Annotated in this window: 98 protein-coding genes, 1 tRNA gene and 2 pseudogenes (1 of these 101 cut by a window edge); 23 read left to right on the top strand and 78 right to left on the bottom strand. The window is 72.2% G+C overall.

Annotation, left to right across the window (positions count from 1 at the left end; translation table 11 throughout):
- Positions 1-406, top strand: partial view of a class I SAM-dependent methyltransferase gene (locus ACNYC2_RS09430; protein WP_419706757.1) — the 3' portion only. The gene continues 398 nt to the left of window position 1, outside the view; only the last 406 of its 804 coding nucleotides appear in the window; its start codon lies beyond the left edge, outside the window; it ends in the stop codon at positions 404-406.
- A 143-nt stretch (positions 407-549) separates the two neighbouring features.
- Here ACNYC2_RS09430 and polA read toward each other — a convergent pair whose 3' ends face one another.
- Positions 550-3279 carry a DNA polymerase I gene (polA, locus tag ACNYC2_RS09425; protein WP_419706756.1) on the bottom strand — a complete coding sequence of 910 codons (2730 nt, stop codon included), beginning with the start codon at positions 3277-3279 and terminating at the stop codon, positions 550-552.
- A gap of 121 nt (positions 3280-3400) precedes the next feature.
- Between polA and ACNYC2_RS09420 the strand changes: the two genes are divergently transcribed.
- On the top strand, positions 3401-3742 hold the full coding sequence (locus tag ACNYC2_RS09420; protein WP_419707804.1) for a PaaI family thioesterase: 342 nt from the start codon (positions 3401-3403) through the stop codon (positions 3740-3742).
- 16 nt (positions 3743-3758) lie between these two features.
- Here the strand turns inward: ACNYC2_RS09420 and ACNYC2_RS09415 are convergent, their stop codons facing one another.
- On the bottom strand, positions 3759-4409 hold the full coding sequence (locus tag ACNYC2_RS09415; protein ID WP_419706755.1) for an N-acetyltransferase family protein: 651 nt from the start codon (positions 4407-4409) through the stop codon (positions 3759-3761).
- Between the two features lie 125 nt (positions 4410-4534).
- Complete coding sequence (locus ACNYC2_RS09410; RefSeq protein WP_419707803.1) at positions 4535-5143, bottom strand: ANTAR domain-containing response regulator; 609 nt, start codon at positions 5141-5143, stop codon at positions 4535-4537.
- Positions 5144-5280: 137 nt separating this feature from the next.
- On the opposite strand from ACNYC2_RS09410, the gene ACNYC2_RS09405 reads away from it, so the two are divergent.
- Positions 5281-5364, top strand: a tRNA-Leu gene (locus ACNYC2_RS09405).
- A 54-nt stretch (positions 5365-5418) separates the two neighbouring features.
- Here ACNYC2_RS09405 and ACNYC2_RS09400 read toward each other — a convergent pair.
- The 26 genes and pseudogenes from ACNYC2_RS09400 to ACNYC2_RS09275 all read right to left on the bottom strand — a co-directional run bounded on the left by ACNYC2_RS09400 (position 5419) and on the right by ACNYC2_RS09275 (position 38387).
- Entirely contained in the window at positions 5419-7083 is a 1665-nt protein-coding gene (locus ACNYC2_RS09400) for a RyR domain-containing protein (RefSeq protein WP_419706754.1), read from the bottom strand.
- A 126-nt stretch (positions 7084-7209) separates the two neighbouring features.
- On the bottom strand, positions 7210-8646 hold the full coding sequence (gene pyk / locus ACNYC2_RS09395) for a pyruvate kinase (protein ID WP_419706753.1): 1437 nt from the start codon (positions 8644-8646) through the stop codon (positions 7210-7212).
- 70 nt (positions 8647-8716) lie between these two features.
- Complete coding sequence (locus tag ACNYC2_RS09390; RefSeq protein WP_419706752.1) at positions 8717-10195, bottom strand: glutamate synthase subunit beta; 1479 nt, start codon at positions 10193-10195, stop codon at positions 8717-8719.
- The gene (gltB, locus tag ACNYC2_RS09385) at positions 10188-14759 is read right to left on the bottom strand and encodes a glutamate synthase large subunit (protein ID WP_419706751.1); all 4572 of its coding nucleotides are present in this window, start codon (positions 14757-14759) and stop codon (positions 10188-10190) included. The genes ACNYC2_RS09390 and gltB overlap by 8 nt, the downstream gene beginning before the upstream one ends.
- A 114-nt stretch (positions 14760-14873) precedes the next feature.
- Positions 14874-15974, bottom strand: a complete 1101-nt coding sequence (gene lgt, locus ACNYC2_RS09380) for a prolipoprotein diacylglyceryl transferase (RefSeq protein ID WP_419706750.1) — start codon at positions 15972-15974, stop codon at positions 14874-14876.
- Positions 15971-16915, bottom strand: a complete 945-nt coding sequence (gene trpA / locus ACNYC2_RS09375) for a tryptophan synthase subunit alpha (RefSeq protein ID WP_419706749.1) — start codon at positions 16913-16915, stop codon at positions 15971-15973. Before trpA ends, lgt begins: the two co-directional genes overlap by 4 nt.
- On the bottom strand, positions 16912-18186 hold the full coding sequence (gene trpB, locus ACNYC2_RS09370; RefSeq protein WP_419706748.1) for a tryptophan synthase subunit beta: 1275 nt from the start codon (positions 18184-18186) through the stop codon (positions 16912-16914). The genes trpA and trpB overlap by 4 nt, the downstream gene beginning before the upstream one ends.
- An 11-nt stretch (positions 18187-18197) precedes the next feature.
- Positions 18198-19013, bottom strand: coding sequence for an indole-3-glycerol phosphate synthase TrpC (gene trpC / locus ACNYC2_RS09365; RefSeq protein ID WP_377133080.1), 816 nt, complete (start codon positions 19011-19013; stop codon positions 18198-18200).
- Positions 19014-19238: 225 nt separating this feature from the next.
- A complete protein-coding gene (locus ACNYC2_RS09360; protein ID WP_419706747.1) occupies positions 19239-19694 on the bottom strand; it encodes a DUF2752 domain-containing protein in 456 nt (151 codons plus the stop codon).
- Positions 19678-19998 (bottom strand): DUF4190 domain-containing protein, encoded by a 321-nt coding sequence (locus ACNYC2_RS09355; protein WP_419706746.1) that lies wholly within the window; start codon positions 19996-19998, stop codon positions 19678-19680. The genes ACNYC2_RS09360 and ACNYC2_RS09355 overlap by 17 nt, the downstream gene beginning before the upstream one ends.
- A 4-nt stretch (positions 19999-20002) precedes the next feature.
- The gene (locus ACNYC2_RS09350; protein ID WP_116675641.1) at positions 20003-20263 is read right to left on the bottom strand and encodes an HGxxPAAW family protein; all 261 of its coding nucleotides are present in this window, start codon (positions 20261-20263) and stop codon (positions 20003-20005) included.
- Between the two features lie 60 nt (positions 20264-20323).
- The gene (locus ACNYC2_RS09345) at positions 20324-20971 is read right to left on the bottom strand and encodes a Trp biosynthesis-associated membrane protein (protein WP_419706745.1); all 648 of its coding nucleotides are present in this window, start codon (positions 20969-20971) and stop codon (positions 20324-20326) included.
- On the bottom strand, positions 20968-22584 hold the full coding sequence (locus ACNYC2_RS09340; RefSeq protein ID WP_419706744.1) for an anthranilate synthase component I: 1617 nt from the start codon (positions 22582-22584) through the stop codon (positions 20968-20970). The genes ACNYC2_RS09345 and ACNYC2_RS09340 overlap by 4 nt, the downstream gene beginning before the upstream one ends.
- On the bottom strand, positions 22581-23027 hold the full coding sequence (gene hisI / locus ACNYC2_RS09335; protein ID WP_419706743.1) for a phosphoribosyl-AMP cyclohydrolase: 447 nt from the start codon (positions 23025-23027) through the stop codon (positions 22581-22583). Before hisI ends, ACNYC2_RS09340 begins: the two co-directional genes overlap by 4 nt.
- A 70-nt stretch (positions 23028-23097) precedes the next feature.
- Positions 23098-24999, bottom strand: coding sequence for an ABC transporter ATP-binding protein (locus tag ACNYC2_RS09330; protein ID WP_419706742.1), 1902 nt, complete (start codon positions 24997-24999; stop codon positions 23098-23100).
- Entirely contained in the window at positions 24996-26888 is a 1893-nt protein-coding gene (locus tag ACNYC2_RS09325) for an ABC transporter ATP-binding protein (RefSeq protein WP_419706741.1), read from the bottom strand. The genes ACNYC2_RS09330 and ACNYC2_RS09325 overlap by 4 nt, the downstream gene beginning before the upstream one ends.
- A 284-nt stretch (positions 26889-27172) precedes the next feature.
- Complete coding sequence (hisF, locus tag ACNYC2_RS09320; protein ID WP_419706740.1) at positions 27173-27958, bottom strand: imidazole glycerol phosphate synthase subunit HisF; 786 nt, start codon at positions 27956-27958, stop codon at positions 27173-27175.
- Positions 27958-28911 (bottom strand): FKBP-type peptidyl-prolyl cis-trans isomerase, encoded by a 954-nt coding sequence (locus ACNYC2_RS09315; RefSeq protein ID WP_419706739.1) that lies wholly within the window; start codon positions 28909-28911, stop codon positions 27958-27960. The genes hisF and ACNYC2_RS09315 overlap by 1 nt, the downstream gene beginning before the upstream one ends.
- Positions 28912-29001: 90 nt before the next feature.
- Positions 29002-30363, bottom strand: a complete 1362-nt coding sequence (gene pafA, locus ACNYC2_RS09310; protein ID WP_116675647.1) for a Pup--protein ligase — start codon at positions 30361-30363, stop codon at positions 29002-29004.
- A gap of 320 nt (positions 30364-30683) precedes the next feature.
- Positions 30684-31394: pseudogene (gene prcA / locus ACNYC2_RS09305) on the bottom strand (proteasome subunit alpha); the annotation flags it as partial.
- Positions 31391-32236 (bottom strand): proteasome subunit beta, encoded by an 846-nt coding sequence (gene prcB / locus ACNYC2_RS09300; protein ID WP_419706738.1) that lies wholly within the window; start codon positions 32234-32236, stop codon positions 31391-31393. The gene prcB and the pseudogene prcA, both read right to left, overlap by 4 nt.
- On the bottom strand, positions 32226-32423 hold the full coding sequence (locus ACNYC2_RS09295; RefSeq protein WP_116675649.1) for a ubiquitin-like protein Pup: 198 nt from the start codon (positions 32421-32423) through the stop codon (positions 32226-32228). The genes prcB and ACNYC2_RS09295 overlap by 11 nt, the downstream gene beginning before the upstream one ends.
- A gap of 96 nt (positions 32424-32519) precedes the next feature.
- Complete coding sequence (gene dop / locus ACNYC2_RS09290; protein ID WP_419707802.1) at positions 32520-34181, bottom strand: depupylase/deamidase Dop; 1662 nt, start codon at positions 34179-34181, stop codon at positions 32520-32522.
- Between the two features lie 142 nt (positions 34182-34323).
- On the bottom strand, positions 34324-35985 hold the full coding sequence (arc, locus tag ACNYC2_RS09285; RefSeq protein WP_419706737.1) for a proteasome ATPase: 1662 nt from the start codon (positions 35983-35985) through the stop codon (positions 34324-34326).
- Between the two features lie 141 nt (positions 35986-36126).
- Positions 36127-37140, bottom strand: coding sequence for a tRNA (adenine-N1)-methyltransferase (locus tag ACNYC2_RS09280; RefSeq protein ID WP_419706736.1), 1014 nt, complete (start codon positions 37138-37140; stop codon positions 36127-36129).
- A gap of 74 nt (positions 37141-37214) precedes the next feature.
- Complete coding sequence (locus tag ACNYC2_RS09275) at positions 37215-38387, bottom strand: site-2 protease family protein (RefSeq protein ID WP_419706735.1); 1173 nt, start codon at positions 38385-38387, stop codon at positions 37215-37217.
- Between the two features lie 93 nt (positions 38388-38480).
- Here ACNYC2_RS09275 and ACNYC2_RS09270 point away from each other — a divergent pair, with 93 nt between their 5' ends.
- Positions 38481-39398 (top strand): RecB family exonuclease, encoded by a 918-nt coding sequence (locus ACNYC2_RS09270; protein WP_419706734.1) that lies wholly within the window; start codon positions 38481-38483, stop codon positions 39396-39398.
- A gap of 56 nt (positions 39399-39454) precedes the next feature.
- Here the strand turns inward: ACNYC2_RS09270 and ACNYC2_RS09265 are convergent, their stop codons facing one another.
- Positions 39455-40144 (bottom strand): HAD family hydrolase, encoded by a 690-nt coding sequence (locus ACNYC2_RS09265; protein ID WP_419706733.1) that lies wholly within the window; start codon positions 40142-40144, stop codon positions 39455-39457.
- A gap of 99 nt (positions 40145-40243) precedes the next feature.
- On the opposite strand from ACNYC2_RS09265, the gene ACNYC2_RS09260 reads away from it, so the two are divergent.
- Positions 40244-40864 (top strand): HD domain-containing protein, encoded by a 621-nt coding sequence (locus ACNYC2_RS09260; RefSeq protein ID WP_419706732.1) that lies wholly within the window; start codon positions 40244-40246, stop codon positions 40862-40864.
- An 18-nt stretch (positions 40865-40882) separates the two neighbouring features.
- Here the strand turns inward: ACNYC2_RS09260 and ACNYC2_RS09255 are convergent, their stop codons facing one another.
- Together ACNYC2_RS09255 and ACNYC2_RS09250 are read right to left on the bottom strand one after the other, a co-directional pair.
- On the bottom strand, positions 40883-41425 hold the full coding sequence (locus ACNYC2_RS09255) for a hypothetical protein (RefSeq protein ID WP_419706731.1): 543 nt from the start codon (positions 41423-41425) through the stop codon (positions 40883-40885).
- Positions 41426-41552: 127 nt separating this feature from the next.
- Positions 41553-43883 (bottom strand): protein kinase domain-containing protein, encoded by a 2331-nt coding sequence (locus ACNYC2_RS09250; protein WP_419706730.1) that lies wholly within the window; start codon positions 43881-43883, stop codon positions 41553-41555.
- A gap of 186 nt (positions 43884-44069) precedes the next feature.
- On the opposite strand from ACNYC2_RS09250, the gene ACNYC2_RS09245 reads away from it, so the two are divergent.
- Together ACNYC2_RS09245 and ACNYC2_RS09240 are read left to right on the top strand one after the other, a co-directional pair.
- Positions 44070-44483, top strand: a complete 414-nt coding sequence (locus ACNYC2_RS09245) for a hypothetical protein (protein WP_419706729.1) — start codon at positions 44070-44072, stop codon at positions 44481-44483.
- Between the two features lie 15 nt (positions 44484-44498).
- Positions 44499-45146, top strand: a complete 648-nt coding sequence (locus ACNYC2_RS09240) for an HD domain-containing protein (protein WP_419706728.1) — start codon at positions 44499-44501, stop codon at positions 45144-45146.
- A gap of 54 nt (positions 45147-45200) precedes the next feature.
- Here ACNYC2_RS09240 and ACNYC2_RS09235 read toward each other — a convergent pair whose 3' ends face one another.
- Both ACNYC2_RS09235 and ACNYC2_RS09230 read right to left on the bottom strand, forming a co-directional pair.
- Positions 45201-45674, bottom strand: a complete 474-nt coding sequence (locus ACNYC2_RS09235; RefSeq protein WP_419706727.1) for an NUDIX hydrolase — start codon at positions 45672-45674, stop codon at positions 45201-45203.
- Entirely contained in the window at positions 45674-46435 is a 762-nt protein-coding gene (locus tag ACNYC2_RS09230) for a helix-turn-helix domain-containing protein (protein WP_419706726.1), read from the bottom strand. Before ACNYC2_RS09230 ends, ACNYC2_RS09235 begins: the two co-directional genes overlap by 1 nt.
- A 150-nt stretch (positions 46436-46585) precedes the next feature.
- On the opposite strand from ACNYC2_RS09230, the gene ACNYC2_RS09225 reads away from it, so the two are divergent.
- A complete protein-coding gene (locus tag ACNYC2_RS09225; RefSeq protein WP_419706725.1) occupies positions 46586-46873 on the top strand; it encodes a hypothetical protein in 288 nt (95 codons plus the stop codon).
- Positions 46874-46978: 105 nt separating this feature from the next.
- Positions 46979-47857 carry a PAC2 family protein gene (locus ACNYC2_RS09220; protein ID WP_357509691.1) on the top strand — a complete coding sequence of 293 codons (879 nt, stop codon included), beginning with the start codon at positions 46979-46981 and terminating at the stop codon, positions 47855-47857.
- A gap of 79 nt (positions 47858-47936) precedes the next feature.
- Here ACNYC2_RS09220 and ACNYC2_RS09215 read toward each other — a convergent pair whose 3' ends face one another.
- The 3 genes from ACNYC2_RS09215 to ACNYC2_RS09205 form a co-directional block, all read right to left on the bottom strand.
- Entirely contained in the window at positions 47937-48152 is a 216-nt protein-coding gene (locus ACNYC2_RS09215; protein WP_116675661.1) for a hypothetical protein, read from the bottom strand.
- Positions 48153-48263: 111 nt separating this feature from the next.
- Positions 48264-49574 (bottom strand): cysteine--1-D-myo-inosityl 2-amino-2-deoxy-alpha-D-glucopyranoside ligase, encoded by a 1311-nt coding sequence (gene mshC, locus ACNYC2_RS09210; protein ID WP_419706724.1) that lies wholly within the window; start codon positions 49572-49574, stop codon positions 48264-48266.
- A 62-nt stretch (positions 49575-49636) separates the two neighbouring features.
- Positions 49637-50557 carry an undecaprenyl-diphosphate phosphatase gene (locus ACNYC2_RS09205; protein WP_419706723.1) on the bottom strand — a complete coding sequence of 307 codons (921 nt, stop codon included), beginning with the start codon at positions 50555-50557 and terminating at the stop codon, positions 49637-49639.
- Between the two features lie 68 nt (positions 50558-50625).
- On the opposite strand from ACNYC2_RS09205, the gene ACNYC2_RS09200 reads away from it, so the two are divergent.
- The gene (locus tag ACNYC2_RS09200) at positions 50626-51600 is read left to right on the top strand and encodes an aldo/keto reductase (RefSeq protein ID WP_419706722.1); all 975 of its coding nucleotides are present in this window, start codon (positions 50626-50628) and stop codon (positions 51598-51600) included.
- Between the two features lie 46 nt (positions 51601-51646).
- On the opposite strand, the gene ACNYC2_RS09195 is transcribed toward ACNYC2_RS09200, so the two are convergent.
- A complete protein-coding gene (locus tag ACNYC2_RS09195; RefSeq protein ID WP_419706721.1) occupies positions 51647-51970 on the bottom strand; it encodes a primosomal protein in 324 nt (107 codons plus the stop codon).
- A 294-nt stretch (positions 51971-52264) separates the two neighbouring features.
- Here ACNYC2_RS09195 and ACNYC2_RS09190 point away from each other — a divergent pair, with 294 nt between their 5' ends.
- A complete protein-coding gene (locus ACNYC2_RS09190; protein ID WP_357442612.1) occupies positions 52265-52483 on the top strand; it encodes a DUF5703 family protein in 219 nt (72 codons plus the stop codon).
- Between the two features lie 90 nt (positions 52484-52573).
- Here ACNYC2_RS09190 and ACNYC2_RS09185 read toward each other — a convergent pair whose 3' ends face one another.
- The 10 genes and pseudogenes from ACNYC2_RS09185 to ACNYC2_RS09140 all read right to left on the bottom strand — a co-directional run bounded on the left by ACNYC2_RS09185 (position 52574) and on the right by ACNYC2_RS09140 (position 64551).
- Positions 52574-53911, bottom strand: coding sequence for a M20/M25/M40 family metallo-hydrolase (locus ACNYC2_RS09185; protein WP_419706720.1), 1338 nt, complete (start codon positions 53909-53911; stop codon positions 52574-52576).
- 68 nt (positions 53912-53979) lie between these two features.
- Entirely contained in the window at positions 53980-56064 is a 2085-nt protein-coding gene (locus tag ACNYC2_RS09180; protein ID WP_419706719.1) for a M3 family metallopeptidase, read from the bottom strand.
- 105 nt (positions 56065-56169) lie between these two features.
- Complete coding sequence (locus ACNYC2_RS09175; protein ID WP_419706718.1) at positions 56170-57480, bottom strand: alginate lyase family protein; 1311 nt, start codon at positions 57478-57480, stop codon at positions 56170-56172.
- On the bottom strand, positions 57480-58814 hold the full coding sequence (locus ACNYC2_RS09170; protein ID WP_419706717.1) for a ricin-type beta-trefoil lectin domain protein: 1335 nt from the start codon (positions 58812-58814) through the stop codon (positions 57480-57482). Before ACNYC2_RS09170 ends, ACNYC2_RS09175 begins: the two co-directional genes overlap by 1 nt.
- Positions 58815-58915: 101 nt before the next feature.
- The gene (locus ACNYC2_RS09165) at positions 58916-60637 is read right to left on the bottom strand and encodes an ABC-F family ATP-binding cassette domain-containing protein (protein WP_419706716.1); all 1722 of its coding nucleotides are present in this window, start codon (positions 60635-60637) and stop codon (positions 58916-58918) included.
- Between the two features lie 241 nt (positions 60638-60878).
- Positions 60879-61388: a DoxX family protein gene (locus ACNYC2_RS09160; protein ID WP_419706715.1), complete on the bottom strand. Its 510-nt coding sequence runs from the start codon at positions 61386-61388 to the stop codon at positions 60879-60881.
- Between the two features lie 106 nt (positions 61389-61494).
- Positions 61495-62436: an ABC transporter permease subunit gene (locus tag ACNYC2_RS09155; protein ID WP_419706714.1), complete on the bottom strand. Its 942-nt coding sequence runs from the start codon at positions 62434-62436 to the stop codon at positions 61495-61497.
- The gene (locus ACNYC2_RS09150) at positions 62433-62972 is read right to left on the bottom strand and encodes an AAA family ATPase (RefSeq protein ID WP_419707801.1); all 540 of its coding nucleotides are present in this window, start codon (positions 62970-62972) and stop codon (positions 62433-62435) included. The genes ACNYC2_RS09155 and ACNYC2_RS09150 overlap by 4 nt, the downstream gene beginning before the upstream one ends.
- Positions 62958-63291: pseudogene (locus tag ACNYC2_RS09145) on the bottom strand (ATP-binding cassette domain-containing protein); the annotation flags it as partial. The gene ACNYC2_RS09150 and the pseudogene ACNYC2_RS09145, both read right to left, overlap by 15 nt.
- A gap of 156 nt (positions 63292-63447) precedes the next feature.
- Positions 63448-64551 (bottom strand): outer membrane lipoprotein carrier protein LolA, encoded by a 1104-nt coding sequence (locus ACNYC2_RS09140; RefSeq protein ID WP_419706713.1) that lies wholly within the window; start codon positions 64549-64551, stop codon positions 63448-63450.
- A gap of 141 nt (positions 64552-64692) precedes the next feature.
- Between ACNYC2_RS09140 and ACNYC2_RS09135 the strand changes: the two genes are divergently transcribed.
- Together ACNYC2_RS09135 and ACNYC2_RS09130 are read left to right on the top strand one after the other, a co-directional pair.
- Positions 64693-65376, top strand: coding sequence for a response regulator transcription factor (locus ACNYC2_RS09135; protein ID WP_419706712.1), 684 nt, complete (start codon positions 64693-64695; stop codon positions 65374-65376).
- 56 nt (positions 65377-65432) lie between these two features.
- Positions 65433-66728 (top strand): sensor histidine kinase, encoded by a 1296-nt coding sequence (locus tag ACNYC2_RS09130; protein ID WP_419706711.1) that lies wholly within the window; start codon positions 65433-65435, stop codon positions 66726-66728.
- A gap of 12 nt (positions 66729-66740) precedes the next feature.
- Here ACNYC2_RS09130 and ACNYC2_RS09125 read toward each other — a convergent pair whose 3' ends face one another.
- Positions 66741-67310, bottom strand: coding sequence for a TetR family transcriptional regulator (locus ACNYC2_RS09125; RefSeq protein ID WP_419706710.1), 570 nt, complete (start codon positions 67308-67310; stop codon positions 66741-66743).
- A gap of 136 nt (positions 67311-67446) precedes the next feature.
- On the opposite strand from ACNYC2_RS09125, the gene ACNYC2_RS09120 reads away from it, so the two are divergent.
- Entirely contained in the window at positions 67447-68850 is a 1404-nt protein-coding gene (locus ACNYC2_RS09120) for an FAD-dependent monooxygenase (protein WP_419706709.1), read from the top strand.
- Here ACNYC2_RS09120 and ACNYC2_RS09115 read toward each other — a convergent pair.
- From ACNYC2_RS09115 to aspS, 5 genes are all read right to left on the bottom strand, one after another.
- Positions 68844-69485 (bottom strand): DUF4190 domain-containing protein, encoded by a 642-nt coding sequence (locus ACNYC2_RS09115; protein WP_419706708.1) that lies wholly within the window; start codon positions 69483-69485, stop codon positions 68844-68846. The genes ACNYC2_RS09120 and ACNYC2_RS09115 overlap by 7 nt on opposite strands.
- 63 nt (positions 69486-69548) lie before the next feature.
- Positions 69549-70028: a DUF4190 domain-containing protein gene (locus ACNYC2_RS09110; protein ID WP_419706707.1), complete on the bottom strand. Its 480-nt coding sequence runs from the start codon at positions 70026-70028 to the stop codon at positions 69549-69551.
- Positions 70029-70146: 118 nt separating this feature from the next.
- Entirely contained in the window at positions 70147-70728 is a 582-nt protein-coding gene (locus ACNYC2_RS09105; RefSeq protein ID WP_419706706.1) for a DUF4190 domain-containing protein, read from the bottom strand.
- A 141-nt stretch (positions 70729-70869) separates the two neighbouring features.
- The gene (locus ACNYC2_RS09100; RefSeq protein ID WP_419706705.1) at positions 70870-71382 is read right to left on the bottom strand and encodes a DUF4190 domain-containing protein; all 513 of its coding nucleotides are present in this window, start codon (positions 71380-71382) and stop codon (positions 70870-70872) included.
- 197 nt (positions 71383-71579) lie between these two features.
- Positions 71580-73373, bottom strand: a complete 1794-nt coding sequence (gene aspS / locus ACNYC2_RS09095) for an aspartate--tRNA ligase (protein WP_419706704.1) — start codon at positions 73371-73373, stop codon at positions 71580-71582.
- Positions 73374-73482: 109 nt separating this feature from the next.
- Between aspS and ACNYC2_RS09090 the strand changes: the two genes are divergently transcribed.
- Positions 73483-73953, top strand: coding sequence for a PPOX class F420-dependent oxidoreductase (locus tag ACNYC2_RS09090; protein ID WP_419706703.1), 471 nt, complete (start codon positions 73483-73485; stop codon positions 73951-73953).
- A gap of 15 nt (positions 73954-73968) precedes the next feature.
- Here the strand turns inward: ACNYC2_RS09090 and ACNYC2_RS09085 are convergent, their stop codons facing one another.
- The 4 genes from ACNYC2_RS09085 to ACNYC2_RS09070 all read right to left on the bottom strand — a co-directional run bounded on the left by ACNYC2_RS09085 (position 73969) and on the right by ACNYC2_RS09070 (position 78798).
- Positions 73969-74250, bottom strand: a complete 282-nt coding sequence (locus ACNYC2_RS09085; protein WP_419706702.1) for a hypothetical protein — start codon at positions 74248-74250, stop codon at positions 73969-73971.
- Positions 74251-74315: 65 nt separating this feature from the next.
- Complete coding sequence (locus ACNYC2_RS09080; protein ID WP_419706701.1) at positions 74316-76100, bottom strand: insulinase family protein; 1785 nt, start codon at positions 76098-76100, stop codon at positions 74316-74318.
- The gene (locus ACNYC2_RS09075; RefSeq protein WP_419706700.1) at positions 76097-77827 is read right to left on the bottom strand and encodes a hypothetical protein; all 1731 of its coding nucleotides are present in this window, start codon (positions 77825-77827) and stop codon (positions 76097-76099) included. Before ACNYC2_RS09075 ends, ACNYC2_RS09080 begins: the two co-directional genes overlap by 4 nt.
- The gene (locus tag ACNYC2_RS09070) at positions 77824-78798 is read right to left on the bottom strand and encodes a hypothetical protein (RefSeq protein ID WP_419706699.1); all 975 of its coding nucleotides are present in this window, start codon (positions 78796-78798) and stop codon (positions 77824-77826) included. Before ACNYC2_RS09070 ends, ACNYC2_RS09075 begins: the two co-directional genes overlap by 4 nt.
- Positions 78799-78987: 189 nt before the next feature.
- Between ACNYC2_RS09070 and ACNYC2_RS09065 the strand changes: the two genes are divergently transcribed.
- On the top strand, positions 78988-80202 hold the full coding sequence (locus tag ACNYC2_RS09065) for a pyridoxal phosphate-dependent aminotransferase (RefSeq protein WP_419706698.1): 1215 nt from the start codon (positions 78988-78990) through the stop codon (positions 80200-80202).
- Between the two features lie 101 nt (positions 80203-80303).
- Here ACNYC2_RS09065 and ACNYC2_RS09060 read toward each other — a convergent pair whose 3' ends face one another.
- The 4 genes from ACNYC2_RS09060 to ACNYC2_RS09045 form a co-directional block, all read right to left on the bottom strand.
- On the bottom strand, positions 80304-81929 hold the full coding sequence (locus tag ACNYC2_RS09060; RefSeq protein ID WP_419706697.1) for an alpha/beta fold hydrolase: 1626 nt from the start codon (positions 81927-81929) through the stop codon (positions 80304-80306).
- 50 nt (positions 81930-81979) lie between these two features.
- Positions 81980-84031, bottom strand: a complete 2052-nt coding sequence (locus tag ACNYC2_RS09055; protein ID WP_419706696.1) for a hypothetical protein — start codon at positions 84029-84031, stop codon at positions 81980-81982.
- Positions 84032-84194: 163 nt separating this feature from the next.
- Positions 84195-84779 (bottom strand): GNAT family N-acetyltransferase, encoded by a 585-nt coding sequence (locus ACNYC2_RS09050; RefSeq protein ID WP_419706695.1) that lies wholly within the window; start codon positions 84777-84779, stop codon positions 84195-84197.
- A 58-nt stretch (positions 84780-84837) separates the two neighbouring features.
- Entirely contained in the window at positions 84838-85959 is a 1122-nt protein-coding gene (locus ACNYC2_RS09045) for an Rv2578c family radical SAM protein (protein WP_419707800.1), read from the bottom strand.
- A 165-nt stretch (positions 85960-86124) separates the two neighbouring features.
- Here ACNYC2_RS09045 and ACNYC2_RS09040 point away from each other — a divergent pair, with 165 nt between their 5' ends.
- The gene (locus ACNYC2_RS09040) at positions 86125-89958 is read left to right on the top strand and encodes a S8 family serine peptidase (protein WP_419706694.1); all 3834 of its coding nucleotides are present in this window, start codon (positions 86125-86127) and stop codon (positions 89956-89958) included.
- A gap of 85 nt (positions 89959-90043) precedes the next feature.
- On the opposite strand, the gene hisS is transcribed toward ACNYC2_RS09040, so the two are convergent.
- From hisS to ACNYC2_RS09025, 3 genes are read right to left on the bottom strand one after another with little or no spacing between them, the layout of a single operon-like run.
- Complete coding sequence (gene hisS, locus ACNYC2_RS09035) at positions 90044-91414, bottom strand: histidine--tRNA ligase (RefSeq protein WP_419706693.1); 1371 nt, start codon at positions 91412-91414, stop codon at positions 90044-90046.
- A 30-nt stretch (positions 91415-91444) separates the two neighbouring features.
- The gene (locus ACNYC2_RS09030; protein ID WP_419706692.1) at positions 91445-92128 is read right to left on the bottom strand and encodes a DinB family protein; all 684 of its coding nucleotides are present in this window, start codon (positions 92126-92128) and stop codon (positions 91445-91447) included.
- On the bottom strand, positions 92125-92787 hold the full coding sequence (locus ACNYC2_RS09025) for an MBL fold metallo-hydrolase (protein ID WP_419706691.1): 663 nt from the start codon (positions 92785-92787) through the stop codon (positions 92125-92127). The genes ACNYC2_RS09030 and ACNYC2_RS09025 overlap by 4 nt, the downstream gene beginning before the upstream one ends.
- A 202-nt stretch (positions 92788-92989) precedes the next feature.
- On the opposite strand from ACNYC2_RS09025, the gene ACNYC2_RS09020 reads away from it, so the two are divergent.
- The 4 genes from ACNYC2_RS09020 to ACNYC2_RS09005 all read left to right on the top strand — a co-directional run bounded on the left by ACNYC2_RS09020 (position 92990) and on the right by ACNYC2_RS09005 (position 97526).
- Complete coding sequence (locus ACNYC2_RS09020; RefSeq protein WP_419706690.1) at positions 92990-93766, top strand: peptidylprolyl isomerase; 777 nt, start codon at positions 92990-92992, stop codon at positions 93764-93766.
- Positions 93763-95733, top strand: coding sequence for a DUF349 domain-containing protein (locus tag ACNYC2_RS09015; RefSeq protein WP_419706689.1), 1971 nt, complete (start codon positions 93763-93765; stop codon positions 95731-95733). Before ACNYC2_RS09020 ends, ACNYC2_RS09015 begins: the two co-directional genes overlap by 4 nt.
- A gap of 71 nt (positions 95734-95804) precedes the next feature.
- On the top strand, positions 95805-96425 hold the full coding sequence (locus tag ACNYC2_RS09010) for a hypothetical protein (protein WP_419706688.1): 621 nt from the start codon (positions 95805-95807) through the stop codon (positions 96423-96425).
- Between the two features lie 9 nt (positions 96426-96434).
- On the top strand, positions 96435-97526 hold the full coding sequence (locus tag ACNYC2_RS09005) for a DNA polymerase domain-containing protein (RefSeq protein ID WP_419706687.1): 1092 nt from the start codon (positions 96435-96437) through the stop codon (positions 97524-97526).
- 99 nt (positions 97527-97625) lie between these two features.
- Here ACNYC2_RS09005 and ACNYC2_RS09000 read toward each other — a convergent pair whose 3' ends face one another.
- Positions 97626-97895 carry a DUF7218 family protein gene (locus ACNYC2_RS09000; RefSeq protein WP_419706686.1) on the bottom strand — a complete coding sequence of 90 codons (270 nt, stop codon included), beginning with the start codon at positions 97893-97895 and terminating at the stop codon, positions 97626-97628.
- 110 nt (positions 97896-98005) lie between these two features.
- On the opposite strand from ACNYC2_RS09000, the gene ACNYC2_RS08995 reads away from it, so the two are divergent.
- Positions 98006-99214, top strand: coding sequence for an ATP-dependent DNA ligase (locus tag ACNYC2_RS08995; protein WP_419706685.1), 1209 nt, complete (start codon positions 98006-98008; stop codon positions 99212-99214).
- Between the two features lie 129 nt (positions 99215-99343).
- On the top strand, positions 99344-100774 hold the full coding sequence (rox, locus tag ACNYC2_RS08990; protein ID WP_419706684.1) for a rifampin monooxygenase: 1431 nt from the start codon (positions 99344-99346) through the stop codon (positions 100772-100774).
- Between the two features lie 57 nt (positions 100775-100831).
- Here rox and ACNYC2_RS08985 read toward each other — a convergent pair whose 3' ends face one another.
- The 12 genes from ACNYC2_RS08985 to hrpB form a co-directional block, all read right to left on the bottom strand.
- Positions 100832-103174, bottom strand: coding sequence for a RelA/SpoT family protein (locus ACNYC2_RS08985; protein WP_419706683.1), 2343 nt, complete (start codon positions 103172-103174; stop codon positions 100832-100834).
- Between the two features lie 80 nt (positions 103175-103254).
- A complete protein-coding gene (locus ACNYC2_RS08980; RefSeq protein ID WP_419707799.1) occupies positions 103255-103824 on the bottom strand; it encodes an adenine phosphoribosyltransferase in 570 nt (189 codons plus the stop codon).
- Between the two features lie 22 nt (positions 103825-103846).
- Positions 103847-104938 carry a protein translocase subunit SecF gene (gene secF / locus ACNYC2_RS08975; RefSeq protein WP_419706682.1) on the bottom strand — a complete coding sequence of 364 codons (1092 nt, stop codon included), beginning with the start codon at positions 104936-104938 and terminating at the stop codon, positions 103847-103849.
- Positions 104938-106803 carry a protein translocase subunit SecD gene (gene secD, locus ACNYC2_RS08970; RefSeq protein ID WP_419706681.1) on the bottom strand — a complete coding sequence of 622 codons (1866 nt, stop codon included), beginning with the start codon at positions 106801-106803 and terminating at the stop codon, positions 104938-104940. Before secD ends, secF begins: the two co-directional genes overlap by 1 nt.
- Before the next feature lie 81 nt (positions 106804-106884).
- Entirely contained in the window at positions 106885-107316 is a 432-nt protein-coding gene (gene yajC / locus ACNYC2_RS08965; RefSeq protein ID WP_419707798.1) for a preprotein translocase subunit YajC, read from the bottom strand.
- 141 nt (positions 107317-107457) lie between these two features.
- A complete protein-coding gene (gene ruvB, locus ACNYC2_RS08960) occupies positions 107458-108474 on the bottom strand; it encodes a Holliday junction branch migration DNA helicase RuvB (RefSeq protein WP_419707797.1) in 1017 nt (338 codons plus the stop codon).
- Between the two features lie 46 nt (positions 108475-108520).
- Complete coding sequence (gene ruvA, locus ACNYC2_RS08955) at positions 108521-109150, bottom strand: Holliday junction branch migration protein RuvA (protein ID WP_419706680.1); 630 nt, start codon at positions 109148-109150, stop codon at positions 108521-108523.
- A 165-nt stretch (positions 109151-109315) separates the two neighbouring features.
- Positions 109316-109882 carry a crossover junction endodeoxyribonuclease RuvC gene (gene ruvC / locus ACNYC2_RS08950; RefSeq protein ID WP_377133223.1) on the bottom strand — a complete coding sequence of 189 codons (567 nt, stop codon included), beginning with the start codon at positions 109880-109882 and terminating at the stop codon, positions 109316-109318.
- A gap of 57 nt (positions 109883-109939) precedes the next feature.
- On the bottom strand, positions 109940-110701 hold the full coding sequence (locus ACNYC2_RS08945) for a YebC/PmpR family DNA-binding transcriptional regulator (protein ID WP_419706679.1): 762 nt from the start codon (positions 110699-110701) through the stop codon (positions 109940-109942).
- A gap of 84 nt (positions 110702-110785) precedes the next feature.
- Positions 110786-111436 (bottom strand): pyridoxal 5'-phosphate synthase glutaminase subunit PdxT, encoded by a 651-nt coding sequence (gene pdxT, locus ACNYC2_RS08940; RefSeq protein WP_419706678.1) that lies wholly within the window; start codon positions 111434-111436, stop codon positions 110786-110788.
- A 22-nt stretch (positions 111437-111458) separates the two neighbouring features.
- Positions 111459-112001: an NUDIX hydrolase gene (locus ACNYC2_RS08935; RefSeq protein ID WP_419706677.1), complete on the bottom strand. Its 543-nt coding sequence runs from the start codon at positions 111999-112001 to the stop codon at positions 111459-111461.
- 67 nt (positions 112002-112068) lie between these two features.
- On the bottom strand, positions 112069-114585 hold the full coding sequence (hrpB, locus tag ACNYC2_RS08930; RefSeq protein WP_419706676.1) for an ATP-dependent helicase HrpB: 2517 nt from the start codon (positions 114583-114585) through the stop codon (positions 112069-112071).
- Between the last annotated feature and the right edge of the window lie 71 nt (positions 114586-114656).

Here is a 114656-nt window from a genome sequence, read left to right as displayed (position 1 = left end):
CTTCACGTCCTTCGGCGCGCTGCCCTTCGTGCCCGACGCCGGCGCCGTGCACCGGGAGGTCGCCCGCGTGCTGCGCCCGGGCGGCCGCTGGGTGTTCTCCGTCACCCACCCCCTGCGGTGGGCGTTCCCCGACGACCCGACCCTGCGCGGTCTGACGGCGTCGCGCTCGTACTTCGACCGCCGCCCGTACGTCGAGGCCGACGCCGCCGGCCGGGTCCTGTACGCGGAGTACCACCGCACCGTGGGTGACCACGTGCGCGACGTCGCCGCCGCGGGCCTGCGGCTGACGAACCTGGTCGAACCGGAGTGGCCGGAGTGGAACGACCAGGTCTGGGGCGGCTGGGGCCCGGAGCGCGGCCGCTACCTCCCGGGCACGGCGGTCTTCGTCACGGAGCTGCCGAGATAGAACCCAGGCGAGATAGAACTCTGGCGAAGTAGAACCCTGGCGAGACAGAACCCGAGCGATCCGTCCTGAGCCGCTGGAGTTCTACTTCGCCCTGGTTCTACCTCGCCCTGGTTCTACCTCGCCAGGGTTCTACTTCGTGGGGGTCAGTGGCCGGCCTCGTGCCAGGTGGCGCCCGCGCCCACGGAGACGTCGAGCGGGACGGTGAGCTCGTAGGCCGCGCCCATCTCGCTGCGCAGGACCTCCTCCGCGGCCTCCCGCTCGCCCGGGAAGACCTCGAGCACGAGCTCGTCATGCACCTGGAGCAGCAGGCGGGAGGAGAGCCCGCGCTCGTCCAGCGCGGCCTGCACCTTGAGCATCGCGAGCTTGATGATGTCGGCGGCGCTGCCCTGGATCGGCGCGTTGAGCGCCATGCGCTCGGCCATCTGCCGGCGCTGCCGGTTGTCGCTCGTGAGGTCGGGCAGGTAGCGGCGCCGGCCCAGGATCGTCGCGGTGTACCCGGTCGCCCGAGCCTCCTCGACGACGCCGGAGAGGTAGTCGCGCACGCCGCCGAACCGCTCGAAGTAGTCGTCCATGAGCGTCTGCGCCTCGCCCGTGGCGATGTTGAGCTGCTGCGACAGGCCGAAGGCGCTCAGGCCGTAGGCCAGTCCGTACGACATGGCCTTGATCTTGGAGCGCATGTCCGCGGTCACGCCGGCGGGCTCCACCTCGAACACGCGCGAGCCCACGTACCGGTGCAGGTCCTCCCCCGAGTTGAAGGCCTCGATCAGGCCCTCGTCGCGCGACAGGTGCGCCATGATCCGCATCTCGATCTGGCTGTAGTCGGCGGTCAGCAGCGACTCGTAGCCCTCGCCGACCTGGAACGCGCGCCGGATCTGCCGGCCCGCCTCCGTGCGGATCGGGATGTTCTGGAGGTTCGGGTCGGTCGAGCTGAGGCGGCCCGTCGCGGCGATGGTCTGCTGGAACGTCGTGTGGATGCGCCCGTCGGGGGCCACCGACCGGAGCAGCCCCTCGACGGTGGTGCGCAGGCGCGACACGTCGCGGTGCGCGAGCAGGTGGGCCAGGAACGGGTGCTCGGTCTTGACGAACAGGTCCTGCAGGCTCGCCGCGTCGGTCGTGTAGCCGGTCTTGATCTTCTTGGTCTTGGGCATGCCCAGCTGGTCGAACAGCACCTCCTGCAGCTGCTTCGGGCTGCCGAGGTTCACCTCGCGGTCGATCACGGCGTACGCCTCGGCGGCGGCGTCGGCGACCCCCTGCGCGAACTGCTTCTCCAAGCCGGTCAGGTACTCCGTGTCGGCGGCGATGCCGATGCGCTCCATCCGCGCCAGCACGCCGGACAGCGGCAGCTCGACGTCGTCCAGCAGGTGGGTGGCGCCGCGGTCGGCGAGCTCGCCCTCCAGGGCGGCCGCCAGCTCGGCCACGCCGTGGGCTCTCACTGCCTCCGCCTGCCCCTCGGACTCGCCTTCGAGCGAGAGGTCCAGGGCGCCCTGGGCGCCCTCGGCCTGTGCGACCTTGAGCTCCCGGCCGAGATGCCGCACCGCGAGGTCGCCCAGGTCGTAGCCGCGCTGGTCCGGGTAGCACAGGTAGGCGGCGAGCTCGGTGTCGAAGGCGACACCCGCGAGGTCCATGCTCCGCGCGGCGAGCATGTGCGCGGCAGCCTTCGCCCCGTGCAGGGTCTTGGGCGCCGCGGGATCGGCGAGCCAGGCCGCGAGCGCCTTCTCGTCGTCGGGCCCGAGCTGCGTCAGGTCGAGGTAGGCGGCCACGCCGTCCGGCTCCGCCACGGCCACGGCCCAGGCGTCCCCGCCGCCGGCCACGGTCGTGCCGGCCACGTCGACGCCCACGCGCTCCGAGCGGGCGGCGAGCCAGGCGCCGAGGGCGCCCGGGGCGACGTCGGCCAGGTCGAGCTCGACCCCGCCGGCGACGGGTGCCTCCTCCGCGGCGGCACCCGCGGGGTCGACAGCGAGGAGCCGGTCGCGCAGCTGGCCGAACTGCAGGGTGTCGGAGACGAGGTGCACCGCCTCCCGGTCGAAGCCCTCCAGGGCGAGGTCGGCCACACCGAGCGGCAGCTCGACGTCGGTCAGGAGGGCGTTCAGCTCGCGGTTGACCCGGACCTGGTCCAGGTTCGCGCGCAGGCTCTCGCCGGCCTTGCCCTTGACCTCGTCGGCGGCGTCGAGCAGGGCCGCCAGGCCGCCGTACGCGGCGATCCACTTGGCGGCGGTCTTGGGGCCGACGCCGGGTACGCCCGGCAGGTTGTCGCTGGTCTCGCCGACGAGCGCCGCGAGGTCCGGGTAGCGCTCGGGGGGCAAGCCGTACTTGGCCTCGACCGCCGCCGGGTCCATGCGGGCCAGCTCGGACACGCCCTTCTTGGGGTACAGGACGGTGACGTCGGCGTTCACCAGCTGCAGCGTGTCGCGGTCACCGGAACACACCAGCACCTCCATGCCGGCGGTCCTGGCCTGCACGGCGAGGGTCGCCAGGATGTCGTCGGCCTCGATGCCGGCGAGCTCGATCGAGGAGACGTGCAGCGCGTCGAGCACCTCCTTGATGAGCGGGACCTGTCCCTTGAACGCGTCCGGCGTGGCGTCCCGCGTGCCCTTGTACGCGGGGAACCGCTCGGTGCGGAAGGTGACGCGGCCCGCGTCGAACGCCACGCCCAGGTGGGTGGGCTGCTCGTCGCGCAGCAGGTTCGTCAGCATCGACGTGAAGCCGTAGACGGCGTTGGTGATCTGTCCTGAGCTGGTCGCGAGGGTGTCGGGCAGCGCGTAGAACGCCCGATAGGCCATGGAATGGCCATCGATCAGCAGGAGACGGGGGCGGCCCGAGGAGGGCTTGTCCGGAGTACGGCTTGGCACGGTGGAGGTCACGCCTGACAACATAGCCCGCATGACTGACACGAGCGCTTCCGCTGCACCTTCCGAGCCCACGATCGACGAGCCCGCGATCGACTGGAAGGCCCTGTACGCCGGAGCGGAGACGACGGGCACGCTCTTCGAGCGGATGGAGATGGAGCTGCTGGAGCTGGCGCCGGACCGCGCGGTCGGGCGGATCCCGGTCAAGGGCAACACCCAGCCGGCGGGGCTGCTGCACGGCGGCGCCTCGGTGGTCCTCGCCGAGACGCTCGGCTCGCTCGCGGCGCAGGCGCACGCGGGCCCGGGCAAGCAGACGGTGGGCATCGAGGTCAGCGCCACGCACCACCGCGGGGCCCGGGAGGGCTACGTCACGGGTACGGCGACCGCGGTCCACCTGGGCCGCACGACGGCGTCGTACGAGATCGCCATCACCGACGACGCGGGCAAGCGGGTGTGCACGGCACGCCTGACGTGCATGATCCTCGGCTAGAGCCGGAGCGGAGCGCTCAGCCGGCCTTCGCGGTGGGGCGGCGGGACGGCGCGCCGCCGCCCACCGGGCGCATGTCGATGGGCCCGGACTCGAGGACGGAGCGGGCACGGCGCCGGCGGGCGATGAGGTCCTCGAGGCCTACGCGGGCGAACCGGCGGCCCGCGTGCGCGCTGTCCCGTGCCGCCACGTCGGTGGCGAAGCGGCGCTGCAGCGCGGCGACCGACGCCACGCGGTGGCCTGCCGCCGGGGCGAACCCGAGCCGCGCGAGGAAACGCTGCACCCCGCGGTTGCCGGGTACCGGCGCGGAGTAGATGTCCTCGCACCCGTGCTCGGCCGCGAGGTCGGTGGCCGCGCGGAGCAGCGCGTGCCCGACGCCGTGGCGGCGTGCCCGCGGCGCGACGAACACCATGTCGAGGTACAGGCTCGCGCGCGGGGCGAAGAGGTACGCCGCGACGACCCGGCCCAGGACGACACCGGCGACCTGGCCGTTCTGCTCCGCGACGAGCACGTGTCCGCCGGCGGCGAGCAGCACGCTGAGGTGCTCCAGCAGCCGGTCCGTGTCCTGGGCTCCGAGCTGGGCCCCGGTCGGCGAGTCGTCGCGCGCCTCAGCGGCCAGTGCGGCGACGGCCGGCAGGTCGTCCTCGCGGGCAGGGCGTATAGCGAGCACGCTTGTCTCCTTCCGGGATCTGAGCTTCCGGGCCGAGGGCCCGGCTGAGCGGAGAGACTAGTCCTCACCCGGCCGACAGAGAACACGCGAACCGCGATTTCACCCGCTCTAGAGCGAGGTTCGCGTCAGGCGCCGACCTGCTCGATGACGGCGTCCGCGACCTCGCGCATGGTGAGGCGACGGTCCATCGACGTCTTCTGGATCCAGCGGAACGACTCGGGCTCCGACAGGCCCATCTTGGTCATCAGGAGGCCCTTGGCGCGGTCCACGCGCTTGCGGGTCTCGAAGCGTTCGGTGAGGTCAGCGACCTCTGCCTCCAGTGCGCCGATCTGCGAGTAGCGCGAGATCGCGATCTCCACGGCGGGCAGCAGGTCGGCCGGGGTGAAGGGCTTGACCACATACGCCATGGCACCGGCGTCGCGGGCGCGCTCGACGAGCTCGGTCTGCGAGAACGCCGTGAGCAACACCACAGGAGCCGCGTGGGCCTTGCCGATGCGCTCGGCCGCCGAGATGCCGTCCAGCTCGGGCATCTTCACGTCCATCACCACGACGTCGGGCTTGAGCTCGATCGCCAGGTTCACGGCGGTCTCGCCGTCGCCGGCCTCGCCGACGACGTCGAACCCGGCCTCGCGCAGGGTCTCCACGACGTCCATACGGATGAGCGCCTCGTCCTCCGCCACCACGGCGCGGCGCGAGGGGTGCGCGGGAGCTGCCTCCGGCTCGGCATCGATCATCGGGGGCAGATCCAGGGAAAGCTTCTCGGTGTTCTCGTCGGTCACGGGGTACATCCTACGTCCCGCATACCCGGGCTTGGGGCCTGGACCAGGGGTGTGGTTCGATGTCCGCCGGGACATGTTTCACGTCCCGGCAGGCCGGGTTGGCGGAACAGGCAGACGCGGCGCTCTCAAAAAGCGCTGTCCGAGAGGACATGTGGGTTCGAGTCCCACACCCGGCACACCAGATGGGCACCCCCCGCGGTACGCGGACGGCGAACACGCCGGGCCCAGGTTCACCCCCCGGTCACCGGACGCTCGTCGTACCGCACGACCTCCAGGCCGAACTCCGCGAGGATCTCGGGCAGCAGCCGCACCACGTCGCGGTCCTTCTCCCGGTTGTCCTCGGGCAGCTCGGACCAGGGCATGCCGATCATCGGGTGCACCTTCGCGGCGTCGTCCCGGACGGGGCCGCTCCGCCAGCCCTGGGCCACCCGCACCGACTCCCACAGCTCGTGCTCCGCCTCGGCGAGCTTGTCCAGCTCGGCGCCCTCGAACACCACCTCCGGCGCTCCGTCACGCGGCGCGATGGTCGCGCCCATCCGCGACAGCCGCGCCGGCAGGCCGACGACCCAGCCCCGGTTGGAGGCCCGCAGGTCCTCGGAGAGGTCCTCCCAGCGCACCATCGCCGGGAGCTCGCCCCAGCCGACGCCGCGCTCGCGCTGGTTGCGCAGGTAGACGTGGTGCACGGCCCGCGCGATCCGCTCGTACATGTCGGCGTGGGCGCGGGCCTCCTCCCGCTCGACGTCGGCGAGCAGGTCGCGCATGGTCACCGTCCGCAGGCGGCCGTCCAGGTTGTCGAGCACGCGCGAGGCCTCGGTGCCGAACGCGCCCGTCAGGCCTGCCAGGCCGTCGAGCAGCAGCACGAGCGACCCGGGGCCGCCGTGCCACAGCTTCGTGGCGGTGAGGGCCACCCGCAGGGACCTGCCGTCCGAGGCGTGGCAGACGTAGACCACGTCCGGCGCCCCGAGGCTGCCCGTGCCGAGCGCCGGCGCGACCCGCAGCTCGATCTTCTCGGCCACGGGCGACCAGCGGGTCCGGAGCGCCTCGACCACCTGTTCGGCGTCGTCCGCGAGCAGGTCGACCGCCAGCCGGACGCCGTCGCCCGCGAGCTCCCACTCGCGGGCCAGGCCCACCACCAGCGCCTTTGCGAACTCGCCGGAGCCGATGACCAGCACCTTCGTCAGCGGGGCGGGGCCGCCCGGTGTGTCCACCAGGCGCCGCACCTCGCGCACCGCGAGCGCCTGTGCGGCGATGACGTCGAGCGTGAAGAAGTCGACGCCGGGTTCGGCGCAGCTCAGGTGCCGCGCCTGGAGGGCCACGCCGAGGTCGGGGTCGCTGACGTGGGCGTACAGGCGCTCGGGTCCGCTGCCCGTCGCGCGGACGGCGGTCTCCGCCTCCGCGACGGTCAGCACGTTGGCCGTGGCCTCGTCGGTGTCGTCGCCGCACGCGTACAGGACGGTCGCGCCCGTGAGGCCGACGTCGTGCAGGCCGGAGGCGTCAGGAGTGCGCAGCACCCGGTGGCCTGCCGCCTCCAGGGCCGCGGTGACGGTGTCCGCGGCGTCGGTCTCGCCGACGACTATCGCGTGGCCGCGTGCGCGACGGTCCCTGAACCGGCGGATCTCCCCGGTGAACAGGGCTCGTGCGGCCTCGAACAGCGCGTAGACCGCGGTAGCCGGGGCGAGGAACCGCGCCACCTGAAGCTGCCAGGAGAGCGGCCCGCCGCCGCTGGCCGGGTCGGCACCCATGACGAAGAGCTGCAGGTCGTGGTAGACGACGTCGTACCAGGTGCGGTCGGGCTGGTGGCTGGTGTCGAGCGCGAGGCCCCACCACCCGAGGCCGAGGGAGACCACGACGAGAACGGCGAAGCCGAGACGGGTCCAGGGAAATGAGCGGGTCACGCCGGAACAATAGCGACATCTCCCCCGCTGAGTGGTCGAGTACGCCGAAGTAGAGCGTGTGTCCTGTGCGCGCGGGGTTGACCCCGCGTGCACAGGACACACGCTCTACTTCGGCGTACTCGACTTTCAGTTGGCGCTGCGACCGTCCGTGTGCGATCCGATGCGGTGCACCAGGATCGAGTTGGTCGTGCCGGGGACGCCTACGGGGGCGCCCGAGACGACGACCACCAGGTCGCCCTTCTCGGCGAGGCCCTGGTCCTGCAGGGTCAGGTCCACCTGGTCGACCATCGCGTCGACGTTCTCGACCTTCGGCACGAGGTACTCGGTGGTACCCCAGGTCAGGGCGAGGGTGTTGGCGACGTGCTGCTCCGGGGTGAAGGCGAGCAGCGGGATCGACGAGCGCAGGCGGGACATCCGGCGTGCGGAGTCACCGGACTGCGTGAACGTCACGAGGTACTTGACCCCGAGCGTCTCGCCGATCTCGGCGGCGGCACGCGTGATGGCGCCACCGCGCGTGTGCGGCGTGGAGCCGAGCGGCGCGATGCGCTCCCGGCCTGCCTCCTCCGTGGCCTCGATGATCCGGGCCATGGTCTCGACCGTGATGATCGGGTAGTCGCCCACCGAGGTCTCACCGGACAGCATCACGGCGTCGGCACCGTCGAGCACCGCGTTGGCGCAGTCCGAGGCTTCGGCGCGGGTCGGCGTCGGCGACGTCGTCATGGACTCGAGCACCTGCGTGGCGACGATGACCGGCTTGGCGTTGCGCCGGGCCATCTCGACGATCCGCTTCTGGACGAGCGGCACCTGCTCCAGGGGCATCTCGACCGCGAGGTCGCCGCGCGCCACCATGACGCCGTCGAACGCGGCGATGATCTCGGCCAGGTTGTCGACGGCCTGCGGCTTCTCGATCTTGGCGATGACGGGGACCGTGCGGCCCTCCTCCTCCATCACGCGGCGGACGTCCTCGTAGTCCTTGGCGGACCGCACGAACGACAGCGCGATGAAGTCGGTGCCGAGCTGGAGCGCCCAGCGCAGGTCGGACTCGTCCTTGTCGGACAGGGCCGGCACGGACACGGCGACGCCGGGCAGGTTGATGCCCTTGTTGTTCGAGACGGGGCCCGGGACCTCGACCTCGGTGATGACCCGCGGACCCTCGACGGCGGTGACGCGCACGCGCACCTTGCCGTCGTCGATCAGCAGCGGGTCGCCGATCTGGGCGTCGTTCGGCAGGCCCTTGTGGGTGGTCGACACGATCTCCCGGCTACCGAGGATGTCCTCGGTGGTGATGGTGAACGTGTCGCCCTTGTTCAGGAAGTGCTTCTCGTCCCCGGCGAACCGGCCGAGCCGGATCTTGGGGCCCTGCAGGTCGACGAGTACGGCGACCGACTTTCCGGCCGCCTTCGCGGCCTCACGCACGTGACGGTAGACCGCCGCGTGCGCCTCCTGCTCGCCGTGGCTGCGGTTGATCCGCGCCACGTTCATGCCGGCGTCTACGAGTTCCCGAAGTTTCTCCGGCGACTCCGTGGCGGGTCCGATGGTGCACACGATCTTGGCTCTGCGCATGTCTCCAGCCTAGGCAGGTGGGCGCCGCAGCGCCCTGTGGGGGTGAACAACTCCCGGTGAAGTTCTCGGGTCACGACCGCAGAGCGAACGTGCGCGGACGCACCGGGGCAGGCAGCTCGGTGCTGCCCTGCAGGTAGGTATCAGCCGCGGCGGCCGCGGCGCGGCCCTCCGCGATGGCCCACACGATGAGGGACTGCCCGCGGCCGGCGTCGCCGGCCACAAAAACTCCGGGCAGGCTTGCAGCGTAGTCCTCGCCGCGGGCGACCAGGCCACGCTCGGTGACCTCGATGCCGGTCTGCTCCTCGAGCACGCCGGTCTCGGGGCCGGTGAAGCCCATGGCCACGAGCACGAGGTCCGCGGGGATCTCACGCTCCGTGCCCGGGGTGGCCGCGCGGCGGCCGTCGGGCAGGTACTGGGTCTCCGCGACCTTGAGGGCGCGGACGTTGCCGTCGGCGTCGGGCAGGAACTCGACGGTCGAGGCGAGGTAGGTGCGCTCGCCGCCCTCCTCGTGCGAGGTCGAGACCTCGAACAGGATGGGGTCGGTCGGCCACGGCTGGTTCGCCGGGCGCTGGGTCGGCGGCATCTTGCCGATGGCGAGCGTGGTGACGCTCGCGGCGCCCTGGCGCAGCGCGGTGCCGAGGCAGTCCGAGCCGGTGTCGCCGCCGCCGATGATGACGACGTGCTTACCCTCGGCCGACGGCGCACCCTCCGGCAGGACGTCCGGCGTACCGGCGGCGACCGCGTGGTTGGCGGGCGTCAGGTAGTCCATGGCGAAGTGGATGCCCGCCAGGTCCCGCCCGGGCAGGGGCAGGTCGCGCGGCACGGTGGCGCCCGTGGCGACCACGACGGCGTCGAACCGGCGGCGCAGGGCGTCCCAGCTCATGTCCGTGCCGATCGCCACACCGGTCCGGAACCGCGTGCCCTCGGCCTCCATCTGCGCCAGACGGCGGTCGATGTGCAGCTTCTCGAGCTTGAAGTCCGGGATGCCGTAGCGCAGGAGGCCGCCGACGGCGTCGTCCCGCTCGTAGACGACGACGGTGTGGCCGGCGCGCGTGAGCTGCTGCGCGGCGGCGAGGCCCGCGGGCCCCGAGCCGACGACGGCGACCGTGGAGCCCGTGAGCCGCTCCGGCACGTGCGGGGTGACCAGACCGCGCGCGAACGCCTCGTCGATGATCGAGACCTCGACGTTCTTGATCGTCACCGCGGGCTGGTTGATGCTCAGCACGCAGGACGACTCGCACGGCGCAGGGCACACCCGGCCGGTGAACTCCGGGAAGTTGTTCGTGGCGTGCAGGCGGTCGATCGCGTCGGCCCACTGCCCGCGCCACACCAGGTCGTTCCAGTCCGGGATCAGGTTGCCCAGCGGGCAGCCCTGGTGGCAGAACGGCACGCCGCAGTCCATGCAGCGGCCCGCCTGCTCCTTGAGGAACGGCTGGCCCTCCGCACGGTGCGCGTGGGTGTCCTTCCAGTCGCGCAGCCGGACCTCGACGGGCCGGTTCGGCGGGAGCTCCCGCTCGGTGACCTTGAGGAATCCTCTGGGGTCAGCCACGTGCCACCTCCATGATCTGGTCCCAGACGGACGGGTCCCACTGGGTCTTTCCGGAGACGTCGGCGCCTGCGGCCTCCGCCTCGCTGAGGGCCAGGCGCACGCGCGCCCAGCCGGGCGGCAGCATGCGGGTGAACCGGCCGCGTGCCGCGGCGGGGTCGGCGAGCAGCTCGGCCGCGACGGCCGACCCGGTCTCCGCACGGTGCCGTTCCAGGAGCCCGCGCACGGTCTCCCAGTCGGCGTCGGTCAGGGCCTCGAGGGCGAGCTCGCCCGCCTCGAGGGCCGCTTGGTTGACGCGCGAGACCCGCAGGTCCAGGAAGTACGCGATGCCGCCGGACATGCCGGCGCCGACGTTCCGGCCCGTGGGCCCGAGCACCAGCACGTTGCCGCCCGTCATGTACTCGCAGGCGTGGTCGCCCACGCCCTCCGCGACGAGGGTGGCACCGGAGTTGCGCACACCGAACCGCTCCCCCACGCGACCGCGCAGGTAGACCTCGCCGGACGTGGCGCCGTAGCCGATGACGTTGCCGCCGATGACGTTGGCGCCGTCGAGCACCGACGCCTTGTCCGGGCGGACCGCGATGCGGCCGCCCGACAGGCCCTTGCCGACGTAGTCGTTGGCGTCGCCGAACAGGCGCAGGGTGATGCCGCGGGGCAGGAACGCGCCGAGCGACTGGCCGGCCGAACCGGTCAGCGTCACGTCGATCGTGTCGTCGGGCAGGCCCTCGCCGCGGTACCGCTTGGTCACCTCGTGGCCGAGCATCGTGCCGACCGTGCGGTTCACGTTCCGGATCGGCAGCTCGATGCGCACCGCCTCACCGCGCTCGAGGGCCGGGGCCGCCGCCGTGATGAGCTGGTTGTCCAGCGCCCTGGCGAGGCCGTGGTCCTGCGGCGTGGTGTGCCGCAGCGAGGAGCCCTCCTTGAGCTGCGGCTGCGCCAGCACGGGGGTCAGGTCGAGCCCCTGCGCCTTCCAGTGGTCGACGGCCTTGCGGGTGTCGAGCACCTGCACCTGGCCGACGGCCTCCTCGAGGCTCCGGAAACCGAGCGCGGCGAGGTGCTCGCGCACCTCCTGCGCGATGAACTCGAAGAAGTTCACGACGAACTCCGGCTTGCCGGTGAACCGGCTGCGCAGCTCGGGGTTCTGCGTGGCGACGCCCACCGGGCACGTGTCCAGGTGGCAGACGCGCATCATGACGCAGCCCGAGACCACCATCGGCGCGGTGGCGAAGCCGAACTCCTCGGCCCCGAGCAGCGCGGCGACGATGACGTCACGGCCGGTCTTCATCTGGCCGTCCACCTGCACGACGATGCGGTCGCGCAGGTCGTTGAGCACCAGGGTCTGCTGGGTCTCGGCCAGGCCGATCTCCCAGGGCGTGCCCGCGTGCTTGAGCGACGTGAGCGGCGAGGCGCCGGTACCGCCGTCGTGCCCGGAGATCAGGACGACGTCGGCGTGCGCCTTGGACACACCCGTCGCGACCGTACCGACGCCGAACTCGCTGACCAGCTTGACGTGCACGCGCGCGTCCGGGTTGGCGTTCTTGGCGTCGTGGATCAGCTGGGCCAGGTCCTCGATCGAGTAGATGTCGTGGTGCGGCGGCGGCGAGATGAGGCCGACACCCGGCGTGGAGTGCCGGGTGCGCGCCACCCACGGGTAGACCTTCGGCCCGGGCAGCTGGCCGCCCTCACCGGGCTTGGCGCCCTGCGCGAGCTTGATCTGGATGTCCGTGGCGTGCGTCAGGTACTCCGACGTGACGCCGAACCGGCCCGAGGCGATCTGCTTGACGCGCGAGCGGCGCTCGTCGTCGTACAGGCGCTCCGGGTCCTCGCCGCCCTCGCCCGTGTTGGACCGGCCGCCGAGGCGGTTCATCGCGATCGCGAGCGTCTCGTGCGCCTCGGCCGAGATGGAGCCGTACGACATGGCGCCCGTGTTGAACAGCTTGACGATCTCGCTGACCGGCTGGACCTCGTCGATCGGCACCGGCTCGCGGTCGGGGCTGAAGCGCAGCAGGCCGCGCAGCGTCATGAGGCGGTTCGACTGCTCGTCGACGCGCCGCGTGTACTGCCGGAAGATGTCCATCCGGCCGGACCGCGTGGCGTGCTGCAGGCGGAACACCGTCTCCGGGTCGAAGAGGTGGTCCTCGCCGTCGCGCCGCCACTGGTACTCGCCACCCGTGGTGAGGCGCTCGCCCGGCTTCTTGTTGCCGGACGGCGGGTACGCCTCGGCGTGCCGAGCCGCGACCTCGGCCGCGATGACGTCCAGGCCGATGCCGCCGAGCCGCGACGTCGTGCCGGTGAAGTAGTCCTCGACCAGGTCGTGGGACAGGCCGATCGCCTCGAAGATCTGGGCGCCGCGGTAGGACATGATCGTCGAGATGCCCATCTTGGACATCACCTTGAGCACGCCCTTGCCGAGCGCCTTGATCAGGTTGGCGACCGCCTTCTCGGGCGTGACGTCCAGGTAGCCGCGGCGGGCCAGGTCCTCGACGGTCTCCATGGCCAGGTACGGGTTCACGGCGGCCGCGCCGTAGCCGATGAGCAGCGCGACGTGGTGCACCTCGCGCACGTCGCCGGCCTCGACCACGAGCGACACCCGGTTACGGGTGTGCTTGCGCACCAGGTGGTGGTGCACGGCGCTCGTCAGGAGCAGCGACGGGATGGGCGCCAGCTCGGAGTTGGCGTCACGGTCCGAGAGCACGAGGAAGCTCGCACCCTCCTCCACGTACCGGTCGACGTCGGCGAAGATCTCCTCGAGCCGGGTCAGGAGAGCGGCGCCGCCGCCCGAGACGTCGTAGAGGCCCTGGATGGTCTCGGCCTGGAAGACGCCCTCCAGCTCCTTGTCGCGCTCGACGTGCACGACCTTGGCGAGCTGGTCGTTGTCCAGCACCGGGAAGCCGAGCACGAGCTTGCGCGCGTGCTCCGGGATGTCGGCCAGCAGGTTCGGCTCGGGCCCGATGGCGCTGCCGATGGCCGTGACGAGCTCCTCGCGGATCGCGTCCAGCGGCGGGTTGGTCACCTGCGCGAACATCTGCGTGAAGTAGTCGAACAGGAGGCGCGGGCGCTGCGACAGCACCGCGACGGGCGTGTCGGAGCCCATGGCGCCGAGCGGCTCGCCACCCGTGGTCGCCATCGGCGACAGGATGATCTTGAGCTCTTCCTCGGTGTACCCGAAGGCCCGCTGCCGACGCCGCACCGAGGCCGGGCTGTGCGCCACGTGCTCGCGGTCCGGCAGGTCCTCCAGGCGGACCGAGTGCTCGCGGATCCAGTCACCGTACGGGTGCAGCGACGCGAGACCGGACTTGATCTCCTCGTCCTCGATGATCCGGCCGGAGCCGGTGTCCACGAGGAACATCTTGCCGGGCTCGAGGCGGCCCTTGCGGACCACCGTGGCGGGGTCGATGTCGAGCACGCCGGCCTCGGAGGCCAGCACGACCAGACCGTCCTCGGTGACCCACCAGCGGCCGGGGCGCAGGCCGTTGCGGTCCAGCACGGCGCCGATCAGGGTGCCGTCGGTGAACGTGAGCGAGGCCGGGCCGTCCCACGGCTCGATGAGGTTCGCGTTGTACTCGTAGAAGGACCGCAGGGCCGGGTCCATGCTGGAGTGGTTCTCCCAGGCCTCCGGCACCATCATGAGCACGGAGTGCGGCAGGGACCGCCCGCTCAGGTGCAGCAGCTCGAGGACCTCGTCGAAGCTCGCCGAGTCGCTCGCCCCGGGCGAGCACACCGGCTGGAGCGCCTCCAGGTCACCGAGCAGCTCGGACTCCATGGTGCCCTCGCGCGCCGCCACCCAGTTGCGGTTGCCGCGCACCGTGTTGATCTCGCCGTTGTGGGCCAGCAGCCGGAACGGCTGGGCCAGGGGCCACGACGGGAACGTGTTGGTGGAGAACCGCGAGTGGACCAGCGCCAGCTCCGTGGCGTACCGGGGGTCGGACAGGTCCGGGAAGAACGGCTCCAGCTGCGCCGTGGTCAGCATGCCCTTGTACGTGAGCGTGCGAGCGCTGAGCGAGGCGAAGTACAGGCCCAGCTCGATCTCGGCACGCTTGCGCAGGCGGTACGTGCGCCGGTCCAGGTCGATCCCGGACAGACCCCGCGAGGGGTCGGCCACGACGATCTGCCGGAACACGGGCATGGACGCGCGCGCCGTCGGGCCCACGATCCCTGCGTCCACCGGGACGTCGCGCCACGCCAGGACATCGAGCTTCTCCTCGGCGGCCAGCACCTCGACGCGGTGCACGACGGCGTCGCGCTCCGCGTCGTCGGTCGGCAGGAACGCCGTACCGATCGCGTACATGCCGGCGGGCGGCAGGTCGACGCCCACCACGTCGCGGATGAACGCGTCGGGAATCTGGGTGAGGATCCCGGCGCCGTCGCCGCTGTCCTCCTCAGCCCCCACCGCGCCGCGGTGGTCGAGGTTCAGCAGGGCGGTCAGACCGGCATCGACGATGTCTCGTCCGGGCGTGCCACGCAGGGTCGCCACGAAGGCGACGCCGCACGCGTCATGCTCGGCCGCCGGGTCGTACAGGCCCTGTGCGGGCATCCCCACCTGTTGTGTCGGCAACGGCTTGGTCATGGGTCCTCACAGGCACCCGGCCGTGGCCGGGCGCAGTTCCTTGCGATGGTCCGGGACGACGGCGGCCCGGTCGGTCAGGGGGCTCGTCGGCCGGTGGTCCCGGCGCCGTGCCCCTCAGGTGCGCGCGGAGCTGTCCGCGTCGGACCTCTCCACTGCTGCTGTCTTCACTTCCTCCGGCTCGGCGGCTGCCGCACCGGTCCCTGCACTTGCTGGTTCAGGCTCTGGGTCCGACTCTGGGTCCGACTCTGGGCCGGCCGGACTCCCGGCCGACGGTTCATTCCCCTCCGGCCGCAGCCGTACCGACTCTTCCCTGGTGGGGAACTTCCGAGCCAGCACCACCGAGACCACCAGGGCCGCGAGGCCCAGGAGGATCGACGTCCAGACGTTGAGGCGTAGCCCCAGCACCAGCTCCGCATCGTCGATGCGGAGCATCTCGATCCAGACCCGTCCGAGAGTGTAGAGCAGGACGTACGCCCAGAATACCCGCCCATGACCCAACTTGAACCGACGGTCTAGAAAGAGCAGAACCCCGGCCATCAGGAAGCACCACACGAGCTCGTACAGGAACGTCGGGTGGAACAGCGTGCCCTCCGGGTACGCCACGCCCGTGGCAGGGTTCGACACCACGTGCTCGGCATCGATGCGCAGGCCCCAGGGCAGCTCGGTGGGCCGCCCGTACAGCTCCTGGTTGAACCAGTTGCCGAGCCGGCCGACGCCCTGCGCGACCAGGAGGCCCGGCGCGACGGCGTCAGCGAACGACGAGAGCCTGACGCCCTTCTGCCGGCAGCCCAGCCACGCCCCGAAGGCGCCGAGCGCTATCGCGCCCCAGATGCCGAGGCCGCCCTCCCAGACGTAGAGCGCCGTGACCGGGTCGCCCCCGCCCGAGAAGTTCTCGCCGAAGTACCGGTCCGGAGAGGAGAGGACGTGGTAGATCCGGCCCCCGACGATGCCGAAGGGCACCGCCCAGAACGCGATCTCCAGGACGTCCTCCGGGTTGCCCCCGCGCGCCTTCCAGCGCCTGGCGGTCATCCAGAGGGCGATGGCGATCCCCGCGAGGATCGCCAGCGCGTAGGCGCGCAGCGGGAAGATCCCGAGGTACCAGGTGTGCTCGGAAGGGCTGGGTATCTCTGTGACGACCCCGGTGACAGGCGCAGCGGGCAGCAACGCAGGCAGCTCGACGTACAGGGCAGCCGGCAGTGCGGTCAGCAGCGTCACAGAGCCTCTCCGGAAGTGGTCACGCCGCCGGGTACGGCGGCATCGGGTGTATCGGTGGGCGCGGTAGCGCGCGCCGACCGTACCCCGGCGGCGAGGTCCTCCGTCACCTCGGCCAGATTCGTGAGACGGACGGCCCAGTCCGCGTCCGTGAGCGGGCCGTCCGAGAGCAGCGGACGCACCAGCGCGGAGCCGACGATGACACCGTCGGCGAAGCGCCCCACCTCGGCGGCCTGCGCCCCGGTGGAGACACCGAGGCCCACGCAGACGTTGACGGCGCCGGCCGCACGGGTGTCGGTGACGAGCTGTTCGGCGCGCGAGCCCACCTGGGTCCGCTCCCCCGTCACGCCCATGAGCGACGCCGCGTAGACGAAGCCCCGCGTCGCGTCGACGGTGAGGCGCAGCCGTTCCGTCGTCGAGCTCGGGGCCACGAGGAACACGCGGTCCAGCCCGTGCGCCTCGCTCGCGGCGAGCCAGTCGGCGGCCTCGTCCGGGATGAGGTCGGGCGTGATCAGCCCGGCGCCGCCCGCGGCGGCCAGGTCGCGCGCGAACGCGTCCGGCCCGTACTTCAGCACCGGGTTCCAGTAGGTCATGACCAGCACGGGGACGTGCGGCGCGTAGTCGGTCAGCTCCCGCACCACGCGGAACACGTCGGAGACCCGCGCACCCGCGTCGAGCGCGCCCTGTGCCGCCTGCTGGATCACGGGCCCGTCCAGCACGGGGTCGGTGTACGGGACACCGAGCTCGATCACGTCGACGCCGTGGTCCACGAGAGTCTTGAGCGCCTCGATCGACCGCTCGACGGTCGGGTAGCCGACCGGCAGGTAGCCCACCAGGGCGGCCCGGTTCTCCTGCTCGCGCAGGTGGGCGATCAGGTCGCCCGTCTGCCGTCCGGTGTGCGGCCCGGTGTCCGGCCCTGTAGCCGACTCGGTCACAGTGCTCATCCCCGGCCCTCCTGCCGTTCCAGCTCTTCGGTCGCCGCGCCCTGGTCGAGCAGCCCGAACCAGCGGGCCGCCGTCGCCACGTCCTTGTCACCGCGACCAGACAGGTTCACGAGGATCAGGAGCGGCTCGCCGTCCGGCCCCGTGCGGCCCTGCTCGGCCGCCGCCTTGCCGACGCGCAGCGCGCCCGCGAGGGCGTGCGCCGACTCGATCGCCGGGATGATGCCCTCCGTGCGGCACAGCAGGCGGAACGCCTCCATGGCCTCGTCGTCGGTCACCGGCTCGTAGGTGGCGCGGCCCAGGTCGTGCAGCCAGGCGTGGGCCGGGCCGACGCTCGGGTAGTCCAGGCCCGCCGACACCGAGTGGCTGGGCAGGGTCTGGCCGTCGTCGTCCTGCAGCAGGTAGGACTTGGCGCCGTGCAGCACGCCGAGGGCGCCGCCGCTGAACCGGGCGGCGTGCCGGCCGGACTCGACGCCCTCGCCGCCGGCCTCGAAGCCGCGCAGCTCGACGTCCTTGTCGTCGAGGAACGCGTTGAAGATGCCGAGCGCGTTCGACCCGCCGCCCACGCACGCCGCGACGACGTCGGGCAGGCGGCCCGCGCGCTCCAGGATCTGCTCGCGCGCCTCCTCACCGATGATGCGGTGGAACTGGCGCACCATCTCGGGGAACGGGTGCGGACCCGTGACGGTACCCAGCAGGTAGTGCGTGGTCTCGACGTTGGCCACCCAGTCGCGCAGGGCCTCGTTGATCGCGTCCTTGAGGGTGCGCGAGCCGATCTTGACCGGCACCACCTCGGCGCCGAGCAGGCGCATCCGGGCCACGTTCAGCGCCTGCCGGCGCGTGTCCTCCTCGCCCATGTAGACCACGCACTCGAGGTCCATCAGGGCGGCGGCGGTGGCCGTGGCGACACCGTGCTGGCCCGCTCCGGTCTCCGCGATGAGGCGCTTCTTGCCCATGCGCTTGACCAGCAGGGCCTGCCCCAGCACGTTGTTGATCTTGTGCGAGCCGGTGTGGTTGAGGTCCTCGCGCTTGAGGAACACGCGCGCGTCGCCCGCGTGCGCTGCGAACCGCTGCACCTCGGTCAGCGGGCTGGGCCGGCCGGTGTACTCCCGGTGCAGACGCTGCAGCTCGGCGGCGAACTCGGGGTCGTCGGCCGCCTTGCGGAACTCGGTGTCGAGCTCGTCGAGCGCGGCGATGAGCGCCTCGGGCACGAAACGCCCGCCGTACTCACCGAAGTACGGACCGGAGACGTCGGAAAGCTTCACGGAGGTCATCTCGGATCCCTTCAAGCCGGACGGACGGACCGCAGCGACGGGTGCGAGCCCGCTGCGACGAGGTCGGCCACCGAGGCGCGCGGCGCGCCGTCGGTCACCAGGGCCTCGCCCACCAGGACGCCGTCGGCGCCGGCGCGGGCCATCTCCATCACGTCGTGCGGGCCACGGATGCCGGACTCCGCGATCTTGACCACGTCGTCCGGGATGTACTCGGCGAGGCTGCGGAACAGGCCGCGGTCCAGCTCGAGGGTCTTCAGGTTGCGGTGGTTGACGCCGACCACCCGGGCGCCCGCACCGACGGCGCGGCGGACCTCTTCGAGGTTGTGCGCCTCGACCAGGGCGGTCATGCCGAGCGAGTGCACGCGCTCGACGAGCGACTCGAGCACCGTCTGCTCCAGGGCGGCGACGATGATCAGCACCAGGTCGGCCCCGTGCGCACGTGCCTCCCACACCTGGTACGGCGTCACGACGAAGTCCTTGCGGAGCACCGGGACGTCCACCCGGCCGCGCACGGCGTCCAGGTCCGCGAGCGAGCCGTTGAACCGGCGCTGCTCGGTGAGCACGGAGATCGCGGACGCGCCGCCGGTCTCGTACTCGGCGGCGAGCGCCGCCGGGTCGTCGATCTGCGCCAGCGAGCCCTTGCTCGGGCTCGAGCGCTTCACCTCGGCGATCACCGAGACGGCGTCCGCCTGCTTCAGGCGGCCGAGGCACTCGAGGGCCCCGGGCACCGCGGTGGCGCGCTCCTTGAGCGCGTCGAGAGACACACGTGCCTCACGCTCCGCGAGGTCCTCACGAACCCCCGCGACGATGTCCTCCAGGACCGACATGTAATGAGCCTCCCCGTGCCCTTGCTCTGCCCTCGTGCTACGCCTCGTACGTTTGCCGGGGCGATCGCCCCATGGCCATCGTAGGCGGATCCAGGGTGTGGTCCTGACCACTCCCGGACCGTGAGACGACGGTCCGTCAGATCCCGGGCCGGGAGTGGTCCGAGGACTCCCTGGGGATCGCCTGACCGGGCTCAGGGCCGGGTCGGACGGGCCGGATCCGGGGCGTCAGACCCAGGGAGTCAGGTACGGCTGCAGCACTGGGAGGTTGCGCGCGACGAAGAATGTCAGCGCGACGCCGAGGGTGACCCAGCCGGCCGTGCTGGACAGGCCCTTGACGGGCCGGCCGCGCGCGGCGGACGCGAGCCACACCAGCCAGAGGACCACCACGACGGGGGCGGTCACCGTCCACAGCGCGTTCGCCGACCAGGCACCGGCCAGGTCGAGGTGCGCCAGGTCGTGCGTGGCGCGCAGCCCGCCGCACAGGGGGCAGGCCAGGCCGGTCAGCTCCAGCAGCGGGCAGAACCCGTACGAGCCGCGCACGTGGGGGTCGCGCAGTGCGAGCAGCAGCGTGGCCGCGCCGACCGCGGCGCCCGTGAGCAGCGGCGCCCGGAGCGCCGAGGGGACGGCGGGCCGGGCGCTGCTGCGGGTGGACGGGCCGGACGGCTCAGGAATCGGGCCCACCCGCCAGGAAGCGGGCGATCACCAGCACGATGACCGCGGCCAGGATCACGAGCGAGATCCAGCCCAGCACGACGCCGGTCATCGCCATGCCTTCGTTGTCCGCCTCGCCGGCCCGCACGGCCCGGCGGCCCTGGTTGCCGACGATGATGGCGGGGATGCCGGTGATGACGCCCAGCAGGAGGACCACCGACGCGATGCCCAGCACGAGCGACCAGGCCCCCAGGTTGTTCTTGGGGTACGCGGCGGGCCGCGCGGGCATCGTGAGGTCGGTGGTCGTCTCCGTGGTCGTCCCGGTCGTCGTCATGGTGCTACCGCTGGACCTTCTTCTGGCCCATGCCCAGGTTGCGCAGCACCAGGCCGACGATCAGCGAGGCGCCGATCACGACGAAGCCGAGCACGAAGATCACCAGCCAGGCCGACGAGGACTGCGCCACGATGACACCCCACGAGGCGATCAGCGCACCCAGCGTGATGCCGGCCATCGTCACCCAGGCGGCGACGGTGTGGCCATGGTTGTTCGGCGGGACGCCCGGCGGCAGGTAGGCGATCTCGGGCTTGTTCTCGGTCATCGCGGGTGGGTGCCTTTCGTGTCGTGCGGTACGCGCTCAGCCTAACCGTTCCCGGTCAGGTCAGCGGCCCGTGGGGTCGTCGCCCCGGGACAGCGCGTCCCAGGCGTCGTGGGGGTCGATCTCGTCGTCCGGTCCGACGGCGGTGCCGTCGTCGGCGGCTGAGGTTCTGGTGGTGCCGGTGGCGGCGGCGCTCGTGCCGGCGCTCGCGCCGCTGCCCGGCGCCGCGGCGTCCGCGCGCTCGTGCCGGCCCGACGTCGCCGTCCAGCCGCGCGCCGCGACCGCGCCCCAGACCGCGACGACCACGGCGAGCACACCCGTGGCGACGGCGGCCCACGGCCACGCGGTGAGCGTCACGGGTGACGTGAGCTCGGTGACGCCGCTCGTCGCGGACGCGGCGGCGGTGGCGGCGGGCACGGGGTCGCCGACGACGACGAGCGTGCTCACCACGACCAGCACCCCGGCCGCCGCCGCGACCAGCAGGGCCACGTAGCGGGCGACCCGCCCGGTGAGCGCGCAGGCGATGCCTGCGGCCAGGAGCACGAGCGCCCCCGCGCCGACGCCCGGCGCGGCCGAGGTGCCCGCGGCGGCCACCGCCACCTCGGGCTCCAGCGCGGTGGCCACCGTGGTGGTCACCCAGGTGGGGGAACCTGTGCCGAACGTCAGCGCGCCCAGGACCAGCAGTGCGAGGACGGTGCGGGTGCGTGTCACTTGTCGTCCCCACCCGTCCGCAGCTGGGTCTTCCGCAGCGGGGCCAGCCGCGAGGCGAGCTGGATGGCCCGCACCGCCGCGGCGGCCTTGTTGCGCGACTCCGCGTACTCCAGGGCCGGCACCGAGTCGGCGACGATGCCGCCGCCGGCCTGGACGCTGGCCCGGCCGTCGGCGATGTAGGCGGTGCGGATGGCGATGGCCATGTCCATGTTCCCGCCGAAGTCGAAGTACCCGCACACGCCGCCGTAGATGCCGCGCGAGGCGGGCTCCAGCTCGTCGATCAGCGCGATGGCCCGGGGCTTGGGGGCGCCGGAGAGCGTGCCTGCCGGGAAGGTCGCCCGCAGCGCGTCCAGGGCGCTGCGGCCTGCGCGGAGCCTGCCCACGACCGTCGAGCACATGTGCATGATGTGGCTGAACCGGCGCACCTTCATGAACTCGACCACCTCGACGCTGGTGGGCTCGCACACCTTCACCATGTCGTTGCGGGAGAGGTCGACGAGCATGATGTGCTCGGCCCGCTCCTTGGGGTCGGCCAGGAGCTCCTCGCCCAGCTCGGCGTCCTCCTCCGGGTGGGCGCCACGCGGCCGGGACCCGGCGATCGGGTAGGTGGTGACGTGGCCGTCGTCCACCTTCACGAGGGTCTCGGGGCTGGAGCCGACCACGGCGAACTCGGCGCCGTCCGGCTTGGCCAGATGGAAGTAGTACATGTACGGACTCGGGTTGATCGTCCGCAGGGCGCGGTAGACGTCGAGCGGGTCGGCCGGGCAGTCCAGGTCGAGGCGCTGCGACAGCACCACCTGGAACACCTCGCCGTCGCGGATCGCCTCCTTGCCCGCGAGCACCGCGTCCTCGAACTCGCCCTGGGTGGAGCGGAACTCGAGCTGCGGCTCGGGACCCTCGGCGACGACGGACGTGACACGCGGCTCGGCCGTCGCCAGCCGCGCCGCCATGGCGTCGAGCCGGGCGACGGCGTCCGCGTAGGCCTCGTCGACGCGCTCGTCCGTGGCGTCGGCGTTGATCGCGTTGGCGACCAGCCACACGGTCCCCTCCCGGTGGTCCACCACCGCGAGGTCGGTGGCGAGGCACAGGGCCAGCTCGGGCGCGCCCACCTCGTCCGGGACGGTCGCGGGGAGCGTGGGCTCCCAGTGCCGCACGATGTCCCAGCCCAGCACGCCGGCCAGGCCGCCCGTGAGCGGGGGCAGGTTGGCCACGCCGGGCGTGCGGAGCGCGACGAGGGCCGCCTCGAGCACGTCGACGACGTCGCCCTCCGTCGGGATGCCGACGGGCACGTCGCCGGTCCAGACGGCGCGGCCGTCGTCGCTGGTCAGGGTCGCGCGGGACGCGACGCCGACGAACGACCAGCGCGCCCAGACGCCGGACTCCGCCGACTCCAGGATGAAGCTGCCCGGCTTGCTCTGCGCCAGCGTCCGGTAGAGGCCGACGGGCGTGGCGTCGTCGGCCAGCAGCGGGCGGACCACCGGGATCACCCGGCGGTCGGCGGCCATCTCCCGGAACTCCGGCAGGCTCGGCCAGGTGCGACCCCAGGGCAGGTCGGCGGGTGCGGTCGCCGCACGGGCCTCGTGGGGGTCGAGCTGGGTGTCGAGCTGGGTCACCGGTGCTCCTCGTACTGCTGGTTCGTGTCCTGCTGGCTGGTGTCCTGCTGGCTGGTGTCCTGCGGCGTGCGGTCGTGCCGGTCGCGTTCGCCGGCCACGGCGCCGAGGTCTCCCCCGGCCTCGAAGCAGGTGCGGGTACCGGTGTGGCACGCGGCGCCTACCTGGTCCACCTGGACGAGCAGGGCGTCGCCGTCGCAGTCCAGGCTCACGGCCTTGACGTACTGGGCGTGCCCAGACGTGTCGCCCTTGCGCCAGTACTCGCTGCGGCTCCGGGACCAGAAGGTCACCCGGCCCTCGGTGAGCGTGCGGCGCAGGGCCTCGTCGTCCATCCAGCCGACCATGAGCACCTCGCCCGTGTCGTGCTGCTGGACGACGGCGGCGACCAGGCCGGCGTCGTCCCGCTTGAGTCGGGCGGAGATCGTGGGGTCGAGAACTTCGGGCACCCGAGAATCCTGCCACGTCACGGGCCGACGGCGGTGTGATGTCCGCCGCCGGCGCGTGTCGGGAGCGGTCCTACCGGGTCTGGGCGACCCAGCTCGCGTGCATGCGGGCGTAGATGCCGTCCGCCGCCGCGAGCTCGTCGTGCGGGCCGACCTCGGCGACGTGGCCCTCGTCGACCACCACCACCAGGTCGGACGCCTCGGCCGTCGAGAGCCGGTGCGCGATCGTGATCGTGGACCGGCCGGCCGTGAGCGAGTCCAGGGCCCGCGCGATGCGGACCTCGGTAGCGGGGTCCACCGCCGACGTCGCCTCGTCCAGCACGAGCAGGTCCGGCTGGGCGAGGTAGGCGCGCGCGATCGCGACGAGCTGCCGCTCCCCCGCCGACAGCGACTCGCCCCGCTGGCCCACCTCGGTGTCGAGCCCGTCGGGCAGGTCGGCGACCCAGTCGGACAGGCCGAGCTCGGCGAACGCCTGCTCGACGGCGGCACGCGTCGCGGCCGAGGTCTCGTCGGGACCGGCCGCCGGTTCGGTCCCGACAGGCTCGACCAGCGACGCTGTCGGGACCCGCAGCCCGTACGCCGCGTTCTCCAGGACCGTCCCGTCGAACAGGAAGCCCTCCTGCGGCACCAGCACCACGCGCTCGCGCAGCGACGCGAACGCCAGGTCCCGCAGGTCCACGCCGTCCAGCTCGACGGCACCCGCCGTCGGGTCCATGAGGCGCGTGACGAGCTTGGCGATGGTCGTCTTGCCGGAACCGGTCTGCCCCACCACCGCCACCTTGGTGCGCGGCGGCAGGTCCAGCGTCACGCCGTGCAGCACCTCGGGGCCGCCCGGGTAGGCGAACCGGACGTCGCGCAGCGTCACGCGGGCCGGCCCGCGCTCCTGCGTCACCGCGTCCGGCTTCTCGGCCACCTGCACCGGGGTGTCGATGACGGCGATGACCCGGCGCCAGCCGGCCACCGCGTTCTGCAGCTCGTTGAGGATCTCGGTGGCCATCTGCACCGGCCCGGTGAACAGCTGCACCAGGAACAGGAAGGCCACGAGCTGGCCCGCCGTCAGGCCGCCGCCCACACCGAGCAGCGTCCCGACGACCACGACGATCGCCAGCACGAGGTTCGAGATCAGGACGCCCGAAGAGAACGTCGCCGCGACCAGGATCTGCGACCGGGCCTGAGCCCGGCGGGTGTCCTCCACGGCGGCGCCGATGCGCCGTCCGGTCCGCTCCGACACGCCGTACGCGCGCACCGTCTCGGCGCCCACGACGGCCTCCGAGATCGCGCCGAGCATCGCCCCGACCCGCTCGCGCACCAGCGTGTAGGCGCGGTTCACGTACTTCTGCCCGAACCGGATCACGAGGAACATCGGGATGAACGCGACCCACACCACCGCCGTCAGGATCGGCGAGTAGACGAGCATCAGCCCGGTAGCCACCACGATCTGCAGGGCGCTGACGAGCAGCATGATGCCGCCCCACTGCACGAACAGCGACACCGTGTCGACGTCGTTGGTCACGCGCGAGACCAGCGCGCCCCGCCGCTCGGTGTTCTGCGTGAGGGTCGACAGGTCGTGCACGTGCCGGAACGCCTTGACGCGCAGCGTCGCGAGCCCGGCCTCGGCCGAGCGGAACAGGCGCACGTTGACGAGCGCCGCGCAGAGCCCGGCCAGCACGAGCGCGCCCGCCGCCAGCGACGCGAGCAGCGCCACGCGGCCCACCTCGGGTCCGGAGTCGGCGAGGATGCCCACGTCGATGGTCTGCTGCACCGCGAGCGGCACCACCACGCGGCCGACCGCGGCGAGCGACGCCAGGCCGAGCGTCACCCACATCCCCCTGGCGATCTCCGGGCTGATCTCGATGCCCCGGCGCAGCGTCGCGAACACACCGAGGTTGCTCGTCGACTCGATGCGTGCGCCGTCGGCGTCGAGCAGGTCCTCCGGCACGTCGGTCGCTTCGCGCTCGTCCGTCGCCGCGGTCATCCGGCCACCTCTTCCAGCTTCTCGTCCAGCACACCGGCGGCAGCGGCGTCGGCCCGTTCCTGCTCCCTGCGTTCCGTCTCGACCTCGTAGGCCGTGGCGAGCTCGCGGTAGCCGGGGTCGCGCGCCATGAGCTCGTCGTGCGTCCCGGCGTCGACCACGCGGCCGCCCTCGATGTGGATGACGCGGTCGGCGAGCGCCACCGACGACATCCGGTAGGCGACCATGATCACGGTGGTGCCCGGCGCCTGCCCGGGGTCCGCACCGGTCCCGGAGGCGGCCTGGTCGGCAGCTTGGTCGGCGGCCCGTTCGTCGGCCCGGTCCGCCAGCCCGCGCAGGATCTCCTGCTCCACGCGCGGGTCGACGGCGCTGGTCGCGTCGTCGAGCACGAGGAGGCGGGGGCTGCGCACCAGGGCGCGCGCTATCGCGAGGCGTTGCCGCTGGCCGCCGGACAGGTTGGCGCCGCGCTCGCCGAGCGGTGCGTCGAGGCCGCCGGCGAGCTCGCGCACGGTGTCCGCGAGGCGGGCGAGCCGGAGGGCCTCCCAGACCTCGTCGTCGGACGGCGAGCCGGGCGCGCCCTCGTCCGCGAGGGTCACGTTGGCGCGCACCGTGTCCTCGAAGATGAACGTGGTCTGGGTGACGAAGGCGACCTGGGCCGGGATCTCGCCCTCGGCGAGGGTGCGCGCGTCGGTGCCGTCGAGCAGCACGCGCCCGCGCGTGGGGTCGGACAGCCGGGCCAGGAGGCTCACCAGTGTGGTCTTGCCGGCGCCGGTGGTGCCGACGACGGCGACTGTCGTGCCGGGCGCGACGTCGACGTCAACGTCGTCGAGCAGGGTGATCGAGCGGCCGCGGGCGCCACTGATCGCCGGGACGTCGACACCGACGTCCTCCAGGCGGACGGCGAGGCCGGGCTGGCCGGGCGTCCGGGGCAGGCGGGCGTCGCCGTACTCCAGGGCGCCCGTCGAGTCGACCACCTGCGCGATGCGCTCGTAGCCGACCAGGGCGCGCGGCAGCTCGCCGAGCACCCAGCCGAACGCCTGCACGGGCACCGTCATCATCGTGAGCAGGTAGGCCGCGGTGACGATGTCCCCGGGCTCGACGTCACCGGTGGAGACGCGCCACGTTCCGACGCCGAGCACCAGCAGGGTACCGACCGCCGGCAGCGTCTGGATCACGGGGTCGAACAAGGAGCGGACGATGCCGACGCGCACGTTCGCGGCGCGCAGCTCCTGCGTGCGGGCGTCGAACCGGTCCTCCTCGCGGTCCTCGGTGCCGAGCGACTTGACCAGCAGCGCCGCCTCGAAGCTCTCGTGCGCCGCGTCGGCGACGTCGCCGCGCAGGCGCTGCGCCCGGGTCACCGCGGGTGACATGTGCCGCTGGTAGACGGCGTTCACGCCCACCGTGATGGGGATGACGGCGAGCGCCGCGAGCGCCAGCCAGGGGTCGATCGTCACGAGCAGGACGATCGAGACGCCGATCATGACCACGACGCCGAGCGCGAACGGCAGCGGGTTGAAGACGCCGGTGGCGGCCTCGGTGTCCGAGGTGGTGTGGTTCAGGAGCTGGCCGGCCGGGTGCGCGCGATGCCACGAGGCGGGCAGGCGCAGGTACTGGCGGGTCAGCGCCGTGCGGTGGCCGGCCTGGATCCGGACGAAGCCGAAGCCCGCCCAGATGCGGCGTGCGGCGACGGCCACGGCGAGCGACAGTGCGACCGCGGCGAGCACGAGGCCGCCGAGCCAGACCCGGTCGCGGGCGACCTCGTCACCGGCGATGGCGGGGACGACGACGGAGTCGGTGGCCCAGCCGACCGCGCGGCTCACGGCGACGGTGAGGGCGCCGAACATCGCCGAGGCGCCGACGGCCAGGACGTAGATGCCGGGGTTGGCGCGCATACCGCGCCACATGAGTGCGAGCGACCGGCGTACACGAGAGCCGGTCAGGGCCATCGGTCTGGATCGCGGGGCGTCTGGGGGCACGGAAAGACCTCGCTTCCTCGGGGACAGCAGAATTTTCTCACGCCACGGGAATCGATTCGACAGTTTTTCGCCGCGGGCGTCGTCGACGTTAGGACCTCGACTTTGGTTGAGGTCAAGAAGGGACGTCGTGCCGGTCCGCGAAGTAGAGCGCCTGTCCGGATTCCGCACGGGTTGACCCGTGCGGAATCCGGACAGGCGCTCTACTTCGCGGACCGGCAGCGGACGTCGATGCCCGCCGCGCGCATGGCGTCCTTGACCTGGCCCACCGTCAGCACGCCGAAGTGGAACACGGACGCGGCGAGGACGGCGTCCGCCCCTGCCTGCGCCGCCTCCACGAAGTGCTGGGGCGTGCCCGCGCCGCCGGACGCGACGAGCGGTACGTTCACCCGCTCCCGCACGGCGCGGAGCATCTCCAGGTCGAAGCCCGCGGTGGTCCCGTCCGCGTCCATCGAGTTGAGCAGGATCTCCCCGGCCCCCAGCGCGGCTGCCTTCTCCGCCCACTCGACGGCATCGATCCCGGTCCCGCGCCGCCCGCCGTGCGTGGTGACCTCGTAGCCGGAGGGGGTGGTGACGTCGCCCGTGACGCGCCGCGCGTCGACGCTCAGCGTCAGCACCTGCGAGCCGAACCGCTGGGCGATCTCGGCGATCAGCTCGGGCCGCGCGATCGCGGCGGTGTTCACGCCGACCTTGTCGGCGCCCGCGCGCAGCAGCCGGTCGACGTCGTCGGTGGAGCGCACGCCGCCGCCCACGGTGAGCGGCACGAACACCTGCTCGGCGGTGCGGCGCACGACGTCGACCATGGTCTCCCGGTCGCCGGACGAGGCAGACACGTCCAGGAACGTGAGCTCGTCGGCGCCCTCGGCGTCGTACCGGCCAGCGAGCTCCACCGGGTCCCCGGCGTCCCGCAGATCGGCGAAGTTGACGCCCTTGACCACTCGGCCCGCGTCGACGTCCAGGCACGGGATCACGCGGATCGCGACGGACATCAGCCCTCCTTCTTCTCGGGTTCTTCCTCGACGCCCGCCTCGCGGGGGTCGAGCTTGTGCGCGTCGAGGATGTCGATCACGTACACGACTGTCTCGCCGGCGAGCTGGCTCTTCGTGTTGGCATGGCCGTCCTGCGGCGGTACGACCAGCATGATCTGGGAGCCGACCGTCTGTTCCAGCAGTCCCTGGTCCCAGCCCTCGACCAGCCTGCCGATCCCGATCTCCGCGGACTGCGGCGGGGTGTCCTCCGTCCACGTCGTGTCGACGACGCCGCCGTCGCTCCAGCGCACTGCCGTGAACTCGACGGTGAGGATCTGGCCGGCGCGCACCTGTTGCCCGGACCCGCGGATCAGCGGGTGCACGACCAGCTCCGACGGCGGCTCGACGCCGCGCGGGACGCGTACGGTGGGCGCCCCGAGGTCGTCGAGGCTCACCTGCGGGAGGTTCTTGCCCGGTGCCTCTCCCGCGACGCCGGACGCGCGGGTCGGCAGCACGTCGACGACCAGCAGCACCGGGACGCCGTCCTGCTCCTCCATGACGGTGAGCCGCGCGCCGACGCGCTCGCCCTCGAGCGACTCGAACAGGTGGCTGCCGAGCGACCTCTCGGTCATCGTGAACGCCGCGGGCGCGGTGCGGAACGTGTTCTGCAGCTCCGTGCCGTCCCTGCCGTCCTGCGCGTAGAGGTTCAGCAGCACCGGGTCGTCACGCTCCAGCACGTCCCCCGTGCCCGGCCAGACCGTGCGCGAACCCGGCTGCACGACGGCGAACGGCTTCTCGTACTCGAGCGTGGGCGGGGCGCCGGTCGTGCCCGTGACCTGCAGCGGCGCCTGCGAGGCGGTGGACGTCGGTGCGGGACCGACCTCCACCGGCAAGGACGCGGGCGCGCACGCCGTGGTCACCGCCACCGTCGTCGCTGCCAGCGCACCGACGATGACGCGTAACCAGGAACTCACCCGCAGATTCTCCCACGACGCGACAGCGCCCCCGGAACGACGGGTGCCCCGGGACCGGCCCTGTGGCCGCTCCCGGGGCACCCGCGACGCTCACATGCTCTCGATCAGGCGCTCCACCCGGTCGTCGACGCTCTTGAACGGGTCCTTGCACAGCACCGTGCGCTGCGCCTGGTCGTTCAGCTTGAGGTGCACCCAGTCGACCGTGTAGTCCCGGCGGGCCTCCTGGGCCGCCCGCACGAAGTCGCCGCGCAGCTTGGCCCGCGTGGTCTGCGGCGGCAGGGCCGTGGACTCGAAGACCTCCAGGTCGGTGGTGACCCGCTCGACCATGCCGCGGGCCGCGAGCAGGTTGTACAGCCCCTCGGTGCGGGAGATGTCGTGGTAGGCCAGGTCGAGCCGGGCGATGCGCGGGTCGTCGAGACCCATGCCGTGCTTCTCCTGGTACCGCCGGATGAGCTTGAGCTTGATGGCCCAGTCCAGCTCCCGGTCGATGAGCGACAGGTTCTCCGCCTCCAGCGCGCGCAGCCCCCGCTCCCACAGGTCGAGCACCTGCTTGACCACCGGCGTGACCTCGAGGTTCGCCTCCACGAGCTCGCGGGCGCGCTCGTAGTACTCCGACTGGATCTCGATGGCCGTCATGGTCCGGCCGTTGGCCAGCGTCACGGCGTGCTTGCCCGTACGGTCGTGGCTGATCTCCCGGATGGCACGGATCGGGTTCTCGAGCGTGAGGTCCCGCATCGGGACCCCGGCCTCGACGAGCCGGAGCACGAGGTCCGTCGAACCCACCTTGAGCATCGTGGTGGGCTCGGCCATCGAGGAGTCGCCGACGATGACGTGCAGCCGGCGGTACAGCTCGGCGTCGGCGTGCGGCTCGTCACGGGTGTTGATGATGGGACGCGACCGGGTGGTGGCGCTGGAGACCGCCTCCCAGATGTGGTCGGCGCGCTGCGACAGGCAGAACACCGCGCCGCGCGGCGTCGAGAGCACCTTGCCCGCCCCGACCAGGATCTGCCGCGTGATGAGGAACGGCACGAGCACGTCGGACAGCCGCGAGAAGTCTCCCGACCGCCGCACCAGGTAGTTCTCGTGGCACCCGTAGGAGTTGCCCGCCGAGTCCGTGTTGTTCTTGAACAGGTGGATCTTGCCCGGCAGGTCCTCGTGCTCGAGGCGCTGCTGCGCGTCGGCCACCAGGCCTTCGAGGATGCGTTCCCCGCCCCGGTCGTACGAGACGAGCTGGCGCACGTCGTCGCACTCCGCCGTCGCGTACTCGGGGTGCGATCCCACATCGAGGTAGAGGCGGGAGCCGTTCCTCAGGAACACGTTCGAGGAACGGCCCCACGCCACCACCTTCCGGAACAGGTAGCGGGCGACCTCGTCGGCAGACAGGCCACGCCCGTCGTCGGCAGCGCACGTCACGCCGTACTCGGTCTCGAGACCGAAGATCCTGCGGTCCATGGACTTCCCCTCCCTGTTCGCGGAACGTGCTGCTATCGGTCGGTGCCGGGCGAGTCGCCGGAGGTACCCGGCTCCTCGTCGGGCTTTTCCTCGCTCGGGGACTCGTCGGTGGTGTCGTCAGCCGGGGTCGATGCCCCCGCCTCCGGCGTGGCGGTGCCGGTCTCGGTGCCGGCCTCGCTGCTCGTCTCGCTGCTCGTCTCGGCCGCGTCGGCGGGATCGGTCGCCTCCGGCGGCACGGTGTCCGCCGTGCCCAGGCCCGGCGTCGCCGAGCCCACCGCGACGTCGTCCGACGGCGGAAGGTCGTCGGACGGCACCGTCTCGCCCTCCGCGGGCTCCGCGCCGTCGGCGAGCAGGTCGGCCAGGACCTGACGCGTCAGACGTCGGAACGACCGGCGCGGCCGGTCCCGCTCCAGGACCGCCACCTCGAGCTGGGCGGCCTCGATGGTGCGCGACGCCGAACCCTCGCCCGAGCCCAGGGCCGCCACCGCGAGCCGCAGGGCCTCGCCGAGCGACATGTCCTCGCGCCAGCCCTCCTTGACGCGCCGGCCGAGCTGCTCGGCCTGGCCGCCCATGACGACGAAGCCGTGCTCGTCCGCCACCGTGCCGTCGTAGGTGAGCCGGTAGATCTGGTCGTCCGCCGACTCGGCCCCCACCTCGGCGACGACGATCTCCACCTCGAGGGGCTTCGACTCGGTGATGAACACGGTGCCGAGCGTCTGCGCGTACGCGTTCGCCAGACCCCGCGCCGTCACGTCGGACCGGTCGTAGGAGTAACCGCGCATGTCGGCGTACCGCACACCGGCCACCCGCAGGTTCTCGAACTCGTTGTACTTGCCCACGGCCGCGAAGGCGATGCGGTCGTAGATCTCAGAGATCTTGTGCAGCGCACGCGAGGGGTTCTCGGTGGCGAACGCGATACCGCCGTCGTAGGCGAGCACCACCACGGACCTGCCGCGGGCGATGCCCTTGCGGGCGAAGTCCGCCCGGTCCTTCATCAGCTGCTCGGGTGAGACGTAGAACGGCATGTTCATGCGAGGTGCCCCCTCTCTCGGCGCTGCGCCACGATGTGCTCCGCGACGCGCGCGACCTCGGCGTCCTCGACGCGCTGGTAGCCGTCGGCGGACACCGTGGCGACCACGGGGAAGATCCCGCGGACGGTGTCGGGGCCGCCCGTAGCGGAGTCGTCGTCCGCTGCGTCGTACAGCGCCTCGACCGCCACGTGGACGGCGGCCTCCGCGTCCATCCCCCGCCGCCAGAGCTTCTTCATGGCGCCCCTGGCGAAGAGCGAGCCGGAGCCGATGCCGTGGTGCTCGTGCTCCTCGTAACGACCGCCCGTGGCGTCGTAGCTGAAGATGCGGCCGGTCTCCTTGTCCAGGTCGTAGCCGGCGAACAGCGGCACGACCGCCAGGCCCTGCATCGCCATGGGCAGGTTGGCGCGCAGCATCGTGGCCAGGCGGTTCGCCTTGCCCGTGAGCGAGAGCAGCGACCCCTCGATCTTCTCGTAGTGCTCGAGCTCGAGCTGGAAGAGCCGCACCAGCTCCAGCCCGATACCCGCCGAACCGGCGATGCCCACCGCCGAGTACTCGTCGGCCGGGAACACCTTCTCGATGCTGCGGCTGGCGATCATCGGCCCGGCGGTCGCCCGGCGGTCGCCCGCCAGCAGGACCCCGCCGTCGAAGGTGAGGGCCACGATCGTGGTGGCGTGCGGGGCAAGGGTCGCCGGGTCGGTCACACCGGCCGGCATGACTCTGTTCATGGGGAGGCGGTCGGGGGCGTGCTCGGCCAGGAAGTCCACGAAGGACGACGATCCCGGACGCAGGAACGCGTCCGGGAGTCGTCCTGTGGTGCGGTCCGCGCTCAGGTCACTGCCCACCCTTCTGGACGAATCCACGAACGAACGACTCGGCGTTGGTCTCCAGCACCTCGTCGATCTCCTCCAGCAGGGCGTCGACCTCGTCGTCGTCCTTCTGCGCCGCCGCAGCGGCGGGCGCCGGGGCCTCCGCGTCGTCGTCCGGAGTGCGGTCCTCGTGTGACGGGTTGATTCTTTCCTGACCGGCCATGATCGCCTCCTGGTGATTCACTGACGTATTACTGGTCTCGAAGCCTAGGCCCTGACCTCATGTATTGACCCTAGGCGGTGACACTGACATCCACGGTCACCTTCTTCCGGAGAGTCCCGCGAGCAACGCCGCGGCGTCGGGGCTCGCGTCGAGCAGCGCGCCGATGTGACGGCGCGTGCCACGGGTCGGGTCGAGCATCGGCACGCGCTGCAGGGCCTGCGACCCGTCGACGTCGAAGATGACCGAGTCCCAGCTCGCCGCGGAGATCTGGCTCCCGTAGCGGGCCATCACCTCGCCCCTGAAGTAGGCGCGGGTGTCGGTCGGCGGGTGCTGCACCGCTCGCGCGACGCTCTCCTCGTCGACCAGCCGGTCCACCGCCCCCTTGGCGAGCAGCCGGTGGTAGATGCCCCGCTCGGGCCGCACGTCGGACCACTGCAGGTCCATGGCGTGCAGGCGCGGGTGGTCCCACTCCAGGTTGTCGCGCGAGCGCAGGCGGTCCAGCAGCCGCAGCTTCGCGACCCACTCGACCTCTCGCGCGCAGGACGCCGGATCGGTGCCCAGCCGCTCGACGACGGACGCCCAGCGGTCGAGCACGGCGTCCGACTCCGCGTCCGTACCGAGCACCTTCAGGGACCGCCGGACGATGTCGGTGACCTCGCCCTGGACCTCGAGCGCGGTCATGGTCCTGCCGTCCGTCAGGTCGAGCCGCGCGGTCAGCGCGAGGTCGCGCGAGACCTTCTGCACGTCGCTCACCGGGTCGGCCAGCCGGAGGGCGCCGAGCTCTGCGCGCGCGTCCACCCCCGCCTCGGCCAGCTCGTCGAGGTGCTCCAGCACCCACAGCACGAGCGACGTCGTGCCCGTCTTGAGGTAGGTGGGCACCTCCATCAGGTTCGCGTCACCGAGGATGAGGTGCAGGCGGCGCCACCGCTGCCGGTCGGCGTGCGGCTCGTCGCGGGTGTTGACGATGGGCCGGCGCAGCGTGGTCTCCAGGCCGATCTCGGCCTCGATGTAGTCGGCGCGCTGGGAGATCTGGTAGCCGGCGGTGCCGCTCGTCGCGCCGATGCCCACGCGGCCGGAACCCGTGAACACCTGCCGGGTGACGAGGAACGGCGTGATGAGCTCGGCGAGCGTCGTGAAGGGCAGCGACCGGTCGACGAGGTAGTTCTCGTGCGTGCCGTAGCTCGCACCCTTGCCGTCCACGTTGTTCTTGTAGAGCACCACCTCGCTGCCCGGGAAGCCCGCGAGCTCCCGCAGGGCCGCGAGCATCACCCGCTCGCCGGCGACGTCCCAACGCACGATGTCCTCGGGTGACATGACCTCGGGCGAGGAGTACTCGGGGTGGGCGTGGTCCACGTACAGCCGGGCGCCGTTCGTCAGGATGACGTTCGCGGCGCTCGGGTCGTCGTACTCCTCGGCGGCGGGCCGCTCGACCTCCTGCGTCGAGCCGGACCGGCGTCGGCCACGGCCAGGCAGGCCGGGCTCCACCACCGGCACCTGCCCCGTGACCGGACCCGACGGAGCGGGCCGCGCCGGGTCGTCGGTCAGCATCGAAGGCTGCGCCGAGGCGCGGTCGAGATGGAACCCGCGCGCGTCCTGCAGCGGGTCCTCGTCGTCGTAGTCCCAGCGAGCCTTGCCACCCCGGCCCTCGGAACGCGTGGAGATCGCCCGGTAGGTCGTCACCACCTGGCTGGAGAGCAGCATGGGGTTGGCCAGTGGACGGCCTGGCTGCAGGACTCCGTACTCGGTCTCTATGCCCATCACACGACGTACGCTCACGTTCACCACCCTATGCCGCAGTAGTCCCGCTGGTCGGTCACTTGATCAGCCGCGCTGACCGGTCGCGCCGATCAAGCAGGGTCCGCGCCCGCTGGACGGACACGGACCCTGCCTCGACGTGCTGTCAGAGGTACTGACCGGTGTTCTGGACGGTGTCGATGGTGCGCGGCGTGGCGCCCTCGCCCTTCTTCTGGACGATGGTGCGGATGAAGACGATGCGCTCGCCCTTCTTGCCGCTGATGCGCGCCCAGTCGTCGGGGTTGGTCGTGTTCGGGAGGTCCTCGTTCTCCTTGAACTCGTCGACGCACGCGGTCAGGAGGTGCTCCACACGGATGCCCTTCTGCCCCGTGGCCAGGAAGTCCTTGATCGCGTTCTTCTTGGCACGGTCGACCACGTTCTGGACCATCGCGCCCGAGTTGAAGTCCTTGAAGAAGAGGGTCTCCTTGTCCCCGGACGCGTAGGTGACCTCGAGGAACTGGTTCTCCTCGTCCTCCGAGTACATCCGCGACACGACCGACGTGATCATGCCGTCGAGCGCCTCGGCCATGTTGTTGCCGTACTCGGCCAGGTCGTCGGGGTGGATCGGCAGGTCCTTGGTGAGGTACTTGCCGAAGATCTCCTTGGCGCCCTCGGCGTCGGGCCGCTCGATCTTGATCTTCACGTCGAGACGTCCCGGGCGCAGGATGGCCGGGTCGATCATGTCCTCGCGGTTGGACGCGCCGATGACTATGACGTTGTCGAGCCGCTCCACGCCGTCGATCTCCGCGAGGAGCTGGGGCACGATGGTGGTCTCCACGTCCGAGGAGAGGCCCGTACCGCGGGTGCGGAACAGGGACTCCATCTCGTCGAAGAAGACGACGACGGGCATGCCCTGGCTGGCCTTCTCCCGGGCACGGGCGAAGATCAGCCGGATGTGCCGCTCGGTCTCGCCGACGTACTTGTTGAGCAGCTCCGGACCCTTGACGTTCAGGAAGAAGCTCTTCACCTCGGGGTTGCTCCCGTTGGCACGGGCCACCATCCCGGCGAGGGAGTGCGCAACGGCCTTGGCGATGAGCGTCTTGCCGCATCCGGGCGGGCCGTACAGGAGCACGCCCTTGGGCGGGCGCAGCCCGTGCTCCCGGAACAGGTCGGGGTGCGCGAAGGGCAGCTCGACCGCGTCGCGGATCGCCTCGATCTGCGGGCCGAGGCCACCGATGTCCTCGTACTCGATGTCCGGGACCTCTTCGAGCACCAGCTCCTCGACCTCGGACTTGGGCACGATCTCGAACACGAAGCCGCTGCGCGTGTCGACCGTGAGGGAGTCGCCCACCCGGAGCGGGGAGTCCATCAAGGACCCGGCGAGGCGCACCACGCGCTCCTCGTCGGCACGGCCGACCACGAGCACGCGGTCGCCGCCCAGCATCTCCTTGACGGTCACCAGCTCGCCCGTGCGCTCGTACTCGCCCGCCCCGACGACCGTCATGGCCTCGTTGAGCTTGACCTCCTGGCCCGGGCTCAGCCGCGTGACGTCCAGGCTCGGGCTCGCGGAGACGTGCATCTTGCGGCCGGCGGACGAGATGTCCACCGAACCGTCGGTGTGCGCCCCCAGGAACACGGCGTACGTGCCCGGCGGCTTGGCGAGATCGTCGAGCTGCTTCTTCAGCTCGACGATCTGATCGCGCGCCGCGCGGAGTGCCTCCGCCAGACGCTCGTTCTTGGCTGAGAGGAGGGCAATCTGGCGCTCGTAGTCGCGGTTTGGCAAAGACTCATGCTCGGGATGGTTGTATCCTGACGTGTTCTCGGTCATGACATCCCCTCTCGTAGGGCCCGGGAGGCGACCATATGACGCAAACGCCTCCGAGAACAGCACCTTAAGCACAGTCACTGACACACCGGGAGTAAGAACACCCGTTTGAGACGTCCGGGGTACGCGATCGTTACAGCCCGTTCACGCGGGCGGGAGGTTCGCGTCCTCCGGTGCCACGCCGAGGTCACGGCGAACCTTGCGGACCTTCTTGTCCGATATGGCGCGCTCCCCCAGCTCCTCCGGAGTCCACTCCGCTTCGGCCGTCGCGGGGTACGCACCCTTGGCAGGACGCCGTTTCCGCTCGGGTGCGACCACCCCGTCGGCCATCCGGCGGGCGATGATGAGGAAGCCCGTGTGGCCGATCATCCGGTGCTCCGGACGCACGGCCAGACCCTCGAGGTGCCACCCGCGGATCATCGTCTCGAAGGCCGCCGGCTCGGTGAACCGGCCGTCCGCACGCAGATCTTCCGCTGTGCGCGAAAGTTGTGTCGTGGTGGCCACATAGCAGACGACGACGCCGCCGGGGGCGAGCGCCGAGGCGACCGCGTCGACGTTCTCCCACGGCGCGAGCATGTCCAGGACCACGCGGTCGACGGTGCCCGGCTCGGCCACCTCGGGCAGCACGTCGGAGAGGTCACCGACGGACAGCTCCCACGCCGGGTGCGGCCCGCCGAAGAAGGTCTCGACGTTGCCCTTGGCGATGGCCGCGAAGTCCTCGCGCCGCTCGATCGAGTGCACGTGCCCGGCGTCGCCGACCGCACGCAGCAGGGACATCGTCAGCGCGCCTGAGCCGACGCCGGCCTCGACGACACACGCGCCCGGGTAGATGTCGGCCATGGCGACGATCTGCGCGGCGTCCTTCGGGTACACGACGGCTGCGCCGCGGGGCATCGACAGCACGTAGTCGGCCAGCAGCGGGCGCAGGGCGAGGTACTCGATGTTGGCGGTGTTGACCACCACGGAGCCCTCGGGCTGCCCGATGAGCTGCTCGTGCTTGAAATAGCCGCGGTGCGTGTGGAACGTGCCGCCGGGCTGCAGCGTGATGGTGTGCAGGCGATTCTTGGGGTCGGTCAGCTGGACCTTGTCGCCCACTCGGAACGGGCCGCGGCGCTGCTCGGCGCCGGTGGCGACAGGGGTGTCGGTGGGTGTGGTCACGACCGACCATCTTAGGCGCTGGGCCGGGGCCGCGCGTGCGCCGGGTTCGGCCCGGCCCGGGCCAAGGCGGAGTGTCAGGTGGCGCGGATCGCCCGGGCGACGTCTGCGAGGTCGAGCACGCCGGTGACCCGGCCGTCGTCGACGACCGGGACGAGCCTCGCTCCGCCCGACCGCTGGGCCAGCTGCGTCAGCAGGTCGGTGCCCGACAGCGCCGGGGGCACGGCCGACCCCGGCACGAACGGCACGGCCACGGCGTCGACCAGGGTCACGCCGCGGGCCGACTCCGGGACCGCCGTGACGGCGCCGCCGTCGATCACCGCGATCGGGAGGTCGCCGTGCCCCACGACCACCACGTAGTGCGACGGCGTGCCGCCGCCCGCTGCCGCCGCCCGGGCGTCCAGGGCATCGGCGACGGTCGAGCCGAGCGGCACGAGGACGGCGGGTCCGGCGAGCCCGGCGGCGGTCAGCCCGTCGACCGCCTCCCTGCGCCGCCCGTTCGTGATCGCGGCGCCCGCGCCGGCCCAGAGGAACGCCCCGATGAGCGCTGACCAGAGGACGGTGGTGAGGCGCGGTGTCGTGCCCTGCAGGAACGGCACCGCCAGCGCCCAGACCAGCACGCCGACGGCGACGACGCGGCCCACCCAGCCGGCCACGATCGTGCCGGTCGTGCGCTTTCCCGTTACGGCCCAGACGATGGACTCGAGGATCTGGCCCCCGTCGAGCGGCAGGCCGGGGAGCAGGTTGAACGCGCCGACGAAAGCGTTGGACGCCGCGCCGGCGAACAGCAGGAGCATCGGCACGTTCTGCACGGCCGTGGGGTCCCACGCAAGCCAGAATCCGGCCGCGAGCGCCAGGTTTGTCAGTGGCCCGACGACGGCGACGAGGAAGCCGTCGAGCGGTCGGCCCAGGCCACCGGTGTAGGCGGTGTGGCCGCCCCAGAGCGTGACGGCGAGCTCGGTCACGTTCTGGCCGCGTGCCCTGGCGACCAGTGCGTGCGCGGCCTCGTGCAGGAACACGGAGCCGAACAGAAGCAGCACGAACACGAACGCGACGGCGTAGGCACCCGCGCCGAGCCCCGGCGAGAGCGCCTCCGCCGTGGGAGCGAACAGGAGGGTCAGGACGAGTGCTGCGAGGAACCAGGACCGCGTGACGATGACTGGTGCCCCGGCCACGCGGCCGATGACGAACCCTTTCGAGCGCTGCGGGGCGGGAGTTGCGGGCGTGGAGGCGGGCTCCGAGGTGGTCACCGGACAAACCTAACCGCCCTGTCGCCGTCGGGGGTACGGCGCGCTGTGGATGGCTGCCCGGGGATGTCGGTGACCGCACCTAGGGTTGGGGCCATGACGACGACGGAGGTATCCCAGGAGCCGGTCCCGGACGTGACGGCGGAGGCGGTCGACACCGTGTCGGTCGTGCGTGCACCGTCGCGGCCACCGGCTCTGTCGCCGTCCCGCGCGAACGACTTCATGCAGTGCCCGCTGTTGTTCCGGTTCCGCACGGTGGACCGGCTGCCGGAGCCCCCGTCGGCCGCCGCGGCGCGCGGGACGCTGGTGCACTCGGTGCTGGAGCGGCTGTACGACGCCCCGCTGGGTGAGCGCACCCTGGCCGCGGCGAACGACCTGCTGCCCGGCGAGTGGGACCGGCTGCTGGAGGCGGACGACCGGTACACGTCGCTGTTCACGGACGGGGTCGGCCCGGACGGGCAGGACCGGGCGGGCTGGCTCGCGGGCGCCGGTTCCCTGCTCGGCACCTATTTCACGCTGGAGGACCCGAACCGGCTCGAGCCGGCGGAGCGGGAGCTCCTGGTGGAGTCACAGCTCGACGGCGGCCCGCTGCTGCGCGGCATCGTGGACCGCCTGGACGTCGCGCCGACCGGCGCCGTGCGGGTCGTCGACTACAAGACCGGCAAGTCGCCGCGGCCGGGCTACGAGTCGTCGGCGGTGTTCCAGATGCGGTTCTACGGGCTCGTCCTGTGGCGCGAGCGCGGGGTGCTGCCCAAGATGCTGCAGCTCGTGTACCTGGGTGACGGCCAGGTGCTGCGCGGCGAGCCGACCGTCGAGCAGCTGGAGCACACCGAGCAGAAGATCCGCACCATCTGGTCGGCCATCGAGGACGCCGCCCGGACCGGCGTGTGGAAGCCTCGGCGGACGAAGCTGTGCGGCTGGTGCGCGCACCAGTCGCTGTGCCCGGAGTTCGGTGGCACTCCCCCGGAGGTCCCGGAGGGCGCGATCCCGCTCCGCCTGGGTATCACCGTCTGACGCTGCGGCGGTACCAACCGTCGGGCTGGCTCAGCGGGCCGGCTCAGCGGACGAGCTCAGCCCAGCAGGTCGATGACCTCGCCCGACGCGATCCGCGCGAGCGTCTCGAGGTCGATCTGCTTGAGCGAGGCCGCCCGGTTGAGGCCCGGCCGGGGCGGCACGGGCACCTCGGCGGGCACGCCCAGGGTGCGCGCACCCGAGGCGAGCGCGGACGTGATCCCGGGGTGGGAGTCCTCGATGGCCACGCAGTCCTCCGGCCGGGCACCGAACAGGCCGGCGGCCACCAGGTACGGCTCCGGGTCAGGCTTGCCGTGGGTGACCTCGTCACCGGTGACGAGGTGGGCGAAGGTTCCGGCGGGTGCGCCGTCGGCCACCACCTCGGCCTGGCTGCGGTAGGACATGGTGACTATCGCGCACGGGACCTGCGCGGCGCGCAGCTCCTCGAGCAGCTCCAGGACGCCGGGCCGCCACGGCACGCTCTCGCGCAGCTGCTCGTTCACGCGGGCCACGAGCCAGGTCACGATCTCGGCGGGCTCGAGCGGCACGCCGGCGTCGCGCAGCATGGTGCCCGTGGTCAGGAGCGCCTGCCCGACGGCGCCGAGGGCGTCCTCGTGCGTCCAGGTCGCACCGTGCGCCGCGACGATCTCGCGCTCGGCGCGCATCCAGTAGGGCTCGGTGTCGACGAGGGTGCCGTCCATGTCGAACAGGACGGCGGCAGGAAGGACTGCGGAGGAGTCGCGAGGCACCGGCACATCGTAGGTGTCGACGTTGTACGGCCGGTAACCAGCGAGGGTCCCGCGTGTGACGAGCCGACGAGCCACGCGGGAATGCCGGACGATAGCGCCATGACGCACACCGCCGCATCCGGCATCGCCGCCTTCACCTTCGAGATGGGCGTGCTCAAGCGCCTGCGTCGTTCCGGCTGGTGGCAGGTCGGGGTGCGGGACCCGGAGTCCGTCGCCGAGCACAGCCTGCGGGTCGCGCAGCTCGCGGCGCTGCTGGCCGCCGAGGAGGGCGCCGACCCGGCGCGCGCCGCCTACCTCGCGCTCTGGCACGACTCCCAGGAGACCCGCATCACCGACCTGCCCCACACGGCCCGCCCGTACGTCACCAAGCCGGACAACGTCGCGGTCACGCGGGACCAGGTCGCTCCCCTGCCGGCCGCCGCAGCAGCGACCGTCGTCGACGCCGTGACCGAGTTCGAGGCGCAGCAGACGCCCGAGGCGCGGTGCGCGCGCGACGCGGACAAGCTGGAGTGTCTGGTCCAGGCGGTCGAGTACCGGCACGGCGGCCAGGCCGGGGTGCAGGAGTGGATCGACTCGTCCTACGCGGCCCTGCGCACGGAGGTCGCGAAACGGGTGGCGGACGCCGCCCTCAGCCTCTCCCCCATGAGCTGGCGGGACATGAGCCGCCAAGACATGAGAGGGCAGGACGTGAGCCGCCAGGACACGAGCCGCCAGGGCTGAGGCGAGCGCCGGACGGCTTCAGTCCGCGAGGAGCCGCTCGGCGCGCTCCGCCTGGCCGGCGTCGAGCTCGGTCCGGTCGAACGCGGCGACCGCCTGGTCGAACGTCCGGTTCACGACGGGCTCGATCTCCACGACGCCGACCGGGGAGACCATCGCCTCGTCGTACTCCGCGATCCATGCGTCGATGTGCGCCACGTAGGCGTCGCGGGCGCGGTCTAGCTCGCCGCCGTCGGGCAGGCTCACGGCCTCGGCGTCCTCCTTGGCCGTCAGGACCTCGGCCCGCGCGTCCTCGGCCAGCGCGGGCACGTCCTTCATGAACGCGGTGGCGAGCTCCTCCTGCTGCCGGGCGTCGGAGGTCGCCTCTATCTCGTCGAACCGCTGCGCGATCTCGTCGATGTAGTCGCGCATCGTCGACTCGCTGTGTTCCACGGCGTCGAGCAGCACGTCAGCGGGCTCGCTGCTGCGCTCGGCCTGGGACCAGGCGATGCCGCTCCCGGCGCCGGCGACGACGAACGCTCCGACAGCAGACAGCAGTGCCCGGTGATTTCGCAGGTTGCCCATTACTTCATACTCGCCCGAACCAGGGGTCCTCTGCGCACCTCCCAGTGTGATTCGTGGCGGAGCAATCCGACATTTACTCCCGTTTCGGGCGAGGAATCTCGCTCGGGCGTCCCCTCGCCGGCAGAAGTCAGCGCAGGCGCGCGGTCTCCAGGCGCTCCAGCCGCTCTGCTGCCAGCGCCGCCCGGTTCATGCCGGCGCGGATGTAGGGCGCGTCCGTCCCGGCGCTCTTCGGGTAGAAGATGCCCAGGTTGATGAGGCTGACGAAGCACGCGTAGACCAGCTCGTCGTGCACCAGCCCCAGCGACAGCAGCGTGCCGATGCCCACGATCGGGACCAGGTAGACCGCCACGGTCGGCTGCCACGCCGCCAGCCGCCCGAGCGTGGCGATCTCGCCCCGCGGCACCGACGAGAGCCCCGCGGCACGGGCGCGCGCGTTCGTGTCCCACGCGAACCAGAGGCAGGCCTGGACGACCACGGCGAAGGTGACGTGCCCGACCAGGGTGCCGAGCGGCCACCAGTCACGCTGCACGAGCGTCGGCAGCACCACGTAGACCGCCGGCAGGACCGCCAGGGACCGCAGGCCCACCTCCGCGGCCACTGCCCGCACCCTCGCAGCCCGCCCGCGCGGCACCGCCCAGACCGTGCTCAGCTCGGCGAAGACGTTCAGGTACAACCGAGCACTGACCAGCGCGAACGTCAGCGTGACGAGGCGTACCGGGAGGTTTCCCCAGGGGTCGGGGATCGGGTAGTCGTCCGCCCGGACGTCGTCGAGGAACCCCAGACCGATCCCTGACGTGCCGGACACCTCGTCCGCCATCTCGAACCACCTCGCCTGCCAGGACAGCCCCAGGTCGCGTGACCACCACGTCACGACCAGCGCGGTCGCGGACCACAGGAGCACGGCACAGAGCCAGGCCCACCGCCGCAGCCGCCGGGCCTGCCGCAGGTGTACCGCACTGGTGCGGTCGCGCACCTGGCCGCTGCGTACCTGCAGCATCCGCCGCTGCCGGGCCACCGTCCCGGCGCCGGGCGACAGGTCCACCAGCCGCTGGAGACGGCTGCGCGGGCGCTCCCTGCCGTCCTGTTCGAGGATCGCCACCTCGTCCCGGAAGACCCTGCCCACCTGCTCGAACGTGGGGGCGGCCGGATCGACCGGCGTGACGAGCAGCCGGCGGCGCGGGTCGGCGTCCGTCAGGTCCTCCAGCAGCCTGGCCAGGCCGACCGCGGCCACGTAGAACTGGTCGGGCACCGTGCCGTCCGCGTTGTGCGGGATCCCCGCGACGCTGATCAGCAGCGCGCCCAGCGAGTAGAGGTCGGCGCGCGGGTGCCCGACGCCGTCGCGCCGCACCTCCGGCGCCGCGTACGCCCCGTCACCTCTGACCTGGCCCGCGATCGACCGGGCGTGCAGATAGCTGACACCCAGGTCGACGAATCGCAGGCGGAACCGGTCCGGCTCCTGTTCCCGTTCCGTCTCGACGATGATGTTCGACGGCGTGAGGTCGTCGTGCCGGCGACCCTCCCGCTCGAGGTCGGCCAGCGCGGTCAGGAGGGCGCCGCCCACCTCGCGGAGCGCATCCGTGTCGACGGTACGGAGGATCTCCCGCGCGGGGGCCGGCGGCCGGGTGGTCGCCAGGTGCGCCAGGTGCTCGCCGAGCGTGCGACCACGGATCAGGTCCATGAGGATCCAGCTGTCGTGGCTGGCCCACACGCGCACCGCCGGCGAGCTGTCCTCGGCGTCGAGCCTGCCGTGCTCGGCGAGGTAGCCCCGCGTCGCGGCCGTGATGACGGGGATCGCGCGGTACGGGTGGATCAGGCACTTCAGCGCGAACGCGGCGGTCCGGCCCTGCGACGGTGCGGCGGCCCGGCCGGTGAGGATGATCGACGTCGTGCCGTGCCGGTAGAACTCGAGGCTCGCGACGTCGATCGCCGCCCACTCCGCCCGCGTCGCGGCGGACGGCGCAGCGCCCGCCCGCGAGCCCTTCGCCCCTCCGCCGCGCGTGCTCAGCGGCGCGTCCGGATCGTGCAGCGCGACGATGGCCCGGCGCACGTCGGGATCGGCCACCAGCGCGGCGCTCAGGTCCTGCGCCGTCGTGCCCGCCAGCGTGACGTCCGGCGCCGCATCACCGTGGAACCGCATGCGGTCCGAGCAGTGCATGGCGACCAGGGTGAGCAGGTAGAAGCCGAGGAACCCGACGGCACGCGGATCGAGCGGACAGGCGGCGTCCCGCTCCGACCACCAGCGCCACAGGTCCTCGATCTCCGCGCGGCGGGACACCTGGAACCGGTCCGCGTACGCGCGCTCGTCGAGCGGGACCTCCAGCAGGGCGACGTGCCAGTCCTGGGTCCGCCAGCCGTTCAGCGCGGTCGGGCGCACCGACCCCGCCGGACGCCCGGTTCCGGCCGCGCGACCGGTCAGCTCCCCCACGACGGCGGTGAGCTGCTCGAGCGTCGCCCTCACCGCCGCCACCTGGTCACGACCCTGGACGATAGCGGAGCCCTTGCCCCGCGGGCCGGGCAAACGCGCCGGTCGGCGGACCACGCAACTCACAGCCTCACCGCGCGCACTGCGACGTCCTGGGTGATGCTGGCCCACGATCGGCGGCCATGGCCGACGACCCGGTAGCACCGACGAGGAGGAATGACCGTGTTCGGACCCGATTTCTTCGAGCGACTCTCGCAGCGGACGTACTACGACCTCGACGGCAACCCGATCACCCAGGACCAGTGGTCGGTGCTGCGCCGCGGGGCCGGCAGCGGCCACGTCGCGCGCGACCACATCGGCTTCTACCACGTCTCCACCGTCTGGACCGGTATCGACTCCACGGCTTCGGCGGACGACGACAACGGCCACGCTCACGGCCGTACCCCGCTGATCTACGAGACGATGGTCTTCGTCGAGCGGCTCGACCCGGACGGCATCCTGTCCGAGGACGACAAGCTCGACTGCACCGAGGAGTACGCAGAGCTGCACGCCACGCGCGACGCCGCGCTCGCCGGCCACCACCGCACGACGGCGATGGTCCGCGACTGGATAGTCAACGGCCGACCGGAGCTCTGACGACGGAGGTTCAGGATGCAGACCAGCACACGTCCCCTGACCGCGCCCTTCGCCGCCCGTCGCGCCGTGCGCGGCACGGCGATCTACGGTGAACCGATGCACGGAACCATCCCGCGGGAGCTGGACCCCGCGGGCGCACAGGCACTGCTGACCGCGCTCTTCGAGCCCGGCGCCGACCGCCTCGCGCACTCGAGAGGCGTCGGCCGCCGTGCCGAGCAGGTCGCGCGCGTGCTCGGCAGCCCGGACCTGCTCGTCTCAGCCGCCTACCTGCACGACATCGGCTACGCCGCCGCGGCCCTGGACACCGGCCTGCACCAGCTCGACGGCGCCCGCTACCTCGCGCGGCTGGGGGCACCGGCGGAGCTGAGCGGTCTCGTCGCGCACCACACGGAGGCCACCGTCGAGGCCGCGGAGCGCGGCCTGGACGACGCGCTGCGGCGCGAGTTCCCCGAGCCGGCCCCCGAGCTGCTGGACCTGCTCACCTACTGCGACATGACCACGTCGGCCCGGGGCGAGCCGGTAACCGTCGACGAGCGGTTCGAGCGCATCTACGACCGCTACCCGCCCGGCCACCTCGTGTCGCGCAGCATGCACGACGCAGAGCCACGGCTGCGCCGGCTCGTGTCCGGGATCGAGCGCCGGCTGGGGCTGCCCTTCAGGTGAGGCCCGTCAGGTGAGGCCCGTCAGATGAGGCCCAGCAGCCTCGGGTGAGCCCGGTCAGGTCAGGAAGGGCATCGTCCGCGCCGGGTCCACCGCGTGCTCGATCCGCAGCCGCATGGAGGGGTGGATCTCCAGCTCGCCGAGCCTGTCGACCTGCTGCCACACGACCTCGCTCGACTCCAGCGAGGTCCGTGCCGCGCCCCCGGTGACCGTGCCGCGCATGCAGATGGAGAACTGGGCGCGGACCTCGCCGTCCGAGTACACGATCACGTGCCGGGGATCGGTGTAGATCCCGACCAGGCCGGTGATCCGCACGCGGTACCCGGTCTCCTCCTCGGTCTCGCGGACGCCGGCCTCGCGGACCGTCTCCCCGGGGTCGATACCCCCGCCGGGCAGCGCCCAGAGGTCGTTGTCGGTGCGGTGGATGAGCAGCAGCCGTCCGACGTCGTCCCGGACCGCCACCGTCACCGACGGGACCACGGAGTTCACGGGCGGAGCGGCAGGGTCGTCGAAGTAGTCGAACCGCATCATCACGCCACCCTGTCCGAGTCCTCCGTCCGAGGCCATGCCTCCAGAGGTTTGGCGGCCGCCCAGACCCGCTCGAACCCGGCCTGGTAGGCGGGCGCCATCGATGCCTCCGGACCGTCCTTGAGGTGCAGCAGCGGGTTGGCCCCGGCGGGCGAGCCCCACACGTGGGTGTTGACCAGCAGGTCGTCGTCGAACCGGAACGTCGTGGCGTAGAGCGTACGGTCGTGCAGACGCACCTCGACGCCCGGTGTGCCGAGCGCGGGCGCCAGGTAGGCCAGCACCAGCGCGATCCGCCCGGCGAGGCCCGTGCCGCCCTCCTCCTGCGTGCGGACGGCGACAGCGGCGCCCTCCGGGTCACCGAGCAGCAGCCGCACCTGCACGCCACGCGCCGCCATGGTGACGATCTCCGTCGTGAGGTCGAGGGTCTGGTCGGGCAGGAACGTCGCGGCGAACGCGTGCAGCTCGAACCGCTGCTCCACGCCTGCGAGGAAGGCGCGCCAGGTGCCGGCCGGCATGGCGCGGCGCGCCGGGTACACCCCGACGATCTCCTGCGCCGCGGCCTCGGCCCGGTCGACGTCGCCCCACAGCGCGGCCACGTCGCAGCCCAGGGCGTCGGACACCGCCACCCGATGGCGCGGGTGCGGCGTGCGGCCCTGGGCCACCCAGCGCTCGACCGTCTTCGGGTCCACGCCCACGGCAGCAGCCAGCCGCACCTGGCTCAGGCCTGCCTGAGCCATCGCTGCGACCAGTCGTTGATTTCTCATCGTGAATACCCCCAGGGACGTATCTATCACCGAAACGTCCCGAGCGCTGCCGATGGCACGTCCCGTGCTTTGACGCACAGTTGTCTCAGCCAGTTGCCCCGTGCCCACCTTCGTGCCGTCCCCTGCCCGATCCACGCTCCGGAGAGTCTCGTGAACCCCATTGCGACGCAGTCGGTCACCGAACGTCTCGGCGATGTCATCGATCTGCTGCGGCACGTTCGCGCGGACTGGATAGAGGTACTGACGGTCACGCCGGAGCGGGTGTGCCTGCAGCCCTGGCACCTGGACGACGGCGAGAGCATCGCCCGCGCGCTGGGCCTCGACCACGCGATCGACCAGCGCATGATGGAACCCGGCTACACGCTCTGGACCGGTACCTGGCGCGGCGTCGAGGTCCAGGTCCGGGGCGCGCTGCGCGCCGGCGTCCCGGTGCTCTGACCTGTCCCTCGGACCTGCCGGCGACGTCCGCGCGCCAATTCGCCCGTCGGCGAACGCGACCGCGCCCCTGGCCACGCCGGGCGCCCCACACCATAGGCTGGGGGGATGACCGACGCGCATCACGAGCAGCCGGAGCAGGCCTCGCCTCGCCAGACCGTGCTCCTCGCTGCCTTCGAAGGTTGGAACGACGCGGGGAGTGCTGCCACGTCGGCCCTCACGCACCTGGCCGAGGTGTGGGGCGCAGAGAAGGTGACAGAGCTGGACCCTGAGGAGTTCCACGACTTCCAGGTCAACAGGCCGTACATCTCGCTGGACGACGACGGCAAACGCTCCATCACCTGGCCGACGACGTCCATCTCGGTGGCCCAGGTGGGCGAGCGCAAGGTGGTGCTGGTGCACGGCGTCGAGCCGTCGATGCGCTGGCGCAAGTACTGCGAGGAGCTGCTGCAGGTGGCCGACGACCTCGGGGTGCGGACGGTGATCACGCTCGGCGCCCTGCTGGCCGACGTGCCGCACACGCGGCCGATCCCGATGACCGCGACGTCGGACAGCGTTGGCCTGCAGGCGGTGCTCGACATCGAGGCCAACACGTACCAGGGACCGACCGGGATCGTCGGCGTGCTGCAGCACGAGGCGGCCCAGCGCGACCTGCAGTCGGTGAGCCTGTGGGCGGCGGTGCCGCACTACGTCGCCAACCCGCCGTCGCCCAAGGCGACGCTCGCCATCCTCACGCGCGTGGAGGAGATCCTGGGCGAGCCGGTCCCCATGGGTGAGCTGCCCGACGACGCCGCGGCCTGGCAGCACGGCGTGGACGAGCTGGCGTCCGAGGACTCGGAGATCTCCGAGTACGTGGCGCAGCTCGAGGAGGCGAAGGACACCGCCGAGCTCCCGGAGGCCTCGGGCGACGCGATAGCGCGGGAGTTCGAGCGCTACCTGCGCCGGCGCGACACCGGAGGCAAGGACAGCGGTCCCGAGAAGCTCTGACCGGCAATCGACCGACACAGCAAAAGAGGCCTGAGCCCAGCGGGCTCAGGCCTCTTTCATTCGGTTTCGACGGTTGGGTTCACACGCTGCTGGAAATTGGTTCGATCCGCACTCCGGCGTCCGGACCGTGAAATCCCACCCACGTCTCGAGACACCGTGCGGCGTCTTCTACGCGGTCATAGACCGGTGCATATCCTGGTCCGTTGCGCACCACGCGATAGCGCGTGCTGCACCGGGGCGTCGTCGTGACGGTGACCCGGGTCTCACCCGTGAAGTCTTCCTCGTACTCCGTCATGTTCCCCATCCTGCCCCGGGTTAAATACAAACGGAAGCAGGGGTCAAAACTAACCCGTCCGGCGTCTGGCGTGGCGCTGGCCTACCTGGCGCAAACCGGACACTCAACTGCTTAAAGACGCACTCCGAGCAGGGCATTTACCGTACGGGCCATGACTCCCGGAGCGCCCTCCTCGTCCGCGGACGTATCCCGCGTGGGGTCGAGGGAAACCTCGGCCCAGGCGTCGACGGCCGCCAGCGCGGACGGCGCGTCGAGGTCGTTCGCGAGCGCCGCGCGGACCGCGGCGAGGGTCGCGTCGGCCGACGGGCCGCCGTTGCCCGAGACCGCGTCACGCCACCGGACGAGCCGCGCCTCGCCGTCGGGCATGGAGGTCTCGTCCCACTCCCACTCGGTGCGGTAGTGATGGGCCAGCAGGGCCAGCCGGATCGCCATCGGGTCGTGTCCGGCCTCGCGCAGGCGGGAGACCAGGACGAGGTTCCCGAGCGACTTGCTCATCTTCTCGCCCTCGTAGCCGACCAGGCCCGCGTGCACGTGCGTACGCGCCCCTGCGGGCTCTGCGCCCTCGGGGACCGGACACAGCACGCGCAGGTGCGACGTCGACATCTCGTGGTGCGGGAACAGCAGGTCGGAGCCGCCGCCCTGCACGTCGAACCGCTCCCCCGCGGCCAGGCCGAGCCCGTCCCGGGCGATCACCGCGCACTCGATGTGCCAGCCGGGGCGTCCGGTGCCCAGCGGACCGCCGTCCCATGCCGGCTCGCCCGGACGCTCACGGCGCCACAGCAGCGGATCGAGCGGGTCCTTCTTGCCCTCGCGGCCGGGGTCGCCGCCGCGCTCGGCGAAGTCGGCGAGCGCCTGCGAGCGATCGAGCCGCGCGACGGTCCCGAAGCGGGGGTCGGCGGTGAGGTCGGCGTAGACGTCGCCCAGCTCCGGCGTCGTACCGCCCGCACCCGGCTCCAGCGGCACGCGGTACGCGGCGCCCGACTCGAGCATGGCGGCAACGGCCTGCGCGACGTCGGGCACGGACTCGACGGCCCCCGTCCACGTCTGCGGCGGGATGACGCCGAGCGCCGTCATGTCCTCGCGGAACAGCGCGGTCTGGGACGCCGCGAGCTCGCGCCAGTCGACGCCCGTCGCCGTCGCGCGCTCCAGCAGCGGGTCGTCGACGTCGGTCACGTTCGAGGTGTAGACGACGTCCTTGCCCGCGTCGCGCCAGGCGCGGACCAGCAGGTCGAACGCGACATAGGTGTTCGCGTGCCCGATGTGGGTGGCGTCGTACGGCGTGATACCGCACGCGTACAGCCGGGCCTGGGGCCCCGGCGCCGCCTCGACGAGCTCACCGGTCGACGAGTCGTGGACCCGCACCGGGTCGGAGACGGGGAAGCCGGGAAGCTCCGGGACTTGGGGTGTGGGCCAGGCGTGCACCGACCAACGATAACCGCCGCCCACGGCACTCCCGGACCACGTCAGGGCGCCGGGGATGTGTTCTACGCGACGCCGCCGGTCGCGTCGATGGTGCCCGACATGAGCAGCCACACGACGGCGCCGGCGAGGGCGAACCGGTAGAACACGAACGGCTTGTAGGAGTAGTTCCCGATGATCTTGAGGAAGCCGATGATGACCGCGTAGCCGACGCCGAACGCGATGATCGTCGCGATGATCGTGGCGCCCCAGCCGGGGGCCCCCGGCGGGAGCGGCTCGCCGAGGGTCTTGAAGAGCTGGTAGAAGCCCGAGCCCAGCACGGCGGGCAGCGCGAGCAGGAACGAGTAGTCGGCCGCTGCCTTCCGCGTGAAGCCCATGGTCAGGCCGGCGGTGATCGTGCCGCCGGAGCGGGACACGCCCGGCACCAGGGCCAGGGCCTGGGCCAGGCCGAAGCCGAGGGCGCTGGGCCCCGTGAGCGACGTCAGCTCGCGCTCCTGGCGCCCGAAGATGTCGGCCAGGAGCAGGAGGAGCCCGAAGAACGTGAGCGTGAAGACCGTGATCCAGAGGTTGCGGAAGGTGGTCTCGATGGCCTCCTCGAACAGCAGCCCGAGCAGGACGATCGGGATCGAGCCGAAGATGATGTACCAGCCCATGGCGGCGTCGTGGTCCGCGCCCGAGCCGGGGCGGCCGTGCCGCAGGTCCACCGAGCCGGACCGGGGCCCCAGGCCGGTGCGCGCGCGCCAGCCGCTGCCGTTCGCGCCCGTCAGGGCCTTGAACCAGGCGACGAGGATCGCGCCGATCTTCTTGCGGTAGTAGATGATCACGGCGAGCTCGGTGCCGATCTGCGTGATCGCGGTGAAGGCCGCGCCGGGATCGCCCGAGCCGATCAGCTCACCGACGATCCGCAGGTGGGCCGACGACGAGATCGGCAGGAACTCGGTAAGGCCCTGGACCAGGCCCAGAAGAATCGCTTCCCAGGGAGTCACGGGCGGTGACACTACCCCACGGCGCGCCTCCGGACGCACCCGCCAGGGCCGAAGGTAGCCTGCCCGACATGGAACGACGCCGCGTAGGCAGGTCTGGCCTACGGGTCTCCGAACTCGGGCTCGGGACCATGACATGGGGCCGCGACACCGACGAGATCGACGCGGCCGAGCAGGTTCGGGACTTCCTCGACGCCGGCGGCAGCCTCGTCGACACCGCCGCCAGCTATGCCGACGGCGACTCCGAGCGTGTCATCGGCACGCTGCTGTCCGGCAAGGTGGCGCGCGACGAGCTCGTGCTCGCCACCAAGGCGGGCATCCGCTCGGAGTCGCGGCCCGACGGCGGCTCGGGCCGCGTCGTGGACGCCTCGCGCGGCGCCCTGCTCGACAGCCTCGACGAGTCGCTGCGGCGCATGGGGACCGACCACGTCGACCTGTTCCTCGTGGCCTGCCCCGACCCGCACACCTCGCTCGAGGAGACCTGCAACGCGCTGCGCATCGCCGTCACCACGGGGCGTGCCCGCTACGTGGGGCTGAGCAACCACCCGGGCTGGGCCACGGCGCGTGTCGCGACTCTGCTCGAGCCGGACGTCGGCCTGGCCGCCGTCGAGCTCGAGTACTCCCTGCTGCAGCGCGGCGTGGAGCGCGACGTGCTGCCCGCCGCGGACGCCCTGGGCGCCGGGCTGCTCGCCTGGTCACCGCTCGGGCGCGGCGTGCTCACCGGCAAGTACCGGCGCGCCATCCCGGCGGACTCCCGGGCGGCCGGGGCCCTCGCCGGCTTCGTGCAGCCGTACCTGGAGGGTTCCGCGTCCGCCGTCGTCGAGGCGGTGGCGACCGCCGCCGAAGGGCTCGGCCGTACCGCCGGGGAGGTCGCCATCGCGTGGCTGCTGGAGCGCGAGGGCATCGCGTCGGCGATCGTGGGCGCGCGGACGCCCGCGCAGCTCCGCTCGTCGCTGGAGGCCGCGAGCCTCGAGCTGCCCTACGAGGTGCATGCCGCCCTCGACGACGTCTCCGCCCCCGAGATCGGCTACCCGGAACGCTGGTGACCGTGCCCGCGTCCCTGCCCGAGTCCGTGCCCGCGTCGGTGCCGGGTCAGCGCTGCTGCGCAGGCTGCGGCTCGTCCTCCTCCACGGATTCCTCTGCCTCGTCCAGGTCGTCGTCGAAGTCGATGTCCTCGAGGTCCTCGTCGTCATCGTCTTCGTCGTCGTCATCGACCTCGTCGGCCAGGTAGAACGGCGTCACTTCGCCGAACACCGTGGCCAGGGAGTCCTCGTACACCTCGTAGGCGTCGGCGAGCACGTCGTACGCGTCGTCGACGGCGGGGTCGTCGTCACTCCGGCGAGTGGCGACCGCGTGGTGATGGGCCTCGAGTGCGGCAATGAGGCGATCTAGCGCGGCACGCGGTTCAACGGTCATGCCTTGAACTGTAGCGCCAGGTTCAGGCCAGCGGGATCGCAATTCGTGATCGTTACTGCGGATATCCCGGGGGTGGCGCCGCCCGGTCGGGGCCGTGCGGTGCCGGATCTGTCCGGATCCCTGACCAGGGAACATGGCCGCGCTCCGCCGCGACACGCGACCAGGTGCGACCTCGGTCACTGTGCTCGGCGGCCCGGTGGGGTCACAATGGGCGCTACGAAGTATGTCGCTGCCGGCCCCGGTTGGAAAACGGCATAAACTGACCTCACCCGTGACCCGAGGACGGTGCATCAGATGGCGAGAGACGGCTCCGTGTTCCGCAAGCACAGCCAGTACGAGTACCGCATCGTGACGTTCGATCCGGACACCAGCGTGCCGGACGCCCGCCGACTGCTCACCGAAGAGGCCGAGTACGGCCGTTGGGAGCTGGCAAGGACCCTTCTCTACATCGGCGGCAGACGTAAGGTCTGGCTCCGCCGCAAGATCATCAGAGTCTCCTCGACCCTCGACTGACCCCCGGTTCGCCGAAGTAGAGCGCCTGTCCGGGTCTCCTGGTCCACGCCGGGGAGACCCGGACAGGCGCTCTACTTCGGCGATGCGGGGTCAGCAGGTGGTCAGGAGGCGGTCCAGGACGCGCGTGCCGAACTTCAGGGCCTCGGTGGGTACGCGCTCGTCCACGCCGTGGAACATGCCCGCGAAGTCGAGGTCGTTCGTGAGCTGCAGCGGCGCGAACCCGTAGCCGGTGATCCCGAGCCGGTGGAGCGACTTGTTGTCCGTGCCGCCCGAGAGCGTGTACGGCAGCACCTTCGCGCCCGGGTCCTCGGCGTCGATCGCCGCGACCATGGCGTCCACCAGGTTCCCGCTGAACGGCACCTCGAGCGCCGTGTCCAGGTGGATCGGCTCGATGCGCACGCGCGGGCCGGCGAGCTCGCGCAGCGTCGCCATGCCCGACTCCTCCTGGCCCGGCAGGAGGCGCACGTCGATCGCCGCTTCTGCACGCCCGGGGATGACGTTGGCCTTGTAGCCGGCGTCGAGCTGGGTCGGGTTGGACGTGTTGCGCACCGTGGCGCCCACGAACTTCGCGACCGGGCCCAGCGCCGCGACCAGCGCGTCGATGGTCGCCGGGTCCTCGTAGTCGACCGGAAGGCCCGTGAGGTCCCCGACGCCGCGCAGCAGCGCGTCCACGGTCGGCGTGATCGTGTACGGCCAGGCGTGCTGCCCGATGCGCGCGACGGCGGCCGCGAGCTCGGTCACGGCGTTGTCCGGGTTGACCTGCGAGCCGTGCCCGGCCGTACCGTCGGCGATCAGGCGCAGCCAGGCGATGCCCTTCTCCGCCGTCTGCAGCAGGTAGGCGCGCTTGCCGCCCACCTCGACCGAGTAGCCGCCCACCTCGGAGATCGCCTCGGTGGCGCCCTCGAACAGGTCGGGGCGGTGGTCGACCGCCCACCGGGCGCCGTACACGCCGCCTGCCTCCTCGTCGGCGAAGAACGCGACGACGACGTCGCGCGCGGGCTTGCGGCCCTCGCGCACCATCTGCCGCACGACCGCCAGGATCATGGCGTCCATGTCCTTCATGTCGACGGCGCCGCGGCCCCAGAGCAGGCCGTCCGTCTCCTCACCGCCGAACGGGTCCACGGTCCAGTCGTCCTTGGCCGCGGGCACGACGTCGAGGTGCCCGTGCAGCACGAGGGCGGGCCTGGTGCGGTCCTGGCCCTCCAGGCGGACGACGACGGACGCGCGCCCCGGCTCGGACTCGAACAGCTCGGGCTCCAGCCCGACCTCGTGCAGCAGCTCCATGACGTACTCGGCCGCGGCGCGCTCCCCCGGGCCCTCGTTGTTCCCGTAGTTCGACGTGTCGAACCGGATCAGCTCCTGGCAGATCCGGATGACCTCGTCGGCGGCGGTGGGCACGGGCGTGGGGGTCGGAAAGGTGTCGGTCACGGAGCCACCGTAACCGGCCCGAGACGCGCTCCCAGCACAGGCCGGGGGCGCGTCTCGCAGACTGAACCTCAGGCCAGGCCGCGCCGCTTGAGGAGCGGCGCGATCTCGGGCGCCCGTCCCAGCAGGTCCTCGAACGACGCGAGCGGGTCCTGCGACCCGCCGCGCGCGAGCAGCTTGCGGCGGAACGCCTCGCCGTTCTCCCGGGTCAGGCCGCCGTTCTCGGCGTACCACTCGACGGTGTCGGCGTCGAGCACCTCCGACCAGATGTAGGAGTAGTACCCGGCCGAGTAGCCACCACCACCGAAGACGTGGTTGAAGTACGTGGTGCGGTACCGCGGGGGCACCGCGTCGAAGTCGACGCCGGCCGCCGCGAGCGCCGCCGCCTCGAAGGGCAGCACGTCGTCGACCGACGTCGGGACCTGGTCCGGCGTCAGCTGGTGCCACGCCTGGTCGAGGAGGGCGGCGGCGAGGTACTCCGTCGTCGCGAAGCCCTCGCCCCAGATGCGGGACGCGAGCATGGTGTCCACCCACTCGGCGGGCATCGGCTCGCCGGTCGCGTGGTGCACGGCGAAGGACCGCAGGATCTCCGGCTCCCAGGACCACATCTCGTTGACCTGCGAGGGGTACTCGACGAAGTCGCGCGGCACGGAGGTTCCCGACCGGGACGGGTAGCGCACGTCGCTGAGCAGGCCGTGCAGGGCGTGCCCGAACTCGTGGAACAGCGTGGTGACCTCGTCCCACACGAGCAGGGTGGGCTCGCCGGCGGGCGGCTTGACGATGTTGAGGTTGTTGACGACCACGGGCTTCTGGCCCAGGAGGTGGCTCTGGTTCACGAGGCTGTTCATCCAGGCCCCGCCGCGCTTGGACTCGCGGGTGTACCAGTCGGCGAGGAAGAGGCCGAGGCCTTCGTCGGGCTCGCCCGGCTCTGGTGCGTCGAACACCTCGAAGACGCGCACGTCGGGGTGGTAGCCGGCCAGGTCGTGCCGTTCGGTGAAGGAGAGCCCGAACAGGAGGGTCGCTGCCTTGAACACGCCGTCGTGCACGACGCGTTCGAGCTCGAGGTAGGGGCGCAGGGCGGCGTCGTCCAGGTTGAACCGCTCCTTGCGCACCGCCTCGTTGAGGTAGGACCAGTCGGCGGCGGCCACGTCGGCCGTGCCGCCCACCTTCGCGAGCTCGGCCGCCTCGCGCCGCGCGTTGGCGACGGCGGCGGGTGCGAGCCGGGCGAGCATCTCGTTGACGGCGGTGGTGGTGCCGGCGGTGGCGTCCGCGGCGATGTAGGCGGCGTGGTGCTCGTAGCCGAGGAACTGCGCGTGCTCCGCCCGCAGGCGGGCGAGCTCCAGGAGCACCTCGCGCGTGTCGGTCTCGCCGCCCGTCGCGCCGCGCGACGCCGAGGCCGCCTGGACCCGCGCCCGGAGGCCGGCGTCAGCCAGGGACGCCAGCACGTTCTGGTGCGTGAAGAGCTGCATCTCCAGGAGCCAGCCCTCCTGCCCGCGGGCCTCGGCGGCCGCGCGCGCCCCGGCGACGGCGTCCGGGGACAGGCCGGCGAGCTCTGCCTCGTCGGTCACGAGCACGCTCGCCTCGTTGGCACCCGCCAGGAGCTTGCGTCCGAAACTGGCCTGCAGCGTCGTGATCCGGGAGTTGAGCTCGCGCAGGCGCTCCTGGTCGGCCTCCGGGAGCGCGATGCCGGACCGCTCGAACTGCGTGACGAGCTTGTCGAGCAGGTAGGCGGCGTCCGGTTCGAGCGCCTGGCCGGCCAGGGACTGCACCCGGGCGTAGAGGCGGGGGTCCATGCTGATGGCGTCCTGGTGCGCGGCGAGCAGCGGCGCGAGCCGCTCCTGGATGTCCTCCAGGCCGGGCGTCGAGTCCGCGGGCAGCGTGCCGTAGAACGCCGTCGCCGCGCGGCCGAGGAGCTGGCCCGCGCGTTCGAGCGCCTCCAGGGTGTTCTCGACGGTCGCCGGCTCCGGGTTGGTCGCGATGGCCTCGACCTCCGCGCGGTGCGCGGCCATGCCCGCGACCACCGCGGGCTCGTAGTGCTCCTCCCGGATCGCCGCGAAGTCGGGCAGCTCGTACGGGAGGGTGGACGGGGCGGCGAAGGGGTTGGCCGGGTCGAGGACGATGTCGGCGCCCTCGGTGGTGGTGCTCGCAGAGGTCATACCCACATCTTTACCCATGAAACACATCGGCCTGGCTCGTTGAGTGCGGGCTATTCGTGGAACGGGCGGCCGTCGTCCCACAAATAGCCCGCACTCAACGGGGGGTCAGCCGAGCACGCGCGGGTTGTCCGCGTGCGTCAGGGTCTCCCACGCCACGAACAGGTTGTTCGTGCCCTGGGGCCGCATCGACTCGGTCAGGGCCTGGGTGTTCGTCATCCCGTGGCCCTGCCGGTTGTGCAGCGCGTTGAAGCCGACCTCGGTGATCGGGCCGAGGCCCAGGTGCACCGAACCCCCGCAGAGCCACGACGGCACGGCGGTACCGCGCTGGTAGGTGGAGTGCAGGCCGAGGGCATGCCGCAGCCGCTCCCCCACCTGCGGGTACAGGTCGTCACCCTGGATGGCGGCGGTCTCCGCGACGTGCGAGATCGCCGACAGGCCGTAACCGGTGTGCGTGAAGTCCCGGCAGGTCTCCTGCGCGAGGCCGTTGACCAGCGTGCGCTGGTTGTGCCAGAACGCGAAGATCTGGTCGGGCGTGTCCCGGCCCGTGCCGGGAACGGTGCGCGGCACCGACCCGTCGGAGGTCAGGTAGATGAAGGCGGGCACCCGCACGAGGAACCGCTGCCTCGCCGAGGCGTACGCGTTCCGGTCGTCGAGGAAGACGGCGATGCCGACGGCGGCCTCCATCATCGACAGCTCCCAGTTGCCGTTGCTGCGGGAGCCGTTGATCACCTCGGGCAGGTACACGTCGCGCAGCATCGTCTCGAACCGGTCGACGTCGGCCGCCGCCCAGCCCGCGCCCGTGTACCGGATGATCTCCGCGGCCCGCGGCCACACCGAGCCCGCCCACGCCGTCTGCAGGGGCGCGTTGGAGTTGGTGTGGTCCCGGATCACGGGCGACCACGCGTTCATGATCGCTATCGACTTCTGGGCGTACCGCGCGTCGCCGGTGACCGACCAGGCGAGCGCATGCGTGTACGCCGCGATGGCGTCCTCCCGCTCGTCGGTGCACCCGTAGTTGGGGTTGGAGTACGACCCGCACTCGACGACGGCCCGCGGGTGCGGCGTGTACGAGAGGGACGCGTACCGGCTGCCCATCATCGAGTCGTACGCCCGCCGCCACGGCTGCGCGCCGGCCTGCACCTGCTGCCGCACGAAGTCGAGCTGCGACCGGCTGACGTGCACCCCGGGGTGCGTGAACGTGGTGGGCACGTCCGCCGGGACGGCGGCGGGTCCGCCGTCTGGCACCGCGGCCTGCCCGACGGCGGCGGGTGCGCCCACCGTCGTCGTCCCGCTAGCGGTCCCGCCGACAGCCCCGCTGGCAGCCCCCGCCGTCGACAGCAGCATGCCGACGGCTACCGCGACGCTCACACCGACGCCGACCAGCGCCCCCGCCGCCCCGTGACGTCCGGGGCGCATCAGAACCCCGCCGTGATGCGCGTGAAGTCGTACCCCGGCTGGTCCCGGTTGACCGACCAGAACGCGAACCGCGTCAGCCCGTTGTTCCGCGCGTAGTCACGGATCTGGGTCCAGGCGGCCGTCGTGGTGACCTCGCCCTGGTCGGAGCTCCCGTTCATCCCGGAGATGCCCATGTGCGCGTACGCCTGGGCGTCGGTCCACCCGTTGGCCGCCTTGAGCTGGTTCTTCAGCCCCTCGGACGCGTTGATCGTGTCCTGCGCGATGTTCGAGGAGCCGAAGTTGAACGGCATGATCGTGTAGTTGTCGATGGGAACGCCCAGCTGCGCGGCCCGGTTGATCAGCCGGGTGCCCGCACCCTCCGGGCCGCTGCGGCCGGTGCCGATCGTGACGGCGATCTTCACGTTCGGGTTGTTCTGCTTAACGATGATCAGGCCCTGGAGGATGCGGTCCTGGACGGTGTAGTTCTCGAACTCGTCGGAGTTCTCGATGTCGAAGTCGACGACGTTCGGCTGGTGGGCGTTGATGACCTGCTGCACGGCCCCGGCGAAAGCGGCCGGCGTCGAGCAGTTCGGGCCGAGCTTGTTGCCGGACCAGCCGCCGAACGAGATCTGTACCTGACCGCCCGCGGCCTTGATCGCGTTGATGGTCTGCTGGTCGACGCCGCCGGTGAGCGGGCGGCTGCCGTCCCAGGCGGGGTTGCAGCCGCCGGAGGACAGGATGAACGCCATGGTGAACGCCCGGATGCCCGTCTGGCTCATCACCGAGGTGGCGCTCGGCGGGTTGCCCCAGCCGAGGTAGAGGTACGGGGCGGCCGGCATCTTGGCCGGGTTGGGCTGCGGGTTGCCACCGCCCGACGGGAGCGTCCAGCGCTGGTTGGCGGCCCCGGCGGTGCAGTCCCAGAGCTGCAGCGGCGTGCCGTCGGCCGAGCTGGGCCCGGTCGCGTCCAGGCACTTGCCCAGCACGCGCAGCGTGCCGTCACCACCGGCGGTCCACCGCTGCGCGGCGGTGCCGTTGCAGTCCCAGAGCTGGGCGCGGGTCCCGTTCGCGGAGCTCCCGCCCGCGGCGTCGAGACACTTGCCGAGCGCGCGGACCGTGCCGTCGTCGCGCACGTCCCAGCTCTGCGCGTTCGTGCCGTTGCAGCCGTAGAGCTGGACCTGTGTTCCGTTCGCGCTGTTCGCCGCGGCGACGTCGACGCACTTGCCGCCGTAGCCGGTGATGGCACCCGTGGCCGCCTGCGCGGGCAGCGCGCCGCCGCCGAGCGTCAGCGCGGTCACGAGTGCCATGGACAGAACCGCGAGGCCACCGAACACACGGCGCCGTAGACGTGCTTGCATGGTCGTCCTCCTTGATACTTTCAAGCTTGTAAGTAAGGAGAACTTACGACTTCTTTGACACCCGCAACATCAGGGCTTCCCCGTACACCGCCCACACCGCGCTACCGACGCATCTCCGTCAGGTTGCCCTCCGCGTCCAGGCGGATCTCCGCGTCCAGGTCCAGCCGGTCCAGGAACGTCTTGTCGTGGCTCACCACCAGGACCGCACCCCGGTACGCCGACAGCGCGTCGACGAGCTGGTCGGTGCTCGCGATGTCGAGGTTGTTCGTCGGCTCGTCCAGCAGCAGCAGCTGCGCGGGCGGGTCGGCCAGGAGCAGGCTCGCCAGCGCCACCCGGAACCGCTCGCCGCCCGACAGCGTCGCGACCGGCCGGTCCACCGCAGCGCCCCGCACGAGGAACCGCGCCAGGCGGTTGCGCAGCTCCCCCGGCGGCACGTGCGGCGCCCCCGCCCGCACGGCCTCCAGCACGGCAACGTCGTCAGCCAACACGTCCACCCGCTGCGGCAGATAGGCCACCCTTTCGGTCAGCACCTCACCCCCCGCCCCACCTCGTTGAGTGCTGGATATTCGCCCGTCCGGAGCGACTTCATGGGGCGAATATCCAGCACTCAACGGGGCCGTGGGGTGGAGGAGGTGCTCCAGCAAGGTTGTCTTGCCTACGCCGTTCGGGCCCGTGAGGGCTATGCGCTCCGGGCCCTGGATCACCACCTCCCGGCCGTCCGCGCCGCGGAGCACCGCCAGCCGACGGCCCGCCGGGACACCCGGGTCGGGCAGGTCGACGGAGATCCGGTCGTCGTCCCGCACCGCGCGCTCCGCCTGGTCCACAGCCGCCCGGGCCGCGTCCACCTTGTCGTCGAGCATCCCCCGGCGCGAACCCTGCGACTTCTCCGCACTGTTGCGGCGGTCGTTGATCACCGCCTTCACGTACTTGCTGTTCGCGGCGTCCTTGCGCCCCTTGCGCTCGCTGTGCGCTATCCGCTCCTCGGCCTCGATCCGCTGCCGCTTCTCCCGGCGCAGCGTCTGCTCCGCCGCGCGCAACGTCTGCGCCGCCGCCTCCTGCTGCACCTCCAGCCACGCCCGGTATTCCGAGTACGGACCACCGAAGGTGGTCAGCGAGCCGGCGCGCAGCTCAGCCGTCTCGTCCATCAGCTCCAGCAGCGCCAGGTCGTGCGAGACGACGACGAGCGCGCCCCGCCAGCCCCGCACCAGCTCGTACAGGCGCTCGCGGGCGCCGCCGTCGAGGTTGTTGGTCGGCTCGTCCAGCAGGGCGACGGCGGCGCTCCCGTTCGACTGCCGCAAGCGGACGCCGGTGATCGCGGTGAGCATCGTCTCGCCGCCCGAGAGCGTCGCGACCGAGCGGTCCAGCCCGGTGGGCAGCCCCGTGGCCGAGAGCAGGGCGACCGCGCGCTCCTCGACGTCCCAGTCGTCGCCGACGACGTCGAAGTGCGCCGGGTCGACGTCGCCCGACTCGATGGCGCGCAGCGCGCGCACGACCGGCGAGATGCCGAGCAGGTCGGCGACCGTGGCACGGCCTCGGGGTCCTCGCGAGATTCCGGAGCGCAGCGAGGGAATCTCGTGGGGTGAGGCGTCGAGGGTGATCCGCTGCGGCAGGTAGTCGGCGGTCCCGCTCAGGGTGACCTTGCCGGACGTCGGCGTGAGGAGCCCGGCGACCAGGCGCAGCAGGGTGGACTTCCCCGCCCCGTTGAGGCCGGTCAGGCCCGTGCGGCCGCGGCCGAAGGAACCGGAGACGTGGTCGAGCGCGACGGCGCCGTCGGGCCAGGCAAAGGTGACGTCGTGCAGCACGACAGAAGGGTTGGACAACATGGAAGGACTCCCGGGTGGTGGCTGGTGCCGACGCCGGGATGCCGCGACGAAAGGTGCGGCGGGACAGGCGTCAGCGCGAGGTGGTCTCGTACCGGGAGATGCCTGTCATCACAGTCCTTCCGGTCGCTCCCTCACACCGCGGACCGCCCGCAGGAGCAGAGAAAGCCTGCCACGACCCCACGCCGGGGCGCAACGTGATTCACGGCGCCGTTGCCGCGCGCCACGGTGCGCCCCGACGAGATCAGCGTCCGGTCAGGACGGCCCAGCGGATGCGCTCGCTGCGCAGGAACAGCGCGGCCCAGACGCCGACGGCGTACAGGACGGGCATGAGCGTGTGCGACAACGAGTCCTCCAGCCGGATGTGCGCGGCCACAGCGCCGCCCAGGTAGGCGGTCAGCAGCAGCCCGCCCAGGAACGCCGTCCACGGCACGACGTAGAGCACCACCGCCGCGGCCTGCAGCACCCCGATCAGCAGGACGGCGGACGCCGGGTACCCGATGGCCTCGAACATGCCGACGGACCGCTCGGACTCGGTGAGCTGGCCGTACGCGCCCTGGCCGAGGTTCACGGCGATCACGAGCGTGACCAGCCAGCCGAGCACGGGAGCGGCCCGTCCCACGAGTGCCGGCCAGCCGCGAGCGCCGGCGGCGGGTTCGGCGTCTCGTGCCGAGGTACGCGCTGCGGCCTGGGCTGCCGGGCGTGGTGCGGCGGATCTGACGGCCTCGGTGGGGCCTGGAGCATCGATGGTCATGTCGTGGTCTCCGTCTCGTGCGACGTCAGCGGCGCGGTCGAGGGAAACGTAGGACGCGGGTATCGCCGCTGGACACGGCGCTAAACGTTTAATGCGCCGAACTCGCTCAGCCGTCCCTGGTCGTGAGGCGCGCGTAGGCCAGCGAGATGCCGATGACGAGGTAGCACCCCGCCCGGAACGCTCCCTCGGCCAGGCCGTCGAACGAGACCGGGTCGCGGATCAGATCGACCAGGCCGGCGAGCGACGACGGCAGCAGGTACGGGTGCAGCCAGTCCAGCGCCGAGATCTGCAGCAGCACGACGGACACGATCAGCCCGCCGAGCACGCCGACCACGACCACCATCGGGTGCTCGGTGGACGCCGAGATGGCGAGCGCCACGGCCCCGATCGCCATCAGGTAGAGCGTTGCCCAGGCGACGGCGACGCCCAGTCGCCACAGCACGTCGGCGACCGACAGCTCGGTCCCGGACATCGACACCAGGCCGTCGGTCCCCGCGAGGACCAGCCCTGTCACCAGCCCGGACGCGACGACGACGCCGGAGGCGACCAGCGCGACGACGAGCACGCCCACGGCCTTGACCAGCAGCAGCCGGCCGCGGGAGACGGGGGCGAGCAGCCAGCCGCGCAGCGTGCCGTGGGACTGCTCGCCGGCCAGCGCGTCGCCGCTCGCCATCGCCACGGTGAGCGGCAGCATGAGCATCAGCAACGTCATGAGCGAACCGAGCGGCAGCACGAACGCGCTGGTGGCCATCGTCACGAAGATCGGCGGGCCACCGTCGGACGCGCCGGGGCCGGCGCCCACCGGACCGGCGTCGACGGGGGCGCCGCCGCCGTCGAGCGTCAGGTCGACGGCGATGCCGGTGATCACCGGGAGCGCGGCGAGCAGGGCCAGCACCACCAGGGTGCGCGGACGACGGAAGATCCACCGCACCTCGGCCCGCAGCAGGCGCCCGAGCGGGGCGCGCCGCCTGCCGGCCGGCAGGCCGGGGGCGACGGCGCCTGGCACAGCCGCCGGGCCGTGGGCGGTCGACATGGTCTCGGCGGTCATCGCGCCACCTCCGGTTCCTCGGCGTCGAGCTCGCCGACCAGGTCGCCGACGTCGTGCGTGAGCCGGGCGAAGGCCTCCTCCAGGCCGGTGCGCTCGCGCCGGGCCTCGTCCACGCGCGCACCGCCGCGCACCAGCGTCTCGATCACGGTCGCGGGCTCCGCCGTCGTGAGGTCCACGCGGACGCCGCCGGGCGCGAGCCGGGCGGGGATCCGGTGGTCCCGCAGGGTGTCCACGGCTGCCGCGCCGTCGGGTGTGGACACGAGCAGCGTGGGGCTGCCGGACTCCAGCAGGTCGTCCAGCGCGCCCTGCGCCACCACCACCCCGGCGTTCAGCACCACCACGTGGGTGCAGGTGGCCTCGACCTCCGCGAGGAGGTGGGACGACACGAGCACGGTCACGCCGCGGTCGTGCAGCTCGGCGATGATCCGGCGGACCTCCTGGGTGCCGGCCGGGTCCAGCCCGTTCGTCGGCTCGTCCAGCACGACCAGCCGGCGCGGCGCGAGCAGCGCCGAGGCGAGCCCGAGGCGCTGCTTCATGCCCAGCGAGTACGCGCGGTACTTCTTCCTGGCCGCTCCCCCCGAGCCCGACGCGCTCCAGAGCCGTCGACACGGCGCCATCGAGACCGCCGCCGGCCAGCAGCGGCTCGGCGGCGGCGAAGCGCAGCAGGTTCTCCCGGCCGGACAGGAACGGGTGGAAGCCCGGCCCCTCCACCAGGGCTCCGACGTGCGGGAGCACCTGGTCGGCGGACCCGGGCACCGGAACGCCCAGCAGCTCGATCTCGCCCTCGGTCGGCTGGACCAGGCCGAGCAGCATCCGGATGGTCGTCGTCTTGCCGGAGCCGTTCGGACCGAGCATCCCGACCACGGCGCCCTCGGGGACCTCCAGGTCGACGCCGTCCACGGCGACCGTCCCGCGGTAGACCTTGCGCAGCCCCCCTGGTGCGGGCGGCCAGCACGGTGCCGGAGCCGCTCGCGGCCTCCGGCACCGTCGCTTCGGCGGCGTGCGCCTGCGTCACTGCCGGGCCGTGTCGTCGAGCGAGTCGAGGGCGTCGACGAGCACCTGCCGCGGCACCGCGCCGGCCGCGATGCGGCCGTCGTCGGTGAGGACGACGCCGCCGACGGCGACCTGCACGTGGGTCCCGGAGCCGAACTCGCCGGACACCGGTGCACCGATCTGCTCGAGCATCCCGCCGAGGTCCTGAGCGCCCTCCGGGGCGCCCTCGAAGGAGTCCGCGGACGGCGCCTCGGCGGGCGCCTCGCCGATGACCACGGTGTCCCAGCCGTCGCCGACCGTCGTCGTCCGCTCCTCGACGGCGTCCTCGCCCCCGGCGTCGCGGAGCGCGCCCGCGGCGTCGTCCGCCTCGGTGGTCTCGACCTCAGCGCCGTCCGGCGGCGTGAACTCGAACAGGTCCGCGTCCTGCGCGCCGAGCTCCAGCTCGACGAAACCGAGCGACAGGACGGGATCGGACGTCCCGTTTGCGAAGACGTCGAACCGCAGCGGGATCCGCGTCTCCGCGTCGATCGCCACGGTGATCTCCCTCAGCAGCGTCTTCTCGGACGGCTTCGGCGTCAGCACCAGCTCGTACGCCGCGCGGTCGGCGACCTTCGCGGTGCCGTCCACGAAGATGTCGCTGGTCGGACGAAGGCGCTCGATGATCTCGGCGGCCGCCTGCGACGGGTCCGCCAGCTCGGCCTCGGCGTGCCCGCGCGCGGCGTCGGCGTCGGCCGCGTCCCAGGTGAGGCCCTTGGCCGTGCGCTCCTGCGAGTCGTAGGCCCACGCCTCGTCGGCGTTCTTGACCAACGTCAGCTCGGACGCCTGCCGCTCGACCTGGATCCGGGCGCCCTCCTTGCCGTCGTGGAACACGCGCACCGTCTCGAAGTCGAGCGCCTCGGTCCCGGGTACGGCGGGCAGGCCCAGCTCGTTCTTCAGCTCGGCCTCTCCTGCGAACGCCGGCGCCTCGGCCGCGAGCGCCGAGGCGACCAGCTCCTCCGCGCCGATTTCCGGCAGCACCGGCTCGTCGTCCGCACCCGCGGGCAGGGCGCTCAGCGCGAGGCCGGCGAGCCCCAGGGTGATTCCCGATCCCGCGGCGACCAGTGCCTTCGTCCTGGGCCTCATGTCCGGCTCCTTCGCTCCTCGACCAGTGTGCGCTACCGATACCCACAACGATGCCCCTTGCCTGCTGAGACCTTCCTCAGGGAGCGGTGGGCTCCGTGCGGCATGCTCCGGCGGGGCTTGCCATACGGCATGCTGGGCGGCATGAGGCCGCAGATCCTCGTGGTCGACGACGAGCCGGGCGTCCGCAAGGCGCTCGACCGCGGCCTGCGCGCGGAGGGCATGGACGTCACGGTGGCCGCGGACGGACCGTCGGCGCTCGAGCTGGCCCGCACCGGGTCGTTCGACGCGATCCTGCTGGACATCATGCTTCCCGGCCTGTCCGGGTACCGCGTGCTCCAGGAGCTGCGGTCCGACGGCGTCGCGACGCCCGTGCTGCTCGTGTCGGCGAAGGATGGCGAGGTGGACCAGGCCGACGGCCTGGACCTCGGGGCCGACGGCTACGTGGTCAAGCCGTTCTCCTTCGTGGTGCTCCTCGCCCAGCTACGCGCGACCCTGCGCCGGGCGGCGGCGGGGACCGCGCGGGACCGGATCCGGCTCGGGCCGCTGACGATCGACCGGGAGGCGCGCACCGCACGGTACGACGGCGTCGACGTCACCCTGAGCCCGCGCGAGTACGCGCTGCTGGAGGCCCTGGCCCTGCGGGCCGGGACGGTGCTGACCAAGGACGAGCTGCTGCACGAGGTGTGGGGCGACGAATGGGCGGCGACCAGGAACGTCGTGGAGGTCTACGTCGGCTACCTGCGCCGCAAGCTGTCCGCCGCGGGCGCCGACGACCTGGTCCGGACCGTGCGGGGGCGCGGGTACCAGCTCGGCGAGCCACGCTAGTGCGGGCATCAGGGCGGACGACGCCGGGTGGGCGCTGGGCGGGCACGTCGCTGCGCGTGCGGATCACGGCCCTCGTCACGGCGGTCACGCTGGCCTGCCTGCTCGGCCTCGCGACGGTCGCCGGCCGAGGGCTGGGGCCGCTGCTGACGGATGCGGTGGACGACGAGCTCCAGGAGGCGCTGGGCGGCGCGGCGCGCTCCGTCGCCGCGGGCACCGCGCCCGCCGTGCCCGACGGCCTGGCGGTCCGGGTCCTGGACACCGCGGGCGGCCCCGTCGACGACGGCGCACCCCCGGCCCTGACGCGCGACGAGGTGCGCGGCCTGAAGGCCGGCACGCCGACCACCGCGGACGGCCGGGGGCCGGTCCGCTGGCACGGCACCGTCGTCACCGTCCCGGACGGCAACCAGCGGCTCGTGGTCGTCGGGGCCGGACTCGTGGGGCAGCGCGCCGCCGAGGCCTCGGGCAGCCGGTGGCTGCTGGTGACGGCGCTCGTCGGGACGATGGTCGCGGGGGTGGCGATCTGGTTCGCCGTCGGCTCGGCGCTGCGCCCGGTCGCGCGGATGCGCCGGTCCGTCCGCGGTCTCGCACCCGGTCAGCGCGTGGCGGTGCCCGACGCCGCGGCCAGCGAGCTGCGCGCCCTGGCCGACGACTTCAACGCCCTGCTGGACCAGCAGGACGCCACCGCCGAACGCCTGCGGCGGTTCACCGGCGACGCCGCGCACGAGCTCCGCTCCCCCGTGGCGTCCATCCGCCTCCAGTCGGAGGTCGCGGTGGCGAACCCCGACCCGGAGCTCTCGCACGAGGTGCACGCCGACGTCCTGGCCGACGCCGAGCGGCTCTCGACGCTGCTCGACGGGCTGCTGGTGCTGGCCCGCTCGGATGCCGGCGAGCTCCCGCCGTCCGAGACCGTCGACCTGGTGGGCGAGGTGCGCGCCGCGGTGGAGCGCGCCGGGGAGCAGCCGGTGCAGCTGGTGCAGCTGGTGGTCAACGCCATGACCGGCCAGGCCTGGGCGGCCGCGGCGCACACCGAGGTCGAGGTCGTCCTCGACAACCTGCTGCGCAACGCCTGCCGGTACACCCGGACGCGGGTGGTGGTGTCGGTGCTCACGAGCCGGTCCACCGTCCGCGTGCTGGTCGACGACGACGGGCCGGGCGTCCGGCCGGAGCACCGGTCGAAGATCTTCGACCGCTTCTACCGGGTCTCCGACGACCGTGCCCGCGCCTCCGGCGGCGCCGGCCTCGGCCTGGCGCTGGTCGCGGAGCTCGTCCGCCGCCGCGGCGGCCGGGTCGCGGTCGGCGAGTCACCGGACGGCGGCGCCAGGTTCACCGTCGTCTGGCCCCGGGCGGTCTGAGCCGCCAGCTGATCACGGCGCCTCCGCGGTGATGTACCGCTGCACGGTGGGCGCGAGCCAGGCGACGACGTCGTCGCGCGACATGTCCGCGGCCGGACCGAACTTGAGCACGTACCGCACCAGCGCCATGCCGAGCACCTGCGAGGCCACGAGCGCGGCGCGGCGTTCGGCGTCCGCCGGGACGGGCACGAACGCGCGCGCGGCCGGCACGAGCTGGGTGCCGAACACCTGGCGCAGGCGGTCGGAGCCGGACTCGTTGGTCACGCCCACGCGCAGCAGGGTCCGCAGCACGGTGTCCCGCTCCCACAGCTCGAGGAAGTGCGTGACCAGGACCACGCCGAGCTGGTCCGGGTCGATCTCGCTGAGGTCCGGGAAGTCGAGCTCGACGTCGATCACCGCGGCGAACAGGCCCTCCTTGGAGCCGTAGTAGCGCATGACCATGGAGGGGTCGATCCCGGCGTCGCGTGCGATGGCGCGCACCGTCGCACGCTCGTACCCGTCGGCCGCGAAGCGCTCCTTCGCCGCGTCCAGGATCGCGGCGCGGGTCGTGTCGGAGCGGCGGCGGACCTCAGAACCTGTCATGTCAACAACTGTAGGCCAACATCTGTTGACGTGTGCGCGGCACGCTGGCTAGGGTTGTCAACAAGCGTTGGCCAACAACCGTTGGCGAACAAGCGTTGGCGGAACAGCCGCCGGCGCGACAGCCGAGGAGGACACCATGAGCACGGACGTCATAGTTGTCGGAGCGGGACCCACCGGCCTCCTGCTCGCCGGAGACCTCGCGACCGCGGGCGCCCGCGTCACCGTGCTGGAGAAGCGTCCGGCGGGGCTGAGCAACCTCACCCGGGCGTTCGCCGTGCACGCCCGCAGCCTGGAGGTGCTCGACGCGCGGGGCCTCGCGGACGAGCTGCTCCCCAAGGGCCAGCCGGTCCGGAGCCTCCAGCTCTTCCAGCGCCTCACGATCAACCTGGCGGACCTGCCGTCCCGGTTCCAGTACGTGCTCATCGCGCCGCAGTACGAGGTGGAGCGGCTGCTGCGCCGGCGGGCCGAGGAGGCCGGCGCCGTGTTCCGGCACGACGCCGAGGTCACGGGCCTGACCCAGGACGCAGAGAGCGTCACCGTCACCACCGCCGACGGCTCGTCGCTGCGCGCCGAGTACGTGGTCGGCACCGACGGCGCCCGGTCCACGGTGCGGGGAGCGGTCGGCATCCCGTTCCCGGGCCGCGCCGTCATCCGCTCGATGGTCCTGGCCGACGTCCGGCTCGCCCGCAAGCCCGGCGATCTCCTCACGGTCTCGGCCGAGAACAGCTCGCTGGGCTTCCTCGCCCCGTTCGGCGACGGCTGGTACCGGTTCATCGGCTGGCACGGCAACCGCGACGTCAGCGAGGACGAGCCGGTCGACCTCGACGAGGTGCGCTCGATCGCCCGCGCCACGCTGAAGGACGACTTCGGCATGCACGACCCGCGCTTCCTGTCCCGCTTCCACGCGGACGAGCGGCAGGCACCCACCTACCGCAAGGGCCGCGTGCTGCTGGCGGGCGACGCCGCCCACGTGCACAGCCCGGCGGGCGGCCTCGGTATGAACACGGGCATGCAGGACGCCGCGAACCTGGGCTGGAAGCTCGCCGCCGCCCTGCGGCTGCCCGACGGCGCGGGGGCCGCCGTCCTCGACAGCTACGAGGCCGAGCGGCACCCCGTCGGCAAGCAGGTGCTCCGGGCGAGCGGCGGCATCCTGCGGGTGGCCACCCTCCCGGGACCGCTGTTCGCGGCCGTACGCCGATCCGTGATCGGCGTCGTGTCGCACGTCGCCCCGGTCCGGCGTCGGGCCGCGCTCACCGTGTCCGCGCTCGGCGTCGCGTACCGGGGCCAGCGCGGGGCGCACCCGCTGGTCGGGACGCGGGCACGCGACCTGCCGCTCGAGGGTGGCTCGCGCCTCGCCGAGGCGCTGCGCGCGGGCCGGTTCGTCCTGGTCGCCCCCGCGGGCGTGCCGACGCCGGACCTGCCCGGCGCGCTCGGCGAGGTGGACCCCGCCGAGCGCGTGGTGGCCCGCCGGGCCGACGGCGGAGTCACCGCCCTGCTGGTCCGCCCCGACGGTTACGTCGCGGCGGCCAGGGCTCAGTAGTCGGAGTAGTCCGAGTAGCTGGAGGAGCCGTTGAAGAAGCCCTCCCGGAACTCCGGGATGCTGAACAGGATGCCGATGCCGATGCCACCGAGCACCGTCAGCCCGATGGTGACCCAGCCGGTGATGATGCCGCCCAGAGCCAGACCGGGGTTGTCGGCGAGGCCCTCCTTGTTGGCCTTGCGGCTCATGTAGCCCGTGATGAGGGCGGGGACGGCCGCGATGAAACCGACCAGACAGCTGAACAGCATGACGATGCTGAGGATGCCCAGCACGAGCGACCACACGCCGAGCGCGTTCTTCTCGGCGGGGGCGGTGTACCCGTAGGGGGCTCCGTACTGGGCCGGCTGCGGCTGGTACGGACCGGGCGGGCCGCCCTGCTGGTACGGCTGCTCGGAGTACGGCTGCTGATAGGGCTGCTGCTGGGAGTACGGCTGCTGCTCGGCGGGCCCCGGCTGGTAGGGCTGGGCCGGCGCGGGCTGCTGCAGGTCCGGGTACGGCTGTCCGTAAGGGGGCGGTACCGCTGCCTGGTCCGGCGCGGGGGCCGGGTCCGGCGTCGGAGCCTGGTCAGGGGCGGGGCCCGGGGTGTTCTCCCGCGGAGGCTCGTACGGGGACTTCCACTCGTCTGGCTGGGTCATGCTCGTACCTTCCACGTGCGGGGTTTCAGGGTGCTGTGCTCCGTAGCGAGCGATCTGTTCGGCTCATGTCTGGGAGACCGTGAGCGCCGCTCCGAGGAGCCCGACGATCACGATGCCGACCCACACGACCACGGCGGCGCCGACCAGGGCGATGTTGATCCAGCCGAGGATGAGTCCGGCCGTCGCCGCACCGGAGTTGTTCGCCAGGCCCGCCCGGATCGCCTTCCTGCTGGCGTTCCCGGTGGCGACCGCGACGATGCCGAGGACGAGCGGGCAGAGGATCCAGCTCAGGATGCCGGTCACCAGGGACCAGACGCCCAGATCGTTCTTCGGCGGCGGGGGCGCGTAACCGTACTGCTGCGGCGGGCCGTACTGGTACTGGGCCTGGCCCTGCGGCACGTGCGGCTGCAGCTGTCCGGAGGGGTACTGGCCGGTCGGGTACTGGCCGGTCGGCTGCGGTCCGGTCGGGTACTGCCCGCTCGGGTACTGCCCGGTCGGGTTCGGCGGGTCGTGGGGGACGTACCCGTCGTCGGGCTGGGTCATCGGGGGGCTGCCTTCCAGGCTCAGCCGCGCCAGCGGCGCGGACACAGGACGACGAGTCAGCCCGCCGCGATCCGAGAAGTTATCACCTCGGATGCGACGGGCTGACAGGCTGCGGGTGTCAGTTGTTCTCGAGGTTCTCGAGCTCGTCCATGAGCTCCTCGAGCTCAGGGTCCATGGTCTGACCGCTGTCGCCGTACTCCTGCTCCATCTGCTCCATCTGCTCCTGGAAGGCAGGGTCGTTGACCGTCGTCGCCGCCACGATCGCGCCGGCGATGACGAAGCCGAGCACGACGGTGGTCCACGCGATGCCGACCCAGCCGGTGATGATGCCCACGAGGCCCATGGCGCCGTTGTCGGCCTGGCCCTCCTGCTGGGCCTTGCGGCTCTTGTGACCGGTGATGATCGCGGCGATACCCGTGAGCAGGCCGCAGCCCAGCACGGCCAGGATGCCCAGCACGAGCGACCACACGCCGAGGCTGTTCTTCGGCAGCGGCGCGGCACCGTACGGCGCGGGCTGCCCACCCTGCGCGTAGACCGGCGCCTGCTCGTACTGCTGCTGATAGGGCTGCTGCTGCTCGTACGGCTGCTGCTCGTACGGCGCGGGCTGCCCGGGAACCGAGCCCGGCGGCGTGGCCGGCTGGCCCTGCTCCGGCTGCTGCGGCGGGTCGTACGGCGACTGGCCGCCGTCAGGCTGGGTCATCGTGCTGCCTTTCTGATTGCGTGGCACCGGGGCTGAACCGGCGGAGAGGAGCCAAACCTACAGGTCGGAGGCCGTCCGGGGCACGTGAGACACACGTCCTCGCACGGGGAGAACTGCCCTTGTCCCGGCGCGGGCCGGGGATCAGTAGCCGTAGCCGTTCATGTCGTTCACGTCGCTCCACTCGCCGAACGCTCCGGCGAGCAGCCCGGCGCTCAGCAGGACGAAGAAGAGCACGATGCCGAGGACCGACAGCCCGATGTTGACCCAGCCCAGGATCACACCGGCGGTGGCCATGCCGCGGTTGTCCGCCAGGCCCTCGTCGGCGGCCTTGCGGCCCATGGTGCCCGTGATGATCGCGGCGACGCCGAGCAGGATCGGGCACATCACGTAGCTGAGGATTCCGGTGACCAGCGACCAGACGGCCAGGTCGTTCTTGGGCGGCGGGGGCGTGTATCCGTACTGCGGGGCGGCCGGGGCCGTGGGCTGCCCGTAGGGCGCGGTGGCACCGCTCTGCTCGAAGGATTCCGTGCGGTCCGGGTCCGCCGGACCGGCCGGGGGCTCAGCGCCGAGCGACGACCCCGGCAGGGGCTGGGTGGGCTGCGTCTCCGGGTCCTGCTGAGGATCGCGCGGTGTGCCGCCTGCGTTCTCGGTCATGAGGCCACCTTCCAGGTCTGTGTCCCGGGGTGCCGGGACCGGCGCCCCGGTTCCACCTAACCAGTGATGCGGTGGGCGCGCCCGGGAAACACGCGGGTCAGGCCCGTTATCGCGCCCTCGGCCGTGACACGGCCGAGGCCCTGCCCGGAGAAGATCTCTCCGGCCAGGGCCTCGGCACCTCGGTCATGTACCTCGTGTCACGCCGTGGTGGTGACAGCCACCGGCACCGCGGCCTCGGGCTTGAAGTCCACGCCGGCCTCCTTGCGCTGCTCCGGCGTGATCGGCGCCGGGGCCGCCGTCAGCGGGTCGAAGCCGCCGCCCGACTTCGGGAACGCGATGACGTCGCGGATCGACGCCGACTTCGTCAGCAGCGCGACGATGCGGTCCCAGCCGAACGCGATGCCGCCGTGCGGCGGGGCGCCGAACGCGAAGGCGTCGAGCAGGAAGCCGAACTTCTCCTGCGCCTCCTCCTGCCCGATGCCCATGACCTCGAAGACGCGCTCCTGCACGTCACGGCGGTGGATACGGATCGAGCCGCCGCCGATCTCGTTGCCGTTGCACACGATGTCGTAGGCGTAGGCCAGGGCGTCGCCCGGCGCCTCCTCGAACCTGTCGACCCACTCGGGGGTGGGCGACGTGAAGGCGTGGTGCACGGCGGTCCAGGCGGACGAGCCGAGGTCGACGTCGTCGTCCTCGCCGGCCGGCTTGAACAGCGGCGCGTCGACGATCCACACGAACGCCCAGGCGTCCTCGTCGATCTGGCCGGTCCGGTGCGCGATCTCGACGCGCGCGGCACCGAGCAGCGAGCGCGAGTCCGAGGTCTTGCCGGCGGCGAAGAACACCGCGTCGCCCGGCTCGGCGCCGGTGACCTTCGCGAGGTTCGCCCGCTCGTCGTCGGACAGGTTCTTGGCGACCGGGCCGCCGAGCTCGCCGTCCTCCGAGAACGTCACGTACGCGAGGCCGCGCGCGCCACGCTGCTTGGCCCACTCCTGCCACGCGTCGAACTGGCGACGCGGCTGGGACGCCCCGCCCTGCATGACGACGGCGCCCACGTACTCCGCCTGGAAGACGCGGAACGGCGTGTCGGCGAAGAAGTCGGTGAGCTCGACGATCGGGTTGCCGAAGCGCAGGTCGGGCTTGTCCGAGCCGTACAGGCGCATGGCCTCGTGGAACGTCATGCGCTGGATCGGGGTCGGGATCTCGACGTCGACCAGGGCCCACAGCGCCTGCAGGATCTGCTCCCCCAGGGCGATGACGTCGTCCTGGTCCACGAAGCTCATCTCGACGTCGAGCTGCGTGAACTCGGGCTGCCGGTCCGCGCGGAAGTCCTCGTCGCGGTAGCAGCGCGCGATCTGGTAGTAGCGCTCCATGCCGCTGACCATGAGCAGCTGCTTGAACAGCTGCGGCGACTGCGGCAGGGCGTACCAGGAGCCGGGCGCCAGGCGGGCCGGGACCAGGAAGTCGCGAGCACCCTCCGGGGTGGACCGGGTGAGCGTCGGCGTCTCGATCTCGACGAAGTCCTGCGCGTCCAGCACGCGCCGCGCGGCCTGGTTGGCCTTGGAGCGCAGGCGCAGCGCGGCGGCCGGGGCCGGCCGGCGCAGGTCGAGGTAGCGGTGCTTGAGGCGCGCCTCCTCGCCGATGACCTCGGTGTCCGCGAGCGCGGTGGAGACCTGGAACGGCAGCGGGGCCGACTCGTTGAGCGTGACGACCTCGGTCGCGACGACCTCGATCTCGCCGGTGGCCAGGTTGGGGTTGGCGTTGCCCTCGGGGCGGCGGCCGACCTCACCGGTCACCTGCAGCACGTACTCCGCGCGCAGCGGGTGGGCGATCTCCTCGTCCCGGATGACCACCTGGGCGATGCCCGAAGCGTCACGCAGGTCGATGAACGCCACTCCTCCGTGGTCACGGCGGCGATCGACCCAGCCCGTGAGAGTGACGGTCTGGCCGATGTGCTCGGCTCGTAGCGAGCCGGCCGTGTTGGTGCGGAGCACTGAGAGGTCCTTCCAGCGTGGGGGTGAGGGTCCCGAGAATTCTAGTCACCGTCGAGCCTCCTTGGCGCCGTCGGCCGGGGTGTGGGTGGTCCGGCGTAGCCTGGCGCTCATGCCCAGGACCATCGCAACGAACACCACCGTGACCCGTGACGAGCTGCTGGAGTTCCTCCGCTCGCGCCGCAACGGGATCCTCGTGACCAGCAGGGCCGACGGCGCCCCGCAGCTCAGCCCCGTGACCTACGGCGTGGACCCGCAGGGGCGCGTCGTCGTCTCCACGTACCCGGAGCGCGCCAAGGTGCGGAACCTGAAGGCGCGCCCCGCCGCGTCGTTCATGGCGCTGGGCGAGGACTTCGGCGAGGCCTGGGTCCAGGTGGACGGCACCGCGGAGGTGCTGGACGTCCCGGAGTCCGTCGAGCCGCTGGTCGACTACTTCCGTGCCGCCGCGGGCAAGGAGCACCCCGACTGGGACGAGTACCGCGCCGCCATGGTCGAGCAGGGCAAGTCGCTGGTGCGGATCACGATCGAGCGCTGGGGGCCGATCGCGACGGGCGGGTTCCCCGCGCGGCTCGCGGAGGGGTGACCCGCCCGTCGAACGTCAGCCCTTCTTCGGGTGGCGCCTGCGCACCAGGGTCCACGTCAGCATGAAGAGAGCGAACGCGATCACCCAGTCCCAGATCCCGGGCAGCGACCCGAACGCGAAGTCGATGCCGAAGTTCCGGTTGAGGATGATCTGCCCGAACGCGAGCACGAGCACGATCACGACCCAGAGGGCCACGACGAGAAGCACGGTCACCGCGACCGAGGCCCGCGGGGCGCCTCCCGGGTCCGGCGCCTGGTCCGGGATCTCGTCGGTGGCCGCGTCGTGTCGGGTGTCCATCTGATCCTTGTCCATGTGTAAGTCCCTGTGTCAGTCCATGAGATCTCGGCACGCATGCCGAGCGGTCAGCCGTTCTTCGGGTCGCCCTTGTCCTCGCCGCCCATCCGGAGGATGGCGCGGTAAGCCAGCCAGGTGACGCCCGCGCAGGCCAGGCCCGCGGGGACCATGAGCGCCGGCACCGACCATTCGGGCTCACCGTCCAGCAGGCTGCCCACCCACGCCATGAGGGTCGCCGCGGAGAAGACCGTGCCGCCCGCTCCGGCGAGGAGCAGGAGCACCAGGGCGAGGACGGCCACGAGCTTGCCGACCTCGAGCGCCGCCTTGCCGGTGCCGGCCACCGCGGCCCCCGCGGTCCGGAGGATCCCGACCTCCTCGACCTCGCGGTCGGCGCGCGCCCGTGCCGCCCGGTTGATCCGGTCCTTGTCCGGCCGTTCCGGTGCGGCCTCGCGGGGCACGTGCACCATCAGCTCCTCGGGCACGCGCCGGTCGACGAGCTCCGCGACCCGCGACCCGTCGAGGTCGTCGTGGAGGGTCGGTTCGAACGGTATCTGCGCACCGTCCAGCCCGACCAGGAGTCGGCCGCCGTCCGGGTGGGCCAGCAGCACGGCGGTCTCGTCGAACCGGACGGTGGTCCGGGTCCGCCCGTCGCGCAGCGTGGCACCCGCGTCGCCGAGCACGATCGTCGCGTCGGCGTCGATGCGCTCGAAGGCTCGGCCCGAGACGGGTTCGCCCGCACCGCGGGTGACGAGCGACGTGCCCGCCCAGCCCTGTCCGACGGGTGCGACCAGCAGCCCCGAGTCCCACGCCTGGTGTGCGAGCGAGCGGATGTCGGCGGCGGTCACCGCGGCGATCGCGGCGCGCCGCTCGGCCGGCGTCGGGACCGGTCGGCCCAGCAGGGTCCGGACCGCGTCGTCGGGCAGCCAGGCGGCCTCCTGGTGCGGTTCGTCGAACGCGACCAGCAGGTGTGCGCGGGCTACCTCCAGCTCGTCCGCGTCGACCGCGTACCGGAGCCGCCCCCAGGTGTCCAGGAACTCGCCGGTCGCCGCCGCGGCGGTCTCCCCGCGCAGTCCCGCGGCGATCTGGAACGTGGCCCACTCGCCGTCGAGAACGTCGACGGACGTGGACACGTCGTACGTCCAGCCGCGGTCGTGGCGCAGGTTCTTGAACAGCGCCCGTCGAGCGACCTCCGCGAGCACGACGGCTGCCGGCACGTCCGGCACGAGGGCGTCCCAGAGCACCTTCGTCCCGCCTGCGGGAGCGTCGGCGGGAAGCGGCTGCGTCGGGTTGTGGACCGGCGGTAGCGGCGGCAGCGGCGCCGTGCCCACGGCGTCGGGCAGCGGAAGATCCAGGTCGGGCGCCGTCTCCCCGGTGTACCAGACGACGGCGTTCGAACCGGCGAAGCGCTCGCGTGCCCAGGCCCGCAGGTGCTCGTCGGTCGCCCCGTACAGTCCCGTGTACTCGCCGGGTCCGAGGCCGTAGCCCTGCAACCCGAATCGCCAGGGTGGCAGCACGGCGCCGTCGGTCGCGCGCTCCCGCAGCGCGCGGGTCTCGGTCGCGCGGTGCCGTACCGGCAGGTCCGCCAGGGCGCGCGACAGGTCGCGCAGCGTGGTCCGTACCCGGTCGTCGGACCCGCTCACCCGGACCTCGGTCACGGTGGGCCCCACGGAGGCGGCGACGTCGAGCCCCGGTCGTTCGACCGCACGGAGCGCGAGCGCGACGACGAGAGCCGTGGTGCCGCTGGTGGGCAGGGTCTCGTCGGCGTACCCGACCCGGAACACGAGTCCGCCCGTCGCCCGGCCCGGTCGGTGTGCGTACAGCTCGCGCGGGCGGGTCTGCGCGTCGGTGGTCATCGTTCTTCCTTCGGGTGTCGCTTCTTGATGAGGCCGTACGTCGCCCAGCCCAGGGCGAGCAGGGGCAGGAAGCCCAGTCGGATGTTGACGTCGAAGGCCTCCTGCAGGAGCACCTGACCGCCGCCGAGCACGACCACGCCTGCGGCCCAGAGGCCGAGGACGAGGCCGACCGTCGCCAGGACCGAGCGTGGTCCCGCGTCGGCCTTGACGCGCGGAGCGGCTTCCTTCGCGGGCCGTCGCGCCACCGGGATCTCGTCCGGCTCGCGCGCGGGCAGGTGCACGACCACGTTCGCGGGCACGCGAGGATCCACGTGCGCCGCGACCGCCGCCGGGTCCAGCCCGCCGTACATGGTCGGCTCGATCAGGATCCGGAACCCGTCCGCGCCGGTGAGCGCGCGGGCGCCGTCGGGCACGGTCTCCAGCAGCACGCAGTCCTCGAACCGGACGGTGACGGCGCCCTGGGGGGTCACCGTGCCGACGCCGTCGGGCGCCAGGACGAGCGAGAGGTCCGGTACGTCGATGCGCTGGAAGCTACGGCCCTCAGGGCGCCGCTCCGACCAGCTCGCCACGGGGTCGATCCCCGCCCAGTCCATGTCGAGCGGGCCGAACCACAGCGCGTTCCCCCACGCCTCGCGGGCGACGGCCCGGACCTCGTCCGCCGTGACGCTCTCCACCTGCTCCCGCATCCGCTCCGGCCCGTCGAGCGGGCGCCCGGTGACCATGCGGTGGGCCAGCCCGGGAAGGAGGGCCGCCGCGGGGGCCGCCGCGGCCTCGGTGAGCTCCTCGACGGCTCCGGCACGCGCCGCGGCCAGGTCGTCGCCGGTCACGTGGAACCGCAGGCCGCTCAGCGCGTCGGCCAGGCCCCCGGCGGCCGCGTCCTGCCGGCCCTCGGTGCCCTGGACCGCCACCGACAGGCGCGTGTGCTCCGCGTCGAGGAAGTCGTGGTCGACGTCGATGGTGCTCGCGATGTCGGCGGTGCCGCGCAGGTCGCGGTGCAGCACCTCCCGGAGCACGCGTGCCGTCAGTCCTCCGGCGGTGCCACGGGGCACGACGGTGTCGAGCGCGACACCGTCCTCCAGGCCGGTGAGGTAGGCAGGGCCCGTCCCGAGCAGGTCCGTGAGGACCGGTGACGGCATCCGCTCACCCGCCGGCAGCCTCAGGTCGAGGCCCTCGGGCAGCGCGTCCGCCGTGATCCAGGCGACGGCGTTCTCGCGCGTGAACCACGTGGACGCCCAGTCGAGCACCTCGTCGGTCGTGATCCGGTCGAGGCCCCGCTCGCCGTACCCGGCCAGGCCGAAGCCGCGAGCGCCGTGCCTGCTGATCCGCAGGCGTGCGCCGATGCCTCGGTGTCTTCCCGCGGCCTCGGAGCGGAGGATGTCCTTCTCGGTGTCGATGAGGTCGACCGGCAGGGCGCGCAGCGCCGAGCAGACGTCGTTCAGGTAGGTGACGACGTCGGTGGCGGAGCCTCCGACGTGGAACAGGGTGATGTCCGCGTGCGTCTGCCCGTTCAGGTGCGCCTCGCCGAGGACCTGGTCGCGCAGGGCGAGGTGCTCGATGAGATGGGTGATGCCCGAGGTGGCGAGCGTCTCGTGCGCCGAGCCGACGCGGAAGATGATGCCGCCGCCGGTGTTGCCCTCCCGAGGCGCGAGGAGCACGGGGACGCCGTCGGCCTCGGCGAGGGTGACGCCGGGGTAGCCGGTGAGGTCCGGCAGCGTGGGCGCGCTCATGCGCGCGCGCCGGCGGGGATGCCGGCCGCCTTCGCGGCGTCGTCGCGCTTGGTGCGGTACGTCTTCTCGGCCCCGTTGTAGTAGCTCCAGAAGCCCTCGACCGGCGCGTCCCCCAGGGCCTCGAAGTGCGGCCAGGCGTCGGCCGGCGCCTTGGCGATCGTGAAGAGCAGGGCGAGGTTCGCGTGGGCGATCGCCGTCGCCGCCGTCGGCGCGTGGTCAGGGTGCAGCACGGTGGTGGCGGCCGCCGTGCGGACCCGGTCGAGCATGGCTGGCGGGACCGTCTTCTCGCCGTCGGCCCATCGCTCGAGCGCGAGGTCGACGACGAGCGCGGGTCCGAGCTCTCCCGGCGAGGCTCCCGCGGTGCACTCCTCGACGAACCGGGAGGCGTCCTCCCACGAGCCGCTCCACTTGGGCAGGATCTGCTGGAGGTACACCCGCTGCGCGGCGAAGACCTGCGGGTCGAGGGCCGCGAGCCGGTCGTACCGACGTCGTGCCTCGCCGTGCCCCAGCTGCAGGCCGCGGGCCGTGGTGATCCGGGGCTCCCAGGCCGGCGCGTAGCCGGGGTGCTCCGAGCACAGGTCGAACAGGACGCGCTCGGCCCGCCGGAGCCAGTCGTGGAACTGCTCGAACTGGGCCGCGGAGACGTACTCGGCGCGGGCGCGCGACCGGATGGCCCAGCCCACCGTGACGTACCGGACGGCGCGCAGGGTGCGTGCGAGCGGTGTGCCGTCGTCGGCGGCCTCGATCGCCGCCGTGAGGCGCTGCGCCTCGTCGGTGACCCCGGCGTCGGTGTCGGCGATCGCCCACAGCGCGGCCGCGATGTCGTCCGGCGCGGTGAAGCCGCGGACGACCGCGAGCGCCGCCGCCGGGTCGCCCGCGTCCCGGGCCGCCCGCAGGGCGGCACCGTCGGGTACGTGTGCCAGCGGGTCGAAGAATGTCGCGGTCGGTGCCGCGTCGCGTGTGGTGGCCATCAGTTACCTGTCTGGGGGTCGAGATCGTGGGGGGCGTCGATGCCCGACCGGAGATTACTGGCGCCGCGGGGACCGACCAGGCGAAATCGGACCGTTGCCCGGGTGAACTTCCCGGAAGCGCTCGGGACGGTCATCTCGCCCCGAGGCGGAGGCGTGCGGGCACGGCGCGGGACCTGCGACCATGAGCCGGTGCGAGAGATCAAGCAGAGCCGCAAGCTGAAGTCCGTCCGCTACGACGTCCGGGGTCCGATCCTCGAGGAGGCGTACCGGCTCGAGGCGGAGGGTCACAAGGTCCTCAAGCTGAACGTCGGCAACCCGGCGCCGTTCGGGTTCGAGGCGCCCGAGGCGATCCTGGCGGACATGATCCACCACCTGCCCGACGCACAGGGGTACAGCGACAGCCGGGGCATCTACTCGGCACGCACGGCGGTCGCGAACTACTACCAGACCCACGGCCTCGACACGCGCGTGGACGACGTCTTCATCGGCAACGGCGTCTCCGAGATGATCAGCCTGGTGCTGCAGGCCCTGATCGACGACGGCGACGAGGTGCTGATCCCCGCGCCGGACTACCCGCTGTGGACCGGGGCCGTGAGCCTGCAGGGCGGCAAGCCGGTGCACTACCTGTGCGACGAGTCCAACGGGTGGAACCCCGACCTGGAGAACATCGAGTCGCTGATCACGCCCGCCACCCGGGCGCTGGTGGTGATCAACCCGAACAACCCGACGGGCGCCGTCTACAGCGAGTCGACGGTCAAGGGCCTCGCGGAGCTGGCCCGCAAGCACGACCTGATCCTCCTGAGCGACGAGATCTACGAGAAGATCCTGTTCGACGGCGCCACGCACCACCACACCGCGACCTTCGCCGCCGACGACGTCCTGTGCATCACGTTCAGCGGCCTGTCGAAGGCGTACCGGGTCTGCGGCTACCGGTCGGGCTGGGCCATGATCTCCGGCCCCAGGCACCGGGCCAGGGACTTCCTCGAGGGCCTCACCCTCGTCGCGAACATGCGCATGTGTGCCAACGTGCCCGCACAGCACGCCATCCAGACGGCGCTGGGCGGCTACCAGTCGATCGAGCAGTTCATCGTGCCCGGCGGCCGGTTCTACGAGCAGTCGATGCTCGCCGACAAGCTGCTCAACGACATCCCGGGCGTCACGTCGGTGCGGCCGCGCGGGGCGCTGTACTGCTTCCCGCGGCTGGATCCCGAGGTGTACCGGATCAAGGACGACGAGGCCTTCGTGATCGGGCTGCTGCGCGACAAGAAGATCCTGGTCACGCACGGCACCGGGTTCAACTGGCCGGAGCCCGACCACTTCCGCCTCGTGACGCTGCCCGACGTCGAGGTCCTCACCGAGGCGATCGGCCGGATCGCCGAGCACCTGGAGACCCTGCGCGCCTGAGGGTCTCTTCCGCGAAGTAGAGCGCCTGTCCGGGTCTCCCTGTTGTTGCCAGTTATTGGCAGGGAGACCCGGACAGGCGCTCTACTTCGCGGGAGGGACGGTCAGCCGGCCGGCGCGAACGGCACGAAGTCCTGCTCGCACACGGCACCGTCGTCGGCCTCGAGCGTGACGAGGTACTCCGCGATCGCCGCGTCGGCGCAGTCGCTCCGGCCGATCGTCGTGTGCCCCCAGCCGTCGACGGTGAGCATCCGGGCGTCCGGCCACAGGGAGGCGTACGGCGCGGTGAAGCCGTAGTTCGTGGCCGCGTCGAACCGGGTGCCGATCACGAGCACGGGCTGCTGTGTCGTCTGCTCCCACGGGCCGGCGTACGCGTCCTCGTCGTGGACGGGGACGAACTCGCACTGGATACCCAGCCAGCCACGGAACAGCCCGAAGTGCGGGTACTGCTCGTCGAGCGCCTCGACCTTGGCCGGGTAGGACGACAGGCGCCCCGGGAGGTCGGCGTCCGCGCACACGGGGCCGACCTGTCCACCGATGGACTGGTAGTCCTCCGAGATACCGAGGCGGCGCAGCAGCTCGCTGATCGACGGGCCGGAACCCCGGGCGGCCTCGGCGCTCGTCGACGGGGCCACGCCCGTCATGAGCGCGAGCTGTGCGACGAAGGCCGCCTGGTTCTCCCAGTCCGCCGCGTCCCACATCGTGAAGAACATCTGGCCCACCAGGTGCCCGTACCCGAACGTCATGGTGGTCCCCGGGCCCGTCGGGAGCTCGACGGGCTGCTCCTTCAGCGCCGCGTACACGTCCTCGACGACCTCGGCGGGGTCCCCCAGGGCGTTGAGCGCGCACCGCTCGCCCCCCTCGGTGCACAGCCGCACGAACTCGCCATAGGTATCGCTGGCACCCTCCGCCTGCCGGATCCGGTCGCCGAAGAGCTTGCCGTCCGCGGCTCCCGTCCACACCCGGGGGTCGAGCGTGCCGTCGAGCACCATCGCACGGACGTTGTCCGGGAAGAGCTTCCCGTACGTCGCGCCCAGGACCGTGCCGTACGAGTAGCCCACGTAGGTGAGCGTGTCCTCGCCCAGCCCCTGCCGCAGCACGTCCATGTCGCGGGCCACGTTGGCCGTCGACGCCGTCGCCAGGCGGTCACCGCCGAAGATCGTGCAGCCCCTGGCGAGCGTCGCCGCCTCACGCACGAACCGGGCGTTCTGAGACTCGTCCTGCGGGAGGATCAGGCTCGACGCCATGAACTCCTGCTCGTCCGCCAGCGTGGGGAAGCACGTGGTCGGATCGGACTGCCCGATGCCGCGCGGGTCGAAGCTGACGATGTCGAAGCGCTCGCGGACGGACGCGTCGAAGAGGCCCGCGCCGATCCCGTGCAGGGTCGACACGCCCGACCCGCCGGGGCCGCCGAAGTTGACCACCACGCTGCCGATGCGGTTCTCCTGGTCCAGCGCGGGCAGGCGGGTCACCGCGACGGTGGTGGTGGGCCCCTGCGGCTCGTCGTAGTCCGAGGGCACCTCGATCGCGGCGCAGTCGAAGGCTGCAGCGGCCTCGTTAGCGCACGTGGTCCAGGGGATGTCCGCCGCAGCCGTCGTGGCCGACGGTGAGGTCGTGGTCGCTGACTGGGCGGGCACGGCGCCCACGGCCAGCGAGCCGACGAAGAGTAGGGAAAGGACTGGGACGAGGGTCGCGCGTGCTCGGCGCGACGCCGTCGAGCGCAGGATCATGAGCCGAGTGAAACAGGTGAATCAGGCATACGCCACGAAAGTTCGCCCGCTCAGGACTTCTTCCCTTCGGTGCGGGGCAGTGCGTACAGGATGGTCTCGTCGCCCTGTGTCGCGACGACGAATGCGAGGTTCTTCGTCAGTGCCGCGACGGGTGCGCTCTCGTCCGGGTTCTCGGTGACCTTGAGCTTGACGCCGTCCGGGGTGAGGGTCGCGACCGCGGGCTTGTCCTTGCTCGTGCCGTACACGGTGCGCCCGATCACCGCCTCGGGCGTGATGTCTCCGAGGTCGGCGACCACGGGCTTGGGACCGACGTCCACGAGCACCGGCCCGATCGTCCGGCCGGAACCGGCACGGTCACGCAGGGGCTCGGTGCCGGGCGCGAACGCCGAGGCCCGGATCAGACCGGTCGCACGGATCGTGTTGCGGTTCAGACCGACCAACGCCAGGACGTCCTTCTTCGAGTCCTTCGTGTGCCACACGACGGCGAGCTGGTTACCACCCACCGCGATCGCCGCGGTCGGGTCGCCGACGGCCTGCTTCGGCCGGGGCAGGTCCTTACGGACCGGGTCCGTCCCTGGGGCGATCGTCCACCACGCGCCCGGACCGACCGCGATGACGTGCTGCGGCGTCGCCGCGACCGGCGTCGCACCCTCGGGCACCTGGAGGGTGACCGTGGTGGCGTTCTTCTTGTCCAGCAGGGCGACCTTCTGGTCCGGGAGCACGATCAGCGGGGCCGTGCCGTCGTAGGTGACCTCGGCCTCCTCGCTGCCCAGGTCGATGGTCGTCGGCGCCACCCCGGCGGGGTCGGGGGCCTCCAGCGGCCACACGTGCAGGGTTCCTGGGCTGTCGGCGGCCAGCACCGGCTCCGCGCCGATCTGCGACAGGCGCAGACCCTCGACAGGGTCCTGCCCTTCCCAGGTCACGGTTCCCTTGGCACGGTCGAAGATCGTGAACGTGCCGTCCTGAGCAGGCGCGGCGAGCACTCCGCCGTCGGGGGTGAGCAGGACCTGTGGTTCGTCACCGACCGGCACAGACCACAGCGCGGTCCGGTCAAAACCCGCGGGTGCCTGGACCGGGAGGGTCGCTCCCGCACCCGGCAGGGCCCCCACCGGGGTGCTGGGTCCGGGTTCGGGAAGGTTGCCGGTCAGGGCGATCACGCCGTACGTCCCGGCAGCGGCCAGCACGACCGCCCCCACGACCGCGGCCACGAGGAGGGCGGGGCGACGCCGGCGAGATGGTGCCGGCTCCGCCGGAGCAGGCGCGGCGTCCATGGCTTCGTCATGGGTCCGCACGACGGTGTCGACCTCGGGCGGCTCCAGGAACGGCGCGATGCCGGCGGCCTCGTCAGGGGCGCGCACGGGCTTGATGTCGGCGGGCAGCTCGAAGACCGGTGCGGTGCCGATGACCTCGCCATGGGCGCGCACGGCCGTCTCCTCGTCGGGCACGTCGAGGACGGGCGCCGCGTCGACCACCACCTCGTTGTGGGCGCGTACGACCGTCACGTCGTCGGGCAGCTCGAAAGGCGCCGCGTCGAGGACCTCGCCGTGCGCTCGCACGACCGTGGTGTCGTCGGGCAGCTCGCGGGGCGCCGGCCGGCTGACCGGGACGGAGTCGGTGATCGCCTGGGGCTCGGTGGAGATCGTCGTCGCCTGAGCCTGGCGGGCGGCGCGCGCCCAGGCGTCGGTGTCGGGCTTCTCGACGGCGGCCTGCTCGACTCCGGCCTGCTCGACGGCGGGATCGGCCGCGGTGGCCGCGCCGGTCGCGGGCGGCTCCGGAGTCGCCGGCCCGCCCGTGCTCGCCGTGCTCGGCGCGAAGGATGACGACGGCGCGGGGCTCGCCGAAAGGCCGTCGTCCGCCTGAACACGCCCGTCGGGATGCACGATCAGAGGCCACTGCCCGTCCGGCTCGATGGCCAGGACACGCACGGGGCGCTGCAGCTCGGCAGCGGTGTCGGCGATGCGCGCGAGGACCATCAGCCGGGCTTCCTCGACGGTGGGTGCCTGGACCGGATAGGTGATGCCGTCGATCGTGAGCTCACCAGTGCCGTCGGGCCGGGCCACGGCCTCGATACGGGGCCACTCGGGGACTGGGGCGGTGGTCATCGTGGTGCCTTTCTGGACTGCTGGCCGAGGGCGCGGCCTACCGTGGCCGGACGGGGGTGAGGAACGAGCTCGGTCACGGCCACACGGTAGCGCCGCAGGTCAGGGTACGGCGTGCAGGTCCTCCGGTGTTGGTGATCGTCTGCGGGTGCTCCACCCGGGGCTGTCAGGCGGACCCGCCCGGCGCCAGGCGGGTGTGGACATGCATGTCGTGGTGGCCGTCCGCGTGCAGGGCCGACCCACGGCGGGTCCCCTCCAAGGGGAAGCCCGCCTTCTCCGCCACCCGGCACGACGCCGGGTTCCGTGTCGAGTGCTCCAGCTCCAGGCGCCGGAAGCCGACGCCGAACGCCCAGCCGCTCGCCGCGGCCAGCGCCCTCGGCGCGAGTCCGCGTCCCCGAGCCGCGGGCACCGTCCAGTACGCGACCTCGGCGATGCCGTCGAACAGGATGAGGTCCTTGAGGGCGAGCCGGCCGAGCACCGCACCGTCGGCCCCGGCGACCGCCCACTCGAGGCGCCGCTCCTGTGCCCACGCCTGCCGCCAGGCCGAGATCATCTCGTGTGCCTCGTCGACCGAGTCGATCCCCCGCACGTGCCAGCGCCGGATGTCCGGATCGGCGTAGGCCGACATGACGGCCCGGGCGTCGCCGTCGGCCCACGGGCGCAGCTCGACGCCCTCGCCGAGCGGGAACGTGGGCTGCGGGAGCCCGGCGAGAGTGCCGGGCGCGACGGTGGGCGGAACGAGCTCGGGCATGGCCACACGCTAACGCCGCGGGTCACGGTGCGGCGTGCGGGCCACGGCGCGCGCTCCATCAGAACAGGGTCTCGCTCCCGACGTCCGCGACCAGGGACGCCGCACCGGTGCCGTCGGCCCGCACCCCGGTGAACGCACCACGCGGGTAGTCGCCCTCCACGTGCTGTCCGCCCTCGTGCGCTCCGGCGGCCCGGGCACGATGCATGGCCGCACCCCCGAGCCCGCGCTCTGCGATCAGCGGCCGCACCCGCTCCCAGAGCCAGTCGCGGTAGCCCTTGTGCGCATAGGCGCCGCGCGCGTAGACCCGGCCGTAGCCCTCCACGAGGTGCGGGTGGTCCCGTTCGAGCCAGCCCAGGTACCACTCGCGGGCACCGGGCCGCAGGTGCAGCGGCAGGACGGTGACGCCGGTCGCTCCCGCGTCGACGAGGTCGTCGAGGAGGCGTTCGAGGTGGGCGAGCGAGTCGGTGAGCCACGGCAGGACCGGCGCGACCATGACGCCGCACGGCAGGCCGGCGGCCCGGATCGCGCGGATCAGGTCGAGGCGTGCGCGGGGCGTCGGCGTGCCGGGCTCGACGGCCTGCTGCAGCTCCTTGCCCGCTGGCGAGTCGGCGAACGCGAGCGACACCCCGAGACCGACGTCGACCTTCTGTGCGGCCTGGATCAGCAGCGGCAGGTCGCGCCGCAGGAGCGTGCCCTTGGTGAGGATCGAGAACGGCGTGCCCGAGTCCGCGAGCGCCGAGATGATGCCGGGCATGAGCTTGTAGCGGCCCTCGGCCCGCTGGTACGGGTCGGTGTTGGTGCCGAGCGCGACGGCCTCGTGGGTCCAGGACGGCTTGGCCAGCTCGGCGCGCAGCACCTGGTCGGCGTTGACCTTGACGACCACCTGGGAGTCGAAGTCGTGCCCGGAATCTAGATCCAGATATTCGTGGGTGTTTCGGGCAAAGCAGTAAAAACAGGCATGCGAGCAGCCACGGTAAGGGTTCACCGTCCACTTGAACGGCATCTGCGACACCACCGGCACCTTCGACAGGGCGCTCTTCGCCAGCACCTCGTGGAAGGTCACGCCCGCGAACTCGGGCGACCGGACGGTTCGCAGCAGCCCGGCGGTGCGCAACCCGGGCAGCTCGAGCCCGGGAAGCGCACCGTCGTCGTGGTTGATCGCCTGACCGTTCCAGCGCATACCTGATTCGAACACGCGTTCGAGGCATGGGTCAAGCCGGCGCCGTCCCCCGGTCTTCGAAATCGTTTAGACACGCGCGCGATACAACGCAGGCGCCAACGTCTGCCACCGTCTCCGGCGATTGATCTCACCATTGCGCCACTGCGCCTTCACCTGGAGCTCACTGTGAAAATCAAGAGACTGGTCGTCGCGGCCACCGCCGCCGCGCTCGTCGTGGGTGCCTTGCCCACGGCGGCGGCCGAAAGCTCCACGCCGGCGGTCATGGCCGACACGAGCGAAGCTCCGGCCCCGGTACCGGACGCCGACGTCACCCTCATCACCGGTGACCGGGTCTCCACCCGTACGGCCGCCGACGGCTCACCCACCGTCGCGTTCGAGGCCGCGCCCCGGCCCGACGGACGCCCGGTGAGCTACGCCGCCTTCGGCGACGCGGCGGGCCACTACTTCGTCGTCCCGTCGGACGTCGCCGGCCTCGTGCCCGCCAAGCTGGACCTCAGGCTCTTCGACGTCGGCGCGCTCGCGACGACGCAGGACGACGACGGCCGGCTACCGGTGATCGTGCGGACCACCACCGCACGGGGAGCACGGTCGACCGCACCCACCTGGCGCGCCCTCGACGTCGACGCCGACCGGACCCTCGAGTCCATCGACGCGGTCGCCGGCGACGTCCCTGCCTCCGGAGCCCCCGCGCTCGTCGACGCCGTCGAGGACGGCGAGGCAGTCAGCAAGGTCTGGCTGGACGCGCCGCTCCAGGCGTCGGACGTCGACTCCGCGCCCCAGATCGGTGCGACCAACGCCTGGGACCTCGGCATCGACGGCACCGGCGTGACCGTCGCGGTCCTGGACTCCGGCATCGACACCAGCCATCCGGACCTCGACCAGGGGGTCGTGTCCCTCGAACGGGACTTCACGGGCTCCGGCAGCACCGGCGACGCCCTCGGCCACGGCACGCACGTCGCCTCGACCATCGCGGGCAGCGGCGAGGCGTCCGACGGCGAGAACCGTGGCATCGCGCCCGGCGCCCGGCTGCTCAACGCCCGCGTCCTGAACGACCAGGGCGAGGGCGACGAGTCGTGGGCCATCGACGCCATGGAGTGGGCGGCCTCGAACCACGCGGACGTCATCAACATGAGCCTCGGCGTGCGCGGCGGGTACACCGACGGCACGGACCCGTCGGCCCTCGCCGTCGACTCGATCTCGGCGCGCTACGACACGCTCGTGACCATCGCGGCGGGCAACGAGGGCAACGGAGGCACGCCGTTCACGGTCACTACGCCGGGTACCGCGGACAGCGCCCTGACGGTCGGTGCCGTGACGGACTCCGACGGCATCGCGTACTTCTCGTCGATGGGACCACGGTTCGGCGACTACGCGCTCAAGCCGGACATCACGGCCCCCGGCGACGGGATCGTCGCCGCCCGGGCCGCCGGCACGACCCCCGACCAGCCGGTCGGCGACCACTACGCGGCGATGTCCGGCACCTCGATGGCGACCCCGCACGTGGCCGGGGCGGCCGCGCTGCTGAAGCAGGCGCGGCCGGACCTGGACGGCGAGGCCATGAAGTCGGTGCTCATGGGCTCGGCAGAGCCGGGCGGCAACTCGGTCTTCGCCGAGGGTTCCGGCCGCACGTGGGTGCCCGGGGCGATCGCGGAGTCGCTCTACGCGACGCCGGCCTCGCTCTCGTTCGGCCTGTTCGACTCCCCCCGGGCCGAGCAGGCGCCGCGGACGGAGACCGTGACCTACACGAACGACTCCGACACGGCCGTCGAGGTGCGGCTCGCTCTCTCGGTCAACGCGGGCGACGGCGAACCGGTCCCCGCCGGTGTGGCGTCCCTGTCCGCGGACACGCTCACGATCCCGGCCCACGACGTCGCGTCGGTGGACGTGACCGTCGACCCGCGCCCTGACGAGCCCGACGTGTTCGCCGGGGTGCTCCGCGCGTCCGGCGCGGGATTTCCTGCCGTACGGACCGTGCTGGCGTTCCAGGTCAACCCCGACCTGTACACGCTCCGCATCGAGGCCAGCCGCCTCGGCGGCGCTCCGGCCAACAACCCGGACGCGGGCTGGGTCCACGGCATCGACGACCCGGACGTGAACCAGTGGTTCCAGTTCACGGACGGCGTCGCCGAGGTGAGCCTTCCCGCCGGACGCTACGCGGTGCAGGGCCAGCTGTTCGACGCGGTGTCGCCGTCGGCGGCGTTCTTCAGCGACATCACGACCTTCACCCGGGACGCCGACCTGACATCCGGCGACGCGACGCTGGTGCTGGACGGGAGCGACGCCGTCCCGGTGCGCATGGAGACGCCGAAGAAGGTCGCACCGCGTGCCCTGAGCTCGGACGTGGTCCGTGACATCCCCGGCCGGGGCGGGCCGGTGGCCACGGGCGTCTCGTTCAGCATCGGCGACTACGTCGGCGGTATGGACCTCGACGCGTACGTGCTGCGGGGCACCGACCCGCTCACGGGAGACGTCGCGGTGACGTCGCGCTACCTGCTGGACCAGCCGCTGCTCGACGTCTCGGCGGTGGGCAGGGGCAAGCCCCGCGACGTGTCGCGCGAGCTGGGCTACGCGGTCCGTTCCCCGCGGTACGAGGGCCGGATGTCGGCGCGGCTCGTGGACGGCGGGACAGGTACCCCCGAGGAGCTGGCCGCCGTGGGCGCGGACGGCGCCGTCGTGCTGGTCGAGGACACCGGGGACCTCTCGCTGAACCCGCAGTCGCAGGCTGCACACGACGCGGGGGCGGTCGCGCTGATCGTGTACGGGTCCACGCCGGGGCCGTTCTACCACCAGGTGGACAACCGGACGATCAACACGATGGACGACCAGGCGATACCGACGCTCACGCTGCCGCGTGACCTCGGGCGCGCGCTCGTCGAGGCCGGACGGCACGGCGCGACGCTGCGGGGCACGGGACGCGCGACGCCGTCCTACCAGTACGCACTCGGCTATCACGAGCAGGGCGGGGCGGTCCCCCGGTCGCTCACCTACCGGCCGTCGTCCAAGGACCTCGCCGCGGTCGAGACCGAGCTGCGCTCGTTCAGGCCGTTCGCGCCCGGGCTCCGCAACGCCGAGCGGATCACGATCTCCAGCGGCGGCACGATGAGCGGGTGGCAGGAGTCATGGACCAGCGGCGCGGTGAGCGGCCGCACGATCTACTACTCGACCGAGCCGGGCGTGAGGTTCCAGCACGGCGCCACCGCCGCCCAGGGCCTGAACGCCTGGCCGGCGTGGATCGACGGCAAGGCGGTGACCTACGAGCCCGGGCGGCAGCCGAAGGAGACCTACAACGCGCAGGTGCACCACGGCGGGTTCTGGGAGTCCCCGGCGACGCCGCAGGATGCCGCCGTCCACCGCGACGGCAGCACCCTCGGGATCAACCTGCCCTACCGGGTCGACGGCGAGGGCCACGCCCAGGAGTGGGGTCCGGACGAGGCCTCCACGGGCCGGTTCCGGGTCTGGCGGGGCGACGAGCTGCTGGCCGACGACCAGTACGGCACCTACGCCACGCCGCAGGTCGGCACGGGCCGCGAGCGGTTCCGCATCCGGCTGGAGACGCAGCGCGAGACACCCTGGTGGCCGCTGTCGACCGACGTGACCACCGAGTGGGGCTTCACCTCCAGCAGCACCAAGAACCCCGAGGTGCTGCCGCTGCTCCAGCTCGACTACGGCGTCCAGGGCCTGGACGCGTACAACACGGCAGGCCGGCGCGCCACCGAGCTGAACCTCAAGGTCTCGCACCAGGACGGCGCGACCGGCATCGCCCCCGTCACGGGCCTGAAGCTGTGGTCGTCCGCCGACGGCGGCGAGCACTGGGTGCCCGTGCGCGTCAGTCGCGCCAGGGACCATAGCAAGCCCGGCGGTGACGGCGCCTACACCGCCACCGTCACAGCTCCGCCCGGCGCGACGACGGTCTCGCTGCGGTCCGAGGCCCGGGACGCGGCGGGGGCGACGTTCTCCGAGACGGTGATCGACGCGTTCGCGGTCGACACCCGGCGCTGAGCGGTCCGGCTCATGCAAGGCACGAAGGCCCTCGCCTACCGGCGGGGGCCTTCGTGTCACACGCGCTCGTCCCGAGCACCAGGGGTCAGGACACCGGGACCGCCCGGGGCCAGCGGTCCGCGTCGGACGGCGCCCACGTCGCCGCGTCGGCGTCCACCTGCTCGCCCGAGCGGATGTCCTTGACCTGGTCGGCGCCCACCACGCCGTCCTCCCCCGCGCTGCCCGGGAACCACACGAACGGGATGCCACGCCGGTCGGCGTACTTGATCTGCTTGCCGAACTTGGCGGCGCTCGGCGCCACCTCGACCGGGATGTCGCGGGCCCGCAGCGCGGTGGCCACGGCGTCGGAGACGACGCGCTCCTCCTCGGACGACACGGCCACGAGCACCGCCGACGGCACCGAACGCGTCGCCCGCACGAGCTCCGCGGACAGCAGGCGCGACACCAGGCGCGAGACGCCGATCGACAGCCCGACGCCCGGGTACGTGTTCCTGCCGTCCGAGGCGAGCGTGTCGTAGCGGCCGCCCGAGCAGACCGAGCCGAGCTGCTCGTGCCCGACCAGCACCGTCTCGTAGACGGAGCCCGTGTAGTAGTCGAGCCCGCGCGCGATCTTGAGGTCCGCCACGACCACGCCCGGCGCACGCTCCGAGGCCGCCGCGATCAGCGCCTCCAGCTCCCCCAGGCCGGTCTCCAGCAGCTCCGTCACGGCGCCGTGCGACTCGGCGAGGGCGCGGACCTCGGCGATCACCCCGACGTCCGACCCGGAGATGGACGCGAGCGCCAGGCAGGCCTTGGCCTGGTCCTCCGTGGCACCGCACTCGGCGACGAGTAGGCCAGAGACCTTCTCGGGACCGATCTTGTCGAGCTTGTCGATCTGGCGCAGCACGCCCTCGACGTCGTCCAGGCCGATGCCGCGGTAGAAGCCCTCGGCGACCCTGCGGTTGTTCACCAGGATGCGGACCGGCGGCAGGCCGATCCCGGCCAGCGAGCCGAGCGCCTCGGCGATGACGAGCGGCACCTCGACCTCGAAGTGGTACGGGAGCTCGCCCGCGCCGACGACGTCGATGTCGGCCTGGATGAACTCACGGAAGCGGCCGTCCTGGGGGCGCTCGCCGCGCCAGACCTTCTGGATCTGGTAGCGCTTCAGGGGGAACGCGAGCTTGCCCGCGTTCTCGAGCACGTAGCGCGCGAACGGCACGGTCAGGTCGAAGTGCAGGCCGAGCTGCTTGTCGGGGATCTGGCTGTTCTCCTCCTGCAGCCGCGACAGCAGATAGACCTCCTTGGAGGTCTCGCCCTTGCGCAGCAGCTGGTCCAGCGGCTCCACGGCCCGCGTCTCGATCCCGGCGAACCCGTGCAGCTCGAAGGTGTGTCGCAGGGTGTCGAGGACGTGCTGCTCGACGATGCGACCGTCAGGGAGCCATTCGGGGAAACCGGAGAGAGGAGTGGGCTTTGCCATGCCACAGATCTTCCCACGAGCGGGGCGCTGTCAGCCCGGTCTTTCCACAGGCGCGTGCGCGACCAGCCGGTCGAGCACCTCGAGCTCCCCGCGTTCGTGCCACGCCAGCCGGCGCAGCACCTTGGTGCTGGTCCAGCTCCCGTTCCGGTCGGACGACAGCTCCAGGTGCAGCGCCATCTGCGACACCACGCGCCGCACGTGCTCGCCCGACTCCTCGAGCTCGGTCACGAGGTCGCTCGCCCGGTCCCGCGAGGGAAGGCCGAGCATCGGCAGGTAGTAGCGCGACTCGGTGTCCGCGATGTGCAGCGCGAGCTGCCCGACCGTGTGCCACCAGGCGTAGGGCGGGAGCACGCGGTCCGGCTCGCGGTGCGCCAGCACGCTGGGCGGCGCCGCGCGCACCAGCTCCAGGGTCCTGGCCCGCGCGTGCTCGAGGATCACGAGCGTCGTCTCGCGTTCCGCCTCCGACGCCGGTACCCGGTCCCGGGCGAACACCGTCTCGTCCCCGGTCCGCGCACGGTCCACGCGCTCGGTGACCTGGAGCTCCCCGGCTTCGACGGCCATGGCGCCGAGGCCGCACCGGACGCCGAGGTCGGCGAGCGCCGCGGCGTCGTCGGGGCCCTGGCCGCACGTGCCCCAGTGCTCGAGGTCGAAGGTCCACGCCGCCGACCAGCCCTCCGCGGCCATCCCGGCGCGCTGGTCGACGTAGGCCTTCATATACGTTCCGCGGCGAGGAAGGGGTTGGTCTCCAGCTCGTGCGCCACGGTGGTGGCGGGCCCGTGCCCTGGCACGACGGCGAGCGCCGGGTCCAGTCCGCGCACCACCTCACGCAGCGTCTCGCCCATCACGTGGCCCGAGCCGCCGTGCAGGTCGGTGCGGCCGACGGAGCCGGCGAACAGGACGTCGCCGGTGAGGATCACCGTGTCGTCGGGGCGGTAGAGGGTGGAGCCCTCGGTGTGGCCGGGTGCGTGCAGGGCGTGCAGGGTGACCTCCCCGAAGGTCAGCACCACGGAGCCGCCGGGCGTGGCGAACGGTTCGACGACGGCGGGCGCGCGGTAGTCGTCGCGGTGCAGGCCGAGCGCGGCCTCCAGCGCTGGGCTGAGGGTGCCGAACGGGTCGGCGAGCCGGTAGGCGTCGGCCTCGTGCAGGCACATCGGGACGTCGTACCGTGCGCAGAGCTCGCCCGCGTCCCAGGTGTGGTCGGCGTGGCCGTGCGTGGCGAGGACGGCGCGCGGGGTGAGGCCCTCCTCGTCGACCAGGCGCGCGACGGCGTCGGCCACTCCGGCGCCGGCGTCGACGACCACGCAGTCGGTGCCGGAGGACACGACGCAGCAGTTGGTGCCGAACACGGGTGCGACCACTACACGGAGCTCCACGGAGCCCACGTTAGCGGCTGGCACCCTCCTTGACAGGCCCTCTTCACCCTTCGGTGAAAAGGTTCAGACAGTACGTCATGGCATCCGATGCCTACACTGTCCCCGCACGGGGTGATTCGCCCCGGATCCGGCAGTGAATCGGTCCAGCGCGGCCAAGCCCCGGGTCGAGGCGAGCACAAGAGAGCACGGAGAAGGGAACGCGGTGGCGTCCAGCAAGCAGCGGCAGCGCGCGCAGCAGGCCAGGCAGGCGGAGAAACGAGCGCAGCGGCAGGCGGCCAAGCGCGCCCACAGGCAGCGCCTCTGGGGCGTGATCGCACTGTTCACCGTGCTGGCTCTGGTCGGTGCGTTCGTGGTCGCGGCACTGATCAACGACAACGCACCCGAGGACGACGCCGCTGCCGGTGCCTGCCCCGCGGGCGTCGAGGAGGCGCGCGACGACTACGAGCTCGCCGACCCGTCGGTCGCCGAGGACCGCACGTGGACGGTCACGCTGAAGGCCTGCTCGGGCGACACGGAAGCAGACATCGTCCTCGAGCTCGACGGCGAGAGCGCTCCGCAGGCCGTGGCCAGCTTCGTCACGCTCGCCCAGGGCGGCTACTTCGACGGCACAGGTTGCCACCGGCTCGTCACGGAGGGCATCCACGTGCTCCAGTGCGGCGACCCGACGTTCACCGGCTCCGGCAGCCCGGGCTACTCGTTCGGCCCGATCGAGAACGCCCCGGAGAACGACGTCTACCCCGAGGGCACCGTGGCGATGGCGCGCCGTGGCGGCGACGCCAAGTCCATGGGCTCCCAGTTCTTCCTCGTCTACGAGGAATCGACCATCCCCTCCGACGCAGCCGGCGGGTACACGGTCTTCGGCACGATCACATCCGGCTTGGACTTCGTCCAGGCAGTCGCTGACGCGGGAGCGGCGGACGGTGCACCTGACGGTGCACCAGCCACCCCGGTCACCATCGAAGGAGTTGAGACCCAGTGAGCGAACCCACTTCCCGCTCGGCAGAGCGCGTCCAGCAGGACGCGCCCGCCGAGCCCGTGGCCGAGACTCCGACCGCAGCCGAATCTCCCGCCGAGGCGGTGAGCGAGGCAGCAGAGGTGACCGAGGCGCCGGCCGAGGTGGAGGTACCCGAGGACGCCGTCGAGGCAGCCCCGGCCGCCCCGGCCGAGGAGCCCGTCGTCGAGGCGGCCCCCGAGGTCGCGACCGAGGCCCCTGTCGAGGAGGCTCCCGTCGCGGAGGCCCATGCTGAGGAGGCCCCCGAGGCCGAGGCCGTCGAGCAGACGCCCTCGGAGGAGGTCCCCACGACGGAGGCCGCCGTCGAGGACGCCCCTGCCGAGGAGGCTCCTGCGGAGGAGACCCCCGTCGCGGAGGCTGCGACGACGGAGGAAGCTCCGGCAGCGGAGGTCGCGACCGAGGACGCTCCTGCCGAGGCTGCTCCTGTCGAGGCTGCTCCTGTCGAGGCTGCTCCTGTCGAGGCTCCCGCCGAGGCAGCACCCGAGGCCGACGCCGAGGTGACGCCGGCCCCGGCTCCTGCCGCCCAGCCCGCGCCCGCGAAGCCGGCGGCGATCCCGTCGCCGGCCGCGCTCGCGAGGCCGCGTCCGCCCAAGCCGGGCGCGCCGTCGGCCGCCGCGGCACAGGCTGCGCCGGCCGCCGCCCCCGCACCGGTGGTCCCGGTCGCCGACGCCGCCGCGCACGCCGAGGCGGAGAAGTTCGGCCGCGTGGACTCCGAGGGCAACGTGTACGTCCGCGACTCCGCGGGTGAGCGCATCGTCGGCCAGTTCCCTGGCGTCACCACCGAGGAGGCGCTGGCGCTGTACGTGCGCCGGTACCTCGACCTCGCCGCGAAGGTGGGCCTGTTCGAGGCCCGCCTGGACAGCGCCGACCTCTCGGTGCGCGAGATCGACCAGACCCTCCAGAAGCTCGGCGAGGAGACCGCCGAGCCCGCCGCCGTCGGCGACCTGGACGCCCTGCGGGCACGGGTCGAGACGCTGCGCGGCCGTGCCGCCGAGCGTCGCGCCGCACTCGAGGAGGCACGGTCCGCCGCGAAGGCGGAGGCCGTCGCCGCCCGTACGTCGATCGTGGAGGCCGCCGAGAAGATCGCGGCGACCGACCCGAGCAAGATGCAGTGGCGCCCCGCCGGCGAGGAGCTGCGTGTGCTGCTCGACCGCTGGAAGGAAGCGCAGCGCTCCGGGCCGCGTATCGACCGCCCGACGGAGGAGTCCCTCTGGAAGCGGTTCAGCCACGCCCGCACCGCGTTCGACCGCGAGCGCCGGCACTTCTTCGCCGACCTGGAGCAGCGCAACAGCAGCGCCAAGGTCGAGAAGGAGAAGCTGGTCTCGGAGGCGGAGGCGCTGTCCACCAGCACGGACTGGGGTTACACCGCGGGCGCGTACCGCGACCTCATGACGCGCTGGAAGGCGGCCGGCCGCGCGTCGCGCAAGGACGACGACGCCCTGTGGGCCCGGTTCCGGGCCGCGCAGGACCGGTTCTTCGAGGCGCGGGACGCCGAGAACGCCGTCATCGACGCGGAGTACGGCGAGAACCTCAAGGTCAAGGAGGAGCTGCTGCTGGAGGCCGAGGCGCTGGTGCCGGTCAAGGACCTGAACAAGGCCAAGGCCACCCTGCGCAACATCCAGGAGCGGTGGGAGGAGGCCGGCAAGGTCCCTCGTGGTGACATCCAGCGTGTCGAGGGCCGGCTGCGTGTGGTCGAGACCGCGATCCGCGACGCCGACCAGGCGCAGTGGAAGCGGAGCAACCCGGAGACGCGTGCGCGTGCCGAGGGTGCCGCGGCGCAGCTCCAGTCCGCCATCGAGGGTCTTGAGGCGGATCTCGCGGCTGCTCAGGCCAAGGGCGACAAGCGCAAGATCTCCGAGCTCGAGGCCGCTGTCGCGGCCCGTCGCTCGTGGCTCGAGCAGGTAGTCAAGGCGGCGGAGGACTCCAAGGGCTGACGCCCCCGGAGTTGTCCACAGCGGGCCCGGTCGCACTGCGCGACCGGGCCCGCTGCGCGTAGGTTCTGCGCATGCACTCCCCGGGCGTCTCCCTCGCCGCGCTTCTCGATCCTCGTCCGGCGCCCGCGCCGCTGGTCGTGACGCCCGCGCACGTGGGCGGGCAGGTGGCGTGGTCGGACCTGCGGCGGGCGGGTGCTCTGGTCGAGCTGCGGGACGGCGCGGCCGTGGCCGCAGCCTCGGTGGTCGGCTCGCGGCACCGTGCGCTGGTGCTCGCGGACGACGTCGCCGTGCGCTGTGTGCTCGCGGCCTCGACGGCCGCCTGGGTGCACACGGGCGTGTACGACGGCGTCCTGGCCCCGGCCTGGCCGGCGGACGCGCCCGTGGAGCTGGCCTACTCCCCCGACACGCACTGCCCCGCACCCCGCCCGGGCCGGGTCGTGCGGCGTGCGCCTGGTCTGGCGCGGGACACGGTCCGGCTCGCGGGGGTGCCGGTGACTGGGCTCGTCCGGACCGCTCTCGACGTCGCCTGTACGGCGCCGACGGCGGTCGCCGTGCCCGCCCTGGTGGCGCTGGCCGAGTGCGGGGCGGACCTGCGGCACGCCGTCCGGATCCTCGACCGACGGGTCCGGGTGGTCGGCCGTCCCGCGGCGCACCGCGCGCTTTCAGCAGCGCTGGAGCGGCTTGCGAGCTAGGTTCGGGTCATGGCCGCATCCAAGACACCAGCGGTGGAGCTCGACGTCGCGGGCCGTACCGTGCGCGTCACGAGCCCGGACCGCGTCGTCTTCCCCCGTGGAATCACCAAGCTGCAGGTCGTCGAGTACTTCGTCGCCGTGTCGGACGGCATCACCGGCGCCCTCCTGCATCGTCCGACGACGCTGGAGCGCTGGCCCAAGGGCTGGCACGAGGGTGCGCGCCTCACGACGCGGATGCCGAAGCCGGACGACCCGAAGGGCGACGGCTTCTACCAGAAGCGTGTCCCGAAGGGCGCGCCGGACTACGTGGAGACCGCGACGATCGCGTTCCCGTCCGGCCGGACGGCGGACGAGGTGTGCCCCACCGAGCCCGCGGTGGTGGCCTGGGCGGCCAACATGGGCACGCTCACCTTCCACCCCTGGCCGGTGCGGCGCGACGACGTCGAGTCGGTCGACCAGCTCCGGATCGACCTCGACCCGCAGCCGGGGACCGACTTCGACGACGCGGCCGCCGTCGCACCGCACCTGCGCGAGCTGCTGGGCGAGCTGAACCTGACCGGGTACCCCAAGACGTCCGGCGGGCGCGGGCTGCACGTGTTCGTGCCGCTGGAGCCCCGGTGGACGTTCACGCAGGCGCGGCGGGCGACCATCGCGATCGGGCGGGAGCTGGAGCGCCGTCTGCCGGGCAAGGTCACGACCCGGTGGTGGAAGGAGGAGCGGGGCGAGGCGATCTTCGTGGACTACAACCAGATGGCGCGCGACCGCACCATCGCCTCGGCGTACTCGATCCGGGCCAACGGGAGGGCCACCGTGTCGATGCCGCTCGACTGGGACGAGGTCGCCGACGTCCACCCGGACGACTTCGACGTCCTGAGCGCGCCGGCCCGGTTCGCCGAACGGGGCGACCTGTTCGCCGCGCTGCGCGCCGGCCGCGACCCGGCGCTGGACTGCTCGCTGGACGCTGCCCTGGAGCTCGCGGCCCGGGACGAGGCCGAGGGCCTGGAGGACCTGCCCTATCCCCCGGAGTACCCGAAGATGCCCGGCGAGCCCAAGCGCGTCCAGCCCAGCCGCGACAAGGACCGCGACAAGAGCCAGGCCTGACCCGCCCCGACCGGTCCGCGAAGTAGAGCGCCTGTCCGGATCTCCGGAGGTGACACCGGGAGATCCGGACAGGCGCTCTACTTCGCGGATCGGTCGGGGTCAGTGGTTGCGGAGCGCCTTGATCAGGTCGTCCTTGCGCATCTTGGAGCGGCCCTCGATGCCGATCTCCGCCGCGCGCTTGCGCAGGTCTTCCGCCGTCCAGTCGTCGTACTCGGGCGACTTGCCGCCCTTGCGACCGACGCTCTTGCGGGACGTGTTCGCCGCCGCGTTCGCGATCCGCGCCGACTTCTCCTTGGAGTTGCCGTCGTCGCGGAGCTTCTCGTACAGCTCCTTGTCCTTGACGCTCGGGCCCGGGTCACGCTTCGGCATGGCTGCTCCTCCCGCTCAGGCTGACCGTTCACCATCAGCACCGTTCATCTCCACGATGGCCCAGCCCGAAGCGGCTCGCACGCGCGGCCCCGCTGAGGCAGGCTCGTACCGTGACCACACTCAACCTGCCCGTGCAGCCACCGGTCCGGCCGATGCTCGCCAAGAGTGTCGCGTCGATCCCGGCCCAGGCGGAGACCGACGTCGGTCCCGCCTACGTCTACGAGCCGAAGTGGGACGGCTTCCGCGCCATCGTCTACCGCGACGGCTCCGACGTCCGGATCGACTCACGGAACACCAAGCCCATGGACCGTTACTTCCCGGACGTCGTCGCGGCCGTCCTGGAGGCGCTCCCTGAGCGGTGCGTGGTCGACGGCGAGATCGTCATCGCGCAACCGTCGGGGGTCTCGACAAGCTCGACCAGCGATGAGGGCTCGACCAGCGGTAGGGGCGTCGCCGGGAGCGCGCGGCTCGACTTCGAGCTGCTGTCCCAGCGCATCCACCCCGCGGCGTCGCGCGTGAACATGCTCGCCGAGACGACGCCCGCCGCGCTGGTGGTGTTCGACGTCCTGGCGCTGGGCGACGAGTCGCTCATGGACCGGCCGCTCACCGAACGGCTGGCGGCCCTGGACGGGCTGGGGCTGACGGGCCCGCTCGTCTTCGCCACGCCGCGCACGCAGGACGCCGCGGTGGCCCAGGACTGGTTCGGCTCGTTCGAGGGCGCGGGGCTCGACGGCGTGGTCGCCAAGCCCGCCGACGGCCCGTACGCCCCGAACAAGCGCGCGATGCTGAAGATCAAGCACACCCGCACGGCCGACGTCGTCCTGGCGGGCTACCGGCTGCACAAGACCTCGACACCCGAGGCGCCGGTGCTGGGCTCGCTGCTGCTGGGCCTGTGGGACGAGTCCGACGACGGTCCGCGGCTACAGTTCGTCGGCGTCGCCGCGTCGTTCTCGGCGACCCGGCGCGCGGAGCTGGTCGAGGAGCTGGCGCCGCTGGTCGTGGAGCCCGGCACGCCGGCCGCGGACGAGCATCCGTGGCACGGCTGGACCGACCCGGCGAGCGGCGAGGCCGGCGACCGGCTGCCCGGCGCGCAGTCGCGCTGGAGCTCGGGCAAGGACCTGTCGTTCACTCCCCTGCGTCCCGAGCGCGTGCTGGAGGTGGGCTACGACCACATGGAGGGCACGAGGTTCCGGCACACCGCCCAGTTCAAGCGCTGGCGCCCGGACCGCGAGCCGGCGTCGTGCACCTACGAGCAGCTGGAGGAGCCGGTCGGCTTCGACCTGGGCGAGCTGCTGCCGGGGGCGCCGGGCACCGCCTGAGCAACTGCATTCCCCGCCACTCTCAACGTATAGCGCACAGGGGGTCTTGCGGCAAGACCCCCGTCGTGACGCAGAATCGGCGATCCAGGCCAGAGCCTGCGGGTATCGCGATGCTGACGGGGGAAGTCGATGATCGATGTGACGGTGGTGGGCGGCGGGCCGACCGGCGTAATGCTGGCGAGCGAGCTGCGGCTGCGGGGCGTGCGCGTGCTCGTCCTGGACAAGGAGGCGGAGCCGACCAAGGTGGTCCGCGGGCTGGGGCTGCACGCCCGCACCGTCGAGGTGCTGGACCAGCGGGGGCTCCTGGACCGGTTCCTCCCGCTCGGCAAGCAGTACCCGGTGGGCGGATTCTTCGCGGGCATCAGCAAGCCGACGCCGGGCGGCCTGGACACCACCTACCCGTACGTGCTCGGCATCCCGCAGCCCACCACGGAGCGCCTGCTGACCGAGCACGCCGTCAGCCTCGGCGCCGAGATCCGCCGCAGCTGCGAGCTGGTCGGCCTGAGCCAGGACGACGACGGCGTCACCGCCGAGCTGGCGGACGGCACGCGGCTGCGCTCCCGCTACCTCGTCGGGTGCGACGGCGGCCGCAGCACCGTCCGCAAGCTCCTCGGCGTCGGCTTCCCTGGTGAGCCCGCCCGCCGCGAGACGCTGCTCGGCGAGGTGGAGCTGACCGCCCCGCCCGAGGAGGTGGAGGCCGTGGTCACCGAGGTGCGCAAGACCCAGCGGGAGTTCGGCGCCATGTCGATCGGGGACGGGCTGTTCCGCATCGGGGCACCCGCGGAGGGGGTCGCCGAGGACCGGGCGACCCCGCCGACCCTGGACGAGCTGAAGCAGCAGGTGCGCAAGCTCGCCGGCACCGACTTCGGCGCGCACTCACCACGCTGGCTGTCCCGGTTCGGGGACGCCACCCGGCTGGCCGACCGCTACCGGGTCGGCCGGGTGCTGCTCGCGGGGGACGCGGCGCACGTCCACCCGCCGTACGGGGGCCAGGGCCTCAACCTCGGCGTCCAGGACGCCTTCAACCTGGGCTGGAAGCTGGCCGCCGAGGTCAGCGGGTGGGCGCCGGAGGGGCTGCTGGACAGCTATCACGCCGAACGGCACCCGGTGGCCGCCGACGTGCTGGACAACACCCGCGCCCAGGGCGAGCTGCTGTCCCTGGAACCCGGCGCCCAGGCCGTGCGCCGGCTGCTGTCCGAGCTGATGGACATCGAGGAGGTGAGTCGGCGCCTGACCGAGAAGGTCATGGCGACGGGGATCCGCTACGACGTCGGCGAGGGGCACGAGCTGCTCGGCCGGCGGCTGCCCGACATCGGGCTGGAGCAGGGCCGCCTCTACGAGCGGATGCGCGACGGCCGCGGGGTGCTGCTCGACCGGACCGGCGAGCTGACGGTCGACGGCTGGGCCGACCGCGTCGAGTACATCGTGGACCCCGGCGCGGAGCTGCACGTGCCTGCCGTCCTGCTGCGACCGGACGGGCACGTCGCGTGGGTCGGCGACAACCGGGCCGGGCTGCTCGACGGGCTCGCCCGCTGGTTCGGCGTGCCCGCAGGGGCCTGACGTGTCAGACGTACAGGTCACTCGGGTGACCTGTACGTCTGACACCTCGGCTGTGCCTCAGACCGGGAGCTGCGGCCGCTCCACCGGCTTGGTGCCGGTGATGCGGTGCACGTCGAACACGCCCTCGACCTTCCGGACGGCCGCGAGCACCGTCGCGAGGTGCGCGGGCTCCGCCATCTCGAAGATGAACCGGGAGACCGCGAGCCGGTCGTCCGACGTCGAGACGAACGCCGACAGGATGTTCACGTGGTTCTCGGACAGCACGCGGGTCACGTCCGAAAGGAGCCGCGACCGGTCGAGCGCCTCGACCTGGATCTGGACCAGGAACATCGTGTTGGCGCCCTGGGTCCACTCGACCTCGACGAGACGTTCCGGCTGCTTGCGCAGGCCGTCCAGGTTCACGCAGTCCGAACGGTGCACGCTCACACCCTGGCCACGGGTGACGAAGCCGACGATGTCGTCGCCCGGCACCGGCGTACAGCACTTGGCCAGCTTGACCCACACGTCGGCGGACTCGGAGCCCTTGAGCATGACGCCCGGGTCGCCCGAGCGCACGCGCCGGGCGGTGAGGCCGCCGGGCCGGGCCGCCTCGGCCATGTCCTCCTCGGCACCGTCGGCACCGCCGAGCGCCTTGACGAGCTTCTCCACCACGTTGTTCGCGGAGATCAGCCCCTCGCCGACGGCCGCGTACAGGCCCGTGACGTCCTGGTAGTTCATCTCGTCCGCGACCCCGAGCAGGGTCTCGTGCGACATGAGGCGCTGGATCGGCAGGCCCTGCTTGCGCATCGCCTTCGCTATCGAGTCCTTGCCGGTCTCGACGGCCTCCTCGCGGCGCTCCTTGGTGAACCACTGGCGGATCTTGTTCCGCGCCCGCGGCGACTTCACGAACCCGAGCCAGTCCCGGCTCGGGCCCGCCGTCTCCGACTTCGAGGTCAGCACGTCGACGACGTCGCCGTTCTCGAGCGGCGAGTCGAGCGGCACCAGACGGCCGTTCACGCGGGCGCCCATGGTGCGGTGGCCGACCTCGGTGTGCACGGCGTAGGCGAAGTCCACGGGCGTGGCACCGCCCGGCAGCGCCATCGCCATGCCCTTGGGCGTGAAGACGTAGACCTCGTCGCCGCCGATCTCGAACCGCAGCGAGTCGAGGAACTCCGCCGGGTCGGCGGTCTCGCGCTGCCAGTCCACGAGCTGGCGCAGCCAGGCCATGTCCTGGTTCTTCGGGTCGTTGGCACCCGCGCCGGCCGGCGTCTTCTCCTTGTACTTCCAGTGCGCCGCGACGCCGTACTCGGCGCGGCGGTGCATGTCGTGCGTGCGGATCTGGATCTCGACGGGCTTGCCGCCCGGCCCGATCACCGTCGTGTGCAGCGACTGGTACATGTTGAACTTCGGCATCGCGATGTAGTCCTTGAACCGGCCGGGGACCGGGTTCCACCGCGCGTGCATGGCGCCGAGCGCCGCGTAGCAGTCGCGCACGGTGTCCACCAGGACGCGCGTGCCGACGAGGTCGTAGATCTCCGCGAAGTCGTGACCGCGCACGATCATCTTCTGGTAGATCGAGTAGTAGTGCTTCGGCCGGCCCGTCACGGTCGCCTTGATCTTGGCGCTGCGCAGGTCCGACTCGATCTGGCCGCGCACCACGCCGAGGTACTCCTCGCGCGCGGGGGCCCGTTCGGCGACGAGGTGGACTATCTCGTCGTACACCTTGGGATAGAGCGCCTGGAAGGACAGGTCCTCCAGCTCCCACTTGATCGTGTTCATGCCGAGCCGGTGGGCCAGGGGCGCGTAGATCTCGACGGTCTCGCGCGCCTTGCGCTCCGCCGACTTGGACGGCACGTACTTCCAGGTGCGGGCGTTGTGCAGGCGGTCGGCCAGCTTGATGACCAGCACGCGGATGTCCTTGGCCATCGCCACGACCATCTTGCGCACGGTCTCGGCCTGCGCCGCGTCGCCGTACTTCACCTTGTCCAGCTTGGTGACGCCGTCCACGAGCAGGGCGACGTCGTCGCCGAAGTCGGAGCGCAGCGAGTCCAGCGAGTAGTCGGTGTCCTCCACCGTGTCGTGCAGCAGCGCGGCGGCGATCGTCGTGCCCTCGAAGCCGAGCTCCGCGAGGATCGTGGAGACGGCGACCGGGTGCGTGATGTACGGGTCGCCGCTCTTGCGCATCTGGCCGCGGTGCGCCTTCTCGGCGACCACGTACGCGCGCTCGATGAGCGCGACGTCGGCCTTGGGATGATTGCTGCGGATGGCCTGCAGCAGCGGCTCGATCGCCGCGGGTGAACCGCCACCGCTCACGCTGCGCACACCGAGACGCACCAGCCGGTTCCGCATCCGGTTGCCACCGGGCGGCGTCGGCGGGTTCTTCTCGGGCACGGGAGCGCGTGACACCGTGTTCTCAGCCATGTACGCGCCTCCTTCCCCGGGTCCGAACCCGGAGTCGCCAGTCTAGCCCTGGACCTCTATTCCCCGTCCGTACGGCTCAGTCACCGAAACGTCGTGCCTACCCGCAGGAGGGTATCGACGTTGTGGCCCTGAAGCCTGTCCCGGCCGTGGAGTGCTTCCAGCTCGAGCAGGAACGCCAGTCCTGCCACCACTCCGCCGCACTGCTCCACCAGCTGCGCGGCCGCCGCCGCGGTACCACCCGTGGCGAGAACGTCGTCGATGATCAGAACACGCGCACCGGGGGTGAGTGTTCCCGAGCGCAGCTCGATGGTCGCCGAGCCGTACTCGAGGTCGTACGACACGCTCTCCGTGGGCGGCGGGAGCTTGCCGGCCTTCCGCAGGGGCAGGAACCCCAGGCCGAGCGCGTGAGCGACGGGGGTGCCGAGCAGGAAGCCACGGGCCTCCATGCCGGCCACCACGTCTATGCCGTCGGCCAGAGCCAGGCGCGTGAACGCCTCGATCACGTCGGCGAGTCCTTCGGCGTCGGCCAGGAGCGGGGTGATGTCCTTGAAGAGGATGCCCGGCGAGGGAAAGTCAGGGACGTCCACGATCAGGTCGCGAACGCGCGTCGCCCTCTCCGGCAGCGGGCCGGAGAGGGCGACGTCGGTCATGTCGTCTGCCACGAAGCGGAGCCTACCGGCGACGCTTGGGCTGAGCGGTATGTCCCTGGTGATGCCCGGGGACGAGCTGCGCGGAGCCGGACGCCGCGGCGGCCAGCATGCTCTCGTCGGCACCCTCGGCCACGAGACCCGCACGCAGGTCCAGGACCTTCTTGGTGTGCGCGGCGATCTTGGGCTCGCCCTCGCGCAGCGCCACGTCGAGCGGCGTGGCGAGGAAGATGGACGACGTCGCGCCCACCGCGATACCCACGAACAGCGACAGCGAGATGTCCTTCAGCGTGCCGGCTCCCAGGAGGAAACCACCGACGAAGAGGATGCCCGCGACCGGCAGCAGCGCCACCACGGAGGTGTTGATGGACCGGACCAGCGTCTGGTTCACCGCGAGGTTGGCCCGCTCGGCGTAGGTGCTGCGGGTCTGCTCGGTCAGGGCCACGGAGTTCTCGCGGACCTTGTCGAAGACGACCATCTTGTCGTAGAGCGAGAAGCCGAGGATGGTCAGGAAGCCGATGATCGTCGACGGCGTGACCTCCCAGCCGATCAGCGCGTACACGCCGGCCGAGACCAGGACGTCCAGGAGCATCGCGACGATGGCGGCCACCGACATGCGCCAGGCCCGGAAGTAGATGGCCATGAAGACCGCCGCGGCGAGGACGAACACGACGGTGCCCCAGAGGGCCCGCATGCTCACCGACTGACCCCAGGTCGGGCCGATGAAGTTCGCCGTGACCTCCGACGCCTCCACGCCGTAGGCCTCGCCGAGCGCGTTCTGGAGCGCGGTGGTCTGGTCGTTGTCCAGCTGCGACACCTGCACCCGGACGCCGTTCGGGCCGACCTGGGTGACGTGCGGCTCATGGCCGGGGGCCACCTCCGCGACGGTGTCGATCGCGATGTCCTGGTCCGTGTTGGACGTGCCCGAGACGGTGAACTCGGAACCACCGCGGAAGTCGATGCCGAGGTTCAGACCCTGGAACACGAGGATGAGGATCGACGCGACCGAGAAGAGGCCGACGATCGAGAACCAGACCCGCCGCTTCTGGATGATCGGGTAGGACCGACGCCCCGTGTAGAGGTCGTTGCCCCACTGGGCGAAGCCGCCGCGAGCCATCAGTGCTTCTCCTCGTTCTGAGCCGCTTCGGCGGCAGCCTTGCGCTCGGCGGCACGCCGCTCCGCGATAGTCATCCTGCGGCCGTCCTCGGCGACACGTGGCGCCTTCACGGACTGTGCCGAGACCAGCTCACGCTCCCGGTCCGGCGCGTCGGCGACAGGGGCGTCGGCGACGGCGGACTGCGGACCGGAGAACTGACCGGCGCCCCGGTACCGCGGCGCGACGTCCAGGCGGTCGGCCGAGAGGCCCGACGCCTTGTGGCCGTCACGGAAGAACGGCACCTTGGCCAGGAGCTCCATGACCGGGTGGGTGAACCAGATGACCACCATGACGTCGATGATCGTGGTCAGACCGAGCGTGAACGCGAAGCCGCGCACGCCGCCGACGGTCATGAAGTACAGGATCACCGCGGAGAGCAGGTTCACTGCCTTGGCCGCGTAGATCGTGCGGCGCGCACGGAGCCAGCCACGCTGGACGGCGAGCCGCAGCGTGCGCCCGTCACGCAGCTCGTCACGGATACGTTCGAAGTACACGATGAACGAGTCCGCCGTGAAGCCGATGGCCACGATCAGACCGGCGATACCCGGCAGGGAGAGGCGGTAGCCCATCCCCCAGCTCAGGAGCGCGATCACCACGTAGGTCATCGCACCGGCCACGACCAGCGACAGGACGGTCAGCATACCGAGCGTGCGGTACTGGAACAGCGAGTAGACGACGACCAGCGCCAGACCGATCAGACCGGCGAACAGACCGCGCTGCAGCTGCTCGGAGCCCAGCGTCGCCGAGATCGTGTTCTGCCCCTCGACCTCGAAGGTGAGCGGGAGCGAACCGAAGCTCAGCTGGTTGGCCAGCGTGGCGGCCGTGTCGCGGGTGAACGAGCCGGAGATGCTGGCCTGCCCGTTGGTGATCGGGTCGTTGCTGCTCGGCGCGGAGACGACCAGGCCGTCCAGCACGATGGCGAACTGGTTGCGCGGCGGCTCCAGCGGCGTCAGGCGCGTGGTGGTCTCACGGAACTTCGTGGTGCCGTCGGCGTTGAAGTCGAGGTTGACACCCCAGACGTTCGAGACGGAACCGTTCGCGCCCGGCTGCAGGCCGGAGGTGGCCGAGGTCAGGTCGGTACCGTCCACCTCGACGGGGCCGAGGATGTACTTGGCCGCACCGGTCTGGTCGCACGTGACGAGCAGCAGGTTCGGGTTGTCGCCCCCGCCGCCCTGCAGGTTCTTCGGGTCGGTGCAGTCGAGCGCGTCGAACGCGGCCTGGACCGACGGCGTGATCTGCGCCAGGTCGGACGGGTCCGTCGCGGACTCGATCGCCTTCTCCTGCTCGGCGATCTCCTCCTTGGTCGGCTCGGCGGCTGCGGCGTCCTCGGCGTCGTCGCCCGCGGCCGCGTCGGCACCGTCGCCGGACGCGGAGGGGCTCGCCGAGGGCTGCACGGTCGGGACCGGGCTGCCGATCGTCAGGACGGGGCGGAACTTCATCTGCGCCGCCTGCGAGATCAGCGCGACCGTCGCCTCGTCCACCTCACCGGGGATCTCGACGACGATCTGGTCGCTGCCCTGGGCGGCGATCTCGGCCTCGGTGACGCCGTTGGCGTCGACACGCTGCCGGATGACACCGATGGCCTCTTCCATCGCCTCCGGGGTGATCTCGGATCCGTCGGAGGTGACGGCCTTCAGGATGACCTGGGTGCCGCCCTGCAGGTCAAGGGCCAGGCCAGGGGCCAGGCTCGCTCCGTCAGGATTGTCGCTCGACTTTCCGTCGAACTGCCAACCAGCCAAGAGGGCGCCGAAGGGCAGCAGGATCGTCAAGATCGTCAGGAGCACGATCGTGCGAACCGGCCGCGAGCGCCGGGTGTCAGTCGCCAACGTCTGTCTCTTCTCGTGTGCGCACCGGGGTACGTCCGGTGCGGGTTCGGCGCCGCCCGGGGTTACCGGACGGCGCGGCCGTCACTTACCGTCTGCTTCGGCGTCCCGCCGCTGCTGCTCCTGGTACTCGCGCTTGGCGGTGTCCAGCTCAGACAGGTCGTCGGGAACGTCCTTCGTGTCGGGGCTGATCGTACTTGCCGTTTCGCCCTCTGTTGTGACTTCGGACTCATCGGTCGCCTCGTCGGAGTCCGCGTCGTCGGCCAGGGGCTCCTCGATCTTCTTCGAGATCGCGGCGCGGAGCCACGTCGTGGGGCTGCCCGGGAAGGACTCGATGGTCACCTGGTCGGTCTCGTCGTCGACGTCGATGACGGTGCCGATCATGCCGGAGGCGGTCATGACCTTGGTCCCGACCGTGAGGTTGTTTCGGAACTCCGCGGCCTCGCGCTGCTGCTTGCGAGTACGGGAGGACATGAAGAACATCACCACGAGGAGGATCGCGACGAGAATGAGCATTTCCACGGTAAGGGTCCCTGTTCGATTGCGGTGTCGGATGAGCAGCGCTCGTATGTCGCGCACGTTCGACGAGGATCCAACCCAGTGTAGTGCCGGGGCCGGATCCTCGGGTGCCCCGCGAGGGACGCCACGTGATCAACGTCAGGGCTCGGGCAAAGTTCCCGGGGACGGCTGCGCGGGAGGCGTGAGCCCCAGGTGCTCCCATGCCGCCGGCGTCGCCACGCGGCCGCGCGGGGTACGTCCGATCAGGCCCTCGCGCACGAGATACGGCTCGGCGACGGTCTCCACCGTCTCTGCCTCCTCGCCCACGGTCATGGCCAGCGTCGACAGGCCCACGGGCCCGCCGCCGAACCGGGTGCACAGCGCCGTGAGCACCGCGCGGTCGAGGCGGTCCAGGCCGATGGGGTCGACCTCGTAGACCTCGAGCGCGGACCGCGCGGCGTGCAGGTCGAGACTTCCGTCGCCGCGCACCTGCGCCCAGTCGCGCACGCGGCGCAGCAGGCGGTTCGCGATACGGGGGGTGCCACGGGAGCGGCCGGCGATCTCGTGCGCCGCCGCGTGCTCCAGGTGTACGCCGAGCAGCCCGGAGGAACGCAGGATCACGCGCTCCAGCTCCTCGGGCGAGTAGTAGTCCATGTGCCCGGTGAAGCCGAAGCGGTCCCGGAGCGGGGCGGGCAGCAGGCCGGAGCGGGTGGTGGCGCCGACGACGGTGAACCGCGGCAGTGCCAGCGGGATCGCCGAGGCACCCGCGCCCTTGCCGACGATGACGTCGACCCGGAAGTCCTCCATCGCGACGTACAGAAGTTCCTCGGCGGGGCGCGCCAGGCGGTGGATCTCGTCGATGAACAGCACGTCCCCCTCCTCCAGCGAGGACAGGACGGCGGCGAGATCGCCCGCGTGCTGGATGGCGGGGCCGCTGGTGAGCCGCATGTGCGACTCCAGCTCGCCCGAGATGATCATCGCCAGGGTCGTCTTGCCGAGACCGGGCGGGCCGGACAGCAGCACGTGGTCGGGCGGGTTGCCGCGCGCGATCGCCGCCTGCAGCACGAGGGAGAGCTGGTCGCGCACCACCCGCTGGCCGACGAAGTCGTCGAGGCGCTTGGGCCGGAGCGCGGCCTCGGCGGCCCGCTCGATCTCGTCAGCGCTCGGCGCGACGATGCGGCTCCGCTCGTCGGCCGTACCGGTGGCCGAGCCTGCCGAGGCCTCAGCCACGGTGTCCTCCCAGCAGGCGCAGGGCGGCGCGGAGCGTGGTCGCGACCTCGTCGGCCGCTATCGCGTCGGTCCCGGCGTCGGCGAGCACCTTCGCCACGGCGTCGTCCGCCTGCTTGGCGGGCCAGCCGAGACCCGCCAGGGCCTCGACCACGCGCTCGGAGTGGTCGCCCGCGCTCGCGGCAGGCTCGGCCGCCGCGCCCGCGACCGTGAGCGCCCCCGACGGCGGCCCGAGCCGGTCCCCCAGCTCGAGAACTATGCGCTGCGCGCCCTTCCTGCCGATGCCCGGGACCCGGGTCAGCGCGGCGAGGTCCTCACCCGCGACCGCCCGGCGCAGCGCGTCCGGGGTGTGCACCGCGAGCATCGCGAGCGCGAGGCGCGGCCCGACGCCGGACACCGTCTGCACCACCTCGAACACGTCGCGCTCGTCGGGGTCGCCGAACCCGTACAGCGTCATCGAGTCCTCGCGGACCACCATGCTCGTCGCGACGCCGGCCGTCTCGCCGACGCGCAGCGTGGCCAGCGTGGTGGGCGTGGCGTGCACGAGATAGCCGACGCCGCCGACGTCGACCACCGCGCGGTCCAGGCCCACATGGGCCACGGTTCCCGTCAGCGAGGCGATCACGGGGTCCCCCTTCTCGGGTCGTGGATGGGGTCCCGGTGATCCAGCTCGTCGAGACCCACTCGAACAGTCGTGCGACGACCCTAACAAGCCGGACCACCCGCTACCTCGCACCACGCCGCCGTCGGCACCTGCCCACGCCCCACCCGGCGAGAGGGCCGGGCGGGTCTAGCGGCGGGGGCGCTGCTTCGCTGCCTGTTCCGCGGCGGCCCAGGCGCGCTGCGCCGGCGTGAGCTCGTGCCGGTCGCCGCCCTGCAGCGCACCGGCGGGGCGCCACAGGTGGCAGACAGCGAGGGCCAGCGCGTCGGCGGCGTCGGCGGGCCGCGGCGCCTCGTCGAGGTCGAGGATGCGGGTGATCATCGTCGTCACCTGGGCCTTGTCGGCGCGGCCGGAACCGGTCACCGCCGCCTTCACCTCCGACGGCGTGTGCAGGGCGACGGGCACACCCCGGCGGGCCGCGGCCACCATGGCCAGGCCCGCCGCCTGGGCGGTCCCCATCACCGTGCCGACGTTGTGCTGCGCGAACACCCGCTCGACCGCGACGACGTCGGGCACGTGCTCGTCGAGCCACATGTCCAGGCCCTCGGCGATCTTGAGCAGCCGCAGGTCGGTGGACAGCTCCGGCTCCGAGCGGATCACACCGACCGCGACCATCCGTGCCCGGCGCCCGGGCAGGGAGTCGACCACACCGATTCCGCACCTGGTCAGGCCGGGGTCGACCCCTAGTACGCGCATGGCGTCAGGTTCTCATGACGCCGGGCGGGGTCTCGACAGGCTCGACCAGCGCCTACCTCACTCCTCTTCGTCGAGAGCGGCCATGACCTCGTCGCTCGCGTCGAAGTTCGCGTAGACGCTCTGCACGTCGTCGCTGTCCTCGAGCGCGTCGATGAGGCGCATGATCTTGCGAGCACCCTCGACGTCCACCTCGACCTGCATGGAGGGGTGGAAGATCACGTCGGCGGAGTCGTACTCGATGCCGGCCTCCTGGATGGCCGTACGCACCGACACGAGGTCGGTGGCCTCGGTGAGGACCTCGATGACCTCGCCCTGGTCCGTGACGTCCTCGGCGCCGGCGTCGAGCGCGGCGAGCATGACCTCGTCCTCACCCACACCGTCGGCCTTCGGGACCACGATCAGGCCCTTGCGGGAGAACAGGTACGACACCGAACCCGGGTCGGCGAGGTTGCCGCCGTTGCGGCTGAACGCCAGGCGCACCTCGGAGGCCGCGCGGTTCTTGTTGTCGGTGAGGCACTCCACCAGCACGGCGATGCCGTTCGTGCCGTAGCCCTCGTACATGATCGTCTGGTAGTCGACGGCGTCGGCGCCCTCGCCCGAGCCACGCTTCAGCGCGCGATCGATGTTGTCGTTCGGCACGGACGACTTCTTCGCCTTCTGCACCGCGTCGAACAGCGTCGGGTTACCGGCGAGGTCGCCGCCACCCGTGCGCGCCGCGACCTCGATGTTCTTGATCAGCTTCGCGAAGAGCTTGCCGCGCTTGGCGTCGATCGCGGCCTTCTTGTGCTTGGTCGTGGCCCACTTTGAGTGACCTGACATGCCTCTACCTGACTCCTTGCATTTCCGATGGCTCTAATGACTTCAGGGCTTCGATACGGGGTCGAACGGTACCGGGGAAAGCGCTCAGCCGCCCGCAACCATGCCGACGAACAACCCGTGTACTCGCGTGTCCCCCGTGATCTCGGGGTGGAATGCGGTGGCGAGCAGCGGCCCCTGCCGTGCTGCGACGATCCTACCGGCGGCCGCCACAGGACGGCCCTGCGTATCCACAGCGGGGATGCGCGCCAGCACCTCGACGTCGCGCCCGGCCTCCTCGATCCAGGGAGCGCGGATGAACGCGGTGCGGACCGGGCCGCCGCGCCGTCCTGAGCTCGTCGAAGGGTCGGAGATGCCGACGAAATCCAGGTCCGTCTCGAACGAGTCGACCTGCCGCCCGAACGCGTTGCGCCGCACGACGACGTCCATCCCGCCGACGGTCTGCTGGTCGGCGGTGCCGTCGAGGATCCGGTCGGCGAGCAGGATCATCCCGGCGCACGAGCCGTACACCGGCAGCCCCTCCTTGATCCGGGCCTGCAGCAGGTCGCGCAGCTCGAAGATGCGCAGCAGCTTGTCGATGGTCGTGGACTCCCCGCCGGGGAGCACGAGCCCGTCGACGGCGGCCAGCTCGGCCGGGCGCCGGACGGACACGGCGTGCGCGCCCACAGACTCCAGGGCGGTCAGGTGCTCACGGACGTCGCCCTGCAGGGCGAGGACGCCGATGGTCGGTGTACTCACAACCAACCATTCTACGTGTGGCTCAGTCGTCGAACTGCTCGCCCAGGTGCCGGACCTGTCCGTCCCAGCCCGCCACCAGGTGGTCGACGACGTCGGGCAGCTCGGGCGGGAACACCTCCAGCGGCTGGTCGCGCAGCTCCGCCGCCGTCAGCCAGGCCAGCTCGTCCAGCAGCTCCTGCTCGGCGGGGGTCCAGCCGACGTTCGTCATCTCTACCGCGTCCGACGTCCGCGCGACATAGAAGACCTCGTGCTGGCGGCACGTCTCGGCGAAGAACTCGAAGATGCCGGTCCGCGTGAGCACCGGACCCACCAGGTCGCCCGCGTCGAGCGTGATGCCCACCTCCTCGTGGAGCTCCCGCAGCGCTGCCTGCTCGGGAGTCTCCCCTGCGTCGATGCCGCCGCCCACCGTGAACCACCAGGACCGCTCGGGCTGGTTCACGTCGTGCGAACGCACCACCAGGACCCGGCCCTCGGCGTCCAGCAGGATGACGCGAGCCGCCGAACGCTCCCGGATGCCGTCCGGTGCCGGGACCCAGTCGTCCCCGAGGGCGGAGGTGATGGACATGCGGGCCAGGATAACCGGAGCGGTCTCGGTGACAGGCTGGTCGCCCCGGCCGACCGGTCGCGGCCGTTCACTGGCGGGGCTTGACCCGCTTGGTCGGGGCCGCGGTCAGCGGGTCCTCCGGCCACGGATGGCGGGGGTAGCGGGCTCGCAGGTCGGCGCGGACCTGGGGATAGCCCTGCTTCCAGAAGGAGGCGAGGTCGCTGGTGATCGCGACCGGGCGCTGTGCGGGTGACAGCAGGTGCAGGACGACGGGGACACGACCGTCCGCGACGGCCGGCGTGACGGTCCAGCCGAACACCTCCTGCAGCTTCACCGCGAGGACCGGCGGCTCGACGCCGTCGTACGCGAGGCGGACCTCGGAGCCTGACGGGACCCGGAGCCGTTCCGGTGCGAGCTCGCCGAACCGGGCCGCCGCCGGCCACGGCATCAGCCGCCGGAGCGCGGAGGCCACGTCGATGCGGGCGAGGTCGCGCGCGCCGCGCACCGAGGCGAGCTCGGTACCCAGCCAGCCCTCGAGGTCGGCCAGCAGCGCCTCGTCGTCGACCGCGGGCCACGGGGCGCCGAGGTGCGCGTGGCAGAACGCGAGCCGCTCCCGCAGGGCGAGCGCGGCCTCCGACCAGCGCAGCACGGACAGCCCGCTGCGCCGGATGCCGTCGCGGACGGCCGCCTGCACGAGCAGGGGGTCCGGCTTCGCCAGCGGGACGTCGCCCAGCACGATCGCGCCGAGCGCCTCGACGCGCCGCGTGACGATCCGGCCGTCGTCCCAGCGGATCTGGTCGGTGGTCGAGAGGAGGTCGCCCGCGACGTCCCGCGCCGTCGGCTCGTCGATCGGCGCGGCCGAACGGATCCGGGCGTCGGCGCGACCGGGGGCCCGGTCGGCGACCGCGATCGCCAGCCAGGTGGTGGTCCGCAACGGCGACTGCGGATCCAGGGCGGCGCCCGTGCCGCCCGACATCTGGTAGGTCGCCGAGCCGGTCCCCCGGGCCCGCGCGATCCGGTCCGGATAGGCCAGCCCCACCACGATCCCCACGGCGAGGTCGTCGGGTACTCCGCGCGTCCCCCGTCCGGTCTGCGGGTCGCCGGACGTCGCGCCTCGGCCGAGCCGCTTCGCCTCTTCTCGCCAGCGGGCCGTCGCTCCGCGGTCCTCACCACGGCGCAGGGCCCGCCAGCGGGCCGGCAGATCGTCGCCGAAGCTTCTGCCGGAGTCGTCCGAGAGCATCGCGACGATCTCGTGCGCCCGGTCGGCGCCGACCCGCGGCGTCCCGTCCAGCAGCGCGCGGGCAAGGCGCGGATGCGCCCCGATCGCCGTCATCCGCCGGCCCCGCTCGGTGATCCGGCCGTCGTCGTCGGTGGCATCGATACGGCGCAGCAGCTCCGTGGCCGCGGTCATCGCCGGCGCCGGCGGCGCGTCGAGCAAGGTCAGGCCGGCGCCGGCCGGCGCACCCCACGCCGCGAGGTCGAGGGCGAAGCCCGCCAGGTCGGCGATCGCGATCTCGGGCGCCGCGTGGTCGTCGAGACGCGCGTGGTCGGTGGCGGACCAGCACCGGTAGACCCGGCCGGGTGCCTCACGGCCGGCGCGGCCCGCCCGCTGGTCGGCCGACGACTTCGAGACCCGGCAGGTGACCAGCGCACCGAGGCCGCGGGACTGGTCGGTCCGCGGCTCCCGGGCGAGACCAGCGTCGACGACGACCCGGACCCCGGGCACGGTCAGCGAGCTCTCCGCGACCGACGTCGTCACCACGATCCGGCGAGTGGCGGACGGCGCCAGGGCGCGGTCCTGCTCGGCCCGTGACTGGCGGCCGAACAACGGCAGGACGTTCTCACCGGCCAGCCGGCGGGTCACGCCGTTGATCTCCCCCTCCCCCGGGACGAACACGAGGATGTCGCCCTCGTTCTCGGCAAGTGCCCGGCGCACGACGGCGGCGACGTGGTCCAGCAGGCGCGGGTCCACCCGCCCGCCGGGGAGCAGCGGCACGGGGACCGGCGGCGGCGCCCACTCGACCGCCACATCGAACAGCGCGGCAGACGCGGTGATCACGGGCGCCGGGACGTCGGTGCCCAGTGCGCGGCTCAGCCGGACCGTGTCCGCCGTCGCCGACGTCGCGACGATCACCAGGTCTTCCCGGAGGTTCGCCCGGACGTCGACGCAGAGCGCGAGCAGCAGATCGGCGTCGAGATGCCGCTCGTGGCACTCGTCGATCACTATCGCGGCGACCCCCGGCAGCTCCGGGTCCCGCTGCAGACGCCGGACGAGGAGCCCCGTCGTCACCACCTCGACGCGGAGCCCCTTGCCGCCGCTGCGTTCGCCGCGCATCGCGTAGCCGATCCGCTGCCCCAGCGGTTCGCCGACCAGCGTCGCCAACCGGGCCGCGGCCGCGCGCGTCGCCATCCGGCGCGGCTCGGCGACGATGATCGTGCCCTCGAGCGCGTCGGCCAGCGCGAGCGGCAGCAGCGAGGTCTTTCCCGACCCGGGCGGCGCGACCAGCACCGCGGTGCCGCGCGACCGCACGGCGTCGACCGTGGCGGGCAGCACGGCCCGGACGGGCAGGTCCGCCCCCCGCACCGACGGTTCAGGTAGCAGCACGCCCCGACGCTAACCGATTCCACGAGCGCTGACCGACCACTTTCCTGTCCCGACGTTTCTTGCTCTGCTAG

This window comes from Promicromonospora sp. NFX87 (assembly GCF_048564965.1).
Lineage (GTDB): Bacteria > Actinomycetota > Actinomycetes > Actinomycetales > Cellulomonadaceae > Promicromonospora.
This window is presented reverse-complemented; position numbering and strand designations above follow the sequence as displayed.

Excerpts from the sequence above, each read along its gene's own strand:
- ACNYC2_RS09070 (WP_419706699.1), bottom strand. The coding sequence starts at position 78,798 with ATGGCCACCACACGCGACGCGGCACCGACCGCGACATTCTTCGACCCG.
- ACNYC2_RS09055 (WP_419706696.1), bottom strand. The coding sequence starts at position 84,031 with ATGACCACCGCCCCAGTCCCCGAGTGGCCCCGTATCGAGGCCGTGGCC.
- ACNYC2_RS09105 (WP_419706706.1), bottom strand. The coding sequence starts at position 70,728 with ATGACCCAGCCTGACGGCGGCCAGTCGCCGTACGACCCGCCGCAGCAG.
- ACNYC2_RS09160 (WP_419706715.1), bottom strand. The coding sequence starts at position 61,388 with ATGACCATCGATGCTCCAGGCCCCACCGAGGCCGTCAGATCCGCCGCA.
- ACNYC2_RS09090 (WP_419706703.1), top strand. The coding sequence starts at position 73,483 with ATGCCCAGGACCATCGCAACGAACACCACCGTGACCCGTGACGAGCTG.
- ACNYC2_RS09060 (WP_419706697.1), bottom strand. The coding sequence starts at position 81,929 with ATGATCCTGCGCTCGACGGCGTCGCGCCGAGCACGCGCGACCCTCGTC.
- ACNYC2_RS09125 (WP_419706710.1), bottom strand. The coding sequence starts at position 67,310 with ATGACAGGTTCTGAGGTCCGCCGCCGCTCCGACACGACCCGCGCCGCG.
- hisS (WP_419706693.1), bottom strand. The coding sequence starts at position 91,414 with ATGGCAAAGCCCACTCCTCTCTCCGGTTTCCCCGAATGGCTCCCTGAC.
- ACNYC2_RS09260 (WP_419706732.1), top strand. The coding sequence starts at position 40,244 with ATGACGCACACCGCCGCATCCGGCATCGCCGCCTTCACCTTCGAGATG.
- ACNYC2_RS09220 (WP_357509691.1), top strand. The coding sequence starts at position 46,979 with ATGACCGACGCGCATCACGAGCAGCCGGAGCAGGCCTCGCCTCGCCAG.
- ACNYC2_RS09230 (WP_419706726.1), bottom strand. The coding sequence starts at position 46,435 with ATGAGAAATCAACGACTGGTCGCAGCGATGGCTCAGGCAGGCCTGAGC.
- ACNYC2_RS09235 (WP_419706727.1), bottom strand. The coding sequence starts at position 45,674 with ATGATGCGGTTCGACTACTTCGACGACCCTGCCGCTCCGCCCGTGAAC.
- ACNYC2_RS08935 (WP_419706677.1), bottom strand. The coding sequence starts at position 112,001 with ATGTCCATCACCTCCGCCCTCGGGGACGACTGGGTCCCGGCACCGGAC.
- ACNYC2_RS09045 (WP_419707800.1), bottom strand. The coding sequence starts at position 85,959 with ATGCGCTGGAACGGTCAGGCGATCAACCACGACGACGGTGCGCTTCCC.
- ACNYC2_RS09085 (WP_419706702.1), bottom strand. The coding sequence starts at position 74,250 with ATGGACACCCGACACGACGCGGCCACCGACGAGATCCCGGACCAGGCG.
- polA (WP_419706756.1), bottom strand. The coding sequence starts at position 3,279 with ATGTTGTCAGGCGTGACCTCCACCGTGCCAAGCCGTACTCCGGACAAG.
- ACNYC2_RS09100 (WP_419706705.1), bottom strand. The coding sequence starts at position 71,382 with ATGACCGAGAACGCAGGCGGCACACCGCGCGATCCTCAGCAGGACCCG.
- arc (WP_419706737.1), bottom strand. The coding sequence starts at position 35,985 with ATGACCGAGAACACGTCAGGATACAACCATCCCGAGCATGAGTCTTTG.
- ACNYC2_RS09325 (WP_419706741.1), bottom strand. The coding sequence starts at position 26,888 with ATGCGCGCCAACCCCGGCATCTACGTCCTGGCCGTCGGCGCCTCGGCG.
- ACNYC2_RS09350 (WP_116675641.1), bottom strand. The coding sequence starts at position 20,263 with ATGACCGAGAACAAGCCCGAGATCGCCTACCTGCCGCCGGGCGTCCCG.
- trpA (WP_419706749.1), bottom strand. The coding sequence starts at position 16,915 with ATGAGCACTGTGACCGAGTCGGCTACAGGGCCGGACACCGGGCCGCAC.
- ACNYC2_RS08980 (WP_419707799.1), bottom strand. The coding sequence starts at position 103,824 with ATGACCGACGTCGCCCTCTCCGGCCCGCTGCCGGAGAGGGCGACGCGC.
- ACNYC2_RS09135 (WP_419706712.1), top strand. The coding sequence starts at position 64,693 with ATGAGGCCGCAGATCCTCGTGGTCGACGACGAGCCGGGCGTCCGCAAG.
- ACNYC2_RS09155 (WP_419706714.1), bottom strand. The coding sequence starts at position 62,436 with ATGACCGCCGAGACCATGTCGACCGCCCACGGCCCGGCGGCTGTGCCA.
- ACNYC2_RS09110 (WP_419706707.1), bottom strand. The coding sequence starts at position 70,028 with ATGACCCAGCCCGACGACGGGTACGTCCCCCACGACCCGCCGAACCCG.
- ACNYC2_RS09240 (WP_419706728.1), top strand. The coding sequence starts at position 44,499 with ATGCAGACCAGCACACGTCCCCTGACCGCGCCCTTCGCCGCCCGTCGC.
- ACNYC2_RS09165 (WP_419706716.1), bottom strand. The coding sequence starts at position 60,637 with ATGTTGTCCAACCCTTCTGTCGTGCTGCACGACGTCACCTTTGCCTGG.
- ACNYC2_RS09175 (WP_419706718.1), bottom strand. The coding sequence starts at position 57,480 with ATGCGCCCCGGACGTCACGGGGCGGCGGGGGCGCTGGTCGGCGTCGGT.
- ACNYC2_RS09080 (WP_419706701.1), bottom strand. The coding sequence starts at position 76,100 with ATGACCACCGACGCGCAGACCCGCCCGCGCGAGCTGTACGCACACCGA.
- trpC (WP_377133080.1), bottom strand. The coding sequence starts at position 19,013 with ATGTCGGTCCTGGAGGACATCGTCGCGGGGGTTCGTGAGGACCTCGCG.
- ACNYC2_RS09200 (WP_419706722.1), top strand. The coding sequence starts at position 50,626 with ATGGAACGACGCCGCGTAGGCAGGTCTGGCCTACGGGTCTCCGAACTC.
- ACNYC2_RS09270 (WP_419706734.1), top strand. The coding sequence starts at position 38,481 with ATGACGACGACGGAGGTATCCCAGGAGCCGGTCCCGGACGTGACGGCG.
- ruvC (WP_377133223.1), bottom strand. The coding sequence starts at position 109,882 with ATGCGCGTACTAGGGGTCGACCCCGGCCTGACCAGGTGCGGAATCGGT.
- pyk (WP_419706753.1), bottom strand. The coding sequence starts at position 8,646 with ATGCGCAGAGCCAAGATCGTGTGCACCATCGGACCCGCCACGGAGTCG.
- ACNYC2_RS09215 (WP_116675661.1), bottom strand. The coding sequence starts at position 48,152 with ATGACGGAGTACGAGGAAGACTTCACGGGTGAGACCCGGGTCACCGTC.
- ACNYC2_RS09000 (WP_419706686.1), bottom strand. The coding sequence starts at position 97,895 with ATGCCGAAGCGTGACCCGGGCCCGAGCGTCAAGGACAAGGAGCTGTAC.
- ACNYC2_RS09410 (WP_419707803.1), bottom strand. The coding sequence starts at position 5,143 with ATGATCGATGCCGAGCCGGAGGCAGCTCCCGCGCACCCCTCGCGCCGC.
- ACNYC2_RS09420 (WP_419707804.1), top strand. The coding sequence starts at position 3,401 with ATGGAGATGGAGCTGCTGGAGCTGGCGCCGGACCGCGCGGTCGGGCGG.
- ACNYC2_RS08985 (WP_419706683.1), bottom strand. The coding sequence starts at position 103,174 with ATGGCTGAGAACACGGTGTCACGCGCTCCCGTGCCCGAGAAGAACCCG.
- ACNYC2_RS08945 (WP_419706679.1), bottom strand. The coding sequence starts at position 110,701 with ATGTCAGGTCACTCAAAGTGGGCCACGACCAAGCACAAGAAGGCCGCG.
- ACNYC2_RS09255 (WP_419706731.1), bottom strand. The coding sequence starts at position 41,425 with ATGGGCAACCTGCGAAATCACCGGGCACTGCTGTCTGCTGTCGGAGCG.
- yajC (WP_419707798.1), bottom strand. The coding sequence starts at position 107,316 with ATGCTCATTCTCGTCGCGATCCTCCTCGTGGTGATGTTCTTCATGTCC.
- ACNYC2_RS09140 (WP_419706713.1), bottom strand. The coding sequence starts at position 64,551 with ATGAGGCCCAGGACGAAGGCACTGGTCGCCGCGGGATCGGGAATCACC.
- dop (WP_419707802.1), bottom strand. The coding sequence starts at position 34,181 with ATGGGCATAGAGACCGAGTACGGAGTCCTGCAGCCAGGCCGTCCACTG.
- ACNYC2_RS09005 (WP_419706687.1), top strand. The coding sequence starts at position 96,435 with ATGGCCGCATCCAAGACACCAGCGGTGGAGCTCGACGTCGCGGGCCGT.
- secF (WP_419706682.1), bottom strand. The coding sequence starts at position 104,938 with ATGGCTCGCGGCGGCTTCGCCCAGTGGGGCAACGACCTCTACACGGGG.
- ACNYC2_RS09195 (WP_419706721.1), bottom strand. The coding sequence starts at position 51,970 with ATGACCGTTGAACCGCGTGCCGCGCTAGATCGCCTCATTGCCGCACTC.
- ACNYC2_RS09010 (WP_419706688.1), top strand. The coding sequence starts at position 95,805 with ATGCACTCCCCGGGCGTCTCCCTCGCCGCGCTTCTCGATCCTCGTCCG.
- ACNYC2_RS09355 (WP_419706746.1), bottom strand. The coding sequence starts at position 19,998 with ATGACGACGACCGGGACGACCACGGAGACGACCACCGACCTCACGATG.
- rox (WP_419706684.1), top strand. The coding sequence starts at position 99,344 with ATGATCGATGTGACGGTGGTGGGCGGCGGGCCGACCGGCGTAATGCTG.
- ACNYC2_RS09190 (WP_357442612.1), top strand. The coding sequence starts at position 52,265 with ATGGCGAGAGACGGCTCCGTGTTCCGCAAGCACAGCCAGTACGAGTAC.
- ACNYC2_RS09050 (WP_419706695.1), bottom strand. The coding sequence starts at position 84,779 with ATGCCCGAGCTCGTTCCGCCCACCGTCGCGCCCGGCACTCTCGCCGGG.
- ACNYC2_RS09170 (WP_419706717.1), bottom strand. The coding sequence starts at position 58,814 with ATGCAAGCACGTCTACGGCGCCGTGTGTTCGGTGGCCTCGCGGTTCTG.
- ACNYC2_RS09330 (WP_419706742.1), bottom strand. The coding sequence starts at position 24,999 with ATGACCGCGGCGACGGACGAGCGCGAAGCGACCGACGTGCCGGAGGAC.
- gltB (WP_419706751.1), bottom strand. The coding sequence starts at position 14,759 with ATGACCAAGCCGTTGCCGACACAACAGGTGGGGATGCCCGCACAGGGC.
- ACNYC2_RS09030 (WP_419706692.1), bottom strand. The coding sequence starts at position 92,128 with ATGAAGGCCTACGTCGACCAGCGCGCCGGGATGGCCGCGGAGGGCTGG.
- hisF (WP_419706740.1), bottom strand. The coding sequence starts at position 27,958 with ATGTCCGTCGCGATCCGCGTGATCCCGTGCCTGGACGTCGACGCGGGC.
- ACNYC2_RS09115 (WP_419706708.1), bottom strand. The coding sequence starts at position 69,485 with ATGACCCAGCCAGACGAGTGGAAGTCCCCGTACGAGCCTCCGCGGGAG.
- pafA (WP_116675647.1), bottom strand. The coding sequence starts at position 30,363 with ATGGACCGCAGGATCTTCGGTCTCGAGACCGAGTACGGCGTGACGTGC.
- ACNYC2_RS09075 (WP_419706700.1), bottom strand. The coding sequence starts at position 77,827 with ATGAGCGCGCCCACGCTGCCGGACCTCACCGGCTACCCCGGCGTCACC.
- ACNYC2_RS09180 (WP_419706719.1), bottom strand. The coding sequence starts at position 56,064 with ATGACCTCTGCGAGCACCACCACCGAGGGCGCCGACATCGTCCTCGAC.
- ACNYC2_RS09150 (WP_419707801.1), bottom strand. The coding sequence starts at position 62,972 with ATGAAGCAGCGCCTCGGGCTCGCCTCGGCGCTGCTCGCGCCGCGCCGG.
- ACNYC2_RS09295 (WP_116675649.1), bottom strand. The coding sequence starts at position 32,423 with ATGGCCGGTCAGGAAAGAATCAACCCGTCACACGAGGACCGCACTCCG.
- ACNYC2_RS09120 (WP_419706709.1), top strand. The coding sequence starts at position 67,447 with ATGAGCACGGACGTCATAGTTGTCGGAGCGGGACCCACCGGCCTCCTG.
- trpB (WP_419706748.1), bottom strand. The coding sequence starts at position 18,186 with ATGACCTCCGTGAAGCTTTCCGACGTCTCCGGTCCGTACTTCGGTGAG.